We start from the raw sequence: 115,343 nt of genomic DNA, 5'->3' as shown, positions 1-115,343 counted from the left end.
TCGGTTTGAGCAAACAGGTGGCTGGCCAGCACGGAACCCAATCACTATAGTCACTGTATCTATAAGTGATAAATATTGTTTTCCGCTGGCTATCATCTGAAAAAACTATGGTTGGTTTATGCTGGACTTGAGATTGCTGCGTTTCTTCATCGCGATCTATGAAGAGAAGAACATCACGGCGGCGGCCGAGCGCTGCCACGTCAGCCAGCCCTCCCTCTCGGCGGGACTGCGCCAGCTGGAAGAGGCGCTCGGTGACAGCCTGTTTGTCCGGGGCAAGAAGGGGGTGGTGGCGAAAGATCCGGCCCACTATCTCTATCCCCACGCGGTCAAGCTGGTGGAGGAGGCGCGCCGTTTGCCGGAGCTGTTTCGCCAGAAAGCGACGCGTGCGAGGCTCAATATTGCCATCATGCCGGACTTGAGCCGCCGTCGGGTGGCCGGGCTGTTGCAGCAAGTACAGTGCGTGCTGCCGCAGCTGGATCTCACCCTCTCAGACTACGCTACGCCCGCTGACTGCCGCTTGACGCTGGATGCTCTGCGCCGGGAGGACGAGATCTTTCTGCCGCTGTGGGAGGAGGATTACGTGCTCTGCGTGCCGGTCGATCACCCCCTGGCCAGTCGCGAAAGGATCGAGCTGGCCGAGCTGCAACATTATGATTTTATTGAGTGCCCGCCCTGCGAAGCCCATCAGCAGACTATCGGCCTGCTGGCCTGTGACCGCCTTACCCTCAATCTGGTGGCCAAGGCCGAGAGCAAGGGGCTGGTGATGGCGCTGGTGCTGGCGGGGGTCGGCATCAGTTTTCTGCCGGACGGGCTGGTCGAGGATGAGGCGGGGCTCTGTACTCTGCCGGTGAGCGGGCCACGGATGTTTCGCCGGATCGGGCTCTGCTATCCCGCCCACCAGACCCTCAATCCGGCACTGCGGGAGCTGATCCCCGAGTTGGCAGGCTATGGCGCTTCCTGATAAGGTCGCTCTCCTGTGCACCTTTACGATGCAGCTCCCCAGACTCCCCTTTTCTGTTTACCGCGCCTTGCACCGCAAGGCTTTGTTCGGGTGATGTGGTCATGAAACGCATTCTGGTTATTTTTTCCCATCCCGCGTTGCAGAGCTCGCGGGCCAACAAGCAGCTGTTGCAGGCGATTGAGGGGCTGGAGGGGGTCAAGGTTCACGACCTCTATCAGCACTATCCCGACATGTTTATCGATGTGAAGCGGGAGCAGGCGCTGCTCTGTGAGCACGATATCATCGTCTTCCAGCACCCGTTTTACTGGTACTCCTGTCCGGCCATCATGAAAGAGTGGATGGATCTGGTACTGGAGTATGGCTACGCCTACGGCCCCGAAGCCCACGCCCTCAAGGGCAAGCAGTGGCTGAGCGCCATCACCACCGGCGGGGCGCCGGAGTCCTACTGCAGCGAGGGGTACAACAGCCGACCGCTGCTCGATTTTCTGCTGCCATTTCAGCAGGCGGCCACCTTGTGCGGCATGAACTGGCTGCCACCCTTCGTGCTGCACTCCTTTCACAAGATCAAGGATCCCGCCGCCCTGCGCCGCTGCGGGCAGGACTACCGCCAGCTGCTTTGCGCCTTGCGTGACGATCAGCTGACCCCGGAGCAACTGGCCGGGCGCCCTTATCTGCGCGACTTGCTGGAGGAGCTCTGATGAAACACGGGTCGCTTGTTGGCCGAGCTTATGAGCCGGACCAGATGTTCACACGGAGGGCTGACTGATGGGCCACGGGATCCTGTTTGATGCCTTTATCTACCTCTCCGCCGCCGTCATCGCGGTGCCGCTCGCCAAACGCTGGGGGCTGGGCTCGGTGCTCGGCTATCTGTTGGCGGGGATCATCATAGGCCCATTCCTGCTGGGGCTGGTGGGCGAGCAGAAGGATGTGATGCACTTCGCCGAGTTTGGCGTGGTACTGATGCTGTTTCTGGTCGGTCTTGAATTGCGTCCGGCCCTCTTGTGGCAGTTGAAGGGGCCGATCCTCGGCACCGGTGGCCTGCAGGTGCTGCTCACCACGGCGGCGCTGACCGGCGTGGCGCACCTGATCGGTCTGCCGCTGCAACAGGGGCTGGCCATCGGCCTCATTCTGGCGCTCTCCTCCACCGCCATCGTGTTGCAGAGCCTGCAGGAGCGCAAGCTGATGCAGAGCGAGAGCGGTCGCTCCGCCTTTGCTGTGCTGCTGTTTCAGGATATTGCGGTCATTCCGATCCTGGCGCTGCTGCCGCTGCTGGCCATGGCACCGGTCGCCAGCAGTGGTGGCTCCGAGCTGGCGGGTTGGCAGCACGGTCTGCTGGTGGTCGCGGCCATCTCCGGCATCGTGCTGGGTGGCCACTACCTGATGCGGCCGGTATTTCGTGCCATCGCCCAGTCCCACATGCGGGAGATCTTCGTCGCCGCCGCCCTGCTGCTGGTGATCGCTATCGCCGTGTTGATGGAGTCGGTGGGGCTTTCGCCCGCTCTCGGCTCCTTCCTCGCCGGGGTGGTGCTGGCCGACAGCGAATATCGCCACGAGCTGGAAGCAGACATTGAGCCGTTCAAGGGCTTGCTGCTCGGCCTGTTCTTTATGTCGGTGGGGGCGGGGATCGACTTCGGGCTGTTTGCCGAACACCCCTTCCTGATACCCACCCTGGTGGTTGGCCTGATGGTGCTCAAATGGCTGGTGTTGATGGCGCTCGGCTTCATCATCCGCATCTCGCCGAGCCAGCGCTGGACCTTCGCGCTGGCGCTCGCACAGGGCGGTGAGTTTGCCTTCGTGCTCTTCTCGTTTGCCGCCCAGAACCGGGTGCTGCCCGGTGAGACCATCTCGCTGCTGACGCTGGTGGTAGCGCTCTCCATGGCGCTCACTCCGCTGCTGCTGATCCTCAACGATCGGGTGATCCAGCCCTGGTTCGATTACCGTAACCAGAGCGACGCGCCGCAGCATGAGCAACCTGAGCTGGTGGAGCATCCGGTGATCATCGCTGGCTTCGGCCGCTTCGGTCAGATCGTGGGGCGTCTGCTGCATGGTCACGGTATCGGCACCACCATCCTCGAGCAGGATGCCAGCCAGATAGAGACCCTGCGCAAGTATGGTTATCAGGTCTTCTATGGTGATGCCAGCCGGATCGATCTGCTCCATGCCGCAGGGGCACACAAGGCGAAGTTGCTGGTGCTCTCCATCAACGATCCGGCTACCTCGCTGGCGGTGATCGAGATGGTGCAGAAGCACTTCCCGCACCTGAAGATCCTGGCGCGAGCGCTGGATCGACCCCATGCCCACGAGATCCTGCGCCACGGGGTCGAGAGCGTGCATCGGGAAACCCTGGGTTCTGCGGTCGATCTGGGGGTGGAAGCCCTGACCCAGCTTGGGTTTAGGGCCAACCAGGCCTGGCGGGCGGGGCAGACCTTCAAGCAGCACGATAACTGGCTGTTGCGCGAGCAGGTCAACTATCTGGACGACGAACACACTTATATCAACAAGAGCCTGCAATACCGGGAGATCCTCTCCGATCTGTTGCAAGACGACGAGGAGGGGCAGGAGCGTATCCATGCCCACAACTGGAATAGCGGGCTACCCGACGACGACAAGGAAGCAAAATGATTGCCTATTACCCTATGTTCAAACACCTGCATATGACGCTGGCGCTGGTCAGTCTGCTGCTCTTTATCTATCGCTGGAGTCTGGCGCTGGCCGGCAGCGATCGGTTGCAGCAGAAGTGGCTGAAGATCCTGCCGCATATCAACGACACCTTCCTGCTGCTGTTTGGTGTGTTGCTGGCGGTGGCCTTGCAGTTGAGCCCGGGTCAACAACCCTGGCTGATGGCCAAGCTTATTGCACTGGTGCTCTATATCGGTCTGGGTGTCATGGCGCTCAAGCGCCCGGCCCGTGGTCAGAAGCTGGTGGCCGGTGTGGCGGCACTGGCGGTGTTTGGCTACATGGTCGGTGCGGCCATCACCAAGTCAGCCTGGTCGTGGCTGATGTGAGCAAAAGGGGAGAGTCATGCTCTCCCCTGAAATCATATTCCGTGATGAATTAATTAATCGGAGTTTTATGCTGACAATAAATCGCAACATAGAACTTTCATTTGAGGGATTTTTGGCTAATTTTAGCCTCTAGCGGCTCCTTTTTTGAGTGCATTGTCTTTATAAATCAACTGTTTAGTGTGTTTTGTATGAAAATGGCGACAGTTGTCGCAGCAAAACTTGCGACATAGACTGTCGCAAGTCACGACTAGCATACAGTCAACGCTAAACCAGTGAAGGCAAGCACCATGAGCAAGAAGCTGTTACGACAACTGACCTTGGCGCGTTGCATCCCGCACCGCCCTTACAAGCTGACCGCCAGCCAACTCCAGGTAAAACTGGAAGAGGAAGGCATCCACGTCAGTCTGCGTACCGTGCAACGGGACCTGGAGGAGATGTCCGGCATGGGACTGTTCGACCTCACCTCGGACGAGCGCAGCAAACCCCATGGCTGGTGCTTCGAGCGCCACGGCCTCAACGACTTTGCCAATATCATGCCGCTCTCGCTGGCGGTGGCCCTGAAAACCTGGAGTGATCAGGCGAGCCAACTGTTGCCGGCGAGTGTACTGACCGAATTGAATCCGCTGGTCGACAAGGCGAGCCAGGTGATCCGCGACAGCCAGAGCGAACTGGCCGAACGCTGGCTGGAGAGTGTCCACCAGTCACCGCGTCCGTTTGCCGGCAACCCGGAGATCCGCCGCAGCACCCTGATCCGCGATGCGCTCTGGCGTGGTCGCAAGTTCAGTGCCGAGATCCAGCGCGTGATCAAAGAGCGCACCGTGTGGCTCTGCTACGACCGTATCAACCCGCTCGGCATTCTCAATCAGCCGGACGGTCCGATCCTGCTCTGCACTCTGTCCGAGCTGGATCCCAAGGTCTACGGCATCCCGTTTGACCATATCAAGAACGTGGAGCTGACCAACTTCAGCGCCACCCAGCCGAAGGATTTCAATATCCAGAAGCTGATCCGCGATCAGGGCTATCAGGATGTGAGCGGCCCGATCCGCTTCGTCGGCCGGATCGATGCCAACAGCCAGTCGCTGGTGGATAACCAGATCCCCGGCAATAATCCGCGCATGACCCGCTATGACAAGCGCAGTGTGGTGGTGGAGACAGAAGTGCAGGACACCCCGGAGTTTCGCAGCTGGTTGAACAACATCGGCGGTGAACTGGAAGTGCTGGCACCGGAATCGCTGCGCAAGGCCTATCTCAATCCGGCCAACCGCTTGAGCTGATTAAAAGATTGGAATGTTGAAGAGTCGAGCCTGGTCTCGGCTCTTTTTTTTGCGGTTTTTTTAAGCATATTTATTCAACTAATTTTTAAGTCTTAACGTCAGGATTGAACCGTTTTCCTGCCCCGTTTTTGGGGGCGAAACCCGTGTAAGAGATCTGCCATAGCGACTGTAAGAGGCTGGCGCTTTGAGCCGTACGCGAAGCCATGCCAGAATGATCGAGCTTTCCTGTGAAACTAAATAAATGGCTGATATTAAAGGATTAGTTTTTAAGTTCGTATTTTTGGATGGGAGCTGCATCGGATCTTTATCATTGGATGGCCCTTGTTCGGGGGGCGCATTTCCTTAGTATGGGTCTCACAAGGACGGAGCTGGTCCGGCAGGATGCAGGGCAGCGCATAAAGATGGAATAGTCCGCAGGATGTGGACAAGGGACACCTCAGGATGAGCTCGATAATCAGGATGATTATCGTCACGGATGAATAAAGGAACACCGCGGGATGCGGCAGGACACTCTCGGGATGGGAGCAGAACGAACGGAACCTCGTTCTTCAGGATGAACAGGACCTCGCCGGATGCGAGAGGAATACTTCAGGATGAAGTGAGATAACCCGGATGGTTATCTGTCAGGAAGACGCAAGGAACCCCACAGGACGTGGTAATGGACACCTCCAGGATGGAGACAGGGAAGCAGTTCAGGATGAATTGCCAGGCCAGGAACGCCGCAGGACACGCCAACGGATTGGAAAGGGGATATTCCAAAGGATTAGGATAACGTCAGGGATTGCAGGGAGCATTGCAGTTCTACGGACAGGACGACACGACTCTAGGGGACGGCTACCGCCGTCCCCTTTTCTTTTATGGTTTGTCCGAGAGATTGCCGCGCTGGGCGGCGTTGACGATCTCTTGCAGGCGCTGACGAATGTCGACCATGCCAAACACGCCAAATATCAGCACAGTGACAAATTCGGCCTTGGTGACAGCGAAGTAGCGTTTGCAAGCTGCCTTGATCATGCTGGCCTGCAGCCAGTGCAGCAGGGCGACGATGACGCCGCAGACCGGCAGAAAGCCGTTGAGTTTGCCGGGCAGCGGGGCAATCAGGCTCACCAGTACACCAAACCAGAAGAACAGTATCAGCCCCATCGCCAACAGATTAAAGACCCGCTTCATTGTTTACCTCCCGTAGATAGAGTTGATAACAGACCTGACCTGCCTGCTTGTCCTTGAGTAGTTGCCAACTGGCGGGCAGCGCCAGATCGGCCATCTCTTTTTCCCGCTCCAGATAGATGAGGGCGTCCGGTGCCAGCCAGCCGCGCTGCTCCAGCAGTTCGCACACCTGCGGCAGCAGCTCGCGGCGAAACGGCGGATCGAGGAACACCAGATCAAACGGCGTGGCCGGGCCTTGCAGCCAGCTCACTGCATCTGACTGGATCACCTGACCCTGACTGCTGCCGAGGGCGGTCAGGTTCTTCTTGATCTGGTCAGCGGCCCCTTTGTCCATCTCGATCAGGGTCACCTGCTCGGCATAGCGCGACAGCGCCTCCAGCCCGAGTCCGCCGCTACCGGCAAACAGATCCAGGCAGCGGGTGCCGCGAATGTGGGGGGCCAGCCAGTTGAAGATGGTCTCCTTGACGCGATCCGTGGTGGGTCTGAGCCCCTCCACATCCTTGACCGGCAATTTGCGGCCTCGCCACTGGCCGCTGATGATTCTTACAAAGCCCGATTTTCCTTGCGGGGCGGGACTCTTGCTCGGGTTGCTACGGCTGGATTTCACTCTGGGCATCGCGTTTCATCGTCAGAAAATAAAGTGGTAGTATAAGGCGGTTCATTTTTATGCCGACCCGCCAAGGGACGGCTATCTTAGCAGTCAGCCTTTGATGTGAGTATTTTTAGATGGCAAAAGGTTTGTTTTCCTGGCTGGGTTTCGGCCGCAAGAAAGAAGAGGCTGAGGCTGTCCAACCACAGACACCCCAAGCCACCCCCGTTACCGTTGAGCCCGAGGTCACTGCTACCCCCGCTCCCGTTTCCGATACCACTGTTTCCGATAGTACGCTGGCCGTTGCCCCCGAAGTGCCTGCCAGCGCACAGAATTCCGTTTTGCAAGATGATTGCTGCCTGCCGACCGAGCTGGACGATCACGGCCCGCTGGTGGTGGAGGAGTGCGCCTCCGATCTGGAGCCGGTGATCGTCAACGAAACGCTGATCGCCGAAGAGGAGCGTGCCGCTGAAGCCGCTCGCACTGCCGCAGAGGCGCAAGCCGCTGAGGTCAAGGCAGCCGAAGAGGCTCGTATTGCTGCCGAAGCTCGTGCTGCGGAAGAGGCTCGTATTGCTGCCGAGGCTCGCGCCGCGGAAGAATCTCGCATTGCCGCCGAAGCTCGCGCTGCGGAAGAGGCTCACATTGCCGCCGAAGCCCGCGCTGCAGAAGATGCTCGTATCGCTGCCGAAGCCCGTGCTGCGGAAAAGGCTCGCATTGCCGCCGAAGCTCGCGCCGCGGAAGAATCTCGCATTGCCGCCGAAGCCCGCGCCGCGGAAGAGGCGCGTATTGCTGCCGAAGCTCGCGCCGCGGAAGAAGCTCGTATTGCCGCCGAAGCCCGCGCTGCGGAAGAGGCTCGTATCGCTGCCGAAGTCCGCGCCGCGGAGGAGGCTCGCATTGCCGCCGAAGCTCAGGCTGCGGAAGAAGCCCGTATCGCCAAAGAGGCTCAGCGAGCGGAAGATATGCGCCTGGTCGCCGCGATGGAGGCTGAGGCCGCCGCCCTGGCCGCTCTGCCGCTGGCCGCCAAGGTGGACGACGACACTCAGGACAAACCGCAGCGGGAGGGCTTCTTTGCTCGCCTCAAGCGCAGTCTGGTGCGCACCAAGGAGAATATCGGCTCCGGTTTCTTCGGCCTGTTCCGTGGCAAGAAGATCGACGACGAGCTGTTTGAAGAGCTGGAAACCCAGTTGCTGACCGCCGATCTCGGCGTCGACACCACCACCCGCATCATCGAGGGGTTGGTGCAGCACGCGGATCGCAAGCAGCTCAAGGATGCCGAGGCGCTCTACGGCCTGCTCAAGCAGGACATGGGCGAGATGCTGGCCAAGGTGGAGCAGCCGCTGGTGATCGACACCAGCAAGAAGCCTTATGTGATCCTGATGGTCGGCGTGAACGGCGTCGGCAAGACTACCACCATCGGCAAGCTGGCCAAGCAGTTCCAGGCTGAAGGCAAGAGCGTGATGCTGGCAGCGGGTGACACCTTCCGTGCCGCTGCGGTCGAACAACTGCAGGTGTGGGGTCAGCGCAACAACATTCCGGTGATTGCCCAGCATACCGGTGCTGACTCCGCTTCCGTCATTTATGACGCCATCGAGGCTGCCCGCTCCCGAGGGGCTGACGTGCTGATCGCCGACACCGCCGGCCGCCTGCAGAACAAGAGCAACCTGATGGAAGAGCTCAAGAAGGTGGTGCGGGTGATGAAGAAGCTGGACGATGCGGCGCCCCACGAGATCATGCTGACGCTGGACGCCGGCACCGGCCAGAATGCCCTGAGCCAGGCCAAGCTGTTCAGCGAGGCGGTTGGCCTGACCGGCATCACCCTCACCAAGCTGGATGGCACGGCCAAGGGCGGCGTCATCTTCGCGGTGGCCGACAAGTTCCAGATCCCGATCCGCTACATCGGGGTGGGCGAGGGGATCGACGATCTGCGTCCCTTCGTTGCCAACGACTTCATCGAGGCGCTCTTCAGCCGCGATGAATAAGTCCGGCCGTGATGAGTCAGCTCAGCCGTGATGAGTAAGTGTTCCATGCCCCGACTCCGGTCGGGGTTTGTCAATTTCAGGGAACCGTTATGATTCGTTTTGACAAGGTCAGCAAGGTATACAGCGGCGGCCATCAGGCGCTGCAAAAGGTCAGCTTTCACCTGCGCAAGGGAGAGATGGCCTTTCTGACCGGGCACTCGGGGGCGGGCAAGAGTACCCTCCTGAAACTGATCAGCGTGATGGAGCGCCCGACCGATGGTCGTGTCTTCTTTCATGGCGATGATGTCAGCCATATCCAGCGCAGCCAGATCCCCTATGTTCGTCGTCAGATCGGGATGATCTTTCAGGATCACCGGCTGTTGATGGACAGAACCGTGTTCGACAACGTGGCGCTGCCGCTGGTGATCGATGGTTACAGCCATGCGGACATCAACAAGCGCGTGGCTGCGGCGCTGGACAAGGTGGGACTGCTCGGCAAGGAGCGTTACCAGCCGCGCATGCTCTCCGGTGGTGAACAGCAGCGGGTCGGCATCGCCCGCGCCATCGTCAACAAGCCGCCGCTGCTGCTGGCGGATGAACCGACCGGCAACCTGGATCCCCAGCTCTCCATGGACATCATGCGGCTATTTCAGGAGTTCAACAATTTTGGGGTCTCGGTACTGATTGCCACCCACGATCTGGGGCTGATCGCCCGCATGCGCTATCGCACCCTGACCCTCAAGGCGGGCCGCATGTATTCGGCCGGGGAGGAGCTCTGATGGCTATCGTTCGTCATAAACAACCGCCGCTGCGCCGTCTGATGATGTACGGGGTTGACCATGTGCGGCAGGCGTTTGCCAGTCTCGGGGAGCTGTGGCGCAATCCGCTCGCCTCCCTGATGACGCTGGCGGTGCTCGGCGTCAGCTTGGCACTGCCATCCTGCTTCCACGTGCTGCTGAAAAACGCCGAGGTGGTGGAGGGGAGCTGGCAGAGCAGTTCCCAGATCTCCCTTTACCTGCGCAAGGATCTGCCGGAGCAGAGCATTCTTGATCTGCAGCACCGGATCCTGCTCTATCCCGAGGTGGATTCGGTCACCTACCTGAGTCGTGACGATGCGTTGCGGGAGTTTCGCGAAATCTCCGGCTTTGGTGATGCTCTCGATTATCTGGACAGCAACCCGCTGCCGCCTGTGCTGAGCGTCATTCCGGATCCACGCTGGCAAAACCCGGAAGGGGCCGCCGAGCTGCTCAGCAAGCTCAACAACGAGGTGGGGGTCGAACAGGGCAAACTGGATCTGCAGTGGCTGACTCGGCTGCAGGGGATCATGAACCTGCTGCGCCACACCATTACCGGTATCGCGGTGCTGCTGCTCTCCGCCGTGTTGCTGATCGTCGGCAATACCCTGCGTCTCAACATCCTCAACCAGCGTTCCGAGATTGAAGTGCTCAAGCTGGTGGGGGCGACCGATTCCTTTATTCATCGTCCTTTCCTCTATACCGGTATCTGGTTCGGGGTCATCGGCGGCATGCTGGCCTGGTGGCTGACCGAAGTGATGGTGATCTGGAGCGAAGGGGTGGTGAAGGAGCTGGCGGGCTTGTATAACAGTAACTTCCGGCTGGTTGGCATGGGGGCGGTAGACGGGATCAATCTGATCTTGCTGGGCGCCCTGCTGGGGCTGATTGCCTCCTGGTTCTCGGTCCATCGCCACATTCGCGACATCGAACCATCCTGATTACTTTATCATCAAAGTAAATCGCTGGATTTTGAGAGGCGGATCAAGTAAAAGAGGGGCCGTTTCTGGCTTGGCCCCCATAGTCAGAGTATTCTGAATAACAATGATCTTCCGGATCTTCGCTAGATCCAGTGAACCTTCTGATTTATAAGCAGTCTATTAAAGCTGAAGCATTTATACGGGTGTGGCCCCTCTGCCTTGCTCGTCAGACTTGGCAAGCATGTGAAGGTTGCGAGCTCCGCAACAATGGACTTAGCATGCTACTTTTCGGGGGTCCTTCATTGTGACCCCCTTTTTTTGACTGTTCATTCATGATTCATCCTGCAGGCTTAAGATAAGCCGGTCTAAAACTGGGCATGTTCTTTGATACACGCCGCAGAATGGCATCCGGTCAGTAGACAGACCCTCTCAGGGTGTTAGACTGATTCGATTGAAAAGTAAGAGGTAACAGATGGGAACTTCATTGCAGCGCACTATGGCTCTGATTCCGCAAGGTAGTCTGGAAGGCTATATCCAGGCAGTAAACTCTATTCCTGTGCTGAGCGCAGAGGAAGAGCGTGAACTGGCTGAGCGTTTGCAGCAGGATGGCGATCTCGAGGCTGCTCGTCAGCTGGTTATGTCGCATCTGCGCTTTGTCGTTCATGTCGCCAAGAGTTATGCCGGTTACGGTCTGCCTCAGGCCGATCTGGTTCAGGAAGGCAACATCGGCCTGATGAAGGCGGTCAAGCGCTTCGACCCGACGGTCGGCGTGCGTCTGGTCTCCTTTGCCGTGCACTGGATCAAGGCCGAAATTCACGAATATGTCCTGCGCAACTGGCGCATGGTCAAGGTGGCGACCACCAAGGCCCAGCGCAAGCTCTTCTTCAACCTGCGCAAATCCAAAAAGCGTCTGGGCTGGCTGAACCACGAAGAGGTTCAGGCCGTGGCGGCCGATCTCGGCGTCTCCGCAAGCGATGTGACCGAGATGGAAGCGCGGATGGCCAACTACGATCAGGCGTTCGATCTGGTGGGTGATGATGAAGAAGAGGGCGGTTTCGCTCCGGTTCACTATCTGGAGGACAAATCCTCCGATCTGGCCGCGACCATCGAGAATGACAACTGGGACGATCACGCGACCCGTCGCCTGAGCTCGGCCCTCGCCACCCTGGATGAGCGCAGCCAACACATCATCCGCGCCCGCTGGCTCGATGATGACAGCAAGACCACTCTGCAGGAGCTGGCCGATACCTACGGCGTCTCTGCCGAGCGTGTGCGTCAGCTTGAGAAAAACGCACTCAAGAAGCTGAAAGATGCCATGGAAGCCTGATGCTTCCTCTCATAAAAACAGGGCCTGATGGCCCTGTTTTTGTTTCGCAAGGATCTGGTCGGCCTTGCTTTGGTTACCCTTGAGTGTGTTATGTTGCCGCCACTGCCACATTAGGGAGAGCAGAAGTGAAACTGTTGAACGACCTGTTTACCAACAACCGTGAGTGGGCCGAACGGATCAAAGCCGAAGATCCCAATTTCTTTGCCACTCTTTCTGCCCAGCAGGCCCCCGAATACCTCTGGATCGGTTGTTCCGACAGCCGGGTCCCTGCCAACCAACTGATGGGGTTGCTGCCGGGGGACGTCTTCGTCCACCGCAACGTCGCCAATCTGGTGGTACATACCGATTTCAACTGCCTCTCCGTGCTGCAATACGCGGTAGAAGTGCTCAAGGTGAAGCACATCATCGTCTGCGGTCACTATGGCTGCGGCGGCGTCAAGGCCGCGATGCAGAATCAGGAGCTGGGTCTCATCGACAACTGGCTGCGCAACATCAAGGATGTCTACTTCAAATATGGTGAAGAGCTCGAGGCCATCGAGGATGAACATGAGCGCTTCGACTATCTGTGCGAGCTGAACGTGGCCGAGCAGGTTGCCAACGTCTGCCACACCACCATCATCCAGAACGCCTGGCGCAAGGGGCAGGAGCTGGCCGTCCACGGCTGGATCTACGGGATCAAGGATGGCTTGCTGCATGATCTCGATCTCTGCATCAGCGGGCCGGATCAGATCCCCGATGTCTATCGCGCCTGGCCGGACATGCGTCCGCCCCACCGTCGGCGCTAGGGAGCTTCATGGTGGTGCCAGCCCTCTATCTGCAGATCAAGCAGCATATTCTGGACGGGATCCGCGAACGCCACTATCAGGCGGGGGACAGGATCCCGACCGAAGCGGCCCTGTGCGAGCAGTTCACCGTGAGCCGGATGACGGTCAACCGTGCGTTGCGGGAACTGGTGGCGGAAGGGTGGTTGGTGCGTACCGCCGGTTCCGGTAGCTTCGTGGCGGACAGGCGCACCGAGTCACCGCTGCTGGCTATTCGCAATATTGCCGACGAGATCGCCGAGCGTGGCGGTGAGTACAGCGCCCGGGTGATCCGGCTGCAGCGACTGGCCGCTGACGAGAAGGTGGCGGTACAACTGGGGCTGCGGGTGGGCGCCCCCATCTTTCACAGCCTGATCGTCCATCAGGCCGATGGGGAGCCGTTGCAATTGGAGGAGCGCTTCGTCGATGCCGGGCGCCTGCCTGGCTATGGCGAGCAGGATTTTACCCAACAGACCCCCAACCGCTATCTGATGGATGTCTGCCCCCTCTCCGAGATGGAGCACGTGGTGGAAGCCGTGTTGCCCAGCGCCGGTGAGGCGGGATTGTTGCAGATCCGCGTAGATTCCCCCTGTCTGTTGTTGCACCGGCGTACCTGGTCGGAGGGGCATCTGGTCTCCTACGCCCGTTTGCTCTCCCCCGGTTCCCGCTACAAGCTCAGCTCCAAGACTCAGCTGGAGTGAATGTCTATACAACTCGATTTTGCAAAGCCCACCTCCTGGTGGGCTTTTTTGTGCTTAAACTCTAAGTTTGATGCTGTTATCAGGATGTGAACTTCGCTCTTTCTTTCGTCATAGAGATCGACTATAAGAATATGTATATACATTTGAGGTCGCTATGAACAAGGAACTGTTGAACTGCGAGCGGGTCTGGCTCAACGTGATACCCGCCACCCTGAATGATGAGCTAGCCGACTACGGCCTGCTGCCGCTCCACGCCATCGGCGTGAAGGATGGCAAGATCCACGCGCTGGTGCCGATGGCCGAACTGAAGGGGCCCCATCCTGCTCACTGGCAGGATATGCAGGGCAAGCTGGTCACTCCCGGCCTTATCGATTGTCACACCCATCTGGTCTTCGCCGGCAGCCGTGCCGAAGAGTTCGAGCTGCGTCAGCAGGGAGTGCCCTATGCCGAGATAGCCCGTCGGGGCGGTGGCATCATCAGCACGGTGCGTGCCACCCGTGCCGCCAACGAAGAGCAGCTCTTTAAGCTGGCGTTGCCGAGGGTCAAATCCCTGATCCGCGAAGGGGTCACCACGGTGGAGATCAAGTCCGGCTATGGCCTGACGCTGGATGACGAACTCAAGATGCTGCGGGTGGCCCGCCGACTGGGAGAGGCGTTGCCGATCCGGGTCAAGACCACTCTGCTGGCGGCCCATGCGGTGCCGCCGGAGTATCGCGACGATCCCGACAGCTGGGTCGAGACCATCTGTCAGGAGATCATTCCGGCCGCCGCCGAGGCGGGTTTGGCCGATGCGGTAGATGTCTTCTGCGAGCACATCGGCTTTTCGCTGGCCCAGACCGAGCAGGTCTATCTGGCGGCGGATCAATACGGCCTGCCGGTGAAAGGGCATATGGATCAGCTCTCCAACCTCGGTGGCAGCACGCTGGCCGCCCACTTTGGCGCCCTCTCGGTGGATCATCTGGAGTATCTGGATCCGGAAGGGATCCTGGCGTTGGCCCACCGTGGCGTGGTCGCCACCCTGCTGCCCACCGCCTTCTACTTCCTCAAAGAGACCAAGCTGCCGCCGGTCGCCGCGCTGCGCAAGGCGGGGGTAGGGATGGCGGTCTCCTCCGATATCAACCCGGGTACCGCGCCCATCGTCTCGCTGCGGATGGCGATGAACATGGCCTGTACCCTGTTTGGCCTGACCCCGCTGGAGGCCATGGTCGGGGTGACCCGTCACGCCGCTAAAGCGCTCGGCGAGCAGGATCGCCTTGGCCAGCTCAAGGCGGGCATGGCGGCCGATTTTCTGATCTGGCACTGCGCCCATCCGGCCGAGCTGAGCTACATGGTCGGCGTCGATCAGCTGGCAGGCCGCATCTTCAACGGCGAGGAGACCCTCCATGGATAAGTTCAACCCGGTCGATATGTCGCTCTGGCAGGGACGACAGGATCCGGAAGATGGCGAACTGGCCCTGCGTTGGCACGACAAGGTGCAGCCCTGGGCCGCCGGGGCACAAGAAGCAGCTGGTGTAGTGCTGCTCGGTTTTGCCTGCGATGAAGGGGTTCGCCGCAACAAGGGGCGCATTGGTGCTGCCGGTGCGCCGCTGGCGGTGCGCAAGCTGCTGGCCAACACTGCCTGGCATCTAAATCGACCCGTCTACGATGGTGGGGATGTGAGTTGCCCCGACGGCGATCTCGACGCCGCCCACGGCCATCTGGCCGAGCGGGTCGCCGCTGCGCTTGATCTGGGCCACTTCCCGATGGTGCTGGGGGGCGGTCACGAGGTGGCCTTCGGCAGCTGGAGCGGCCTTAACCGTCATCTGGGTGGCAGTGGCAAGGTCGGCATTATCAACCTCGATGCTCACTTTGACCTGCGCATGAAGCAGGAGCAGGCCAGCTCCGGCACCCCCTTCTTCCAGATCGCCGAGCAGTGCGCCGCTCAGGGCACACCGTTTCGCTACGCCTGCCTCGGGGTGGCCGAGACCGCCAATACCCAGGCGCTGTTTGCACGGGCCGACGAGTTGGGGGTCTGGTATGTGAAAGATGAAGCCATGAGCGAGCGTGCTCTGCCCACCTTGCTAAGCGGGCTGGATGCCTTTATCGCCGATTGTGATCACCTCTATCTGACCATCGATCTCGACGTGCTGCCCGGCAACCTGATGCCGGGAGTGAGTGCCCCCGCCGCCCGCGGCGTGGAGCTGGCGGTGATCGAACTGCTGATCGCCCATATCCGGGCCAGCGGCAAGCTCAGGCTCGCCGATCTGGCCGAGTACAACCCGACGCTGGATCAGGACAATCGCAGCGCCCGCGTGGCCGCGCGACTGGTTCATCTGTTGACCCGTTAACCCTTTGGCCGCAGGTCGCCGAAGGCACCGTATTGATACAACAAGGAGTGTGTATGTCTGTGCAACAGCAGTATCCCCGTACTGATTCCAGAACTGACCCAAACCGCGTGATCCGTGCCCCGCGCGGTACCGAGTTGACCGCCAAGAGCTGGCTTACCGAAGCGCCGCTGCGGATGCTGATGAACAACCTGGACCCCGAGGTGGCCGAGCATCCCCAGTCGCTGGTGGTCTATGGCGGTATCGGTCGCGCTGCCCGCAACTGGGCCTGCTTCGACAAGATCGTCGAGGTGCTGACCCGGCTCGAGGAGGATCAGACCCTGCTGGTGCAATCCGGCAAGCCGGTCGGGGTGTTCCAGACCCACAAGGATGCGCCGCGGGTGCTGATCGCCAACTCCAATCTGGTGCCGCACTGGGCCAACTGGGAGCACTTCAACGAGCTCGATAGGAAGGGCCTGATGATGTACGGCCAGATGACTGCGGGTTCCTGGATCTACATCGGCACTCAGGGGATCGTGCAGGGCACCTACGAGACCTTCTTCGCGGTGGCCAACCAGCACTTCAACGGCTCGCCTGCGGGCCGCTGGATCCTCACTGGTGGTCTCGGCGGCATGGGCGGCGCCCAGCCGCTGGCCGCCACCATGGCTGGCTTCTCGATGATCGCCGTGGAGTGCGACGAGACTCGCATCGATTTTCGTCTGCGCACCCGTTATGTGGACAAGAAGGCTCACAGCCTGGATGAGGCGCTGGCCATGGTCGAAGAGGCCAAACAGGGCGGCACCGCCGTCTCCGTCGGCCTGCTCGGCAACGCCGCCGACGTCTTCGCCGAGCTGGTGGCCCGGGGCATCACACCGGATGTGGTGACCGACCAGACCTCCGCCCACGACCCGGTGCACGGCTACCTGCCGCAGGGCTGGAGCGTGGCAAAGTGGCGCGAGCTGCAACAGAGCGCCCCGCAGGAGGTGAATCTGGCCGCCCGTCGCTCCATGGCCCGTCAGGTGGAGGCGATGCTGACCCTGCAAGAGCGCGGCGCGGCGACTCTGGATTACGGCAACAACATCCGTCAGATGGCGCTGGAGGAGGGGGTTGCGAACGCCTTCGACTTCCCCGGCTTCGTCCCCGCCTATATTCGCCCGCTGTTCTGCGAGGGGATTGGGCCGTTCCGCTGGGTGGCCCTCTCCGGCGATCCGGAAGATATCTACAAGACCGATCAGAAGGTGAAAGAGCTGATCCCCGATGATCCTCACCTGCATAACTGGCTCGACATGGCCCGCGAGCGCATCGCGTTTCAGGGGTTGCCGGCGCGGATCTGCTGGGTCGGGGTCAAGGATCGGGTACGGCTCGGGTTGGCCTTCAACGAGATGGTGAAAAACGGCGAGCTGAAAGCCCCCATCGTCATTGGCCGCGACCATCTGGACTCCGGCTCGGTAGCGAGCCCGAACCGCGAGACCGAGTCGATGATGGATGGCTCCGATGCCGTCTCCGACTGGCCGCTGCTCAACGCTCTGCTCAACACCGCTGGCGGCGCGACCTGGGTCTCCCTGCACCACGGCGGCGGGGTCGGCATGGGCTTCTCCCAGCACTCCGGCGTGGTGATCGTCTGTGACGGCTCCGATGATGCTGCCAAGCGGGTCGGTCGGGTGCTGCGCAACGACCCGGCCACCGGCGTGATGCGTCACGCCGATGCCGGCTACGAGATTGCCATCAACTGTGCCCATGAGGCGAAACTGGATCTGCCGATGATTGACGGCGCCAACGGTGTCAAAGGAAAGGTGTAACACCATGTTTGAATTGACTATTACTCCGGGCGAGCTGGATCTTGCCACCCTGCGCCGCGTCAGCCGCGAGCCGGTACATGTTTCACTGGATCCGGCCGCCCTGCCGGGGATCCACGCCTCCGCCGCCGTGGTCACCAAGGTGATCGAGCAGAACCGGGTGGTGTATGGCATCAACACCGGCTTTGGCCTGTTGGCCAACACCCGCATTCCGGTGGAGCAGCTGGACGAGCTGCAGCGCTCCATCGTGCTTTCCCATGCGGCAGGGATTGGCGAGTACATGGATGACGCCACCGTACGGCTGATGATGGTGCTCAAGCTCAACTCGTTGGCGCGGGGTTTCTCCGGTATCCGGCTGACGGTGCTTGAGGCCTTGATGACCCTCATCAACGCCGAAGTCTATCCGGTGGTGCCGAAGAAGGGCTCCGTCGGTGCCTCCGGCGATCTGGCGCCGCTGGCTCATATGAGCTGCCTGCTGATCGGGGAGGGCAAGGCTCGCCACAAGGGCGAGCTGATCGACGCCGCTACTGCGCTGAAAATCGCCGGGCTCGAGCCCATTGCGCTGGCGCCCAAAGAAGGATTGGCGCTGCTTAACGGCACTCAGGCCAGCACTGCCTTTGCGCTGGAAGGGCTGTTCCACGCCGAGGATCTCTACGCCGGCGCCATCACCATAGGCGCTATGAGTGTGGAGGCAGCCCTTGGCAGCCGCCGTCCGTTCGATGCCCGCATCCACGAGGTGCGCGGTCAGCGTGGCCAGATCGATGCGGCCGCCTGCTATCGCTACCTGCTGGTGGACGGCAGCGAAATAGGCATGTCCCATCACAACTGCGAGAAGGTGCAGGATCCCTACTCATTGCGCTGCCAGCCGCAGGTGATGGGGGCCTGCCTGACCCAGATCCGTCAGGCCGCCGAGGTGCTGGTGTGCGAGGCCAACGCGGTCTCCGACAACCCGCTGGTGTTTGCCGAGGATGAAGACATCCTCTCCGGCGGCAACTTCCACGCCGAGCCGGTCGCCTTCGCCGCCGACAACCTGGCGCTGGCTATCGCCGAGATCGGGTCGCTGTCCGAGCGGCGGATGGCGCTGCTGATCGACTCGCGCATGTCCGGTCTGCCGGCATTTCTGGTCAACAACGGCGGGGTGAATTCGGGCTTTATGATCGCTCAGGTCACTTCGGCGGCGCTGGCCTCCGAGAACAAGACCCTGGCCCATCCGGCCTCGGTGGATAGTCTGCCCACTTCCGCCAATCAGGAGGATCACGTCTCCATGGCGACCTTCGCCGGCCGCCGACTGGCCGATATGGCCGAGAACACCCGTGGCATTCTGGCGGTCGAACTGCTGGCGGCGGCACAGGGTCTCGATTTCCGCGCGCCGCTGCGCAGTACCGAGCTGATCGAGCTGGCCAAGGGACGACTGCGGGCAGAGGTGAGCTTCTACGACAAGGACAGGTACTTCGCGCCGGACATCGAAGCGGCCGCCGCCCTGCTGGGCCGTGCCAGCTACAACGACCTGATCCCGGCCGGGGTGCTGCCCAGTCTGTAAGCCTTGATCACCCTTCTCTCCTGGCGGGAGAAGGGTGGGGGATGAGGGGGACGCCGCTTCACAGGCGCCGGTGACAGCCGGGAGCAGATAACAAAAGACCGCCCAATCGGGCGGTCTTTGCGTTTCTGACGTTGGTTGAACGCGGTTATTCGTGTTCGAACATCAGGAACAGATAGACCACGAACAACACCAGATGGGTCGCACCATGGAGCACATTGGTGCGGCCGCTGCTGAAGGTTACTTTACAGACCATCAAGGTCGTGACCAGCAGCACCATATCGGCGGGGGAGAGGCCGAGGCGTACCTCCTGACCCAGCATGGAGCCGATAAAGAGCACGGCAGGCACGGTGAGGGCGATGGTGGCCAGCACAGAGCCGAAGTAGAGGTTCATTGCCCGCTGCAGCTGGTTGTTGAAGGCGGCTTTGATGGCGCCGACTGCTTCGGGGGCCAGCACGATGCAGGCAACGATAAAGCCGCCCAGTGCGGCGGGCGCGTCCATGACATGCACCCCGTAATTGATGGGGATGGCTAGGGTCTTGGCCAGCAGGATCACCACCAGCAGGTAGGCGAGCAGCAGGATGGTGTGATAGACGTTGCTCTGCAGCGGGCCGTGGTGCTCCTCGTAATCCTCGTGATCGCTGTCGACGAAGAAGTGGCTGTGGCTGCGGGTCTGGATCAGCAGAAAGACCCCGTAGAGCAGGATCGAGATGATGATCAGCATCCACGACATGGCGCGCGACATACTGCCGATTGCACCACCCTCGGTGAAGTTGGGCAGCACCAGACAGAGCAGGGCGAGCGGGATGATGGCCACCAGATAGGATTTCACCCCGTCCAGATTGAAGCTCTGGGTGTGGTAGCGCCAGCCGCCAAACAGCAGGGTGAAGCCCACCAGACCGGTACTCACCAGCATCACTACCGCAAACATGGTATCGCGGGCCATGGTGGGGTTGGGCTCACCGGTCAGCATCACCGAGGAGATCATCACCACCTCCAGCGAGATGACCGAGAGGGTGAGGATCAGGGTGCCGAAGGGCTCGCCCAGCTTGATGGCGAGGGCATCGGAGTGGCGCACCACCGAGAAGATGGCCCAGGTGACGATGGCCAGTAGTGCCGCCGAAACCGGAAGATAGATCCCGAGCGGAGTTGTCTCTGTCAGCAGGTCACTGCCCAGGGTCTTGAAAAAGAGCAGGGTCAGCAGGCCAACGGGCAGGGCAATCTCTTGCCGGATAACTGTCTTCATAGGCAATGGTTCTCTATTGGGGGTCTTGACGACCGGATGACATAAACAGGCTGCACGGTTATCGGTTGCGCAATAACCGGCTCCTTATGATAAAGGTTGTTATCCCCGTCAGGGCAGATCATTTTGTTGCTGAATGTAAATAATGGGTGGCAGGAGGCGGTTCGATTTCACTATGGAGCCGGGCCCGGGTCTGCAGGGGGATTTACCCGCCTGATGGCCGGGCTGGGTTACGGCGCTACCGCCAGCATCAACCTGATGATGTCGAGCCGCTGGCCAAACCGTTTCACGGCCAAATCCTGCCATCTCTGTGTTAGCTGGCCTTCTGGTGTTGCAACTGCCACTCCTGTTGCCAGTGGGTCAGTATCTTCAGCGGCATGGGTTTGCCGAAGAAGTAGCCCTGGATCAGATAGACGCCGTGCTGGCTCAGATAGTCGACCTGCAGCTGGCTCTCGACCCCTTCGGCGATCATCTCCATGCCCGATTCCCGACCGAAGACGATGATGGCATCCAGCACGCTGCGCTTGAGGTCGTTGGTGCCTATGGTATCGACGAACATCTTGTCGATCTTGATCTGGCGGATCCCCAGGCTCTGCAGGTAGGCAAAGCCGCCGTAGCCGGTACCGAAATCATCCAGCTTGAAGTGATACCCCATCTGTTGCAGCAGGGTGATCTCCTCGGTGGCCGCCTTGATGTCGAGGATCGGCTTGCGCTCCGTCAGCTCGAAGGTGAGCCGGGCGGGTGAGGGGTTTTGGCTGTGAGCGAGCAGGGTGCGCAGCAGGGGCTGCTCGATATGGGCCGCCACCAGATTGACGCTGACCCACTGCTCCGGTGCCAGCTGCGGCAGGTCAGTGATCACCTGCTCCAGCAACTGTTCGGTCATCGGCAGGATCAGTCCCTGCTCCTCTGCATATTCGATAAAGGTGCCCGGGGGGATCAGCTCGTTTCCCCGCTGCCAGCGGAGCAGCGCCTCGAATCCCACCACTTGGTGGGTACGGGCATCCACTATCGGCTGGTAGAGGGGAATAAATTCCTTGCGTATCAATCCTGTTTGCAGCAGTCCTTTGAGGGAGCGCCGATAGCTGCGCAGCAGCCAGTATGTGACGCTTAACAGGGCGCCGAGTGCGATACCGAACCAGAGACCGTAGTGATTGAGTTGGTCATGGGCATATTGCTCCAGCGCTTTTCCCGCCCAGACCGTCTGTTTGGTGAGTTCATTGGGATCGAAGAAACTGAGGCTGATATTGCTCTCTTCCTGTTTGATCTCCTTGTCACCACGGGGAAAGTGGACTGTGCTTGCATCGCTATCCTGTCGGCTGAACTCCAGATAGAAGCAGTGGCTGCAGGGGTGTTGCAGCAGGTCGTGGCTCCAGCTGTTATCCAGCACCCAGTAGGCGAGGTTGTCGCCGGATCGGTAAAAGGCCATCAGCTCCTGCTCGGTATTGTATTTGGCCACGGTAGCGGTGATCCCCAACTTGCCAAACTTCTGCCCGCTGTTCTGGAGCTCTTTGATCAGCGGGATCTCCACCCCCAGGCTGGAGCAGCTGTTGCCGGAGGCGAGCTCCAGCCCTTGCAGGCGGATATGAGCGCTGTAGAAGCGCGGATCGCGCAGCAGCTCCATGTCTTTGGCGCCGCAGTTGAACTCAAATTGTGCCAGTTGTTTGTTGATGGCGGCATCCAGCTCCCGGTGGCGTACGGCCATGGCTCCCTTGAGCTCGGCAACCTTCTCTTCCAGCAGATGAAAGGCCATCGGCTTGGCAAACCACAGGCCGAGAAACTGGCTGCCCACGACAGGCAGGACGAACAGCAACAGAGCGATCCAGACGGGTGATTTACGCAAAGGAAGTACCTGCCAGTTTCATGAGACACAAATGGACTTAGCCATCATAGAGCATTAGTGCAATCAATTTGAGTCCGAGTTGTCACACTTGTTGATTGATTTTTTAACTGCATGATTTTAAATGTGTTTATTATTAACTTTGGCTAGATTCAATCGCTGACCTGTCATAAATGACAATTGCTCAGCTTATCCGAACTGCATTAGAGTAGCCCTGCGGTTTGACTCACCGTGTGTTCAATACTCCTGTATCCCTTGGTATTCTCCCTCTGCTTTGGGTTATGCTTGCCCGCTTAAATTGCAGAAGCGGGATCTTCATCCATAGCTGTGGCCCGATCGCCGCTGCTACCATGAGGCGACATGGATGATGCTGGGCATACGGAAAGGCGCATGAAACTCACTACACAGCTTGTCTCATTTATCACCCTTTGCGTGATCGCAGCCATGGCGACCGTGCTGATTGGCGGGGTGTTCAGCTTTCGCGAGCTGGGCATGGAGTTGCAGCAAAAGAAGGTCGATGCGCTGGTTGAAGTGATCGACAAGCAGCTCGATGTTGCTCACGACATGGAGGATATGAGCCACTGGCTGCCCACCCTGCTGCGGGCTGCCCATGTGGTCGAGCTGGAGGTGCGCCAGAATAACCAGCGGGTCTACTGGTTCCGCGATGTGCGCAATCCTGTCGACGAGCAGCTGCTGGTGCCATACAGCCACCCGCTGCCCCATCAGGCCGGCATGCAGGCCAACTTCAAACTGGAGCGCCCCTTCAAGGAGGCGGAATACTCCATCAAGGCGATGTCCGGCATCTCTCTGGGCATCTTTATCGTGGTGTTCGGTCTCTGGTACTCCATCCGCTGGCTGCGCCAGCAGTTGCGCGGGGCCGAGCTGCTGGGCATTCGCGCCCAGCTGATCCTCGATGACAAACTCTCCAAACTGAGTCATGACCCCGCCGAAGAGTGGCCGGTGGCCGCCAGTCAGGCCCTCGATCATCTGCTCGCCGAGCTGGCTGATGCCCGCAAGGAGCGCAGCCGCTTCGACAACTTCATTCGCAGCAACGCTTTCGTCGACAAGATGACCGGCATCGGCAACCGGCTATTTTTCGACAACCGGCTGGAGAGCGCCATCATGGAGGCGAGCGTGATGAGCGGTGGCGTGCTGCTGATCGATCTCGCCTGTCTGGAGGAGCTGGAGGCCGATCAGTTCGAGCTGCTGGGGCACGATTTGATGATGGAGGCGAGCGCCACCATCGGTGCCTTCGTGCGCAAACACAACGGTGCCCTGCAGGCCCGCTATGCCGGTCAGGTCTTTGCGGTGCTGCTGCCCAATATGTCCGAGAGCGAGATGGTGGATAGCGCCAGCCAGCTGCTCAAGAGCCTGCAACGGCTGCATTGGCCGCATGAGGTCAACCCGGAGACTGCGGTCTATCTCGGCGCCGTCTGTTATCAGGCAGACGACAGCTTGCTCAAGGTGCAGGAGGAGGCGGAGCTGGCCCTCAAGAGCGCCCGCCTGCAGGGCCACAACGGCTGGTTCCTCTACGAGAAGCAGCTGGATGAAGAGCAGAGCAGCAAGGGCACAGTACGCTGGCGAACCCTGATCAGCCGCCGTCTCGAAGAGCACGGCATCGAATTTTACACCCAGCCGATCCAGCAGGATCGGGGGCAGGTGGTGTTGCAGCAGGAGCTGCTCACCTATCTGCACGATGAGCAGGGGCGTGCCCTGCAGGCGGGTATTTTCATGCCGATGGCGGAGAAGGTGGGCTTGTTGCTGCAACTGGATCGGCTGGTGGCGGAGCAGACTCTCGCCCTGCTGCGCCAGCGCTCCGAGCAGAGCTGCCCCATCAGCCTGACCCTCAGTGCCCAGAGCCTGCTCAACCGCGAGTTCCAGCGCTGGCTCTTCTTCGCCCTGTTCCAGCTGCCGCGCAGCACCAACGAGCGGTTGATCCTGCAACTATCCGAATCCCAGGTGACCCGCCACTTCGAGGCGCTCAAGCGGCCGCTGCGCTCTTTGCGGATGCTGGGTTGCCAGCTGGCCATCGATCATGCCGGTCAGGATGTGGTGAGCACCCAGTACATCAAGGAGTTCGAGATCAACTTCCTCAAGCTGCACCCCAGCCTGGTGCGGGAGATCCATGCCCGTCAGGTCAACCAGATGGCGGTGCGCAGTCTGGTAGGCGGTTGTGCCAATACTCGCACCCGGGTGCTGGCAGTGGGGGTGGAGAGTGGCGACGAGTGGAAGATGCTGCGCCACCTCGGGGTGCATGCCGGGCAGGGGCCCTGGTTTGCCGAGCCCCAGCGTCTGGTGCTGGAACCGGCTGGTGATTGAGATAAACAACAGAGGGTCGCCTTGGGGCGACCCTCTGTTGTTTGCGGTTGCCGTAAGTCAGGGATCACAGTCGCCCCTGCTCCCGCAGCCCGGCGAGCCCTTGCATGCCGCCAGTGTGGATAAAGACGATTTTGCTGCTGGGGGCGATGCGGCCTGCCGCCAGCTCGCGAAACAGCCCCCACATCGCCTTGCCGCTGTAGATAGGCTCAAGGGGCAGATCGGTCGTGGCGCTGAAATCCTGTACCCACTGCCAGAGGGCCGGGCTGAATTTGGCGTAGCCACCGTCGTGGTGATCGAGCGCGATGCGCCAGCCGGGGATATTGGCAGCCGCGGGATGGAGGCGACACACCTCGTCAGCGATAAAGCCGCCTCCTTTCAGTACCGCAATGGCGAGGATCTGCTCCCGATCCCGTTTGCCAGCGATCAGGCCCGCCAGAGTGCCGCCGCTGGCGCAGGGCAGTACCCAGAGATCCGGCGAGAAGGGCACTTCGCCGACCAGTTCCGCCACGCCGGGGATGGCCAGCGGGCTGCTACCCCCTTCCGGCACGATCAGGGTATCGGGGGCATCGAATTGGGCCAGCCAGTCTGGATCCTGCCGTCGCCGGTAACTCTGGCGGTCGACGAAAACGAGATCCATGCCCCAGTGCCGGGCATCCCGCAGGGTAGAGTTACTGACGGCGTCATATTCGCCCCGTATGATACCGGTAGTACGAAGACCAGATTGGCACCCCGCTGCCGCCAGCGCGTGGATATGATTGGAGTAGGCGCCGCCAAACGAGAGCAGGTGCCGTTTGCCGTGCTCTTTGGCATGCAGCAGGTGGTACTTGAGCTTGCGCCACTTGTTGCCGGAGATGGCTGGATGGATCAGATCATCACGCTTGCACCACAGCTCGACACCATAGCGGGTCAGCAACGGATGGTGGAGGCGTTGCAGGGGGGAAGGGAGGATGGCTTGACCCTCTGACTCGGCGGAAAGGATGGCTTGCAATGGTGAGTCCGTCTTTTAATCTGGAGGCTAATCTGCTGTTTATGTTAATATTTCATACATTTAATCACTATTGATGGGCGGGCTTACATGAAACAACTGTTCAGACGGTCGACGCCAAGCCGCCAGGTCGGGCTCTTGCTGGCCAATGACAGGATCATGCTGGCTGCGGTGGGGAATCCCCCCGTCTTCGCGACGCGCACCATCAACGGCCCACAGGAGTGGGCAGTGGCCATGAACGAGCTGTTCAGCCGTCATGGGCTGGCCAAGTCTACGGTGCGGGTGGCCCTCGCCGCCAGCCTTTATCAACAGATCCAGATCGACAAGCCTGCCGTGCCTGACGCCGAGATGGCGGGGCGCTCCCCTGGGCCATCAAGGATTATGTCAGCGAACCCGTGCTGCAACTGGCGATGGATTATGTGGACTTGCCCACCCCGCCTGCCGGTCGCCCTCGCATCAATGTGATTTGCTTGCCCAAGAGCCGGGTTCAACAGCTGGCCGATGCCATCAATGGCATCGCTACCCTGCAATCCATCATCAGCGACGAATTGGCGCTCACCTCTCTCTATGACGCGGATGACACGGTGCGCATGCTGCTGTGGCAGCCCAAGGGGCAGGATCTGCAACTGCTGGTCTTCCATCAGGGCGGGCTCTGCTTTTCTCGCCAGCTGCGCGGTTTTACCAGCCTGACTGGCGAACATGAACCGGACAGTATGTTGCTCGATTCGCTGGCGCTGGAGATCCAGCGCTCCCTCGACTATCTGGCGGGCCAGCTGAAATTGCCCGAGCTGGGGCAGATGCAGTTCGCCGTCGCCTCGCCCTTTATCGGTACCCTGGTGCGCCACATGGAGCAGACCTTCGGCTTTGCCGTCTCCGCCATGGCCAACAAGGCGATCCTGGCCGGCGTCGAATACCTGTCGGCCTACGCAGCCGCCATCGGGGAGGATGCGTGATGAAACGTCAGATAAACCTCTATGGCGCCGAGTTTCGCCCCAAGCGGCAGTGGGCCAGCCTCAATCAGATGGCGCTGGTATGGGGCTTTGCGCTGCTGCTGATCCTGTTGACGGGTGTCGGTTACGGCTGGCAACAGCAGCAGGTCAGCCGGGCGCTGGCGCAGCGCTCTGCCGAGCTGGAACTCAAGCGCAGCGAGGCGCAGCGGCTCGATGCCGAGTTGGCGCGCCATCAGGCGGATCCCCGGCTGCAACAGCAACTGGTCAACATGCAGGATGAGCTGACAGCCAAGCAGGGACTGATGCGCCAATTGGGCAGCCTGACCCTGCAAAAATCCCAGGGCTATGCCAGCGTGATGGCGGATCTCTCCCGCATTCGCAACAGCAACCTCTCGTTGCAGCGCATCGAGATCAACGAAGGGCGGATCAACCTCTCCGGCTTTGCCGGACGCAGTCAGGATGTACCGGCCTGGGTCAACCGCTTCAAGCAGACCCCGAGTCTGGTAGGCAAGGAGTTTGGTGAACTGACCCTCGGCCGTGACAAGGAGGGCCGTCTGACCTTCCAGTTGAGCGGCATTGCGCGGGAGAAACCCTGATGAACCTGAAAGCACAATGGCAGGCATGGGGCCAGCGTATCGCCGTGTTGAGCCAGCGGGAGCGGGTGTTGATCCTGCTGACTGGTCTGGTGCTGCTGGGCGCGGCCGGACTCTACGGCTGGCTCGATGGCGCCGATACCCGCCTGCAGCAGGATCGCATGGCCCTGAGCGCCGCCGAGCGCGACCTCGAGATCATGGAGCTGGAAAACCTCGGCAAACAGGCCCGGCTCAAGCGGGATCCCAATCAGGGAGTTCGCGACCAGCTGGCGCAAGTCGAGGCGGATCTGGCCCGGATCGACGATGAGCTCAAGGCCCAGACCGTCGATCTGATCCCGGCGCACGAGATGCCGCTGGTGCTGGAGGCGCTGCTCTCCCGCTCCGCCAACCTTCATATGCTGGCCCTCAGTTCGCTGGAGCCGACCCCGCTGATGGCGGGGGAGCAGAAGGTCAATCTCTACAAGCATGGTATCCGGCTTCAGCTTGAAGGCGGCTATTTCGATGTGTATCAATATCTTAAAGCGCTGGAAGCCTTGCCGCGCCACTTTTACTGGAAGCAGTTCGACTATCAGGTCAAAGCCTATCCCGGCGCGGTGGTGGAGATGGAGATCTACACCCTGAGTACCAGCAAGGAGTTTATCCGTGGCTAGAGTATTTGCGTTGTGCTGTTGCCTGTTCAGCTTGCTGGCACAGGCGGAGCAGGTCGAGGTATTGCAGGATCCCACCGCGCCGCTGGCTGATGTGGCGGTTGGCGCCCGTGCGACCGGCGAGAGCAGCGCCGGTTTGCCGAAGCTGCAGAGTGTGGTGCTGGGCAATGGCCCGGCACTGGCGGTACTCAATGGCAAGAGTTATCGGGTCGGACAACAGGTGGACGGCTATACGCTGGTGGCCATCAATGCCGATGCCGTGGTGCTGGAAAAGGCGGGAAAACGCCATGCGGTAACACTGTTTGCCAGCAAGATCCGGGTTTGAGTCGTGCTTGCCTCTCGAGAGGTGAATCGGCTTTATCGAGTTTAATTGCAAGTCAGGGTGCCCTAATTACATGAAAAAACACCGTCTCTGTCTGATCACCGTGGCCATGATGGCTGCAGGCTGTACCACGTATCAGCACCCCGAGCCGACCCAGGCGAAGGATGCCCTCAAACAGGCCATGAACGAACAGCAGAAACAGGCTGCCCCTCTGACCGCGTTGCCCAAATCGGTGCAAAGTGAATTGCTGCAGCTGAACCGGCCGCAGATGCCGGTCGGCATGCCGGAGAAGCGGCTGCGTATCGCGGCTCACGATGTGGAGGCGGTGGAGTTTTTCGGTTCCCTGTTCAAGGGCTCCCGCTACAGCGTGGCGGTTCACCCCGGGGTGGCCGGGCTGGTCTCCGTCGAGCTCAAGGATGTGACTCTGCCAGAGGTGCTGGCTGTGGTGGGCGACATGTATGGCTTCGACGTGCAGCGCAAGGGCAATGTCTTCCATATCTATCCGGCGGGTCTGCGTACCGAAACCATCCCGGTCAACTACCTGATGATGTCCCGTCGTGGTCTCTCCCGCACCTCGGTCAGCACCGGCGGGGTGACGGCCAATGACAGCAATAACAGCAGCGACAGCAGTTTTGACAGTGTATCGAACAACAACAGCACCAATAACTCCTCCGGCAACAACTCGAACGGCAACAGCAGCAATGGCACCCGTATCGAGACCGATACCAACAGCGACTACTGGACCGATCTGCGCGACTCTCTGCAGACCCTGATTGGCACGGGTGATGGTCGCGCGGTGATCACCAGCCCGCAGGCGGGTCTGGTCACCATTCGCGCCTACCCGAAAGAGCTCAAGGCAGTGCGTGAATTCCTGAATCAATCCGATAGTCACCTCAAGCGGCAGGTGGTGCTGGAGGCGCGGATCATCGAAGTTGCCCTCAACGAAGGGTATGAGCAGGGGGTGGACTGGAGCGGTCTCTCCGCCAGCTGGGATGGCAACAAGGGGATTACCGGTGGCGGTTCACTGGCCAATACCCAGTTACCCACCACCCCTAATCAGATCTTCACTGCACTGGGTGGCGGCGCCGGTTTCAAGGTCTCTGACGGCAACTTCAATGTGGCGGTCAACCTGCTCAAGACCCAGGGCGATGTGAATACCCTCTCCAGCCCCCGTGTCACCGCGACCAACAACCAGAAGGCGGTGATCAAGGTGGGGACGGACGAATATTTCGTCACCAATGCATCGACAACAACCGTGAGCACGACGAGCGGTGACCGAACAACTCCCAATGTAGAGTTGACCCCTTTCTTCTCAGGTATCTCTTTGGATGTAACACCACAGATCGATGAAGAGGGCAAGGTGCTGCTGCATATCCATCCCTCCGTTATCGATACTGAAGAGCAAACCAAGACCATAAAGGTGACAGACAGCGATACGCTGGTGTTGCCGTTGGCGAAAAGCTCGATACGCGAATCCGATACCGTGGTGCAGGCCAATAACGGTGACATCATCGTTATTGGCGGTCTGATGAAGACCGACAAGCAGGAGATCGTCAGCAAGGTGCCGCTGCTGGGGGATATTCCCTGGGTGGGTGAAGCCTTTACCAACCGCCGCGAGAGCACCAAGAAGGTGGAGCTGGTGATCATGCTCAAACCGACCGTGGTGGAGAAAGATACCTGGCAAAACGAGCTGCAACGCTCCTCCGAGCTGCTCGACAAGTGGTATCCGGCCAAGGGCTGACCCATGACACCAGATGCGGTCACCCTTATCCCGAACGGCCTGTGCTGCCTTGCCAGCACAGGCTGCTTGCTTGTCGTGGCAGGTGAGATCTCATGTACCTGACCCACTTCGGCCTGCAGGAGGCGCCGTTCAGCCTCACTCCCAATACCGGCTTCTACTACGGCCTGCCGCCTCACGAAGAGGCGCTGCAGGTGCTCAACTGGGCGCTGGCGCAGGGGGAGGGCTTTATCAAGGTGACCGGCGAGGTGGGTACCGGCAAAACCCTGCTCTGCCGCAAGCTGCTCAGCGAGCTGGGCTCGGAAGCACGTCCGGTGCGGCTTGCCTGGTTGCCCAATCCCCACCTCACTCCGGCCGAGCTGCGCATCGCGCTGGCGCTGGAGCTGGGGTTGGCGGTACGGGATCAGAGCGAGCTGGATCTGACCGATCGTATCCATCGTCACCTGATCAGCCTGCACCAGCAGGGCAGTCGGGTGGTGGTGCTGATCGACGAGGCGCAAGCGCTGCCGGACGAGACGCTGGAGGCGATCCGCCTGTTCGGCAATCTCGAGACCGAATCGAGCAAGCTGCTGCAGATCGTGCTGTTCGGCCAGCCGGAGCTGGATGCCAGACTGGGTAAGCCGCATCTGCGCCAATTGCGTCAGCGGATTGGCTTCTCCTACTGCCTGCGGCCGCTGCGTTTTGACGAGACCCGCGCCTATCTGGAGCACAGATTGCAGGTCTCCGGTTACCGCGGGGCACCGCTGTTTGCAGGTCGCGCCATGCGTCTGTTGTGGCGCGCATCGCGAGGGATCCCGAGACTTATCAATATCCTGGCGCAGAAGTGCCTGATGCTGGCCTATGGTCAGGGTGTGCGTCAGATCGATAGCCATCTGGTACGGCTCGCCATTCGCGATACCGACGATGCCAGCCGCTTTGCGCCACGGCGCTGGTGGCCCCTGTTACTGTTGCTGGGGTGCGCCCTGGCTTATGGAGTCTGGCCATGAGCGTTATCAACCAGATGCTGAAAGATCTGGACCGGCGCCAGCAAGGATCCGAAGGTGCTGCCGTCTATATTGCCCCTGCGCGCCAGCAGGGATGGTGGATGTTGCTGTTGACCCTGATCTGCGGTCTGGCACTGGGGATCCTCGGTTGGCGAACCTGGATCTACTGGCAGCAGACCCATACCGTGACGGCTGCCAGTGAAGTGATCGCCCCCGATGTGGTGGCAAGGGCCGCCGCGCCCGTCAGCCAGCCCGAGTCGGTCGAGGTGGCGGCCGCGCTGCCGTTGCCAAGTCAGGATGAGGTGAATGATGAGGCAGGCGAGAGTGACTCGGATAGCATGGCCGACGGTGCGCCCTTTGATGCCTCCAGCGATGTTGACGAGACGGAGCTGACCGATGAAGAGCTGCAGCCCGAGCTTTACGCCGAACTGGCTGCAGAGCAGCAGGCAGTCGCCAGCGCGCCGCGCAAGCCGAGCGTATTGAAGATCGAGACGGTCGAGCTGTCGGCCAAGGAGCTGGCGGCACTGGCTGAGCGCAAGGCGACCACCGCCATGGCCAAGGGAAGCCTGCGGGATGCGCAGGACAACTACTATCAGGTGCTGGCCCACGATCCCTACAACCAGGGGGCGCGCGAGCAGCTGGCGGGGCTGCTCTACGGCGAGGGCCGTCTGACCGAGGCGCGTCAGCTGCTGGAAGAGGGGATCCGGCTCGATCCCCAACAGGCCGATTTTCGTCTGCTGCTGGCCCGCCTTGCCATCAGCGAGGGGCAACAGCAGCAGGCGCTTGGCTGGTTGTCCGGTTATCAGCCGGATCTCGCCAGCAACATGGACTACTACGCCACCTGGGCCGGGCTGACTCAGGAGCTGGGCCAGAATGCCGATGCGGCGGCGCTCTATGTGAAGCTGCTGCGTCAGCAGCCGGATCAGGGCCGCTGGTGGCTTGGCCTCGGCGTGGCCGAGGATGGTCAGGGCCACAGCCAGCGGGCGCTCGATGCCTATCGCAACGCCTTGCTGCACGGCAACCTCGGCGAGGCGTCGACCAACTGGCTGGAACAACGAATTGGTCAACTAACCCCTTGATAAACAGCAGGTTCGATTAGCTAAGCCTAATCGGATGCGGTAACGGGTGTGAAGTAACAGAGATCGGAGCAAACATGGCACAACCCAGACTGAAAATGCGCCTCGGCGACCTGCTGGTACAAGAGCAGATCATCTCTGATGATCAGCTGCAGCTTGCCCTGCAGCAGCAGCGTCAGACCGGCCGCAAGCTGGGCACCACTCTCATCGACCTCGGCTTTATCAGCGAGGTGCAGCTGTTGCAGTTCCTCGCCCGCCAGCTGGATGTGCCCTTCTTCGATCTTAACAACCTCACCATCGACGCCGCTGCGGTGCCACTGCTGCCCGAAGTGCAGGCGCGCCGTTATCGGGCGCTGGCGGTCAACCTCACCGACGACAAGGTGACGGTGGCGATGTCGGATCCGGCGGATCTGAGCGCACTGGATGCCATCGCGGCCCTGCTCAGCCCGCGCATCATGGTGCTGGCGGTGGCGCGGGAAGGGCAGTTGCTGGAGTATTTCGACCGCCTCTATCGCCGGACCCGCGAGATCGAGAGTTTCGCCGAACAGTTGCAGGAGGAGTATCAGGACTCCGGCTTCGAGCTGGGCTCCAGCAATCTGGGGGCCAACGACGAGGGGGAGGCGACGGTGGCCAAGCTGCTGCGCTCCCTGTTCGAGGATGCGGTGCAGGTGGGGGCGTCGGATATCCACATCGAACCGGACGAGAAGGTGCTGCGGATTCGCCAGCGGATCGACGGTATCCTCCACGAGAACATCCTCAACGAGGTGCGCATCGCCCAGGCGTTGGTGCTGCGCCTCAAGCTGGTGGCGGGGCTCGATATCTCCGAGAAGCGCTTGCCGCAGGATGGCCGTTTCAATATGAAGGTGCGCGGTCGCGATGTGGATGTGCGGATGTCCACCATGCCGGTGCAGTATGGCGAGTCTGTGGTGATGCGTCTGCTGGATCAATCCTCCGGCATCTTGTCGTTGACCGAAACCGGGATGCCGCCGGAGATCCTGACCCGTTTCCGTCGCCAGCTCAAACGCCCGCACGGGATGATTCTGGTGACCGGCCCGACCGGTAGCGGCAAGACCACCACCCTCTATGGCGCCCTCTCCGAGCTCAACCAGTCCAGCAACAAGATCATCACGGTAGAAGACCCGGTGGAGTATCGTCTCTCCCGCGTCAATCAGGTGCAGGTCAACCCCAAGATCGGCCTCACCTTCTCCAACGTGCTGCGCTCCACCCTGCGTCAGGATCCGGACATCCTGCTGGTGGGGGAGATGCGTGACAACGAGACGGTGGAGATCGGCTTGCGTGGCGCCATCACCGGTCACCTGGTGCTGACCACCCTGCACACCAACGATGCGGTGACCAGTGCCTTGCGCCTAATCGACATGGGGGCGCCCGGCTATCTGGTGGCGAGCGCCCTGCGGGCGGTGGTCGCCCAGCGGCTGGTGCGGCGGGTATGTGAGCACTGCGTTGAGGAGAAGGCGCTCGACGAAGGGCAGGCCACCTGGCTCACCGTACTCTCCGGCGAGGCGCCCGGCCAACACACCTATCACAAGGGCCGGGGTTGCCAGAGCTGCAACTTTACCGGTTATTCCGGCCGGATCGGGGTCTACGAGCTGCTGGAGCTGGATCAGCCGATGATGGATGCCCTGCGCCGCAACGATGCGGAAGGGTTCGCCAAGGCGGCCCGTCAACATGAACACTATCGGCCGCTGGCCCTCACAGCCCTCGATTATGCCCGTCAGGGGATCACCTCGGTGGATGAGGTGCTGCGACTGGCCGAGGATTTGGGGTAAGCGATGGCTAACTTTGCCTACAAGGGACGTGACAGCCAGGGCAACGCCACCAGTGGCGTGGTAGAAGCGGCCAACGAGATGGCGGCCGCCGAACAGCTGATGCGCCGTGGGGTGATGCCCACCGAGCTTAAACCGGGCAAGGCCAAATCCGCTGCCATAGACTGGTCATTGTTGCTGGAAGGGGGCGTCAAGCTGGATGAGCTGGTGATCTTCAGCCGCCAGATGTATGCCCTGACCCGGGCCGGGATCCCGATCCTGCGCGCCATTGCCGGGCTGGAGGAGAGCACTCACAGCAAGCCGCTCAAGCGGGCGCTTCACTCGCTGGGGGAAGATCTCGGCAACGGTCGCCCGCTTTCGAGCTCGATGCAGGCGCACCCCAAGGTATTCAGCAGCCTGTTCGTGGCCATCATCCATGTGGGTGAGAACACAGGTCAGCTGGAAGAGTCCTTTTTGCAGCTCGCCAACTATTTCGAGCTGGAGCTGGAGACCCGCAAGCGGATCAAGACCGCCATGCGCTACCCCAGCTTCGTGATGATCGCCATCGGTATCGCCATGGTGATCCTCAATATCATGGTGATCCCGGTGTTTGCCGGCATGTTCGCCAAATTCGGGGTGGAGTTGCCGCTGGCGACCCGCATTCTGCTCGCAACCTCGCACTTTTTTGTCAACTATTGGTGGCTGCTGCTCGCCATTCTGGCTGGGATGGTGTTCGGTTGGCGCCGCTGGGTCGCCACCACCAAGGGTAAGCTGACCTGGCACCGCTGGCAGCTCAAGTTGCCGATCGTCGGCACTATCATAGAGCGCTCCCTGCTGGCCCGTTTTGCCCGCAGTTTTTCCATGATGCTCAAGGCAGGGGTGCCGCTGAACACCGCGCTGACCCTGGTGGCCGATGCGGTGGATAACGCCTATATGGCGGGGCGAGTGCGGGATATGCGCGCCGGTATCGAGCGGGGCGAGAGCCTGCTGCGCACCGCCAGCAGCAGCGGCCTGTTCACCCCGCTGGTGATGCAGATGATCGCCGTGGGGGAGGAGACAGGTCAGGTCGATGACCTGCTGCACGAAGCGGCCGAGTATTACGAACGGGAGGTGGATTATGACCTCAAGAGTCTCACCGCTCGGATCGAGCCGATCCTGATCGGGATCGTGGCAGTAATGGTATTGATCCTGGCACTGGGTATCTTCACCCCCATGTGGGACATGATGCGCGCAGTTCGCGGCAAGTAACTCGGCATCTTCACGCTTGAATGGTGGGACATGATGCGAGCCGTAAGAGGCAAGTGAGCTGTGGAGTCGAGGGCTGGATGAACAGACAGACGCAGCAAGATGATCGCTGGCTGACCGGATATCGGCGGATCGCCGTGATCATCCTGTTGATGGTGATTGTTGCTACGTTGGTGCGTAGCTATCAGGGCCACCGGGAAGAGGCGCAGCAGCTCACTCTCACCTTGCTGGGGGAGCAATTTGCCGAGCGGGCACAGCGTTTGCACGGCATTTGGCTCGATGAGCGGCGCCCGCAGACACTGCATGTCGCCGGCAAGGGGTGGCAGTTTGATGCCCGAGGGTGGCCCTTGGGGCTGGTGCCGCTGCAATCTCCTTCGGAAAATTGCCGTCAGTTGTGGTTGGCACTGATGGGTGAGACGAAGGGGGGCATGCCTCCCCTGCAGGTTCTGGCCCGCCCCGATGGCAGTGGTTGCGAGATGGGGTGGGATGGTTATTGGCTGGTTTATCAGTTTTCTGATGGGCGGGTGATGAAAAAGCCTTGAATGAAACTAATCATATGACCCAACTACATGATTTTTTTGGACCTGCATGAAATAATGTAGGGCATTACGGAGGGAGCATGACAATGAAACCAATGGCACCAACAATGCCGGAAAACGGGATGAGGAGACGGTCTGCCGGCTTCTCCCTCATTGAGCTGGTGATCGTTATCGTGATCCTGGGGATCCTGGCGGTGACTGCACTGCCGCGCTTTCTCGATGTGACTGATGAAGCGAAAAAGGCCAGCGTGGAAGGGGTCTCTGGCGGTTTTGCTACCGGCGTTTCACTGGTGCGGGCGCAATGGGAGGCGGAAGGTCGCGCCAAACAGGACGGCCTCAATACTGTGCTCTATGACGGTAGTCGCTTCTATCTGACCACTCCGACCGATACCCAGATCAGCAACGGCGAGCTGTCGCCCGGCTATCCCATGGATACCGTTGCAAGCGGTAATCCCGATGTGGATCCGGCCAATCTGACCGCCGAACGTTGTCTCAATATTTGGGAGGGGTTACTGCAAAACCCGCCCAAGGCTACGGCCAGCTTCAATGAAGTGCGCGGTAGCGGCAATGACCTGAAATACTATGCCACAGTGAGCAGTAATGGACTGGATTCGGTCTGCCGTTACTATTTGGTCAATAGTTTGAGTAAGGGCAGTGATGGCAAGTATCAGGATCCGCAAGGCAAGACTGATGCATTTATGAGTTTCAGTTACCGTCCGGCGTCCGGTCAGGTGACCACAAATATTAATTAACAGAGGAAAGTGAAATGAAAAAACAGGCGGGTTTTACCCTGATCGAACTGGTTATCGTGATCATCATTCTGGGTATTCTGGCGGTCACCGCTGCACCCAAGTTCCTGAATCTGCAGGATGATGCTCGTAAGTCTGCTGCGCAGGGTGTTCAATCTGCACTGCAGAGTGCAGCCAATTTGGTTTATAGCAAGGCTGCTTTGGAAGGCCTTGAGGCATCGTCTTCTGCCGTATCTGTTGCTGGAACTACAGTTCAGGCGATTTATGGTTATCCGACTGCTGCGACAGTTAAAAATGCACTTACATTGGATGGTTGGTCTGTCTCTCCTGCGACCCCTACAGGGAGCACTGCAGATTTTTATCCTGATAATACAAAGGGTAACTCTTGTTACGTGACCTATACACAAGCTGCTGATAAAGATACTCCTTTCAAGGTTGAATTGGCCGATACTTGTAAGTAAACGTGCAAGCGAGGCTTCGGCCTCGCTTTCTCTTTTCCCTGATGAGAAATCCCATGCCTGCAACCAAGGGCTTTACCCTGATTGAACTGGTACTGGTGATCCTGTTACTCGGGATTCTGGCCGCCTTTGCCGTGCCCAAATGGCTGGGCAAAGGCGGCTTTGAAACTCAAACCGTACGTGACGAGTTGCTGACTCGCCTGCGGCTGGTGCAGACCGTCAATATGCATGAGCCAGCCAACCGTTGTACCCAGCTGGTGGTTGCCTCTCCCCGTTTTGCCCACCGAACTTATGCTGCGTGTCCCGCCAGCGATGATCTGGATACCAATAGTGGCTGGACTCCCCAGTTGGAGACCCGTGGTCGACTGGTTACGCCCTCTGCCGGTATCTCCATCTCCCTAGATAACAACAACCGCTTCGTGCTGCGCTTCGATCAGATGGGCAGACCGCTAGGCAGCAGCTGTGCCACCGGTTGTACCTTGCTGGTGAGTGATGGTCGCGAGACCAGTCGTATCAAGATTGAATCCGAGGGGTTTATCCATGAGATCCCTTAAGCGTGGTTTCACCCTGATTGAGCTGATCGTTGGCATAGTGCTGCTGGCGGTGGCCTTGACCGGCATATTGGGGTTGCTTATCAATCAGTCGCCGCAGGCGGTGGATCCGGTGCAGCAGGTGCGGGCCGCCCAGCTGGCCCAGCGCCTCTCCGGCGAGATCTTGCAAAAGTCGTTTGATGAACATTCGGATCATAACGGTGGTCGTTATCGTTGTGGCGAGCAGGTGGCTGGGGTGACCATCTCTTCCTGCTCCACCAGTTATGGTCCGGATGGCGAGCCCGCATCCTATGCCTATAACGATGTGGATGATTTCGATACCGCAGGTAGCTGGGTGGATGCCAACACGCTGACCCAAACTGAGGTGGCAGTCAGTAGCGAGGAGTATCGCAACTATCAGGTGAAAATTGCGGTGAGTGGAGCCGATTTCAGCGACGGCACCTTCAAGAGTTGTGTCGCCCCCTGCTCTGTGGGCAAGCGTATTGATCTGCAGATCAAGCTACCGGATCAGAGCGTGCTCGACTTCTCCTTCTACCGGGGGAACTACTGATGGATCGCTCCGCTGTTGGGTGTTGCTTGCCTGTCCGAATGTCCGCGCCTGTAACCACTTCCGGCGTTCGATTACGCCTGGCGGCCAATCGAACCTACCGTAAACCTCGGGGTAATCGTGGCTTTACCCTGGTCGAGCTGGTGATGGTTATCCTGCTGCTCGGAATTATGGCGACCTTTACCAGCCAGTTTATCGGTATCGGTACCCAGATTTATGGCGATGCCAGTAGTCGTGAGCAACTGATGAGCGATGCCCGCTTCGCCATGGAGCGGCTTAACCGCGAATTGCGTGATGCGGTGCCGGGCTCGGAGCGGATCGAGACGACTGGCGGGACATGGGACGACACCGGTGCCTGTTTGCGGTTCTGGCCCATCAGCACCTCGAGCCGCTATCTGGCACTTAACCGCGCCATGTCGGGGAGCACGGCCACCCTTGAGCTGGTGATGGCGACCCCGGCTTCTGCTGCCAATCCGCTGGATGTTGATGCCACCGCCGTCAAAAAAGACGATCAGCTGATCGTATTCCCCGTGCCGGACAAAAATGTCGGATCGCTTACGGCAGGCTGCGATTATGGCCGTTGTGTAGCCAGGGTTACCGATGTGCTGACGCCCGTATCCGGAGCGCAAACCATCCGCTATACCAGTGCCGAGAGTCTGACGGGCCTCTCTCCAGGCAGCCGGGTCTACTTTGCCAATCAGCAGGTACGTTACTGTGTGGAAGGAAACACGCTGACCCGCGCTACCGCGCCCATTGGGGGACCCTTACCTGCACAGGGCGTGTTGATGGCGGATTCCCTTCGTATTGGCACCTTCTATCGGGAAACCTCGGCGTTTAACGCCGAAGGGGAGTTTGGCATGCGCTTTGTCTTCGAGCGCAAGGGGGAGTCGGTCACCTTCAACCACAAGATCGAGGTGTTCAATGTGCCCTGATCCACAGGCTTTCGGACGGATGAGAGGCAGTGCCTTGATGATCGCCCTGTTTGTGATTGTGGTGATGGCTCTGCTGGCGGCTGCAATGGGCCGTTTTCTGGTCGATAGCGGCGAGAAAAATACCGTGGAGGTGCGCAGCGTGCGGGCCCTGCTGGCCGCCCAGAGCGGGCTGGAAGTGGCGCTCTATCGGTTGTTCCCCAAACGCACGCTTGCCCAACCGAACCCACCTGCGGTCTGTCCGGCAAGCAGCCCACTGAGCTTTGCCAGCACGCCCGGATTGACCAACTGCCAGGCAGTGGTTCGTTGCGTCACGGTGCCAGTGACCTATAACGGAGCTGTGACCAATGGCTATCGTCTCGAGAGTGTCGGAACCTGTGGCAGCTCCGACCTTAACAGTGCCAACCCTGATTTTGCCGTGAGCCGAACCCTGATGGTTGAAGCTTATGATGGAGGAGCGCCATGAATCGTGATGGCGATGATGTCGGTTGTGTTAGTCACTTCTGGCTGGAGTGGTTATCGCTGTTTCAGTGCAAGTCATTCGCCTGCACTTTGTACTGACGATCGATATTGCGGCAGATGATACAAGCGGAGAGGAAAGTGATGGATTTTAAATGGCTGGTTGGTTTATTACTTTTCTGCGGTACAGCTGTGGCGCAACAATATAATTTATCCATCAATCAATACCCACCATGTAATACCACATGGCAAAAGTCAGGAAATGTTTACACCTGTACTGGTGGTAATGGTCAGGTAACATTAAACGACGGTGATGTGATTGTCGCTAGTCAAGATTCAACGCTGAGTGCAGATGCCGGGATTTCTCTCACGAATAACAAGATTGGCAGTGCCTCAAGTAGAATAAACCTTAAGGCTAGTTTTGGTGGCATTGTATCTCAAGGATATCAAAACACCATATATGGTGATATTTTAGCTGGCGGCTCAAATATTACACTGAACAATATCTACTTATACGGAAGTATTACTACCAGTGGGAACGTGTCGCTAAACTCGGGAGTTGTTCAGGGAAATATCACCAGCAGTAGTAACTCTGTCAGTGTGACTAATGTGCAGTTATCAGGAGATATCAGTGCAAATAGTTCGTTGACGATATCTGGCGGAACTTATAGTGGTAATATTACCATGCGCTCAAATAATCCAGTGACGTTCAACTCAGTTAATATGACTAGTGGAAGTGTCTCTGGGGCTAGCTCTTTTAATGCAACAGGTAGCCAACTGGGATCTCAGGGAAGTCCTGTCATTATCTCGACCACATCAAATAATATCACTGTTACCAATTCTACGGTTTATGGCAATCTGACCGCTGCAACAAATAATGCCGGTGGGGTGGTGAATGTCAACAATAGCTCTGTGACTGGTACTTGCCTACCAGTGTCAAATCCGGTAAATGCTTGTGTCCCGGCACCTGTTGCCTTGTATCAGCTTGAAGAGAGTAAGTGGACTGGTGTTGCAGGAGAAGTCAAAAACGCTGTTGCTGATGTGCTACATGGTCGCGCAATGAGGGGCGCGAAAACTAATACTGTGTCGCCTGCATTACCTGCAAACGCGAATAATCTTGGTACTTGTGGTTATGGTGAGTTTACTGGCAGCAGCAATCAATATATTGAAGTGCCACATGACGCTCGCCTGTCATTTTCCAATCAGTTAACTGTTTCTGCTTGGGTATATCCGGTAAGTCGGCCATCAGCTGGAAATTTGTATTCTATCGTGTCAAAAGATGGCAACTATGAGTTTCATCTGGATAGTCAAGGCAGAGTGTTCTGGTATTGGGAAAGAAGTTCTGGCGTGAACCAGACACTGACAACAAACACCAAAATACCGTTAAATACATGGTCCCATATAGTCATTCGCTATGATGCAATGGCTGCTGGCAATCAACGTCAAAAAATATATATCAATGGAGTCGCTGATACAGCTAGAGGTAATGATGCAAACTCGTTAAGAGCAAATACACAAAATTTGGAGATTGGCCGAGATTATATTGATAGTCGCAGCTTTAATGGCCGAATTGATGAGGTTGCTATTTATGGTTCGGCCCTGTCTGACACTCAGATAGCTGAGTTATATAGTCAACGTCATCCCTGTGGTGGCTCGACATTGATTTGTGAGACCGATGACTTCTCCCTGCCGCTCGGTGATAGGTGGGCCGTCAAGCAGAGTGCTGGAGGATTTATACCATCAATTACAGCAGACCGACGTTTACGGATGACACAAGCCAGCACGGGACAAGCAACCTCTGCGACTTATCAGCGGCTATTTCCTGCTGCTGGCAATCTGGTGACGCTGACATTTAATCACTACGCCTATGGTGGCACGAGCACTGGTGCAGATGGTATGACCGTTGTGCTTTCTGATGCGTCGGTGACGCCACAGCCAGGTGCTGCTGGGGGGCCCTTGGGTTATGGCCATTATCAACCGAGTAACTCACCTGGATTTGCTGGCGGTTGGCTCGGATTTGGCTTGGATGAATATGGCAACTTCTCATCCTTTGGGGGGGGGGGAAGTGTGGGCTATCGCCCGCAATCGGTTGTCGTGCGTGGCTCGGGATCCAATTTTTCCGGATATAACTATCTGCGAGGCACCTGTAATAACGGAACTACCAATGTTAATACCAGTTGCTTGAGTCCAAAGGTAGATGGTAACGGTAGCGCCAACCATCGTTACCGTCTGACGATTGATTCACGAACCAGTGGGCGAGCGATGGTCAAAGTAGAGCGTGATACGGGAAGCGGGTTTATTTCTCTTATCGATTCGTTTGATGCGCTGGATCCTGCATTGGGGCAAAGTCCGTTACCGCAAGACTTTTATGTGTCATTGACAGGTTCTACAGGTGCCCTGACCAATATTCACGAACTCGATAACGTAGAAATATGTGCGCTGAAATCAAGAGAGGTAGGCGTTCAGGTAGATCATTTCGAGTTGCAGTATTCGGGTCAACCTCTGACCTGCAATCCGGAAGAGATCACTATCAAGGCGTGTGCAAATCCAGATTGCAGTCTGCTGATTACCGAACAAGTTGCTGTTTCCTTGTTGCCACAGAGTCTCCAGGATGGTGGTTGGTACCCACTGTCTGGTGCCAACAATGTGAGTGGCAATACGGTGACCTTTACCGGTGGAACGGGCAAAGTTTTGTTGCGTAACAATACTCAGGCCCAAGTGACGCTTGGTGTGAACAATTCCGTTCCTGCTGTCAAACCACTCAGTGAAACCTTGTGCAAGGCCGGGGCCGGTACGCCCAGTGCGGCAGCCTGTACCCTGAACTTTGCCGATAGCGGCTTCTTCTTTGATGTGCCTGATACTTATTCCAACCAGCCTCAGGATGTGACTATCAGTGCGGTCAAAAAAGACGATATTACCAAGCAATGTGTGCCCGGATTTACCGGTGTGAGGTCTGTCGGCTTTTGGGGAACGTACAACAATCCAAATACCAATAGCTTTGGTAGCAAGATCTCCATCGATGGCAATGCCATCGCTACCTATGCCGCCAGTGTTCCTTCACCAACGCCAACCACCCTTAACCTGACTTTCGATAATCAGGGTAAGGCGACCTTGAAAAAAGTGACCTACCCGGATGCGGGTCAGATGCAGCTTTCAGCCAGTCATAATGGCAGTGGTGAGACGGCGGGTCTGGTGATGACGGGGTCCGACACGTTTGTGGCACGTCCTGTCGGCTTGTGTATAACCCCTCCGCAAGGGGTCTGCGCGGCAGGTGATAGCAGTTGTCCGGTATTCAAAAAAGCAGGGGAAACGTTCCAGGTAGATATCAAGGCGATGGCCTGGGAGTCGGCCAATGATGGGGATATCTGCGTAGGGAATCAGACTACGCCCAACTTTGCCCTGCCCAATATTGCTCTGGGCAGTACGCTGGTGGCACCCAATCCGGGCACCAATGCAACGCTGGGTACTACCGCCTATAGCCATGTGGCTGCGGCCAACAGTGCCAATAACGTTAGCCAGACCGTGAGCGAGGTGGGAGTGTTCCGGATGACGGCGACGCCACCGGCGGCAAAGCCGCCAGAAGGAAGCACTGTATCTACGGGCTATTTCGGCTATACCATCCCTCCCGCCAGCAGCATGCCGGTGGGCCGCTTCGTACCCTGGGATTACAGTTTGAGTAATGGTTTTATCACGCCTGCCTGCAATGCCTTTACATACATGAGCCAGCCCTTTGCCAGCGGTTTTGTCCTCACTGCACGCAATCTGCAGAAAGGGACGACAGAGAACTATAAGGGGGCGTTCGCTAAAGGGGTTGCTGAGATGGTGGCTGCCAATGCTCTGGATGGGGTTGCGCGTGACAAGCGTATTACACTATCTCCCTCGCTCAGCTGGGCAAGTGGTATTGCGAGCGTTAATCAGCAGTCACCTTTGGGGCTGAATACCCGCTTTGATCGTGTAGTGAGTCCAGAAGCACCTTTCGCCACGTTGAGCTTTGGTCTCAAAGTCGATGATAAGGATGGCGGGAATACACTGTTGGCTAATTCAAATATGAATACTGCTGTCGCTGGGACATGTTCCGGATCGGGGTGTAATGCGGTGCTGCTGGGTACTCAAAAGCTGTTGTACGGCCGCCTGCAGGCTGGTACGGCGGCGGGCCTGGCCTCGGCGCCGCTGGCCATTCCACTGCAGATGCAATATTACGAAGGGGGCAACTGGCTGCAAAACAAGGAAGATAAATGTACCCAGCTCTCTTTGGCCAATCAGGGGTTCACTTTCCTCAATTCGAGTCACACCTTTGATGCGGCGACTCGCGAGCTGAATCTGGGGGCGGGCCGCAAGATCAAGCTGGGGTTGGGTAGTTCTGCACCGGGTGGGGATGCTGCACTGGCGAAAGAAGGGGAGATCCTGTTCCACTTTGCCAAGCCGGACATCTCGGTGCGCATCCCCTACAAGGTCGAATTGGCAAAACAGCCATCATCGCCACTCTGGTTGTCTGACCCAACGAGTGCCAATGACGGCAACCTGCAAGGTGAGGCCATTTTCGGCTCCAGCCGGGGTAATGACAGAATTATTTATCGGCGCGAAGTATTGCATTGAATGATGTGAAAGGGGGGCTGGCTCAACAGCATCCCCCTAAATCCTTGTTTATTAGTGTTTGCAAGCGTGTGCGAGTGAGTGATGACTCGCATTTTTGTCGCGCCTGATTGATTGGCGACAGTTTGAGCGCTTGCCCATTGGGGTGGGCATTGGTAAAGTTAGCCGGTTTTCTGCACCTCCAAATTCTTAGGATTTCCCGTAGCCATGTTCAAAAAGCTCAGAGGCGTCTTTTCCAACGATCTGTCGATCGATTTGGGAACTGCCAACACCCTGATCTATGTAAAAGATCAAGGGATCGTCCTTAACGAACCCTCAGTTGTCGCCATTCGCCAAGAGCGCGGGAACGCCAAATCGGTCGCTGCTGTTGGTCATGCCGCCAAGCAGATGCTGGGCCGTACCCCGGGCAACATTTCCGCAATCCGCCCGATGAAAGATGGCGTGATCGCCGATTTCTACGTGACCGAGAAGATGCTGCAGCACTTCATCAAACAGGTTCACGACAACAACTATTTCCGCCCCAGCCCACGTGTGCTGGTGTGTGTACCGTGCGGTTCCACCCAGGTTGAGCGTCGCGCCATCAAGGAGTCCGCACTGGGCGCCGGTGCCCGTGAGGTCTACCTGATCGACGAGCCTATGGCTGCTGCCATCGGTGCCGGCCTGCCGGTATCTGAAGCGACCGGTTCCATGGTGGTTGATATCGGTGGTGGTACCACTGAAGTGGCCATCATCTCTCTGAACGGTGTGGTTTACTCCCAGTCAGTCCGTATCGGTGGCGATAAGTTTGACGAAGCGATCATCAGCTACGTTCGTCGCAACTACGGCAGCCTGATCGGTGAAGCGACTGCCGAGCGCATCAAACACGAGATCGGCTCCGCCTATCCGGGCGAAGAGGTGCGCGAGATTGAAGTCCGTGGTCGCAACCTGGCTGAAGGTGTACCGCGCAGCTTCACTCTCAACTCCAACGAAATCCTGGAAGCGCTGCAAGAGCCGCTGTCCGGTATCGTGGCTGCCGTCATGGTGGCGCTGGAGCAATCTCCGCCGGAACTGGCTTCCGACATCTCCGAGCGCGGCATGGTGCTGACCGGTGGTGGCGCACTGCTGAAAGATATCGACCGTCTGCTGATGGAAGAGACCGGCATTCCTGTCGTCGTGGCCGAAGATCCCCTCACCTGTGTGGCCCGTGGCGGCGGCAAGGCGCTGGAGCTGATCGATATGCACGGTGGCGATCTGTTCCACTACGAATAAGACCCAAAGCCGGCCAGCGTGCCGGCTCTTTTTTGACGACCCATGAAACCCATTTTTGGTAGAGGCCCTTCGCTTCAGTTACGGTTGTTTCTCGCCGTCATCATCTCCATCGCTGCCATCGTCGCGGATTCCCGCTTCGGTGTGTTTACCCATGTCCGCGTCTACCTCAGTTCGTTAGTCAGTCCCCTGCAATACATGGCCAATGCGCCCGGTACCCTGCTCGACACCATGTCGACCCAGGTGCAGACCCGTGCCGATCTCATCGAGCAGACCAAGCAGCAGGAGCAGCAACTGTTCACTCTGCGTGCCCGTCTGCTCAAAATGGATCAGCTGGAGCACGAGAATCAGCGGCTGCGTGAGCTGCTGGGTTCGCCGGTGCACAAGGAGTCCCGCAAGATGGTGGCCGAGCTGCTGTCAGTGGATTCTGACCCCTTCAGCCATCAGGTGCTCATCAACAAGGGGGCGCTGGATGGCGTCTACAACGGTCAGGCGGTGATCAACGATCAGGGGGTGATTGGTCAGGTGCTCCACGTGGGCTCCACCACCAGTCGCGTGCTGCTGATCACCGACTCCAGCCACGGTATTCCGGTGCGGGTGCTGCGCAACGACTTGCGCGCTATTGCCTCCGGCAGTGGTGAGCTCGACAAGCTTGAGCTGCGCAACCTGCCGCGCAACACCGATATTCAGGTGGGTGATCTGCTGGTCACCTCGGGTCTGGGTGGCCGCTTCCCGGAAGGTTATCCGGTGGCGACTGTGACCCGCTCCGAGTATGTGGAGGGCAAGCCCTTCGCCCAGGTCGAGGCCAAGCCGCTGGTGGAGCTGGACAGACTGCGCTATCTGCTGCTGCTGTGGACCGACAAGAAGCCTGAAGTTCATGATGAGGATGGCGAACGGGCGGCTCCCGCTGCGTCCGCCGCAGGAGCCACCCGCTGATGCTAGAACCCGCCAGCGGCAGGATCTGGATCTGGATCTCGATCCTGCTGGCCTTGAGCCTGTCGATCCTGCCGCTTCCTTTCGAATTTGACCCCTTCCGCCCGGACTGGCTGGCCATGGTGCTCATCTACTGGGCGCTGGCCTTGCCGCACCGGACCAACGTCGGCACCGCCTGGGTGGCGGGCCTGCTGCTGGATGTGCTGCTTGGCAGCACCCTCGGCGTGCGGGCGATGGCGATGGCCATCACCACCTATCTGGCGGCCTTCCAGTTCCAGAAGATCCGCAACTTCTCCCTCTGGCAGCAGGCACTGATCATCGGTGGCCTCTCGCTGGTGGGTAAAATGACGGTATTCTGGGCCGAGCATCTGTTCAGCCAGGCCAGTCTCAACTTCTCCTACTTTTGGTCGACGTTGACGACGATGCTAATATGGCCCTGGGTGTTTCTGGTGCTGCGCAAGGTGCGGCGCCGCTTCAATATCAGGTAAATATGAACAAAAACAACGAACCACAACTCTATCTCGCCTCGGCTTCTCCCCGTCGCCGTGAACTGCTGACCCAGATTGGCTACCGCTTCGAGGTGCTGAAACTGGATGTGCCCGAGCAGCGGGAAGAGGGTGAAAAGGCGCAGGATTATGTCTGCCGTCTCGCCCGTGACAAGGCGATGGCGGGCGTGGCGTGTGCGCCGACGGCGTTGCCGGTGCTGGGTGCCGACACCATAGTGGTGCTGGGCGACCGGGTACTGGAGAAACCGTCCGATCTGCTGGATGCCAAAGATATGCTGGAGTCCCTCTCCGGCAAGGTGCATCAAGTAATGACGGCGGTAGCGCTGGCCAGCAAGGAGCGTTGTGACGTGCGTCTGGTCACCACCAACGTGGCGTTTCGCAAGCTGGACGAGGCCGAGATCGAGGCCTACTGGCAGACCGGTGAGCCCTGTGACAAGGCCGGGGCGTATGGCATTCAGGGTATTGCCGGCAAGTTTGTTAGCCGCATCGAAGGGAGCTATAGCGCCGTGGTCGGCCTGCCCCTGCTGGAGACAGACCTGCTGATCAAGCATCATCTGGAACAGCTCAAATAATTTCCCGTCAGCTGTGCTCTGCTGCGTTTCTCCCTTGCGCGCGTTGTACCGGATTGGCTCTATAGAATTCAAAACTGGAACAGGCAAGGTTACTTATGTCGGTAGAACTGCTGGTTAACGTTACCCCCTCCGAAACCCGGGTCGCTCTGGTCGAAAACGGTCTGCTGCAGGAAGTGCATGTAGAGCGTCAGGCCAAGCGCGGCATTGTCGGCAATATCTACAAAGGCAAGATCAGTCGGGTGCTGCCCGGCATGCAAGCGGCATTCGTCGATATCGGCATGGACAAGGCGGCGTTTCTCCATGCCTCCGACATCGTGCCGCACACCGAATGTGTGGCGGTGAAGGAGAAGGAGCAGTTCCAGGTCGGTAACATCGCCGAGCTGGTGCGTCAGGGACAGGACATCATGGTGCAGGTGGTGAAAGATCCACTGGGTACCAAGGGTGCCCGTCTCACTACCGATATCACCCTGCCATCCCGCTATCTGGTCTTTATGCCGGGCAGTGCCCACGTCGGTGTCTCCCAACGTATCGAGTCCGAAGCGGAGCGGGAGCGCCTCAAGCGCACCGTAGCTGGCTATGTGGACGAGCTGGGTGGCTACATCATCCGCACCGCCGCCGAAGGGGTGGGGGAGCAGGAGCTGGAGCAGGATGCTGCCTTCCTCAAACGGCTGTGGCGCAAGATCCTCGAGCGCAAGCAGAAGTATCCACCCTGCAAGATCCTCTACGAGGATCCCAGTCTGGCATTCCGGGTAGTGCGCGACTTCGTCGGTGCCGAGCTCGACAAGATCCGCGTCGACTCGCGCCAGAGCTTCGATCAGCTCAAGCGCTTCACTGAAGAGTACGTGCCTGAGCTGGCCAGCAAGCTGGAGTACTACCCCGGCGAGTCGCCGATCTTCGATCTCTACGACGTGGAGAACGAGATCCAGCGGGCGCTGGAGCGCAAGGTGGAGCTGAAATCCGGCGGCTACCTCATCATCGACCAGACCGAAGCCATGACCACGGTGGATATCAATACCGGCGCCTTTGTCGGTCATCGCAATCTGGAAGAGACCATCTTCAACACCAACGTCGAGGCGACGGCGGCCATCGCCCGTCATCTGCGCCTGCGCAATCTCGGCGGCATCATCATCATCGACTTCATCGACATGCAGTCGGAAGATCACCGCCGTCGGGTGCTGCACAGCCTGGAGCAGGCGCTCTCAAAGGATCGCGCCAAGACCAACGTCAATGGCTTCTCCCAGCTTGGTCTGGTGGAGATGACCCGCAAGCGCACCCGCGAGAGTCTGGAGCATGTGCTCTGCTCCGAGTGCCCCGAGTGCAAGGGGCGCGGCCGGGTCAAGACGGTGGAATCGGTCTGCTTCGAGATCCTGCGGGAGATCATCCGGGTTAATCGTGCCTACGATGCGGATCAGTTCACCGTCTATGCGGCCCCGGCCGTAGCCGACTACCTCCATGGCGAGGAGTCCCACAGTCTGGCTGAGCTGGAAGTGTTCATCGGCAAGCAGGTGCGGGTAGTGAGCGAACCCCTCTGTGGTCAGGAGCAGTTCGACGTGGTGATGATGTAATTGGTCTATCGCTGGCTGAGTCGGGGCTGGTTGGCCCTGGGGGTCCTGTTCGTACTGATGGCCACGCTGGTCACCTTGGTACGGGTCGGGGGCCCTTTGCTGAATCAATACCGGGAGAGTCTGATCCACACTCTGCTGGGCGATTCACAACTCAAGGTCAGCGTGGAGCAAGTGGGGCTGGACTGGACACAATCCGGGCCCGCGCTCGAACTACAGCAACTCGCCATCGCCCCGGATTCGGGGCGTTTTACCGTACAGCTTGGCAAAGCCTGGGTGCATCTCGACTTCTGGCGCACCATTAACGAGCTCAAGCCGGTGTTTGGCGAGCTGATCCTCAGCGATGGCGATATCACCATCGACTTGCGCCAACCGGCTGACGACAGCCCCTCCGGCGATCCCCAGCAGGGCGCCCTGCTGCGCTTTCTGCTGACCCAGCTCTCTACCTTCGATGTGCACAACACCCGCCTCAGCGTCACCACCTCCCTCGGTGATCTGCGCGCCCTCGACATCGCCCAACTGCGCTGGCAGAACCGTGGCAAGCGCCATCAGGGGGTCGGCAAGGCTTACCTCATCAACGGGGTGGGCGAGAGCACCCTCGATCTGATTCTGGATGTGGACGCCCCGACTGCCCGGCTCGATCGCCTCAAGGGACAACTCTATCTGGGGGCCCGCCAGCTCGATATCACCCCGACCCTGGCCAAAATCCATGCGGGCGAACCCAAGGTTGCCGGTCAGCTCGACTTCCAGCTCTGGAGCGAGTTTGACAGCGGCAAGCTGGGCAATACCCTGCTGGCGTTTGGCAACAACTACCTGATCTGGAAGGATCCCAAGAAAGGGGAGATGCACCGTTTCGGTCTCGATGGTGGCAAGATCCAGCTGCGCCGTGACGGCACTGACTGGCAACTGGCCAGCCACAACGTCACCTTCAAGCTGGATGGCAAACCCTGGTTGCAGAGCCGCTTGCAACTGGAGCGGATTGGGGAGCGGGTGCAGGGCTATCTGCCCAGCATAGAGTTCGACAAGATCACCCAGATCAGTCAGCTGGTCTCGGCGCTCTACCCCACACTCTGCGAGACCCTGCGCCAGACCAATCCGCAGGGGGCGGTGCAGGATCTGACGCTGCTGGCCAATGCCGACTGGCAGGATCTCTCCCTCAGCGGCCGCTTCAGCAAGGTGCGCCTCAAGGCGTGGCAGGATATACCCGGGATGCAGGATCTCAACGGCGAGTTCTGGCTTACTCCGACCGGCGGTAGCGCCAGATTGGCGCTGGCGAATGACAAGGTGGATCCCGCCCGTCACTTCAAGATGCCGATCCCGGTCGACAACTTCTCGGCCCGCCTCGACTGGTGGCGCGAGGAACAGGGCTGGGTGCTCTACGGGCAGGATATCGCGCTGGATAACCCGGATCTGACCCTGGCCAGCCGTTTCCGCCTCGATCTGTTCGAGCACCCTTTCCTGGCCCTGACCGGCCGCATCGATGTGAAGAATGCGGGCCATGCGGATCGCTACTTCCCGCTGCAGGCGATGGACAAGGGGCTGGTGGATTACCTGAGCGGCGCCATCAAGGGGGGCAAGGCCAAGGGGGCCGACCTGCTCTGGTATGGCGAGTTCAGGGACTTTCCCTACGACAACGGCAAGGGCATCTTCCAGGTGGCGGTGCCGCTGGAGCAGGCCACCTACGAGTTCTTCCCCGGTTGGCAACCGCTCACCGACCTGCAGATCGACCTGTTGTTCCAGAATGCCGGTCTCGATATGCGCAGCCGATCCACCAAACTCGGCAAGGCGAGCTCCGACTCGGTGCATGCCTGGATCCCGGATCTCTCCCCCGGCGCCCACCTCTATGTGGATGCCAAGGTGCAGGGAGAGGGCAAGGCCATCAGCGACTACCTGCAGGACTCTCCGCTGGGCAGTTCGGTAGGTCAGGCGCTGCGGGAGATCGAGATCCGCGGCCCGATGGCAGGATCGGTCAAGCTCGACATTCCTCTCGATGGCGAGAGCGAGGTGAAGGCGAGCGGCGATGCCACCTTCAGCAACAACAAGGTGCTGGTCGCCAGTCTGGATCTGCCGCTGGAGAAGGTGCAGGGGCGCCTCGAATATGACAACGAACAGACCCGTTTCAACAACCTCAAGGCGAGCCTGTGGAACCAGCCGTTGACCCTCGACTATCAGGGGCGCCAGCATCCGGATCACTATCAGGTCGACCTCGATTTCAAGGGGCAGTGGGATAGCCGCCGCCAACCCGCCGCCATCTCCTCGTACGGTATCCTCAACGGCCGCAGCAACTGGGGCGGCAAGCTCGGGTTGACCCTGCCTGACAGCAAGCCGTTCAGCTTCCAGCTGGCGCTCGACTCCAACCTGCAGGGGATGGGGCTGGATCTGCCGCTGCCACTGGCCAAGAACAGTGCCAGCCGGCTGCCGCTCAAGGTTATCGCCCGTGGCCGGGATGGCAGCGCCGACATTCGTGCCGTGCTGGGGGCCGATGTGGATATGCAGACCCGACTGGTCTACGGCGAAGGGGTGCCTTATCTCAGTAGGGTGCGGGTCGATATAGGCCAGCCGGGCGCCCGGGTAATGCGCGATGCCCCCATGCTGCTTGCCATCAACCAGCAGGAGGCCGATGTCGGTGGCTGGCTGGCGCGACTTAAACAATGGCTGCCGGCGCAGAATCAGACCGGCAACGCGGTGGTCGGCCCCGCCTTCCTGCCACAGGAGTGGTGGGTGGATGGACAGCTGGCCCGCGCCTATATCGGCAGCGCCACCCTCAAGGCGGCGCGTTTCACCGTGGGGCCGACCAATCAGGCTACCGAAGTGATGATCGACAGCCCCGATGTGATGGGGGTGATCCGCCTGCCCGCAGTGGCCAATCGCCCGGTGGATGCCAAGTTTGCCCGCATCTACTGGTCTGGCAAGAGTTCGGATCTCAGCCCGGATCCCGATGCCAAGCAGGACAACGCCATCATGGCCTCCATCCCCTGGTTGAAGGTGAGCTGTGTCGATTGCCGCTTTGGTGAGCTACCTCTTGGTGAAGTGAAAGGGGAGCTGGTGCCCGGCGCCAACAAGGTGACCCTCAAGGGGCTGGATGTGCGGCTGGCGGGGAGTCAGCTCACCGGCAGCGTCGACTGGCTGGCCGATGGCAACCGGATGCAGACCCGTGCCCGTGGCAAGCTGACCAGCAACAACAGCGAGCTGCTGCTCAAGCGGCTCGGCTACACCTCGCCCATCGGCGATGCTCCCGGCTCCCTCGCTTTTGATCTGAACTGGCAGGATGTGCCCTACCGCCCGAGTCTGCCGACTCTGGGGGGAAGTGCCAACTATCAGCTGGAGGGCGGCACCCTGCGGGAGGTCAACGACAAGGGGGCGCGGCTGCTCTCCCTGCTCAGCCTCGACTCCCTGCTGCGCAAGCTGCGGCTCGATTTTCGCGATGTGTTCGACAAGGGCTTCTACTTCGAATCCATGTCCGCCTCTGCCACCATCAAGCAGGGGCAGGTCAGCAACGATGATTTCTATATGAAGGGGGCGGCAGGCAACCTTCGCGGCGAGGGGATCGCCGATCTGGTGCGCTGGCGGCTCGACTACGAGCTGAGCTTCTCCCCCAATCTGGGGGGCACCCTGCCGGTGGTGGCGGCCTTCTCCATCACGCCGGTCACGGGGCTTTATGTGCTGGCCCTCTCCAAACTGCTGGAGCCGGTGGTGGATGTGGTGACCCGTATCGATTTTCGCATCTCGGGCCCGCTCGACGCACCCAAGCTGATCGAGGCGGGACGAGATCGCGCGCGCATCATGCTCAACCAGCAGCAGAAAGAGACGGTTGACGCCGTTGCTCCCAGCCTGCCGGCCCAAGAGGTGACCCCTTTCCTGCTGAGCCCCAAACACGCGGGGCCCGCTCAGCGCTGAACGAGCGGCCCGGCACCATCACAAGGAGTGAGCCATGATCCGACATATCCTGCTGATCGCCTTCAAACCGGACACCCAGCCTGCCCGGATAGATGCGGTGCGTACCGCCTTTCTCGCCATTCCCCATCAGGTCAGCGGCGTGACCGCCGTGGAGTGGGGGGAGAATGACAGCCCGGAGGGGAGGGATGATGGCTTTACCCACAGCGTGCTGATGACCTTCGCCGATGAAGCAGTCCGCCAGCGCTATCTGCCCCATCCGGATCACGATGCCCTCAAGGCCATCTTTCGCCCGGTGCTGGAGCGCATCATAGTGCTGGATTACACCCTGCAGCCCGGGGATGCGGTTGCTGTCGGGGTTCCGTCATGATGAAGGATGAGCGCTGGTCTGCCATCCCGCCACTGCAGCGCGCACTGCTGGAATCGGTTATGAAACATGGCACAGCTCATCCTGCGATTGATGCTGGGGTAGTGGTTGGGTCGCTCGCCAAGGGCAAGGCAGACCGGGTATCCGATGTCGATCTCTTGCTGCTGGCCGAGCCCGGCTTCCATAAGCAGGGAGACGAACTGGTGCGCACCATTGTGGGGGATCGGCCCATCTTTCACTGCTGGCAAGGAAGACATGAAGAGGTCTGTTCATACTGGCGCTTCATCTTCCTCGACATGTCCAGCATCGAGATCCACATCCTTGATCGGGGGGCTGAGTTCCCCCTTGCCAAACCTTACTTGCCACTGTTCGATAAAACCTCCTCCCTTGGTGCGCTTGAGGTAGCTGGCCCCGCCCCAAGCCATTGGGACTTTCCTGCCTATATGGCCGAAGGGGATGGCCTGGTGTGGGAGTTGTTCGATTGCCTCAAATGGGCGGAACGGGGCCAGCGTGGCTTGGTCAGGCATCATCTTCGCAAGCTGCTGGCCGAGATGGATAAAGACCCGAATATTGTGGATCGCGATTAACGCGGACAAGGAGAACGTCATGTGGTTAGCCGCAATACAGCTGGTATCTGGCCGTCACTGGCAGGATAACCGGGAGCAGATCGCCGCCGAACTGGCGGCCTTGCCCAAAGAGCGGCCGCTGCTGGTGCTGCTGCCGGAGAACTTCGCCCTGTTTGGCGAACGGCAGGGTTATCTGGATGGGGCCGAGGCCATAGGTGAGGGCCCGATCCAGCAGCAACTGGCTGAATGGGCCCGCGATTATGGCATCTGGCTGGTGGCCGGGGCTATGCCGACCACCATCGCAGATTCCGACCATATCCACACCAGCTCGCTGGTGTTTAACCCAAGCGGTGAGCTCAGGGGCCACTACCACAAGATCCACCTGTTCGACGTGGATGTGGCGGACAATCACGGTCGCTACCGTGAGTCGGAGACCTTCAGCCCGGGGGAGGCGCCTGTGTTGGTGGACTCTCCCTTTGGTCCCCTCGGCCTCTCGATCTGTTATGATTTGCGCTTTCCCGAGCTCTACCGCCAGTTGACCCGTGCCGGTGCCCGCGTGCTGCTGGTGCCTGCCGCCTTTACCGCCGTGACCGGCGAGGCGCACTGGGAGCCACTGCTGCGGGCTCGCGCCATCGAAAACCAGTGCTACGTAGTCGCTGCCAATCAGGGCGGCACTCACGAAACGGGGCGCCAGACCTGGGGCCACAGCATGGTGATCGACCCTTGGGGCCGGGTGCTGGCTTGCCAGCCATCGGGCCGTGCCACTGTGCTGGCACAGATGGATGCCGAGCTTATTGATGAATTGCAGCGCACTATGCCGGTGCTGAGGCATGCCCGGTTGCTGTGATCCCGGGGTGTTGATTGACGTAGGGTGCAACAAGCGAAGCACATTGCACCTGTGCCGATCTTGGGGTTGGCGGCGCCATTCACGGCGCCCATTGCACCCTGCGCATACGAACTGAACACCGGGCCACACCGGATGAATTAACCGTTACGACATCTCACGTCGAGATTGGAGAAGAAGATTGAGTCTATTGAGCCAGGTTAGTGCCTCCCTGTTGGCCCCGAACGATCTCGACGAAGGGCGCCTGCAGCAGCTGCTCGGCAGCCTGATGAGCCATCAGGTGGAGTTCGGCGATCTCTATTTCCAGCGCAGCTGGCACGAGTCCTGGATGCTGGAAGATGGCATCGTCAAGGATGGCAGCTACAACATCGATCAGGGGGTCGGGGTGCGCGCCGTCAGCGGCGAGAAGACCGGCTTCGCCTACTCGGACGAGCTGAGCCTGCTGGCACTGCAACAGTCGGTGACTGCCGCTCGCGGCATCGCCGCAGCCGGTGCTCACGGCAAGGTGAAGGCGTGGGCCCGCACCGAAGCGAACCTGCTCTATCCGGCCATGGATCCGCTGCAGACCCTCGACAAGCATCAGAAGATCGCCCTGCTGGAGCAGATGGACAAGTTCGCCAGAAGTCTGGATCCCGCCATCAATCAGGTGATGGCCTCCATCAGCGGCGTCTACGAAGAGGTGCTGGTGGCTGCCACCGACGGCACCTTGGCCGCGGATGTGCGTCCGCTGGTGCGTCTGTCGGTGACTGTGATTGCCGAGAAGGGCGATCGCCGCGAGCGTGGCAGTGCCGGTGGCGGCGGGCGCTTTGGTTACGACTGGTTCCTCGAACTGGACGGGCTGGAGAGCCGCGCCTTTGGCTATGTGCGTGAAGCTGTGCGTCAGGCACTGGTCAACCTGGAAGCCATCGACGCGCCAGCCGGTACCATGCCAGTGGTGTTGGGCTCCGGCTGGCCTGGCGTGCTGCTGCACGAGGCGGTAGGTCATGGTCTGGAGGGGGATTTCAACCGCAAGGGATCTTCCGCATTTGCTGGCCGCATCGGCGAGCAGGTGGCCTCCAAGCACTGCACCATCGTCGATGATGGCACCCTGCTGGGGCGGCGCGGCTCCGTCTCCATCGATGACGAGGGCACACCGGGTGGCTACAACGTGCTGATCGAGAACGGCATCCTCAAGGGTTACTTGCAGGACAAGCAGAACGCCCGTCTGATGGGGGTGCCACTCACCGGCAACGGGCGCCGCGAATCCTACGCTGCCATGCCGATGCCGCGCATGACCAACACCTACATGCTGGCGGGCCAGTACGATCCGGCCGAGATCATCGCTTCGGTGAAGAAGGGCATTTATGCCCCCAACTTCGGTGGCGGTCAGGTGGACATCACCTCCGGCAAGTTTGTCTTCTCCGCCTCCGAGGCCTACCTCATCGAGGATGGCAAGATCACTGCCCCCATCAAGGGCGCGACCCTGATCGGCAACGGCCCCGAAGCGATGAGCCAGGTCTCCATGGTGGGCTGCGATCTTGCGCTGGATCGCGGTGTCGGCATCTGCGGCAAGGAGGGGCAGAGCGTGCCGGTCGGTGTCGGCCAACCCACCTTAAAACTGGATCAGCTCACCGTGGGTGGCACGTCGTAGGTTGGGTTAGCCGCGCAGCGGCGTAACCCGATGTATTCAAACCCCGGCCCTTGCCGGGGTTTTGCTATTCAGGGAACCACAGGCAACAAAAAGCCCCGGTCGTTGGACCGGGGCTGGCGGGTTATTCGGTATCAGTTGACGGATATGGCGCGGGCGTCGATGAAATAGCGAGCGTTACCCTGTTTGTCGATCTGGATTTTGGCAACCAGCTGCTCTTGATCTTTATATTCCCAGCGTTGCTCGATCTTGGCGAGGGATGGGCTCGCAATCCCAACCACGTTCAGGTACTCGTGAAACAGGCTATGGCTCCCTATTTCGGTCAGCATCTTGTCCATCTGCATACTCTCCTGAAGTTGAGTGGGTATTCATCAACAAACCTATCAGCGTCCATCTGAATACAGTCTGTATGAAAAACAAACTAACTCATTTGTGTGTCAATAACATGATCAGGAACAAGATCAGTGCAGATCGTCAGGGACTTTTTGATACCGTTTTCAATCAGAGCCGGTGGGCTTCTGCGGCAACTGATCAAACGTGCCGGAAGCCTTTGGGAGCGCAGGTGCGGTTTGCACGGTCTGGCCGCCGTGGAAGACCGGATCCTGTGCCACTTCCTTGATGCCGTTGATGCAAAACTGCATACCCATGCAGACCAGCAGGAAGCCCATGATGCGGGTCATGGCGTCGATGCCGGTGGCGCCCAGGATCTTGCAGACCGGATCCGCCAGCTTCAATACTCCCCAGCTGATCAGGCTCATCAGGGCAAACGCCGTTACCACACCGGCGTAGATGGTGAGGCGGTTGTACTCGTCAGGCAGCTCGGCAATCTGGGCTGCCCCGCTTATTACCAGCGCCATGGTACCTGGCCCGCACATGCTGGGCATGGTGAGCGGTACGAAGGCAATGCTCTGGTTGATATCGACCCCGCTCTGCTGGCTGGGGGCGGGGAACAGCATGCGAAAGCCGATAAAGCCGATGATGAGGCCACCGGCCAGGCGCAAGCCCGGAATGGAGATCCCGAACAGATCCAGGATCGAGGATCCGATAAAGAAGGTGATGCAGAGGGTGCAGAACAGATAGATGGCGGCCAGATTGACCTGACGGCGCACGTGTTCGCGCGACATCCCCTTGCTCAGCCCCAGCAGCAGGGTGGCCGTGGTGGGCGGGTTGACCATGGGCAGCAGCGCCAGCAAGGTGAGTAATACGACCTGAAAGAACATCTTGAGCCTCGGATAAAGAGTTGGAAGCCATGGGGCGATGCGGGTGGCAGGCCCCAGAGGGAGGCTATCTTATGCTGGCGAAACTGAACATAAGCAGTACAAAAAAGCCCCGGCAGATGCCGGGGCTTGTTGTTCGGGTCAGACCGCTTGTGGCGCTTGCTGCTGCCGGATGGCCCGTTGCTGGAACCAGAGCCAGAGACCTATGGCGAAACCCAGCACCGACAGGCTCACCACATAGTGGGAGGGGGCCAGCATGTCGCTCTTCATCCAGAGGGTAACCGCCATCGGGGTGAGGCCGCCGAAGATGGCGTAGGCCACGTTGTAGGAGAACGACAGACCGGAGAAACGCACCACCGGTGGGAAGGCGTTGACCATCACGTAAGGCACTGCGCCGACAATCCCGACAGCAAAGCCTGCCAGCATGTAGAGCGGCACCAGCTGACTCGTACCGGCCGCCAGACCGTGATAGAAGGCGTAGCTGGAGCCCGCCAGCAGTAGGGAGCCGAACATGAAGGTGAGACCGCTGCCCAGCAGGTCGATCAGTCGGCCATAGACGATGCAGCCGAGGGTCAGGGCCACGATGGCCAGCGAGTTGGCGGTCAGGGCGTCAGCCGGGCTGATGCCATAGACCTTCTGCAGATAGGTGGGGGTCATCAGGATCACCACCACGATACCGGCGGAGAGCAGCCAGGTGAGCAGCATGGAGACCACCACGCTGCTCTTGTGGTTGCGCAGCACCGACTTGAGGGGCAGTTCGTCAGCCAGGGTCTTGTTGGCTTGCATCTCGGCGAAGACCGGGGTCTCGTGCAACCAGCGACGCAGGTACATGGCGATGATGCCGAAGATACCGCCCAGCAGGAAGGGCACTCGCCAGCCCCACTCGCTCACTTCGGCCGGGGTCAGGCTCTTGTTGACCGCAGTGGCGATGAGGGAGCCAAGCAGGATGCCGGCCGTCAATCCCGCCGTGAGCGTGCCGCAGGCGACCCCGACCCGACGGGCAGGGACGTGCTCGGCGACAAACACCCAGGCGCCGGGCACTTCACCGCCGATGGCGGCGCCTTGCAGGATCCGCAGGCCCAGCAGGGCGATGGGGGCGCCGATGCCGAGCACTGCATAGGTGGGCAACAGACCGATCAACAGGGTCGGCAGCGCCATCATGATGATGCTGAGGGTGAACATCCGCTTGCGACCGATGAGATCGCCAAAGTGGGCCATGATGATGCCGCCAAGCGGGCGGGCCAGATAACCGGCGGCGAAGATGCCGAAGGTCTGGAACTGGCGCAGCCACTCGGGAATATCGGCCGGGAAGAACAGCTCGCCGATGACCACGGCGAAGAAGACGAAGATGATGAAGTCGTAAAACTCCAGCGCGCCGCCGAGGGCAGCCAGACTCAGGGTTTTGTAATCCTGTCGATTGAGGGGGCGGGCGTGATCGTGCTGTTGTGTGGTCGTGGTCATATCCGTATGTTTCCCATCGGTTTTTTTAGTTATTGTCACCCCGTGCAAGGGGCATATACAGGTGATCGAGAGTATGCTGCCTGCCTCTTGTGTGTAAATCGCGCAATTCGCAACACTGTCTTGCATCTTTTTGGGGCAATCCGAGTGCCCCGCTGGCGGAGGAATGATGGAAAAGAAACGGGTACTGCTCTCCTGGAGCAGCGGCAAGGATTGCGCATGGGCACTGCATCAGTTGCGGCAAGATCCCGCCATCGAGGTGGTGGGGCTGTTTACCACCCTCAATCAGGCATTCGAGCGGGTGGCGATGCACGGGGTGCGCAAGCAGCTGTTGACCGAGCAGGCCGCCTGCGTCGGGCTGCCCCTCATCACCATCGATCTGCCCTGGCCCTGCAGCAACGAGGATTACGCCCGCATCATGACCGGCTTTATCGCCGATGTGGTGGCACAGGGGATCCGCCATATGGCCTTTGGCGATTTATTCCTCGAGGATGTGCGCGCCTACCGTGAAAAGCAGCTGGCAGGCACCGGCATCGAACCACTGTTCCCGCTGTGGGGCAGTAATACCCGTGAACTGGCGCCGCAGATGGTGGCCGCTGGATTGAAGGCGCGGATCAGTGCTCTCGACCCGAACAAGCTGGATGCCAGCCTGGGTGGCCATGACTTTGACGAGGCACTGCTGGCGGCGCTGCCGGAGGGGGTCGATCCGTGCGGCGAGAACGGCGAGTTTCACACCCTGGCCTATGATGGCCCCATGTTCTCCCGTCCGCTCGGCATTCGGGTCGGCGAGACAGTGCTGCGCGACGGCTTCGTCTTTACCGATCTGCTGCCAATCGAAGATTAATTATCGGGCGTCAAATGCTCCCTTTTGCAGGAGCATTCACAGATTTGAGAGGCGGGATGGGGGCACTATTGGCCCCCTCTTTTGATTGAAGATGACAACCTGCCTTATGAAACACCTCTCTCGTCCGGTGCTGCTTGCCTCCTTGCTGGCTGCCGCCCTCTCTCTGCCTGCGGTAGCAGGTCAAGCCGCTACCGTTCAGCCAATCCCTGCCGGTGTCACCACCGTCACCTTGGCCCAGCAGGCGCCGATCCACTGGGTGTCGGTGGAGCAGATTGCCAAGAGCCTTGATGGATTGCCGCCGATGGCGGTCGGGTTTGATATCGACGATACCCTGCTCTTCTCCAGCCCGGGCTTCTATCGCGGCAAACAGGAGTTCTCGCCCAACGACGAGAGCTATCTGAAGAACCCCGCCTTCTGGGAGAAGATGAATAACGGCTGGGATGCGTTCAGCATGCCGAAAGAGGTGGGCAAGGCGCTCATCGCCATGCATCTCAAGCGCGGTGACCACATCTATTTCGTCACCGGCCGCTCGGCCACCAAGACTGAAACCGTGAGCCAGACTCTGCAGCAAACCATGAATATTCCGGCCGACCAGCTCAATCCGGTGATTTTTGCCGGTGATCAGCCGGGCCAGAACACCAAGGTGCAGTGGCTCAAGGATAAGCAGATGAAGCTCTTCTACGGAGACGCCGACGGGGATATCAAGGCGGCGCAGGAGGTCGGCATTCGCGGCATTCGTCTGCTGCGTGCCGCCAACTCCAGCTATCGGCCACTGCCGTTGGCAGGGGCGCTGGGGGAAGAGGTGATCGTCAACTCCCAGTTCTGATCCGGAGCGGATCCATGCAACAAGGGCGGGGCCATTGGCACCCGCCCTTTTGCATCCGTCATCCTGCTCGGGTCAGTCGTCTGCCCACGGCATCTCGGGCAGGCTGTCGAGGAACTCGCCGTAACGGGTGAGATTGAAGGGGCCCTGATCGGCCTCCATCGCCATCAGCTCGGCCCCGAGGGCGCAGGCGATATATTGCAGCGCCTCTTCCCGCGGGGTGCCCTTCATTACCAGCCGCATCAGGGTCGCCTTCACATGGGGCGGGTGATCGTCGTTGAGCTGGTTCTCCACCATCTCCAGCAGCGCGTCTTCATCAAAAAATTCCTGAGTGTCGTTCATGGGATATCCGCAACAGTGAATGTGGCGGCCAGTATAGCCTGAATGTGACTAACACCTTGAATGACCAGCGAATAAACAATCCGATGGGGAGGCCATTTGTTACCCATAATTAGGAGGAGTTTGCCAAGGCAAACAGGTTGGAACACAGATAACATGGATGGACACGCCTATGCCCACGATAGATTCCCTGCTGGCCGAGCCCAAGCTACTGCCCCAGATCCCGGAAGTGATGCGCGATTTGATCCAGACCTTCAATGAAAAGGATCCGGATCTGCTCAAGATCAGCAAGTTGATCAACAAGGACCCTGTCATCTCCGCCAAGTTGCTGCGCTTGGCCAACTCGGCCAAATTCGGCAGCAGTCGTCAGATCGGCACCGTCAATGAGGCCGCGGTGCGGCTTGGATTGGCGATGGTGCGCAACATGGTGCTGGCCTGCGGGCTCACCGAATCGGTCACTGCGGTGCCCGGCATTGACCTCAAACATTTCTGGGGTTGCGTCTTCAACGTGGCTGAGCTGGCGCGTCGTCTGGCGGTGAAGAAGGGGATGAAGGGGGATGAGGTCTTTACCTGCGCGCTGCTCTACGATCTTGGCCGACTGGTGATGCACGTAGGCCTGCCGGAAAACACAGTCCACCACATTCACGATCTGGAGTTGCACAAGGGACGGGCCAAGGCGGAAGAGCTGGTGGTCGGCTTCAACTATGCCCAGGTCGGGGCGGCCATGGCACGTTACTGGAAGTTTCCCGAGACCATCAGCAATGCGGTGGAGTATCACTACAACCCCATGCTGGCCAAGGAGTTCTCCGCCGAGGCCGGGTTGATCCATCTGGCGATCGTGCTGGCTGCGCAATCCGATGTGGGGGAAGAGGCGCCACCCGAGTGGCCCCACAAGGTGGCAGATGCATTGGGGCTGAGCTGGGCCGATTGCGCTGCCCAGTTCACTGCGCTGCGCGAGCAGGGTAATGGCTACGCCGGATTACTGGCTGCCTGAGCCCGTTTATCCCATCTCATCAGGGGCCAACATGGCCCCTTTTCATGGCCGATGGTGCCACAGGCTTGCCAGCCCGGGAGTGACGGGGCACTCTTTGCCCTTCACTTTCCGTTTGAGAGCTCTTGCCATGATTACCTCCTCCCGCCTGATCCTGCGCGAAATGATCGTCACCGACGCCCCCTTCATCCTTGAGCTGCTCAATGACGGCGACTTTTATCGCTACATCGGTGATCGGGGCATTCGCACCCTGGAGCAGGCGCAGGAGTATATCCAGCAGGGACCGGCGGTCAGCTATGCCCGCTATGGTCACGGGCTCTATCTGGTGGAGCGCAAGGAGGACGGTGCCAGCCTCGGTATCTGCGGCCTGATCAAGCGCGACGCCCTGGAGCAGGTCGATATCGGTTATGCCTTCCTGCCGCAATATCGCGGTCAGGGCTACGCCATCGAAGCGGCGCAGGCCGTCCTCGTCGATGGAAAAAGCCGGTTGGGGATCGGGCAGGTAGTTGCCATCGTCACTCCGGGCAACGAGCGATCCATCGGCCTGCTGGCCAAGCTGGGGTTGGTGCGCAGCCGACTGGTCAAGTTGAGCGAAGATGCTGATGAGTGCCTGCTGCTGGAGCAGTGATCAGGGTCAGAGAGCTGGAAAGCGAATGGCGAGGTGGCTGTCAGGCTGAGTGACAAGCAAGAGCCCAGGTCTGGCTAAAGGCGTGAGAGAGAAGCAAAGAGGCCGCCGTGAGTTGCGGCCTGTCTGCATCGGGCGCTGCCGGAGGGCAGGCAGGATCAGTTGAGGTCTTCGATGGAGAACTCGCCAGCGATACCATCACAGGAGATGGCGAAACCGCCGCTGAAGCGGGTGCTGAACTGGATCAGAAACGCATCATTGTCGTGCTCTTGCACAGGCAGGTTGATGGGTTTGCTGCGACGCAGGGGCTTGTGTGTTTGTACTGCTTTCATCATGGTATTTCTCTATATAAATTAGGTGTTTGCTCCTTGTATTGGCAAATGTCAGGTCAATGGGCGCGGTCGATTGGGTGAACGACAAGCGCGCAGGAATACCCAGCCCGGTTAAGGGGCGTCTGCACTTTCAAGGAATATGCTGATGCATAAATCAAATTGGGTGGGCAGATCGGGTCTGCACCGTGAGAGCCGGGCAACGCAGGCAGACAGCCTGACGGTTCTCAAGGCGAGTAAATCAGAAGAAGGTTATGCGGGTACTGGCAGGATTCATCGTGAGGTGAAGCATTGCAGGGCAAACATAAACAGGCTGATTAACTAGCCGACGCGCATTCTCTCCTCGAAATGAATAAAAAGCAAACAATAATTTGCCTATGCTGAAGTCAGTACGCTTTTCCTCTGTGTAATCAAGGTGCTATCAGCAGCAAATATTCGTAACTATCCGCCATAAAAAGAGGGCTCCCGACGGGAGCCCTCTCTCATTCTGCAATCAGCACAGTGGGCCGACTCAGTAGTCGCCACAGGCCTTCTTGGCAGCCGTGATCATCGGGGTGATGGTCATGCCTTGCACCACGATGGAGAACATCACCACCGAGTAGGTCATCACCAGGATGACCTGACGCAGGTCGACGCCATGTTCCGGGATCATCATGACGCCGGAGGGGAGTGCCAGTGCCATCGCCATCGCCAGACCACCGCGCAGGCCACCCCAGGTGAGGATCCGCACCGAGAAGGTGTTGTAATTGCGGAATCGGCGGAAAGCCACATAGGGCAGCGACACGCTGATAAAGCGGGCACCCAGGCAGAGCGGCACCGCAATGACCAGCAGGATCCAGTCACGCCAGGCGAGATCCAGCAGTACCAGCGCCAGACCGATCAGCAGGAACAGCAGGGCGTTGAGGAACTGGTCCATCAACTCCCAGAAGTGATCCAGGTGATGGCTGCTCTGCTCGGAGAAGCCGGAGTGACGGGTCCAGTTGCCGATCATGATGCCGGTGACCACCATGGCCAGTGCGCCGGAGACGCCGATCATGTTGGCAAAGGCAAAGCCGGCGGTCGGGATGCAGAGGGTCAGCAGCAGCTCCAATGAACCGTCATCGGTGGCGCTGATCATCACGTGGGCGATGAGGCCCAGCACGGCGCCGAACAGGATGCCACCGAGGGCTTCGTGCAGGAACAGACCGGCCACGCTACCGAAGGTGGGCTCGACCCCGCCAAAGGCGACGGCAAACACGGTGGCGAAGATGACGAGGCCAACACCGTCGTTGAACAGGGATTCCCCTTCGATCTGGATGGCGATCTGGGGTGGCGCTTTCATCTTCTTGACGATGGCCAGTACGGCAATCGGGTCAGTGGGGGAGATCAGCGCGCCGAACAGCATGCAGTAGACCAGCGGCAACTCCCAGCCCAGCAGCTTGGCGATAAACCAGAAGCCGTAGCCGATGAGGAAGGTGGAGAGCAGGGTGGCAATGATGGCCAGAATGGTGATCTCCCACTTCTGGCTACGCAGCGCCTTGAGGTTGATGCCAAGGCCACCGGCGAACAGCAGGAAGCCCAGAATCCCCTTCAGCAGGAAGTTCTGGAAGTCGATGCTCTCCATGGTCTTGACGGCAAGAGGTTCCAGGTTGAACCAGCCCAGTTTGCCAAACAGCACCAGCAGTGCGGAGATCAGCATGGAGCCCGCAGTAATGGCGATGGTGGTCTGGATCTTCACAACATACTGGTTGGCAAAGGCGATAAAAATCGCCAACGCTGCCAGAAAACAGAGTGTGTAGTAGACGCTCATAGTTATTTTTTTCTCGTTGGTAGACAGCAAGCACGTATCCCTATGCAGGACGGGCATAGGTTACTCTCGGGCCCTATGTTACTCATTACCCATAAATGAGTATATGGTGGCGCATTTGGACTGATAGACGGCTAGATTTCCATTTTATTTGTTTGCTGTTAGGATGCTGTTTACGCAGTTGCATGGATGTAAGAGGAACACGCGGTGTCGAACGTAATGTCGAGCAGAGAGCCGAGCAAGCAGTCGGACGTAACAAAGAAGCTGGAAGCCTGCCTCAGGGAGCGGATCCTGATCATCGACGGGGCCATGGGCACCATGATCCAGGGCTACAAGCTGGGGGAGGCGGATTATCGGGGTGAGCGGTTTGCCGACTGGCATACCGACATCAAGGGCAACAACGATCTGCTGGTGCTGACCCGTCCGGCGGTGATCCGCGAGATCCACGAGCAGTATTGCGCTGCCGGGGCCGACATTCTCGAGACCAACACCTTCAACGCCACTCGCATCGCCATGGCCGATTACGAGATGGAAGAGTTTTCCGCCGAGATCAACCGTGAAGCCGCCCGTCTGGCCCGCGCCGTGGCAGACGAGTGGACGGCAAAAGATCCCGCCAAGCCGCGCTTCGTGGCAGGGGTGTTGGGCCCCACCAACCGCACCGCCTCCATCTCGCCGGATGTGAACGATCCCGGCAAGCGCAACGTCACCTATGACCAGCTGGTGGCCGCCTACACTGAATCGACCCATGCCCTGATCGAGGGTGGCGCCGACATCATCCTGATCGAAACCATCTTCGATACCCTCAACGCCAAGGCCGCCGCCTTTGCGGTGGAAGGGGTGTTCGAGGTGCTGGGTTACAGCCTGCCGGTGATGATCTCCGGCACCATTACCGATGCCTCCGGCCGTACCCTCTCCGGCCAGACCACCGAAGCCTTTTACCATTCGCTGCGCCACGTCAAACCGGTCTCGTTCGGCCTCAACTGTGCGCTTGGGCCCGATGAGCTTCGCCAGTATGTGGAGGAGCTGTCGCGCATCAGCGAGACCCATGTCAGTGCCCACCCCAACGCCGGTCTGCCCAATGCGTTCGGCGAGTACGACCTCGATGCCGTCGAGATGGCGGAGCATATCCGCGAGTGGGCCCAAAGCGGCTTTCTCAACATGGTCGGCGGTTGCTGCGGTACCACCCCGACCCATATCCGCGCCATGGCCGACGCCGTGGCGGGCATCAAGCCGCGCATGCTGCCCGAGCTGCCGGTGGCCTGCCGTCTGTCGGGCCTCGAGCCCCTTATCATCACCCCTGAGTCCATGTTCGTGAACGTAGGGGAGCGCACCAACGTTACCGGTTCGGCCAAGTTCAAGCGGCTGATCAAGGAGGGGCTCTACGACGAGGCGCTCGATGTCGCCAAACAGCAGGTGGAGAACGGCGCCCAGATCATCGACATCAACATGGACGAGGGGATGCTGGACGCCGAAGCGGCCATGGTGCGCTTCCTCAACCTCATCGCTGGTGAGCCGGATATCGCCCGGGTGCCTGTGATGATCGACTCCTCCAAGTGGGAGGTGCTGGAGGCGGGCCTCAAGTGCGTGCAGGGCAAGCCGGTGGTCAATTCCATCTCCATGAAAGAGGGTGAGGAGAAGTTCATTCAGCAGGCGAAACTGCTGCGCCGCTACGGCGCCGCCGTCATCGTGATGGCGTTCGATGAGGCGGGTCAGGCCGACACCCGCGCCCGCAAGTTCGAGATCTGCCAGCGTGCCTACCGGATCCTGGTGGATCAGGTCGGTTTCCCGCCGGAAGACATCATCTTCGACCCCAACATCTTCGCGGTAGCGACCGGCATCGACGAGCACAACAACTACGCGGTGGACTTCATCGAGGCGGTGAAGGACATCAAAACGCACCTGCCTCACGCCATGATCTCCGGCGGCGTCTCCAACGTCTCGTTTTCGTTTCGCGGCAACGAGCCGGTGCGCGAAGCCATTCACGCCGTCTTCCTCTACCACGCCATCAAAAACGGCATGGACATGGGGATCGTCAACGCCGGTCAGCTCGCCATCTATGAAGACATTCCGGCGGAGCTGAAAGAGAAGGTCGAGGCGGTGGTGCTCAACCTCAATGACAACGCCACCGAGGAGTTGCTGGCCATCGCCGAGAAGTATCGCGGTGCCGGAGCCCAGGCTGAGGATCCGCGGGATCAGGAGTGGCGCAGCTGGCCGGTGGGCAAGCGGCTGGAGCACGCACTGGTCAAGGGGATCACCGACTTTATCGAAGAGGATACCGAAGAGGCACGCGCTGGCGCCGAGAAGCCGCTGCACGTCATCGAAGGGCCGCTGATGGATGGCATGAACGTGGTCGGCGACCTGTTCGGGGCGGGCAAGATGTTCCTGCCGCAGGTGGTGAAATCAGCGCGGGTGATGAAGCGGGCGGTGGCCTATCTGCAGCCCTATATCGAGGCGGAAAAGTCGGGTGGCTCCAGCAACGGCAAAATCGTGCTGGCGACCGTTAAGGGGGATGTGCACGACATCGGCAAGAACATCGTCGGGGTGGTGCTGCAGTGCAACAACTTCGAGATTGTCGACCTCGGGGTCATGGTCTCCTGCGAGACGATTCTCAAGACTGCGCGGGAGGTCGGCGCCGATATCATCGGGTTGTCGGGTCTCATCACCCCGTCGCTGGACGAGATGGTGCACGTGGCAAAAGAGATGGAGCGTCAGGGCTTCAAGCTGCCACTGCTGATCGGCGGTGCCACCACCTCCAAGGCCCACACTGCGGTGAAGATCGAGCAGAACTACTCGGAGCCTGTGGTCTATGTCTCCAACGCTTCCCGCGCGGTAGGGGTAGCCCAGAGCCTGCTTAGTCCGGATCTCAAGGAGGCGTTTGTCGCCCGCATCGACAAGGAGTACGAGATTGCCCGGGATCAGCATGCCCGCAAGCAGCCGCGCTCCCGCCCGGTCAGTCTGGCCCACGCCCGCGCCAACCGGCATCAGCTGGATTGGGTTGGCTACCAGCCACCCAAGCCCCACGAGCTAGGGGTGCAGAAGTTCGAAGATGTGCCCATTTCGGTGTTGCGCCCCTACATCGACTGGACGCCGTTCTTCCTCAGCTGGGAGCTGGCGGGCAAATTCCCGCGCATCCTCGAGGACGAGATCATTGGCGAGGAGGCGACCAAGCTGTTTGCCGACGCCAACGCCATGCTGGACCAGCTGGAAAAGGATCAGAGCGTGCGCTGCGCCGGGGTGATCGGCCTGTTCCCGGCCAACGCGGTAGGGGACAGCATCGAAGTTTACAGTGACGAGTCGCGCACCGAGGTTATCAAGGTGCTGCATCACCTGCGCCAGCAGAGCGAGAAGCAGGGCTTCCCCAACTACTGTCTGGCGGACTATGTGGCGCCGAAAGAGAGCGGCAAGCCCGACTGGATCGGCGCCTTCGCGGTGACCGGCGGCATCGGCGAGGAGGCCATCGCCAAGGCCTACAAGGCGGACCACGACGACTACAACGCCATTCTCATCCAGGCGGTGTGCGATCGCCTCGCCGAGGCCTTTGCCGAATACCTCCACGAGCAGGTGCGCAAAGTGCACTGGGGCTATGCCCCGGACGAGGCCCTCAGCAACGAGGAACTGATTCGCGAAAATTACCAGGGGATACGTCCGGCGCCGGGCTACCCGGCCTGCCCGGAGCACACCGAGAAGGGGAGCATCTGGGAGCTGCTGGACGTGGAGCAGGCCATCGGCATGCAGCTCACCGAATCCTACGCCATGTGGCCGGGGGCTGCGGTGTCGGGCTGGTACTTCTCTCATCCCGAGAGCAAATACTTCGCGGTGGCGCAGATCCAGCAAGATCAGGTGGAGGATTACGCCGTTCGCAAAGGGATGACGCTGGCCGAGGCCGAGCGCTGGTTGGGGCCAAACCTGAACTGACTCCCGCGTGACACCGGTTGATCTTTAACGAGAAACGGCGGCATCCTTGCACGGGTTGAACAACCTGCGCAGAGCCGCCGTTTAACCTGTTGGTCACAGTGATGTGGTAGCGTGCGGTTTGGTGTGGTTTGTCTTGTTGTCAGGATAAACAATTGGCGTTGTCTTGGCGCTGTGGCACCTTATACTCTCCCGCCCCATCCTGCCCAGGCACAGCCTTCTAGCGGAATTGTCATGAAGATCGCCATTTTATCCCGTGAGCCGAAAAACTACTCCACCCGCCGTCTGGTCGAGGTGGCACAGGCGCGCGGTCATCAGGTAGAGGTGCTCGACACCCTGCGCTGCTATATGAATATCGCTTCCCACAACCCCTCCATTCACTACGAGGGTGGGGAGCTGGGAAGTTATGACGCCGTGATCCCGCGGATCGGGGCCAGCATTACCGCCTACGGCACCGCCGTGCTGCGCCAGTTCGAGATGATGAACACCATGGCCCTCAACAGCTCGGTGGCCATCAGCCGTTCCCGCGATAAGCTGCGGGCGATGCAACTGCTCTCCCGCCACGGCATCGGCCTGCCCATCACCGGGTATGCCCACAGCACCCACGACGTGCCCGACCTCATCACCATGGTGGGTGGGGCGCCGCTGGTGGTGAAGCTGCTGGAGGGAACCCAGGGGATTGGTGTGGTGCTCTGCGAGACCCAGAAAGCCGCCGAGAGCGTGATCGAGGCCTTTATCCAGACCAACAACAACATTCTGGTGCAGGAGTATATCCGCGAGGCCAATGGCGCCGACATCCGCTGTCTGGTGGTCAATGGCAAGGTGGTTGCCGCCATGCGCCGCCAGGCACAGCCGGGTGAGTTTCGCTCCAACCTGCACCGTGGCGGTACTGCCGAAGCGATCAAGATCACCCCGGAAGAGCGCGCCACCGCGGTGCAGGCCGCCAAGATCATGGGGCTGGATGTGGCGGGGGTGGATATCCTGCGCAGCGCCCGTGGCCCGCTGGTGCTGGAGGTCAACTCCTCCCCCGGCCTGCAAGGGGTGGAAGCCGCCTCCGGCAAGGATGTGGCGGGCAAGATCATCGAGTTTCTCGAACTCAAGGCGAGCCGCAAGAACAAACCGGCGGAGTGAGCCTCAGGCTTGCATCCGTCAGATAGAAACAGGGCGCCCTCGGGCGCCTTGTTGCTATCTGGCTGGTGGGTTGGCGGTGCCACTGCGCCCTCACCCTAGCCCTCTCCCAAAGGGAGAGGGAACTGTTCGGCAGTGATCATCGCCAGCCTTGCGCTGAATACGCCATTCTCCAGCCGGGTATCGATCTGCCAGCCCAGCTTCTCGCAGATGCGCTGGATGATGGTGAGGCCGCAGCCGTAGCCGAGGATCTGATCCGGCGCCGCCGCCGTCGGGTTGCTGATGGTGAGCACCGGGCCACACAGCTCGATGTCGATATGTCCCTCGGCATAGCTCAGGGCATTTTTCAGCAGGTTGCCGAGGGCAATGGCGAGCAGGGAGAGGGGGGCGTTTACTTCGCTGCTCTCGTCCAGGTTAAGCCGGATATCGAGGGCCTCCCGCTGCAACAGCGGAGCGAGGCGGGCCAGCTCCTGACGGATCAGCGGGGTCACCTGCTGCAGCGGTCGCTCCACTGCCTCCTTGCGGCCCAGCAGCAGGAAGGTCTCGGTGAGCAGCGCCATCTCGTCGGCGGCAGCGCGGATACGGGTGGTGGCGCGGGCGGCCGGTGCGGGCAGATCCGTCACCTTGCCGAGCAGGGCCGCCGAGCCCTGGATCACCATGTTGGGGGTGCGCAGCTCGTGGCTGGCGAAGCGGCTGAACTCCTGCTCGCGAGCGAACACTGCGCTCACCTCCTGCTTGCCGGCCAGCAGCGCCAGCTCGATATCCCGCAGCTCCTGCCAGGGGGCGTCGGGCTCGAAATCCGCCTGATCCGGGGTGAGGTGGGCGACCCTCTGTTGCAGCCGTTGCAACGGCCCTGTGATATGGCGTACCAGCCAGATGCCGAAGCCGAGGCAGCCCAGCAGCAGGGTCACCCCGATCAGCCGGGTCGCCAGATGCAGCTTGTCTTCGTAGGGGTCGAGGTAGTCGTCGGCGTCGTCATTGAACACCAGATAGAGCAGTCCCTCGCCGGAGGGGTGACGGGCCACCAGAAAGTGTTTGTCCTCCTTGCCCAGCTGATGTTCGAAAAAGCCGGGGGTCTGGTAGGGCTTTAGCCATTTCGGCAGGCGGCCCGCCTCGGTCCAGTAGCTGGAGAACTGTCTGGGGCTTGGAGCCGCCGCCGCCGGGCCGAGTCGCAGCCAGTCATCGCTGTAGCGGGTCACTTCGGCTTCCAGCCAGTGGCGCAGGCTCAGCTCCTCCATCTTGTCCTCGGCCACCAGCATCAGGCCGGAGAGCAGGATCAGCAGTACTACCCCGGCGCCGCCGAGTGCCATGATCAGGCGGCGGCGCAGGCTCGGCAGGCTCATGCGCTCACCAGTCGGTAACCCTGGCCGTGCAGGGTCTCCAGCATGGGAGTGGGGAAGGGTTTGTCCAGCGCGTTGCGCAGGGCGTAGATATGGCTGCGCAGGGCATCGGAGTCGGGCTCCTCATCCCCCCAGACGGTGTCGAGCACCTCCTGACGGCTGACGATGGCGGGGGCGCGGCGGGCCAGCAGGGCGAGGATTTGGAACGGGATCTTGCCGAGCTTGAGGGGCTCACCGGCGCGGGTGGCGCGGCCGCTGGCGACATCGACCGTCAGATCGCCAAAGCTGATGGCCCCCACATCGCCGCGTGGGCCACGCAGGCTGAGGGCTTGCAGCCGCACCTCCAGCTCCTCCATGGCGAACGGCTTGACCAGATAGTCATCCCCTCCGGCCTTGAAGCCCGCCAGCTTGTCCTCCAGGCTGTCGCGGGCGGTGAGAAACAGCACGGGAGTGGCAATCCCCTGCTCGCGCAGGCGCGCTACCGTGCTGAGGCCATCGAGGCGCGGCATCATCACATCCATGATGATGACGTCGAAACGCTGATCCTCCAGCAGTTGCAGCGCCGCCTGACCGTGATAGGCACAATCGAGGCGGTGACCGGCCAGCTCCAGATAATCCATGATGGTTTCCGCCACCTGAGGATTGTCTTCCACTACCAAAATCTTCATGCTTTGCTCTCCTGGTTGGCGAGCGTTTCACGCTCTTTTCACACCGGATTCGGCATCCTGTTTGCCAGTGTAACCCCGAGGATCCCTGATGAAGAAGTCTCTCTGCGCCCTCCTGTTGCTGATCTTGTTGCCACTTGGCACCGCACAGGCGACCGAATTCAAACTGACCGGCCGCACTACCTGGCAGCTTGGCCAGTTGATGGTCAACGGCATGCCGTTCGTGATCGACGACCAGACCCGCTTCAAGGACTGGCTCAACGAGGATGATCTCGGTGGTACCTGGGTCGAGATGAAAGGGGTGGTTGAGAACGGCGTGCGCTATGTACGCAAGGTCGAAGCCCTCGACGAAGATGACAAGGACGAGATGGATCTGGAGGGGCCGGTGGAAGGGGGGCGGATCTGGGGCTACACCACCTCGGATAACAGTCTGGCGCCGTTTGAAGGGCGCTGGCTCGAGCTGGAGTGCAAGTTTGACGGCATGCGCCTGAGCCGCTGCCGCGAGGATGACTGATCCGATCTCTGCGTTCCGATTAGAAATGCTCCCGAATGAAGCCCATGCTTGTCCAGCATGGGCTTTTTGTTCAGGGACGAACGAAGATGGAACAATCGAGAAAGTGGTGTGCATGGATGCTGGGTGTGCCGCTCTGGGCGGTGCAGGCGGGAGCCGACGAATTGTGGCTGGTGGAGCTGGAGCACAGCGATGGCATCCGCCTGCAACTTCAGGGGGCCGAAGTGGAGCTGGGTAGTGCCGCCGTCTGGCGGCAGGGGGAGATTTGGCCACAGCCACTCAAACCCGGCGACCAGCTCGCCCTGCTGGTGGCCGATGGCGTTGCTACTCGGATTGAGCTGCTGGCCGCCAGAGCCCCGCTGGCCAATCAGCCCTGGCAGCGGGCGCAAGATCGCCTGCAATCCTTTGATGACCGGCAGCTCACGCTGGCAACTCTGGGCACTGTGCCACTCAATCCGCAGATGCGCTGGGTCAACGGTTCGGCCGCCGATCTGCACGCCGGGAGCGAGCTGATATTGATCCGTTCGGCGGATGGAATATTGCAGGGAATTGAAGTGATCAATCCGGAAGAGTAATTCAGCATCTTCTTATTTAATATAGGTTCACCATATTGTGGCAGCCATTAAATAATGGCTGCCACAATATTTATGATTTATTCCTCAATAAAGTCATCGCTCTAATTATTTTCTTATACCACCATTATTTTGTTTGTCATGGATGTTTTTTGGTGGTTTATTTTATTTGTGTCAGGTTTTGTCGGAGTCCATACCTGTCAAATGAAAAAGGATATTTCTACACAATAACAATTATCGTATGTCTGAAAGAGGGATAAATGATGAATAGAATAATTACCGCCAATCTGGCGTTTTTGGCGTCTTCATTGATGCTCGCTCAGGTGCAGGCGGCTGAACCTGTCTACCCTGATCAGGTCAAGTGGGCGGGTCTTGGCACGGGCGTCTGTGCCAGTGGTTACCGTCCTCTGACCCGCAATGAAGCCATGAGTATCAAGGGTAATCTGGTCAGCCGCATGGGGCAGTGGCAGATCACCGGTCTGGCTGACCGCTGGGTGATTATGGGGTCGGGATATAATGGCGAAATCAAACAGGGCACTGCCGGAGAAACCTGGTGCTATCCCAATTCACCGGTTTCCGGAGAAATACCAACACTCTCTGACTGGAATATTCCGGCGGGTGATGAGGTCGATGTGCAATGGCGGCTTGTCCACGACAATGATTATTTTATCAAGCCAGTCAGTTATCTCGCTCATTATTTGGGATACGCCTGGGTGGGTGGAAATCATAGCCCCTATGTCGGGGAGGATATGGATGTTACCCGGGTTGGTGATGGCTGGCTGATAAAGGGAAATAATGACGGCGGCTGCTCCGGATATCGTTGCGGGGAGAAGAGCTCCATCAAGGTAAGCAACTTCTCATATACCCTGGAACCCGACTCCTTCAGCCATGGTCAGGTCACCGAGAGCGGCAAGCAGCTGGTCAAGACCATCACGGCCAATGCGACCAACTACACGGATCTGCCTCAGCAGGTGGTGGTGACCCTGAAGTACGACAAGGCCACCAACTGGTCGAAGACCGACACCTACAGCCTGAGCGAGAAGGTGACCACCAAGAACAAGTTTCAGTGGCCGCTGGTGGGGGAAACCGAACTGGCCATCGAGATCGCTGCGAGCCAGAGTTGGGCCTCCCAGAAAGGGGGCTCGACGACCGAGACCGTCTCGGTTGAAGCACGCCCCACGGTGCCGCCTCACTCCAGCCTGCCGGTGCGGGTTGCCCTCTACAAGTCCAACATCTCCTACCCCTACGAGTTCAAGGCCGAGATCAATTATGACCTGACTATGAAGGGCTTCCTGCGTTGGGGCGGCAATGCCTGGTATACCCATCCTGAGAATCGTCCCACCTGGGAGCACATCTTTGCCGTCGGCCCGTTCCGCGACAAGGCCAGCAGCATCCGCTATCAGTGGGACAAGCGTTATATCCCGGGTGAAGTGAAGTGGTGGGACTGGAACTGGACCATCAGCGAGTATGGTTTGTCGACCATGCAGAATAACCTGGGTCGTGTGCTGCGCCCGATCCGTTCGGCGGTGACCGGTGACTTCTATGCCGAAAGCCAGTTTGCCGGCGATATCGAAATCGGTCAGCCCCAGACCCGTTCAGCGGCCTCTGCCCAGTTGCGTAACGCCTCTGTTGAAGGTGTGGTTCTGACCGGTGTGGAGCTGGACAGCGAGGCCCTTGCTAACGAAGGGTTTGGCAACGTATCCCTGACCATAGTTCCGGTTCAATAACCTCCCTCGCAGGCCCCTTTCATAGGGGCCTGTTCCTGTTCTGCGCAAGACGCGGCTCTTGCTCTGTGTCCCTCGACTTTCCCTCTTTTTCTCCTCTTGTCCCTGAATGATCACAACAGAAAGCTATGGCGTGCCAAGTTGATGCCAACGCAGGTTTGACCTGTACTTGGGGTGGCCCCGTGAGCGAGGCATTGTTCACTCATTTGTTGAAAGAGGCGTGTTGGCCAGATTGTTAACGGCTTGTGCTTTAAATTTTCCCCCTTATACTGGCGCCATCTTGTCGGAGTGCTGACCGTCGAACGACGCGAAGCTGAGACCGTTAATTCGGGATCCGTGGAACCTGATCAGGTTAAAACCTGCGAAGGGAACAAGGGTAACTTGCGGGTTACCGCGCCGGAGGAGGAACAAGCCTCTTCCGCTCATTGAAGGGGTAACCCTGATGGGTCAGGGCGCACAGGAGGGAGTCTGTCCCGTCCGGTTGTCCAGCATGTGGGGCGCCTCGCCCACAGCGTGCAGAGAGCGGGAAGTGGCAGAACAGCGGCGCGGAGATCCATCCCGCACTCCCTCCCGAGATAAACACCCCGCCGCAAGTTCATCTTCTCCTCGAACTCCAGACAAGCAAACACCCATAACTTCAACCAGTTAATGCGAGTTTTGCTATGTCTACTTCCGTATCTGATACCACCAAATCCAGCCGCCGCGAGCAGCGCTCCAGCGCCCAGGCCTTTATCGACAGCCTCGAGGGGATGGCTCACCCCAACTCCCGCCGCATCTTTATCGAGGGCTCCCGCCCCGATATTCGTGTCCCGCTGCGGGAGATCCAGCTGGCCGACACCTTCGTCGGCGGCACCAAAGAAGATCCCCGGTTCGAGCCCAACGAGCCGGTGCCGGTCTATGACACCTCGGGCCGTTACGGGGAAGCGGGGGTCGCCATCGACGTGCGCCGCGGCCTGCCGCGATTGCGGGAGAACTGGGTGCTGGAGCGCGATGACACCGACGAACTGCCGGGGCTCAGCTCCACCTTCACTCAGGAGCGGCTGGCCGACGAGGGGCTGGATCACCTGCGCTTCGAGCATCTGCCAAAGCCGCGCTGCGCCAAGCCGGGCCGCCGGGTGACCCAGCTCCACTACGCCCGGGCCGGCATCGTCACTCCCGAGATGGAATTTATCGCCATTCGCGAAAACATGGGGCGCGAGCGGGTGCGCTCCGAGCTTTTACGTACCCAGCATCCGGGCCGCGATTTCGGTGCCCGCCTGCCCCAGAACATCACCCCCGAATTTGTGCGCGATGAGGTGGCCGCCGGCCGTGCCATCATCCCCAGCAACATCAACCACCCGGAAGCGGAGCCGATGATCATCGGCCGCAATTTTCTGGTGAAGATCAACGCCAACATCGGCAACTCGGCTGTCACCTCCAGCATCGAAGAGGAGGTGGAGAAGCTGGTCTGGTCCACCCGCTGGGGCGCCGACACCGTGATGGATCTCTCCACCGGCCGCTACATTCACGAGACCCGCGAGTGGATCCTGCGCAACAGCCCGGTGCCCATCGGTACCGTGCCCATCTATCAGGCGCTGGAGAAGACCAACGGCATCGCCGAAGACCTCACCTGGGAGCTGTTCCGCGATACCCTGCTCGAACAAGCCGAGCAGGGGGTGGACTACTTCACCATCCACGCTGGCGTCCTGCTGCGCTTCGTGCCCATGACCGCCAAGCGCCTCACCGGCATCGTTTCGCGTGGCGGCAGCATCATGGCCAAGTGGTGCCTCTCCCACCATAAAGAGAACTTCCTCTACCAGCACTTCCGCGAAATCTGCGAGATCTGCGCCGCTTATGACGTGGCCCTGTCGCTGGGCGACGGTCTGCGTCCGGGCTCCGTCTATGACGCCAACGACGAGGCCCAGTTCGCCGAACTGCGCACCCTGGGCGAGCTGACCAAGATCGCCTGGGAGTACGACGTGCAGGTGATGATCGAGGGGCCGGGTCATGTGCCGATGCACATGATCGAGCGCAACATGACCGAGCAGCTGGATCATTGCCACGAGGCGCCGTTCTACACGCTGGGCCCGCTCACCACAGACATTGCACCGGGTTACGATCACTTCACCTCCGGCATCGGCGCTGCGCTCATCGGCTGGTATGGCTGCGCCATGCTCTGCTACGTCACTCCCAAGGAGCATCTGGGACTGCCCAACAAGGAAGACGTGAAGCAGGGGCTGATTACCTACAAGATCGCCGCTCACGCTGCGGATCTGGCCAAGGGGCACCCGGGCGCCCAGATCCGCGACAACGCCATGTCGAAGGCGCGTTTCGAGTTCCGCTGGGAAGATCAGTTCAACCTAGCGCTGGATCCCGATACCGCCCGCGCCTACCACGACGAGACCCTGCCGCAGGAGTCCGGCAAGGTGGCCCACTTCTGCTCCATGTGCGGGCCCAAGTTCTGCTCCATGAAGATCACTCAGGACGTGCGTGACTACGCGGCGAAGCTTGAGGCGGTGGAGATCAAGCTGGTCGGTATGGATGGCCGGCAGGAGCAGGTGGTGGCTCAGGTGGAGAGCGGCATGGCCCGCATGGCCGAGACCTTCAAGGAGACCGGTGGCGAGATCTACCATCAGGCGGCTGCGCTGAAACAGGCCGCAGGGGAGGAGGCGTGAGTAGCGCAAGCGGGGCTGTCAGCCCCGCCGACCTGTCGCCCGTGACCGACTCTCGCCCTGTGGTCTGGACCATAGCGGGTTCAGACTCCGGCGGTGGCGCCGGTATTCAGGCCGACTTGCACACATTGCACGACCTTGGCGTGCACGGTTGCTCGGTTATCTCCGCCATCACAGCCCAGAACTCGGTGGCGGTGAAGATGGTCGACCCCGTGCTGATGCAGACCTTCACCGCCCAGATCGACGCCCTCGGCGTCGATCTGCCGCCAGCCGCTATCAAGATCGGTCTGCTGCCGACCCGGCTCCATGCGGAGGTGCTGGCCCGTCGACTGGCAACTATCGATGGTCCCTTCGTGGTCTACGATCCGGTGGCCATCGCCAGCACCGGCACCCCGATGGCGGAACCCAATATGCTGGAGGCGGTGCGCGAGCAGCTATTGCCGCGCCTCACCTTGATCACCCCCAACGGCCCCGAACTGGAAGCCCTGACCGGCATTCCCGCGACCAGCCCTGTGCTGGTGCGCTTCGCCGCCCAGCGGCTGCGCGAACTCGGCGCCCGTGCCGTGCTGGTCAAAGGCGGCCATCTGGGCTGGAGCGGGGAGCTGTGTCTGGACTACTACCAGGACGAGACCCGCGAATTCTGGCTGGCGGCGCCGCGCCTGAATACTCGCCACGGCCACGGCACCGGTTGCTGCTACGCCAGCGCCATCGCCGCCGTGGTGGCGCAGGATTATCCGGTGGAGGATGCCATCACCCTGGCGCGTGCCTACCTGCAACAGGGGTTGGCGGCGGCGCAGGGAGTGGGGGCTGGCCCGGGGCCCATCGCCCATCTTGGCTGGCCAGCCGATCTTGCCCACTTCCCCCGCGCCGTGTTGGCGGGTTCAACCCTCGATCGCCGCTTCGGGCTTTATGAAACAAGCAGCGCCCGCCTGCCGGATGGCCCCTTCGCGCCGACCGAACACAACCTCGGCCTCTATCCGGTCGTCGATTCGGTCAAGTGGCTGCGCCGCCTGCTGGGGCAGGGGGTCAAGACCATCCAGCTGCGGATCAAGAATCTGCCCGCCTCAGAGGTGGCACCGGCCATTCGTGATGCTGTGGCGCTTGGTCGCCGCCATGGGGCGCGCCTCTTTATCAACGACTACTGGCAGCAGGCCATCGAGGCGGGCGCCTGGGGCGTACATCTGGGGCAGGAGGATATGGAGACCGCCGATCTCGCCGCCATTCAGGCCGCCGGGCTACGCTTTGGCATCTCCACCCACGGCTACTTCGAGCTGATGCGGGCCCGCGAGCTGGCCCCCTCCTATATTGCGCTGGGTCATATCTTTCCGACCAACACCAAGACGATGCCTTCGCGCCCACAGGGGCTGCTGCGGCTGCATCGATACCGCGCCCTGATGGCGGAGTGGCCGACGGTGGCCATCGGCGGCATCAGCGAGGAGCGGGTGGCGGCGGTCAAGGCAAGCGGGGTCGGCAGTATCGCGCTGGTCTCGGCCATCACTGCCAGCGACGACTGGCAGGGGGCGACCGAACGGCTGCTCGCGGCAGTGGGGGCGGGGGATGAGCCACGCTCGGCCACCGTTATACGGGAGGCAGAACATGCGCTCTGATGCTGCTTCTCTTAGTGACAAAGAGTATTTGCGATACGGCCGCCAGCTGATGCTGGCGGAAGTGGGCGAAGCAGGGCAGGCACGGCTGAAAGATAAGTCTGTGCTGATCGTGGGCTTGGGCGGGCTCGGTTCGCCGCTTGCCCTCTATCTGGCCGGGGCCGGTGTGGGCACCTTGTGGCTGGCCGATGGCGATACGGTCGATTCCAGCAACTTGCCGCGCCAGATCCTGTTCGATAGCGAGGCGGTCAACCACTCCAAGGCGGAGCTGGCCCGTGAGCGCCTGGCCGCCCACAACCCGCTGGTGGAGCTGATTGCCATTAACCAGCGGCTCGATGCCGCCAGCCTGCCGGAGTTTGTGGCCGAGGTAGATCTGGTGATCGATTGCTGCGACAACCTCGCCACCCGCCATGCCATCAACGCCGCCTGCGTGGCTCAGGGCAAGCCCTGGATCTCCGCCGCCGCAGTGGGGTGGCAGGGGCAGCTGATGGCGCGCACAGGTCCGGATCACGCCTGCTACGCCTGCCTCTATCCGCTGGATACAAAAATCGCCGAGCGCTGTGAGACCAGCGGCGTCACCGGCCCGCTGGTTGGGGTGATGGGCTCCTTGCAGGCGCTGGAGGCACTGAAACTGCTGCTCGGGATGCCGAGCCCGGTGGCTGGCACATTGCGCCGCTTCGATGCCCTGACCCATCAGTGGCAAACCCTCACTCTGGCCCCCGATCCCGATTGCCCTGTCTGCGGGCAGCGCCGATGCCCGACACACGATAAGGAGATCACCCCATGACCTTGACCATTCGACTCAACGATAAAGCCCAGTCGCTGGCGGCAGGGCAGAGCGTGGCCGACCTGCTGGCGGCGCAAGGGGTCAATCCCCAAGGGGTAGCCGTGGCCCTTAACGGCGCCGTGTTGCCCCGTGGCCGCTGGGCCGAGACCCGTCTCAATGACGGGGACGAACTTCACCTCTTCACCGCCATAGCGGGAGGCTGACCCATGATGCTTGCGATCCCATCTTCGAGTGCTCTGCCTTGCGGCGGAACTTCATCTCTTCTTATCGCAGTGGCCGGAGGCTGACATGCTGAACATTGCCGATCACACCTTCTCATCGCGTCTCTTTACCGGCACCGGCAAGTTTGCCCGCCCGGATCTGATGGCCGCCGCCATCGAGGCGAGTGGCTCCCAACTGGTCACCATGGCCATCAAACGGCTCGAACCGGGCAAGGCCCATGACGATATCCTGAGCCCCTTGCTGCAACTCGGGGTCAAGCTGTTGCCCAACACCTCCGGCGCCAAGACTGCCGCCGAGGCGGTATTTGCCGCCCACCTCGCCCGCGAGGCGCTGGGGACGAACTGGCTGAAGCTGGAGATCCACCCCGATCCGCGCTATCTGCTGCCCGACCCCATCGAGACGCTGAAAGCCGCCGAGCAGCTGGTGAAAGAGGGCTTTGTGGTGCTGCCCTACTGCGGCGCCGACCCCGTGCTCTGCAAGCGGCTCGAAGAGGTGGGCTGCGCCGCCGTGATGCCGCTCGGCGCCCCCATCGGTTCCAATCAGGGGCTGGTGACCCGGGAGTTTCTCTCCATCATCGTCGAGCAGGCCAATGTGCCCGTGGTAGTGGACGCGGGCATCGGTGCGCCGAGCCACGCCGCTGCCGCCTTTGAACTGGGCGCCGATGCCGTGCTGGTCAACACCGCCATCGCGGTGAGCGGCGACCCGGTCGCCATGGGCCGCGCCTTTGCGCTGGCTTGTAGTGCCGGTCGCAGCGCCTATGAGGCGGGCCTTGGCGCCCGCGCCCTGCAGGCGCAAGCCTCCAGCCCTCTCACCGATTTTCTGGGGGCGTTATGAGTCATGATGCTGGTGCGATGAGTGACTTCGAGCCCTTTGCACAACCCCAAGTGCGTCCGAGTGATAGCCCCCCTCTCCTTCTGGGAGAGGGGCTGGGGGTGAGGGCGCTGGGGGTGAGGGCTAAGGAGTCTACCTTTCTCGACCGATGGCAGGAGCTGGATTGGGACGATATCGGCATGCAGATCCGCGCCAAGACAGCCGCCGATGTAGCGCGAGCCCTGAGCGCACCACGCCGCACCCTGAGCGATTTTATGGCGCTGATCTCGCCAGCCGCCGAGGCGTATCTGCCGCAGATGGCAGCCGAGGCCGAGCGGCTGACCCGCCAGCGTTTTGGCAACACCATCGGCTTCTATGTGCCGCTCTATCTGTCGAATCTTTGCGCCAACGACTGCACCTACTGCGGCTTCTCCATGAGCAACCGCCTCAAGCGCAAGACCTTGAATAGCGAGGAGATTGAGCGCGAGTGTCTGGCCATCAAGGCGCGCGGCTTTGATAGCGTGCTGCTGGTGACCGGCGAGCACGAGCACAAGGTGGGGCTCGCCTATTTTCGAGAGGTGATGCCCATCATACGCCGCCACTTCAGCACGGTGGGGATGGAGGTGCAGCCCCTCTCGCAGGCCGAATATGCCGAGCTGAAAAGCCTCGGCCTCGACGCCGTCATGGTCTATCAGGAGACCTACCACGCCCCCACCTATGCCCGCCACCACCTGCGCGGCAACAAGCGGGACATCGCATGGCGCCTCGCCACCCCGGATCGGCTCGGCCGCGCCGGTATCGACAAAATCGGGTTGGGGGCGCTCATCGGTCTCTCCTCGGACTGGCGCGCCGACAGCTACTTTGTCGCCGAGCATCTGAGCTGGCTTGAGCGCCACCACTGGCAGAGCCGCTATTCGCTCTCCTTCCCGCGCCTGCGCCCCTGCACCGGTGGGCTGGAGCCTGCCGTGGTCATGTCGGATCGCCAGCTGGCCCAGCTGATCTGCGCCTGGCGTCTTTTCTCGCCCACGCTGGATTTGTCGCTCTCGACCCGCGAGTCTGCCACCTTTCGCAACGGCGCGGTGCGCCTTGGCATCACCCAGATGTCGGCCGAGTCGCGCACCCAGCCGGGGGGCTATGCCGAGGGGGATAAAGAGGAGCTGGAGCAGTTCGCCATCCACGACGACCGCCCGGTGGGGGAAGTGGCCGCCGCCGTGCGGCAGGCAGGGTTGCAGCCGGTGTTCAAGGACTGGGAACCCTTCTTGGGCCGATAGGGGCGGCCACGCCCCCCTTTGCCGGTGGCATCCCGGCGTACAGCCAGACTCCGTGCCTGTGGCAAGCAGGCACGGCTGCGCCGTGCAATCGTAGGGTCGATTAGCCGTCAGGCGTAATCGTCCGAGGAGATTGTCGATGGCACGGCTTCGCCGTGCAGGACGCGAGGCCGCTGGCCTCAACGGGGTTTCGCCCGCCCTTCGGGCCGGGGCGAGTGACTTTGGAAAGACCCAAAGTCACCAAAGGTCTTCTCCCCCGCTTATTCGCCCGACTTCGTCGGGTTCCTTCGGCTCACCCGCTTGTCCGACGGCACGCGCCGACGGGCCATCCATGGCCCGGCGCCGCTCGCTCGACATCCTGTCTCGCGGCCTGGACAAGCGGACTCGCCTCAGCGAATAAGAGGGGGAACCAAAACCGTGCCCGCCATAACCTCAGGGAGTGGTCGTAGGGTGCAATAAGCGAAGCGCATTGCACCGCGATTGTGACGAGAGGTGCAATTCACTTCGTTCATTACACCCTACGTTTTGCTTCGTTTGAACCACATTTAACAACATGTTTGATTGTGGGTTGGGCAAGGCATGGCAAATTACAAACGGGCATGGCAACCGGGGGGAACCTGGTTTTTTACGGTCGTGCTGGCTGAGCGTCAGAACAACCATTTACTGGTCGAGCGGATCGATCTGCTGAGGTCGGTTGTCAGAGAGGTGCAAGAGCGTCATCCATTCCGGATCCATGGCTGGGTTGTCTTGCCCGAACATCTGCATGCCTTGCTGGAGTTGCCGGAAGGGGATACCAATTTTCCGTTGCGCTGGCGCCAAATCAAAAGCAAGTTTTCACGAGCAATCCCCAATTCGGAGACTCGCTCAGAATCTCGTTGGCAGCGTGGCGAGCGGGGTATTTGGCAGCGACGTTATTGGGATCATCTGATCCGTAATCAGGAAGATTTCAATCACCATCTTGATTACATCCATATCAATCCCGTCAAACATGGATTGGTAACAGCCCCGAAAGATTGGCCATATTCCACTTTCCATCGTTGGGTACAACAGGGCCGGTATCCACTATCTTGGGGAGATACCGCCACGTCAGAATATGAAGTGCCACACGACAAAAAATAAACGGCATTAACGTGGTTAACGTAGGGTTAATTAAGCGGAGCACATTGCACCACTTTCGTTATGATCGTTATGATCGTTATGATCGTTATGAAGGTAGAGGTGCAATTCACTTCGTTCATTGCACCCTACGCCTACTACGTCTACGTTGTTGAGCATGAGTGGTAGGTTTCTTCAAAAATCAAGGCGAATTGATGCTTGCTTAAACTAGCTTGATAACAAGGTATTCTATTAAATAATGTATTTTCGCAAGCTACTTCACGTAGCGTTGACTTGTCTGATTCCGTTAATCTACAGCCTAAAAATATTCCAGTGATACATTCTATTGGTATATCAAAAAGAAAAATGGAGGTTGGTGTTGCTGCGATAAAAGAAAGTAGTTCGTTTAATATAGTATTGCTTGGAGAAAATCGCATCTCTTCCATATCGTCAGTGGAGCTGCCATCTTTTTCTTGCTGATCCATTAAGTGGCATGCTTGATGATTGATGGAGATCTTTATCATCCCTTTGTATTTCTCGACATTAAGCAGTTCAAGGTAGCTTTCATCATAGAAATCAAGAATATATTCATAGGCTTCTTTATTAATGACAAAGTAATCTGCATTCGATACTTTAGTTATTACTCGATGTTCTTTTTCATAAATCCAATCATCACTCTTAGTTAATAAGTTTCTTTTGGGTGAAGTGGTACATGGTAGTACCTCATGTCTTTCTCTATTATATAATACACGTTCAATAGAGTTGCTCACGGATAGTATTTTATTGAAGTGAGTCTTCAAAGCATGGTAGTCAAACTCAATAACAATACCCTTATGCTCGTCAGCGTAGTGAGACCACATCAATAAGTTATTATAACTTTCCGTGAAAGAGATGATCCCTGTATCATCAAATCCTTCATCACTTGCATATTCAGAAATTTGCTGGAAGAAATCCTCTCGATGAGCATCTTCTAATATTTTATCTAGTGTATCTTGGTCCGGGCTGAGCTCAAAAGGGTCATTCAATGCACAGCGTTGACTTAACCTAAGGCTAGGTTTTTTAAAAAAATCAGGTCTGAATTTCATGTATTTGTAAATTTTATTCATTACAAATGCCTTGCTTCTTCAAAAAATAACTCACATGCCCCGGCGGCATATCGGGCAGCTGGCCAAAGACCTCGTAACCCTGCTTCTGGTAGAAGGGGAGGGCCTGAAAACTGGTGGTTTCCAAGTGGTAGTTGGTGATGCCCTTGCTTTGGGCGTACTGCTCCATGGCGCCGAGCAGGCGGCCGCCCCAGCCATCACGGCGAATCCTTTCGTCGATCCAGAGCCAGTCGACGTGCAGCCAGCCCCACTTGATGTCGGCGATGATGCCGCCGTGTACCTTGCCCTCTTTATCCTTGATAAAGCTGGCGATCCGCTCGCGCCGAAGTTCGTACAGTTGAGGGCCTGCCTGGCTGACGTTGTAGCCCGTCAGGCCAATGCGCAGCGCTTCAACATCATCGTCCTGAGGCGGTTGGGGTGGGGTGAGTTGCATATGGGCTCCTGCGGTATGGGTTGTGGCGGCGTCAAAGAGTTAAAGCAATACCCGTTTGGACTCTGTTTGGTCAAGTCTTCTGGTCGCTCGCCACCAAGCGTGCATGGCATGGCGGTCAGTCAATGGCCCTTGCAACTTCCACCCCCCTTGCATCACCCCAGAGTGAGGCGCAGACTGTTTGGCCTTGTTTTTATGCGATTCGATTCAAGGCAACCATCATGACTCCTGCCATCAACCTGCTGAAGAAGCTCAAGATCCCCCACAAGCTCTACCCCTACGAGTGCGAAGCCCACGACGATTTCGGCAAGCATGCCGCGACCCAGCTCGGGCTGCCGGAGGCGCAGGTGTTCAAGACCCTGGTCGCCCATCACGACAAGCAGGCGGTGGTGGCCATCGTTCCCTCATCCGGCATGTGCAGTCTGAAGCAGCTGGCCAAGGCGACTGGCCTCAAGAAGGTGGAGATGATGAAACCGGCGGAAGCGGAGAAGCTGACCGGTTACAAGGTGGGTGGCATCAGCCCGCTGGGCCAGAAGAAATTGTTGCCCACTGTGCTCGACGAGTCGGCGCTGCAGTTTGACGAGATCCTGGTGAGCGGCGGCAAGCGCGGCCTCTCGGTCGGGGTGGCGCCGCAGGATATGCTGACGCTGATGAAGTGGATTGCCGCTCCCATCGGCGAAGAGTAGTGCCGGGCACGGTGTGAACCTGCTCTCCGGGCCTGTGGCGGCCCGGAGGCGATGTGACTCGTGAGGATATCTGCCTGTGTCCCCCTGTTTGTCGTGTTGCTTATCCTCGTCATAGGCCGTGCCAAGGTGGGGCACCCACGCTCAGGGCTACACTGAAAGTACCCTTTCAGCCAAGGCGCGGTTTATGTCACCCCTGCATCTGCTGGCTGCCGCTCTGTTCTGCATGTTGTCGCTGACCGGGCAGGCGGCCACCCGGTTTACCTATATCAGCCCGGAGAGCGAGCGGGATCCGCGTACCACTTATGATCGGGAGCTGCTGCGGCTCGCCCTCGACAAGACCCGCGACCAGTTTGGCGACTATCTGCTGGAGCCTGCGCCGCCCATGACCAAGGCGCGTGAGCGGCTCAGCATGCAGCTCGACAGCTATCCCAACCTCTTTGTCATGGACAGCTACAGCAGCACCCGCGAGGATCTGGGGCTCGCCTATGTCCGTTTTCCCATCCATCTGGGGATCGTCAGCTACCGCATCTGTTTTGTCAGCCCGCAGCAAAAGGCGGCGGTAAGCAAAGTGACCGACCTCAAGGGGCTGCGCCAGTTCACCTTCGGTCAGGGCAAGGGGTGGCTGGATGTGGATATCCTGCGCTACGCCGGGATGGAGGTGGTGGAAGTGGAGGGGTACGAAAAGCTGTTCAAAATGGTGGCGCGGGGCCGCTTCGATCTCTTCTGCCGCGGGGTGAGCGAGCTGCGCAGCGAGCAGCTTACCCACAAGGAGATGACGGATCTGCTGGTGGATGACGCCTTGTTGATCTACTACCCGCTGCCCCGGGTTTTCTACACCAATCCCAACAATCGCGAGGCGCTCAAGCGGGTCGAGCGGGGGTTGCAGCTGGCGTGGCAGGATGGCTCGCTACAGGCTCTGTGGCGCAAGAGCTTTGGCTCGGCCATCGCTTTTGCCAAGCTCTCCCAGCGCCGACTGCTGCGACTGGATAACCCCTTCCTCGACGGGATCAGCTTCGATTACCGCCCCTACTTCTACAATCCGCAGACCGATCGCTTCGGCGATTACTGAGGTGCCTGCCGCTGGCGGCAGAGGGCCAGCCAGGCCTCGGCGGTGCGCGACAGATAGCGCTCGCTCGGCCAGATCACCCCGAGTCGCCAGCTCAATTCGGGCTCCAGTGGCCGCAGCACCAGACCATCCGGGGTCAGCCGGTGGCAGACCGGCTCCGGCAAGAAGGCGACCCCCATGCCGCTGCGTACCATGGCGGTGAGAAAATCCCACTGGCTGCTGCGCGCCGCCACCTGTGGCACAAAGCCCGCCTCCTGACATGCCTGCTCCAGCCGCTCGCTCAGGGTAAACGCCTGGGTATAGAGCAGGAAGGGCTCCTCCTGCAGAGACTCCAGCCGCAGCGGCGTATCGCCATGCCAGCGCGGTTGATCCGGCAGCACCACCCGGATCGGGTATTGATCCAGCTCCAGCGCGCTGAGGGCGCCCCCCTCTTTGGTCGGCAGCATGGTGATGGCGAGATCAAGCTCCCCCTCCAGCACCGCCTGTTCGATGCGGCGGCCGCCGTACTCCACCAGGGTCAGCTCCACCTTGGGGTAGCGGGTGCGGTAGGCGCGGATCAGATCTGCATAGACGTGACCCACCATGGGGGGAATGCCGAGGGTGAGGCGACCATGTTGCAGGCTCTGCAGATCCGCCAGTTCGGCCTCCAGCTGTTGCATCTCCGCCAAGATGGTCTGGGCACGGTTGAACAGCACCTGGCCGCTGTCGGTCAGGGTGAAGCGGCGCCCTTCCCGGTTGAGCAGGGGTTGGCCCAGCTCCTCTTCGATATTGCGGATCATCTTGCTGATGGTGGGCTGGGTGACGAACAGCTTTTCAGAGGCGCGGGTGAAGCTCTTTTCCCGCACCAGTTCGACAAAATAGCGCAGGGCGCGAATATCCATGGACTCTCTCGACTCGTGTTGGCGGGTGTGGGATGAAGTATGCCTATGCGGCATGAATTTGATAATTTTAATTCATTTCTGGCAGGTTTTGCTCAACTCTATACTGTGAGCCGGTTCACAGAAAGACGATGATCATGAAAGCCCTCTGCTTGCGCTGGTTACAGACTCCCTTCCAGATTGTGTTGCTGGCAGCCATCTGGCTGCTGGCCGATACCGCGGTTCGAACTCTCCATCTGCCGCTGCCCGCCAACCTCACCGGCATGCTGTTGCTGCTGGCCTGCATCCTGCTCGGGGTGGTTAAGGCGCAGTGGTTTGAGGCGGGTGCTCGCTGGCTGCTGGCCGAGATGCTGCTCTTCTTCGTGCCCGCCGTAGTCGCGGTGGTCAACTATCAGGATCTGCTGTTGCAGGAGGGGTGGCGCATCATGGTGGTGCTGCTGGTGAGCACTACCCTGGTACTTGGTACCACGGCGCTGGTGGTGGATCGGGTTTACCGCCTCGAACTGAAACTGGCCCGTCGGAGTCGCCGTCATGTCTGATACCCTGCTCGGGCTGATCTGTTTCGCCCTTACCCTGCTCTTCTACTACGCCAGCAAATGGCTCTATGGCAAAAAGCGGATCCTGCCGTTGATGCCGCTGCTGCTGGCGCCGACCCTGCTGGTGGCCGTGGTGCTGCTGTTCCACATCCCCTATCAGGATTACATGGCGGAATCCCACTGGCTGCTCTGGCTGCTGGGCCCAGCCACCGTAGCTTTCGCCGTGCCGGTCTACGAGAACCGCCAGCTCATTCGCCGCCACTGGCTGTCGCTGTCGGTGGGGGTGGTCGCCTCGGTCATCATGGCGGTGGGTAGTACCGTGCTGCTGGCTCGCTGGCTGGATCTCTCCGACATGTTGCAGCGCAGTCTGGCGATGCGTTCCATCACCACGCCGTTTGCGGTGGAGGCGACCCGCGCCATCGGCGGTCAGAGCGACCTCACGGCGCTGTTTGTGGTGCTGACCGGGGTGATTGGTATGGCGGTGGGGGAGAGCGTGCTGACCGTGCTGGCCATTCGCAGCCGCCTAGGCAAAGGGGCCGGTTTTGGTGCTTCGGCCCACGGCGCTGGTACTGCCAAGGCTTATCAGATGGGTAATGAGGAGGGAGTGGTCTCCAGCATGGTGATGATGATCGCCGGTATGGTGACCGTGCTGCTGGCACCCCTGCTGGGCCGGATGTTCTGGTAGGCCGGACTTCCCTTTAGAAGGCTGCTCGCCCCGGCGCTACACTCTAGTGAGCCTGTATTCCCGGGATGAGCAGTATGACCTTTCATCGCCTCGCTTCCTGCTTGCTGCTGTGCAGTCTTTCCCTCCTTGCCAGTCCCCTACGGGCGAGCGACGTCATCACTCATATCAGCCCCGAGAGCGATCGGGACTTGCGTACCCTCTATTTTCGCGATCTGTTGCAGCTGGCGCTGGAGAAGACCCGCGACAGCTTCGGTGACTACGAGCTGCGGACCGCGCCGCCGATGAACCGTATCCGGATGCGACAGATTGTGCAGACTCAGCAATACCCCAATCTGTTTGTGGCCGACAGTCTGCGCCCGGCCGCAGAGAGCGGAGCGCTGGATTACGTCCGTTTTCCGGTGGAGCTGGGCATCCTCGGTTATCGCATCTGCTTTGTCAGTCCGCAGCAGGCCGATGCGGTGGCAAGGGTCAATACCCTGACCGACCTGCAGCAATTTCTGCACGGGCAGGGGCGTGGCTGGCAGGATGCGGAGATCCTGCGTCATGGGGGATTCAATGTGCAGGAGATCGACGGTTACGAGCGGCTGTTCAAGCTGGTGGCTCGCGGTCGTATCGATCTCTTCTGCCGCGGTGCCAACGAGCTCTTTATCGAGCAGGAGCAGCACAGTGATCTGCCCGGCCTCACCGTGGATCGGCGAGTGGCGCTGCACTATCCCTTCCTCCACCTCTTCTACACCCACAAGGATAATCAGGCCGCCATCCGCCGCCTCTCGGTTGGCCTCAAGCTGGCGTGGCGGGATGGCTCGCTGCAACAGCTCTGGCTGCGTCACTTCAAACCTTCCCTCGAGCAGGCGCAGCTCCCCGGACGCCTGTTGTTCGAGTTGGCCAATCCGCGCCTTGATAAGGTGGACTTTGATTATCGGGCCTACCACTACAACCCCGTCGACGGGACGTTCGGGCCCGGGCTGCCTTGATCCTGATGGTGCTGTTAGCGGATAAAGGGCCGTCTCTGCTGATGTGCTAAATCATGCCCAAAAGGCATGTTTTTTATTATTTAAATTCATTTTTTGAAGGTTGGTGCGCTGCATATACTGGGGGTCGCTTCACGGTTCAGGTTTGCTCCTGCCCGCTTCTGGCTTGCGCGAGTGAGCCTGAATCGTCCTGCTGCGGCGTCTTGATGTTCTGCATGAAGGCGTCCATCACTGGGCCGGGATCGATCCCGGCAGGTATTACAGCTGACGGAGCCTTGTTATGTTTAATCCCCACTCTTGCGCCCTGATTGTCGAAGGGGGCGCGATGCGCGGCATCTTTGCCAGCGGCGTGCTCGATGCGTTTGTCGAAAGTCACCACTACCCGTTCGATTTCGTCATGGGCGTCTCGGCCGGTGCCACCAATCTGGTCTCCTACCTGAGCGAGCAGCCGCGCCGCAGCCACCACATCATCACCGAGCTGGCTTGCAGCTCCCGTTTTCTCGATCCCCTGCGCTTTGTCAAAGGGGGCGATCTGGTGGACATCGGCTGGCTGTGGCAGGCCAGTCGCCATCGCTTCCCGCTAGATCTCGACACCTTCTGTGCCCGCGACATTCCCTTCTACGCGGTGGCGACCGATGTGGCGAGCGGCAAGGCCATCTATCTGCCGGTGCGGCCCGACAACATGGATGAGGTGCTGACCGCCACCTGTGCCCTGCCGGTGGTGCAGCACGATACCCCCTGCGTCGATGGTCGCCCGATGGCCGATGGCGGGATCAGCGACTCCATTCCGGTGATAGAGGCCTATCGTCGCGGGGCGCGGCGGATGACGGTGGTGCTGTCTGAACCCTGGGGCTATCGCAAGAAGCCGGCCCGTTTCTGCTGGATGGTCAAAGCCTTGCTGAAAACCCAGCCGGCGCTGGCGCAAGCCATGCTGGAGCGGGATCGCGCCTACAACCGGGCGCTCGATTTCATCGCCAATCCCCCTGCCGATTGCGACATCGAGGTGATCGCGCCACCAGCCGATTTCATGGTCTCCCGTTTTACCCAGGATCCGGTCAAGCTGGAGTCCGGTTATCTGCAGGGCTACTGGCAGGGGCGCCAGAGCCTGCTGCGGGCCCGTGGAGAGGCGCGAGCGGTGGCCTGACTGGTTTGCCGGGTGCTGAATATAGAAAGGGGAACCTCGTGGTTCCCCTTTTGCATGCTTGTGCGGTAGTCGCTGATTACAGCATCTGCTTGAGGCGATAGAGCAGATCCAGCGCCTGACGGGGGGTGAGCTCGTCGGGGCGCACTGCTTCCAGCTCTTCCACCACCGGATGAGGCTGCGGGGCGAGAGTCACCGGAGCCGGGCGGCTTTCACCTGCGGGGACCGGAGTGGCGCTCTCCAGCTCATGCAGTTTGTGACGGGCCTGCTGGATCACCGATTTCGGCACCCCGGCCAACGCCGCCACTTGCAGGCCGTAGGAGCGGCTGGCCGCCCCTTCCTGCACCGCGTGCATAAAGGCGATGGTGTCGCCGTGCTCCACCGCATCGAGGTGGACGTTGGCCAGCCCGCTCATCAGCTCCGGCAAGCGGGTCAGCTCGAAGTAGTGGGTAGCGAACAGGGTGTAGGCGCCAATCTTGCTCGCCAGCTGTTCGGCACAGGCCCACGCCAGCGAGAGGCCGTCGTAGGTGCTGGTGCCGCGGCCAATCTCGTCCATCAGCACCAGACTGCGGGCGGTGGCGTTGTTGAGGATGTTGGCGGTCTCGGTCATCTCCACCATAAAGGTGGAGCGGCCGGAGGCGAGATCGTCTGACGCTCCGATGCGGGTGAAGATGCGGTCGATGGGGCCGATGCGGGCGTTGTCGGCGGGCACGAAGGCGCCGATATGGGCCAGCAGCACGATCAGCGCGGTCTGGCGCATGTAAGTGGATTTACCGCCCATGTTGGGGCCGGTGATGATCAGCATCCGTCGCTCCCGCTCCAGCCGGATAGGGTTGGCGATAAAGGGATCTGTCATCACCTGCTCAACCACCGGATGGCGGCCCGCTTCGATCAGGATCTGATCCTCATCGATGAGGGTCGGGCAGCGGTAGTCGAGGGTCTCGGCCCGCTCGGCCAGGTTGGCCAGCACGTCCAGCTCCGCCAGTGCGGCGGCGGAATCCTGCAGATCGCCGAGGTGGGGCAGCAGGGCATCGAGCAGCTCTTCGTAGAGCCGTTTCTCCAGCGCCAGCGCCTGGGACTGGGCGGTGAGTACCTTGTCCTCGTATTTTTTAAGCTCATCGATGATGTAGCGTTCGTTGTTCTTGAGGGTCTGGCGGCGGATGTAGTGGGCCGGCACCAGATGGCTGTTGGCGCGGCTCACCTCGATATAGAAGCCGTGCACCTTGTTGTAACCCACCTTGAGGGTGTTGATGCCGGTCAGCAGTTTTTCCCGCTCCTCGATGCGGGCGAGGCTGGCGGTGGCGCCGTTGGCGAGATCCCGCAGTTCGTCCAGCTCCTGATTGAAGCCGTCACGGATAACGCCACCATCGCGGATCAGCACCGGCGGCACCTCCATCACCGCACGTTCCAGCAGGTCGAGCAGCTCGGGGAAGGTGCTGGCCCGCTCGGCCAGTTGTTGCACCGCTTCGTGCTCGTTGTCCGCCAGCAGGCGCTGCAACTCTGGCAACTGGGCGAAGGCCTGACGCAGCCGGGTGAGGTCGCGCGGGCGGGCCGAGCGCAGGGCGAGACGGGCCAGCACCCGCTCCACATCACCCACCTGACGCAGCAGGTTGCCCAACTCGTCGTAGAGGTTCTGCTCAATGAGCTCCTTGATGGTGCTCTGGCGACCTTTCAGGATCACCCGATCGCGGATCGGCTGGTGGATCCAGCGCTTGAGCAGGCGGCTGCCCATGGGAGTGGCGGTGCGATCCAGCACCTCGGCCAGGGTATTTTCATAGCCACCGGCCAGATTCTGGGTCAGCTCCAGATTGCGGCGGGTAGCGGCATCCATGATGACCGCATGATCCGGCTGCTCGAGGCGTACGTTGCGGATGTGGGGCAGGGCGGTGCGCTGGGTATCCTTGACGTACTGCATCAGACAACCAGCGGCGCACAGGGCGGTCTCGCTCTTGTCGACGCCAAATCCCACCAGATCCTGGGTGCCGAACTGCTGGCAGAGCAGCTTGCGGGCGGTGCCCAGCTCAAACTCCCACTCCGGGCGGCGGCGCAGGCCGCGGCGACCCTCGATATGGTGCAGGAACTCGAACGATTCGGGATAGAGCAGCTCGGCCGGATTGGTGCGTTGCAGCTCTGCCAGCAGGGTCTCTTCTTTCTCGAACTGGTTGATGAAGAAGCGGCCGGAGCCGATGTCCATTGTGCCATAGCCGAAGCGGCGGCCATCGTGATAGACGGCGGCGATCAGGTTGTCCTGCCGCTCGCTGAGCAGCGCCTCGTCGGAGACGGTGCCCGGGGTGATGATGCGAATAACCTTGCGCTCCACCGGCCCCTTGCTGGTGGCGGGATCCCCCACCTGTTCGCAGATGGCGGCCGATTCGCCGAGCTGCACCAGCTTGGCCAGATAACCCTCGATGGCGTGATAGGGAACACCCGCCATCGGGATGGGGCTGCCCGCCGACTGGCCGCGTTTGGTCAGGGAGATATCGAGCAGCTGGGAGGCCTTGCGGGCATCGTCATAGAACAGCTCGTAGAAGTCGCCCATCCGGTAGAACAGCAGGATCTCCGGGTTCTCGGCCTTGAGGCCGAGGTACTGCTGCATCATGGGCGTGTGGGCGCTCAGATTTGCGCCGGGAGCGGAGCCTGTGGCGCCGCTGGCTTGGTGTTGTGCGGTCATGTTCTGTTCCAGAAGGGGCCTCTGCGGGCCAGTGTCTGCGGTGATGAGCCTTGAGCTTGATGGCGCCATTCTACACATAAGCGCCGCGACGGGGGAGCGGGTGTTCCGGGCGCAGCTGCTCTGCGCTATTGAAGGCATGACACAGGTGCGGCACCTCACATTGCGGCAGGCAAGGGCGGTCTGCCGTGGTTGCGGGCGGTGCTAGCGGGATCGCATAATGTGCCTCTTGAGCGGATCAGAAGGAGTCGTGATGAAACTGGATGCAGAGATAGAGCACCTTGCCATCGAGCTGGGACGGGCCCTCGGTCAACGGGGCTGGCTGGCTGCGACCGCCGAATCCTGTACCGGCGGCGGGGTGGCCAGCGCCATCACCGACATCGCGGGCAGCTCCGGCTGGTTCGATCGCGGATTTGTCACCTACACCAACGAGGCCAAGCAGCAGATGTTGGGGGTGAGCAGCGATAGCCTTGAACAGCACGGTGCCGTGAGCGAAGCGGTGGTGCTGGAGATGGCCCGCGGCGCGCTGGCCCACTCGTCGGCCTCCATCAGCGTTGCTATTAGTGGCATCGCCGGCCCCGGCGGCGCCACCGAGGGCAAGCCGGTCGGCACCGTCTGGTTCGCCTGGGCCGACCGCAACGGCCGTCACCACTCCCTGCTCGCCCGCTTCGACGGGGATCGCCGACAGGTGCGCCAGCAGGCGGTGAGACAGGCCTTGTCGGGTCTGTTGGCCCTGCTCAGATAAATTGGGCTTGATACTGTATGAATAGACAGTATACTTAGCCCAACTTCACTTCTTACTCACGATTTCCAGCGGAGATTGGCATGGATCAGAACAAACAGAAGGCACTGGCGGCTGCGCTGGGTCAGATTGAAAAGCAGTTCGGCAAAGGTTCCATCATGCGTCTGGGCGACAGCAAGACCATGGATATCGAAGCCATCTCTACCGGTTCCCTCTCGCTGGACGTGGCGCTGGGGATCGGCGGTCTGCCGTGTGGCCGTATCGTCGAGATCTACGGCCCGGAATCTTCCGGTAAAACTACCCTCACCCTGCAGGTGATCGCCGAAGCCCAGAAGAAGGGCAAGACCTGTGCCTTCGTCGATGCGGAACACGCTCTCGACCCTATCTACGCTGCCAAGCTGGGCGTCAACGTCGACGACCTGCTCATCTCCCAGCCGGATACCGGTGAACAGGCGCTGGAGATCTGCGACATGCTAGTTCGCTCCAACGCGGTTGACGTCATCATCGTCGACTCCGTGGCGGCCCTGACGCCGAAAGCGGAAATCGAAGGGGAGATGGGTGACTCCCACGTTGGCCTGCAGGCCCGTCTGATGTCCCAGGCGCTGCGCAAGCTGACTGCCAACATCAAGAACGCCAACTGCCTGTGCATCTTCATCAACCAGATCCGGATGAAGATCGGCGTCATGTTCGGTAGCCCGGAGACCACTACCGGTGGTAACGCGCTCAAGTTCTACGCCTCCGTGCGTCTGGATATCCGTCGTATCGGCGCCATCAAGGAAGGCGACGAAGTGGTCGGTAACGAGACCCGCGTCAAAGTGGTCAAGAACAAGGTGGCCCCGCCCTTCAAGCAGGCTGAATTCCAGATCTTCTACGGCGCCGGTATCTCCAAAGAGGGCGAGCTGGTGGATCTCGGTGTCAAGCACAAGCTGATCGACAAGGCCGGTGCCTGGTACAGCTACAACGGCGAGAAGATCGGTCAGGGCAAGGCCAACGTCATGAAGCTGTTCGCCGAGAACAAGGTGATGGCTGGCGAAGTGGAAGCCCGCCTGCGCGAGCTGCTGCTCTCCGGTGCCGTGCCAGTCGATGACAAGGCTGCACCGGTTGAGGCAGACGAGTTCGATGCCGAAAGCGAACAAGAGTTCGAATAAGGAACAAAGGAAGGCCGGGTAGATACCCGGCCTTGTTATTTATGATGGTTGATGAATCCGTTACCGAACCGGTCGAGCCTGTTGAACCGACCTTTGCAGAGCAGCTGGCCGCTGCCCGTGCTTATGCCATGCGCAGTCTGGCCCGCCGCGAGAGTGCCGAGTCGGAGCTGGCCAACCGGCTGCGCCAGCAGGGTTTCAATGAAGAGGTGATCGAGGCGGTGGTCGACTACTGCCGCGGTTACAACTGGGTCAATGATGAACGTTACGGTGGTATGGCAGTGCGGGCCGGTGCAGCCAAGGGACATGGCCCCATCAAGATCCGCTTCGATCTGCGCCGCAAGGGGCTCGACGATATGCAGATTGATGCCGCATTCGATCAGCCGGAGCTGGACTGGTTCGAACTGGCGTTTGCCCTGCTCGAACGGCGCGCCCGGGTGGCCTATCTGGCCGATTTCAAGCTGCGGATGAAGTGGCTCAAGTATCTGCTGGGGCGCGGCTTTACCCAGGATCAGGCACGTTACGCTATCTCTGCCCTGCAGGAGCGGGAGGAGTAACGCCACTGCGTGGCAAACGTCGTTTCACCTATCCTTATGGCAGGTTTTTCCTGCCCGTTCAGTAGCTTGCGCGCACAATCCCGAAAAAGCGGCCTTTTGTTCATCTCATCCCTCTTTATGCGCTGCTTTTTTGCCTCTCGACAGTGGAAAAAGCCACTGTGGGCAGCGGCGCTCTTATCTGGCCCGTTTATGTGCGCTTTTTCGCCCGTGGCGGCCCTGTCCGTTTTACTTTACCCCGCAGAAAACTTACATTAATGCGGTTAAAAGTCCGTATTCGAATCAAGCAGGATTTTCCATGTATATGTCCACGTCAGAGATTCGCGCTGCGTTTCTCGAGTATTTCCGTTCCCAGGGGCACCAGGTTGTCTCCTCCAGCTCGCTGGTACCGCATAACGACCCGACCCTGTTGTTTACCAACGCGGGTATGAACCAGTTCAAGGACGTGTTCCTTGGCGCAGACAAGCGTGCCTACAATCGCGCGACGACTTCCCAGCGTTGCGTGCGTGCCGGTGGTAAGCACAACGATCTGGAAAACGTCGGCTATACCGCTCGTCACCACACCTTCTTCGAAATGCTGGGCAACTTCAGCTTCGGCGACTACTTCAAACAGGATGCCATCAAGTTTGCATGGGGCTTCCTGACCGAGGTGCTGCAGCTACCGAAAGATCGCCTGCTGGTGACCGTCTACGCGACTGACGATGAAGCTTTCGATATCTGGGAAAAAGAGGTCGGTGTCCCGGCCGATCGCATCGTGCGCATCGGTGACAACAAGGGGGCCCCTTACGCTTCCGACAACTTCTGGGCGATGGGCGATACCGGCCCGTGCGGTCCCTGCACCGAGATCTTCTATGACCACGGCGATCACATCTGGGGCGGCCGTCCCGGCTCACCGGAAGAGGATGGCGACCGTTTCATCGAGATCTGGAACGTGGTGTTCATGCAGTTCAACCGTCAGGCTGACGGCACCATGGAGCCGCTGCCGCGTCCGTCCGTGGATACCGGCATGGGGCTGGAGCGTATCTCCGCCATCATGCAGGGTGTCCACTCCAACTACGAAATCGACATCTTCCAGGCGCTGATCAAGAAAGCGGCCGAGATTGTCGGTACCACCGATCTGAGCAACCAGTCCCTGCGCGTCATCGCTGACCACATCCGCTCCTGCGCCTTCCTGGTGGCAGATGGCGTGATGCCGTCCAACGAAGGTCGTGGCTATGTGTTGCGTCGTATCATCCGCCGCGCCGTGCGTCACGGTCGCAAGCTGGGCGCTACCGATGTCTTCTTCTACAAACTGGCTGCCGAGCTGGCGGTGCAGATGAAAGACGTCGCAGCCGAGCTGATCGCCCAGCTGCCGCTGGTCGAGCGCGTGCTGCGGATCGAAGAGGAGCAGTTCGTCCGCACCCTGGATCGCGGTCTGCTGCTGCTGGAAGACGCTCTGGCCAACCTGGGCGATGCCAAGGTTATTCCGGGCGAAGTGGTGTTCAAGCTCTATGACACTTACGGCTTCCCGGCCGACCTGACTGCCGACGTGGTGCGCGAGCGCGAGATCGGCATCGATGAAGAGGGCTTCAAGTCCGAGATGGAGAAGCAGCGTGCTCGTGCCAAGGAAGCGTCCAGCTTCGGCGTGAACTACAACGAAATGCTCAAGCTCGACTTCGAGACCCCCTTCACCGGTTACAAGACCCTGAGCGAGCGCACTCGCGTGGTCGGCATCTACAAGGGTGTGGAAGAGGTGAGCGGTCTTATCGCCGGTGACGAAGCGGTCATCGTGCTGGAGGAGACCCCCTTCTACGCCGAGTCCGGCGGCCAGATCGGCGACAGCGGTACCCTGAAAGTGGACGACGGTATCTTTGCCGTGACCGACACCCTGAAAGCGGGCAAGGCGATCATCCACAAGGGCTACATGGAGCTGGGTACCCTGGAGAAGGGCGCCGAAGTGGAAGCCGTGGTAGACGCTGACCGTCGTCAGGCCATCGCCCTGAACCACTCCGTGACTCACCTGCTGCACGCTGCCCTGCGTCAGGCTCTGGGCGAGCATGTCACCCAGAAAGGTTCTCTGGTAGGGGCCGAGCGCATGCGCTTTGACTTCTCCCACTTCGAGGGGCTGACCATGGCGACCATTCGCCGGGTCGAGGAGCTGGTCAACAACCAGATCCGCGCCAACCACGAAATCACTACCCAGTTGATGGATCTGGAAGCGGCCAAGTCCGCAGGTGCCATGGCGCTGTTTGGTGAGAAATATGAAGACGACGTGCGTGTCGTGCGCATGGGCGACTACTCCACCGAGCTGTGCGGCGGTACTCACGCCAAGCGCACCGGTGATATCGGCTTCTTCAAGATCATCGCCGAGAGCGGTATCGCAGCTGGCGTGCGCCGTATCGAAGCGGTAACCGGCAAAGCGGCCATCGACTTCATGCATCAGGTTGGCGAGCAGATCGAAGAGGCTGCCGCACTGGTGAAAGGTGATCAGTTCTGCATCGCCGACAAGGTTCGCCAGATGCTGGACAAGGCCAAGATGATGGAGCGCGAGCTGGAGCAGCTTAAGGCCAAGCTGGCCGCTCAGGCTGGTAACGATCTGCTGGGTCAGGTGATCGAGATCAACGGTCAGAAGGTGCTGGTTGCAGCGCTGGAAGGGGCCGATCCGAAATCCCTGCGCGGCATGCTGGACGAGCTGAAGAACCAGATGAAGTCCGGTGTTGTGCTGCTGGCCACCTGTGCCGATGGCAAGGTCAACCTGATCGCGGGCGTCACCAACGACCTGACCGGCAAGGTCAAGGCCGGTGAGCTGGTCAATCTGGTTGCCCAGCAGGTGGGTGGCAAGGGCGGTGGCCGTCCGGACATGGCGCAGGCGGGTGGTACCCAGCCTGAGGCGGTGCCGGCAGCGCTGCAATCCGTTCACTCCTGGCTGGAAGAGCGCCTGTAATCGGGCGAGGTGATCTGTGGCACTCTATGTACAGAAGTACGGCGGCACCTCGGTCGGCACACTGGAGCGGATCGAGGCGGTAGCTGAGCGGGTCGAGCAGACCCGCGCCCAGGGACACGACGTGGTGGTGGTTGTCTCCGCCATGTCGGGCGAAACCAACCGGCTGCTGGGCATGGCCCAGCAGCTGGATCCTGATGCCAACCGGCGGGAGATGGATGTACTGGTCTCCACCGGTGAGCAGGTCACCATAGCGCTGCTGGCGATCGCGTTGAACAAACGCGGTTGTCCTGCGGTCTCAATGACCGGTGATCAGGTACGGATTCACACCGATTCCGCCTATGGCAAGGCGCGCATCACCCACATCGACACCGAGCTGGTTCATGCCGAACTGGCTGCGGGCAAGGTGGTGGTGATCGCCGGTTTCCAGGGCCGTGACGAGCATAACGCCATCACGACGCTGGGCCGCGGCGGTTCGGATACCACGGCGGTTGCCGTGGCGGCGGCCATCAAGGCCGATGAGTGCCAGATCTTTACTGATGTGGATGGGGTATACACCACGGATCCGCGCATCGAGCCCAAGGCGCGTCGTCTCGACACCATCACCTTCGAGGAGATGCTGGAGATGGCCAGTCTCGGCGCCAAGGTGCTGCAGATCCGCTCGGTGGAGTTTGCGGGCAAGTACCGCGTCCCGCTGCGGGTGCTGTCGAGCTTTATCGATGGAGAGGGAACCTTAATCACATATGGAGGTGATAGGATGGAAGCTCCCCTGGTATCCGGGATCGCTTTTAACCGCAACGAGGCCAGCCTGACCATTCTGGGCGTGCCGGACAGACCAACCGTTGCCGCGCAGATCCTGAATCCGATCAGCGACGCCAACATTGATGTCGACATGATTGTGCAGAACACCCTGGGAGATGGCACCGCCGACTTCACCTTCACGGTGAATCGTGACGACTATCGCCGTGCCCGGGCACTGCTGGAGGAGACCGCCACCGAACTTGGCGCCTCCTGCGTGCAGGGAAATGGCGAAATTGCCAAGGTCTCCATTGTCGGTGTCGGCATGTGGAACCATCCCGGTGTTGCGCGCACCATGTTCAAGGTATTGGGCGAGGAGGGGATCAACATGCAGTTGATCTCGACCTCTGAAATCAAAATCTCTGTGGTGATTGACGAGAAGTATCTGGAGCTGGCGGTGCGAGCCCTGCACGCGGCTTTCGGGTTGGATCAGGCACCGCAAGAGCAGCCCTTGGGCTAACAATCTCTGATTGATTTAGTTTCAACCATTTACCATATCGGTATCTTTGTTAGATAATGTCGCATATCGATATAAAAACAAAACAGGATACAGGAGCAAGCGAATGCTTATTTTGACTCGTCGTGTTGGGGAAACCCTGATGATTGGTGATGAAGTGACTGTCACCGTACTGGGCGTTAAAGGCAACCAGGTCCGTATCGGTGTTAACGCGCCGAAAGAGGTCTCCGTACACCGCGAAGAGATCTACCAGCGCATCCAGGCCGAGAAAGTTCCGGGCCAACCGGGCTTCTAAGCCACTTTCATGGCTGTGACAAGGCGACACCTCATGTGTCGCCTTTTGTTTTTCCGGCCCCCTGAAATCGCCCTGCAGGGCGCGAAACTGCGGGATAAGTGCCGATATTGTTTGAATATTCCACGCTTTGACCAAATGCTGAGCGAACGCACTTTTTTCTCCAAAAAAGTGTTTGACTAAAAATCCCTGTGAAGTATTATCAGCCCCGCAAACGGAGAGGTGGCCGAGAGGCTGAAGGCGCTCCCCTGCTAAGGGAGTATGCGGCTTATACCCGCATCGGGGGTTCGAATCCCCCCTTCTCCGCCATTTGCGCCCGTAGCTCAGCTGGATAGAGTACCTGGCTACGAACCAGGTGGTCAGAGGTTCGAATCCTCTCGGGCGCACCATACAGACAGCCTCGACTTCGGTCGGGGCTGTTTTTTTATGGGCGATATTTAGCTTTTGGTGCGGATCCCCGTGCGCTGTTGCGGGTGGATCGCCCGTTTACCTAGCTGTTCTTGTCCTCATTTCTTCCCCTTTTTGTAATTGCGCACAGTTCTTCTGATCGTTGCACTGCCTCACCACCCTTTGCCTCATCTGCAAGCGGGCTGTATGCCTGCTGTTGCAACGGCAGATGCCACGCAGCTTATCACTCAAGGTTCGCTCATCTACATCCTGCAAGGCCTGCGAGGCGTTTTGCGGGCAATAAAAAAGGATGCCGCAGCATCCTTTTTTGTGAAGAGATCCACTCAGCTTTTCAGCCATTTGCGAATACGGTTGGCATCGCCGATGGGGGTACGTTTGCCCACCGAGTTGAGCAGCACGATGGCGAGCTCGCGGCTGTCCGGTTTGGCGCGCATTACCAGACAGCGCCCCGCTTCGTCAGTGAAGCCGGTCTTGGAGAGGCGCACGTCCCAATCCGGGTTTTTCACCAGCGGGTTGGTGTTGTTGAACATCAGGCTGTAGGCAGGGGCGCTGAAGCGCATCTCCCGGTTCTCATCCTGAGTGAACTGACGGATCAGCGGCTGGCGATAGGCGGCGGCGGCCAGCTTGCCCAGATCCTGGGCGGTGGAGACGTTGCGGGTGGAGAGGCCGGTGGAGTCGTAGAAGTGGGTATTACGCATACCCAGCTGTCTGGCCTTGTTGTTCATGGCTCGCACGAAGGCGCTGCGACCGCCCGGATAGTGACGCGCCAGTGCCGAGGCCATCCGGTTTTCGGAGGACATCAGCGCCAGATGCAGGGCGTCACGGCGGGTCACCTTGGTGCCCATGCGGATGCGGGAGTGAGTGTGTTTGACCCGATCCAGATCGTTCTTGTCGACCGTGATGGTCTGGTTGAGATTCTGTTTGGCATCCAGCACCACCAGCGCTGTCATCAGCTTGGTGAGAGAGGCGATGGGACGCACCTTGGTGGCATTCTTCTGGTAGAGCGTCTTGCCCGTTTTTACATCCACGACTAGGGCGCTGCTCGAGCGTACTTCCAGTTTGGCAGGGTTGGGTGCCGCGCTGACCGCAGGCAATCCCAGCATTCCCATCAACCCGACAACCAGCGCTGCTGCGCGAATCCGACACCACATACAACCGACTCCATTCCCATCCAAAAAAAGGCGCTAGATTCACTCATTTTTACCCCGGCTTTACAAGGGCCGAGCGGGACTATTTCTGCTATTTGCGCAAAATTGGCGATCAAAAAAGCCCTCTGGCGAGGGCTTTCGGGTCGGGCGTTGGGCGAGGGGTCAATCCCGCGGCTGCGCGGCCCTGCGTTTGCTGATCCAGCGCCAGACCAGCGCCACCATGCCACCCACCAGCAGGGCCACCGGCAGATAGATGATGATGTTGAAGAACTGGGTCTGGTATTCGGCGGCCAGCTTGGTGTGGCTCAGGTAGTAGCCAAACCCTACCAGCGGGCAGATCCACATGATGGAGCTGATCAGATTGACGATGAGAAAGCGCCCCTGGGGCAGTTCGGTGGCACCCACGATATAGGGGTAGGCGGTGCGCACGAAGGCGATATAGCGCGCGGTGATCAGGGTGATGATCCCGTACTTGTCCAGCAGGTGGTAGACCTTCTGCTGGTGTCGCTCTTCCACATGGGACATCAGCCGATGGTAGAGCTGGGTGTGGCCAAGGACGCGCCCCTGCATGTAACCGAGCCAGGTGCCGACAAAGGTGGCCATGATCAACAGCGGGATTACCCCGAGAGACAATACATCCTGATAGATGAGTACGCCGGTGAGGATCAGCAGGCTGTCACCGGGCAGAAAGGCGGTAGGGATGAATCCGTTTTCCAGTACCAGAAACGTCAGAATCACACCACAGATCATGAAGGCCATCTTGGGATCGGAAAGTGTGTTCAGATCGTGATTCATAAAGGCGTGAGCCAGTTGGTAAAACTGCTCCATACTTGCAAACTCCGCAGGTTAGCTGGGTTGATCGGTCAAGGGCATGGCGAGCACCTTGTCGATGCGCAGGCCATCCATGTCAACAATTTCCAGTTGCCACTGTTCCAGTGTCACCAGGTCTCCGGTTTGTGGAACACGACCAAGGAGCAGCATGATAAGCCCTCCGAGGGTGTGATAGTGATGTTTTTCTTCTTCTGGCAGACGAACCAGCTCCAGACAGTCCTTCAACTCCGGCAGCGGGATCAGGCCATCGAGCAGCCAGCTGCCGTCGGCGCGCCGGAATGCCCAGTTGTCCTCGCCATCCTCCTGCTGGAAATCCCCCGCCAGCGCCTCCAGCAGATCCTGCTGGGTCACCAGTCCCTGCAGCTCGCCATATTCGTCCACCACCAGCGCCATCTGTTCGCTGTGGGTGCGGAAGTGGTTGAGCAGCTCGACGCCGTTGAGGGTCTCGGGCAGCAGGCTGCCCTCCTGGGTCAGGGCAGCCAGATCGATGGGCTCCCCCTTGATATAGGCGTGCAGCACCTTGCTGACATTGATGATACCCACCAATTCTGACAGGTTGCCGTCGCAGACCGGAAAATAGCTGTGGCGATACTCCACTAGCCGCTGCAGGTTGGTCTCCAGCGGCAGCGCCAGATCCAGATAGCGGATATCGCTGCGCGGCACCATCAGGGAGGAGAGGCTGCGCTCGTCGAGACGGAAGACGTTGCGCAGCATGGTGTGTTCATGATCCTCGATTACCCCAGCTTCCGATCCCTCCACCAGCATGGCGTGGATCTCCTCCTCGGTGACGTTGGCGCTGCCGTTCTGGTTGACCCGCAGCAGCCGCAGGCTGGCATTGGTGGAGGCCGACAGCAGCCAGACGAAGGGGCGGGTCAGGGTGGCGAGCCAGTGCATGGGGCGGGCAACCAGACAGGCGATGCGTTCGGCATTGAGCTGGCCGAGCCGCTTGGGCACCAGCTCCCCCACCACGATGGAGAGGTAAGTAACCACCACCACCACGATGACGGTGGCGATCAGGCCACTGCTCTTGGCCGGGAGTCCCCACTCCTGCAACCAGAGGGAGAAGGGCTGGGCCAGCAGGGATTCGCCGTAGATACCGTTGAGCAGACCTATGCTGGTAATGCCGATCTGGACGGCAGAGAGAAAATGGGTCGGGTCTTCGCCCAGTTTGAGGGCAATGGCGGCGGAGCGGTTGCCTTCAGAGGCAAGCTTGCCGAGGCGAGCCTTGCGTGCGGTGACGATGGCGATTTCTGACATGGCGAAGACGCCATTAAGCAAAATCAATCCCAGCAGGATCAATATTTCCATACAGCAACAGCACTCCTTGAGTGGATAAGATCGCTGGCAGTGTAATGAATTTGGCGGCGATGCGCTTGTGAAAGCGGGTGATCCGGCTCGCTAATTTGATGACAGCGCTTTGCGATGGCTGAAAAAGATGGCCGGAAAAGAGAGGGACGACCCCGCCAAACGGCGTAATGGGCGAGGCAGCATTGCAGGAGTGAAAAGGGCGGGAAGTCCCGCCCTTGCTTATCACTTGTCAGACAACCGTTATCAGAACTGCTGGAACCAGCGCTGGATCTGGGCCGGATCCTTGCTCTGGGTCAGGGAGAGCATCAGCAGCACCCGCGCCTTCTGCGGGTTGAGGGTCTCGGCGGCGACGAAGCCGTACTTGGCATCATCGATCTCGGCATCCAGAGTGGTGGAGCCGGTCGGTACGCGGGCGGAGCGCACTACCCGGATGCCGTCCTTGCTCGCCTTGGCCAGGGTGTCGAACAGGGTGTGGTAGAGGTTGCCGTTGCCCACCCCGGCGCTGACGATGCCGTCGAACTTGGCATCCACCATCGCCTTGGCCGGCAGATCGGTGGCGTTGGCGTAGCTGTAGACGATGCCGACCTGTGGCAGCTTGTCGAGCTTGCTCACATCAAACGGGGTCTTGCTGGTGTGCAGGCGAGCCGGACTGCGCTGATAGTCGATCTTGCCGTTGTGGATGTAGCCGAGCGGGCCAAAGTTGGGGGAGGCGAAGGTTTGCACCCCGGTGGTGTTGGTCTTGGTGACGTCGCGGGCATCCAGCACTGTGTCGTTCATCGCCACCATCACGCCACGGCCCTTGGAGGCGGGGTCGGAGGCGGTCACCACGGCGTTGTAGAGGTTGAGCGGGCCATCGGCACTCATGGCGGTGGAGGGACGCATGGCGCCAACCAGTACCACCGGCTTGTCGCTCTTGACGGTCAGATTGAGGAAGTAGGCGGTCTCTTCCATGGTGTCGGTGCCGTGGGTGATGACGATGCCATCCACGTCATCCTTGGCCAGCAGCTCGTTGACCCGCTTGGCCAGCTTGAGCCACACCTCGTCGTTCATGTCCTGGGAGCCGATCTTCACCACCTGCTCTCCCTGCACATCGGCCACGTTTTTCATCTCGGGCACCGCGGCGATCAGGGTTTCGATGGCCACCTTGCCTGCCTCGTAGTTGGACTGGGTGGCAGATTGGCCTGCCCCGGCGATGGTGCCGCCGGTAGCCAGAATATGGACGCTGGGCAGCGCCATCGCCATGGGGGAGAGGGTCAGGCCAACGACGGCGGCGAGCAGGGTCTTGCGGATCGGTAGGGTCATGCTGCAAATCCTTATGGTTGGAATAATCGCAGCAAGTTTGCCCGTTTAAACAGCAATATCTGTGATAAAACTCACCAAAAGACAGGTGAGTACAGATTTTTAACCTGTTTTATACCTCTATGGAGATAATTTAACTCGCAGAGAAACCCTTGGCTTCGATCAGGGCGATCAGCTCGGCCTTGCTCAGATCGCTCTCGATGACGGCCTTGCTGCTGGCGAAATCGACGGTCGCGGTGGTGACCGCAGGCTGGGCCAGCAGGGCTTTTTGCAGACTGGCGGCGCAGCCACCACAGGACATGCCGGACACGGTGAGTTCGATGGTCATGGGATATCTCCTCTGTTGATGAGCGCCAGCCTAAAGCTGCCGCCTCCGGCAAGGTCAAGCCGTCAGTACATAAGACCCAGATAGTTCATCAGAGTCGCCCCGAGGCTGGTAGTAACCAGCGAGCCGAGGGTGGTGGTGGCGATGATGTTTGCGGCCAGCACGCTGTCGCCCCCCATGGCGCGGGTCATCACATAGCTGGCGGCGGCAGTCGGGGTAGCGCTGATGAGGAACAGAATACCCAGCTCCAGATGGCTGAAGCCGAGCAGGGCCGCCCCCAGAGTGAACGCAGCCGGAATGAGGCAGAGCCGCATGATGCTGGCCCAGCCCGCAAGGGCTGCACCACCACGCAGAGCATCAAGGCTGAGGGAGGCGCCGGTGCAGAGCAGCGCCAGCGGCAACGTCATGTTGGCGAAGTAGCTGCCGGTAGTGAGCAGCAGTTGCGGCATCTTGATACCGAGCAGGGTAAAGGGCAGCGCCGCCACAATGGCGATGATCAACGGATTCTTGATGATGCCGAGCAGAATGGGGCGAATGCCGGTGGCACCGCCGAGACTGCGGGTGAGGGTGATCACCGCGAGAATGTTGTAGAGCACGGTCACCGCGCCGACATAGAAGGCCGCCGCACCCAACCCCTCGTGGCCGTAAGCGTTCTGCACATAGGCGAGCCCGATAATGGCGCTGTTGCCGCGAAAGCTCCCCTGCACGAAGATGCCGCGCAGCCGCTGCTCCCCGATAAAACGTCCGGCCAACAGCTCCAGTACCAGATAGCTGATAACGGTGGCGAGCAGGCCATAGCCGATAAACCAGAGGCTCGGCATGGTGGCGAAGTTGGTACCCAGAATACTGAGAAAGAGCAGAGCGGGCAGGGTGACCTGAAACACCAGTCGCGAGGCGGATTCGGTGAAGGGATCCGGCAAAAGCCCCAACCGCTTGAGCAAGATGCCGAGCAGCAGCACCACGCAGATGGGCCCTGTGATGGAGAGGGAGAAGAGCAGACTGGCCAGCAGATCCATGATGGGCATCCTGTGCTGTGCCCACACACCCTGACGGCGGGGCAAAAAGGGCATTCTAACGCCATGGGCTTGTATTCACAGGGGTTAATCACAACAATGTGGGCAATTCCACCGCCTAGCCTCCTGTGAGCCAATTCATGGACAAGAAACTGACCATCCTCGATATCGCCAGACTGAGTGGCGTCGGCAAGTCTACCGTCTCCCGGGTGCTTAATCAGGATCCCAAGGTGAAGCAGGAGACCCGCGAGCGGGTGGAGCAGATCATCGCCGAGCACGGCTTTGTGCCGAGCAAATCGGCGCGGGCCATGCGCAGCCAGAGCCAGCAGGTGGTGGGGATCATCGTCTCGCGGCTCGACTCCAGCTCGGAGAATCAGGCGGTGCGCGGCATGCTGGAGACCCTCTACCAGCGCGGCTACGATGCCGTGCTGATGGAGAGCAAGTTCTCCCCTGCCAAGGTACAGGAGCATCTGGCGGTGCTGGAGCGGCGCGGGGTGGATGGCATTATCCTGTTCGCCTTCAATGACTTGGACTATGCCGCCATGGCGCCGCTGAAAGAGAAGCTGGTGCTGGTCGCCCGTGAATATCCCGGTTTCTCCTCGGTCTGCTTCGACGACGCCGGTGCGGTGCGCACCATGCTGGCGCAGCTGGCAAGCCGTGGCGCCCGCGACATCGCCTATCTGGGGGTGGATGCCTCGGATCTCACCACCGGCCAGCGCCGCCTAGATGCTTATCTCGCTTACTGCGCAGAGCAGGGGTTGCGCCCGCGCAGCGCCCTCGGCGATCTCAGCCTGCAGAGCGGCTACCGGCTGGCGGCCGAGCTGCTTACCCCCTCCACCCAGGCGCTGGTCTGCGCCAGCGACACCCTCGCCATTGGTGCGGCAAAATACCTGCAAGAACAAGGGCGTAGCGAGGTGCTGGTGACCGGACTTGGCAACAATCCCATGCTCAGTTTCCTCTTCCCCAATGCCCTCAGTCTCGACCTTGGTTACAAAGGGGCGGGGGAGCAGGCGGCGCGTCAGCTGCTCGGCCAGATTGAGCAGGATCAGCCTCCGCTGGTGACTATCGCCCCCTGCCGAACCCTGTGAGCCCCATCACTTCCGACTGAACAAAAAGTGTGCTTTTTGTGACGCTGGCCACGAATTGGGAACGTTCCCATTTAGATCTGGCCAGATTGTCGGCATGCTAAATGGGAACGATACCAAAAACGCTCCGGCCGACAGACTGGCTCAAAAGGGCGATACAGACCACTATTCAATGGCGTCACAGAGGGAAGACCCATGTCCAAGATCAACGCACAGCAGCTTGCCACCCTGATCGACAAGATCGGCGGCAAGGAGAACATCGCCACCGTCAGCCACTGCCTGACCCGGTTGCGCTTCGTCCTGAACGATCCGGCCAAGGCCGACAGCAAGGCCATCGAAACCATTCCGGCAGTGAAGGGAAGCTTCACCCAGGGCGGTCAGTTCCAGGTGGTGATCGGTAACGAGGTAGAGCAGTGGTACAAGGCGCTGACCGAACAGCTCGGCGTCAGCGGTGGCAGCAAGGAGACCGCCAAGCAGGCGGCCCGCCAGAACATGAACCCGCTGGAGCGTGGCATCTCCCATCTGGCGGAGATCTTCGTACCGTTGCTGCCCGCCATCATCACCGGCGGTCTGATCCTGGGCTTTCGCAACGTCATCGGCGACATCAAGATGTTTGACGATGGCACTCACACCCTCACCGAGATCAGCCAATTCTGGGCTCAGGTACACACCTTCCTCTGGCTGTTGGGCGAGGCGATTTTCCACTTCCTGCCGGTCGGTGTTTGCTGGTCTGCAGTGAAGAAGATGGGTGGCTCCGAGATCCTCGGTATTGTGCTGGGGGTGACGCTGGTGTCACCGCAGTTGATGAACGCCTACGGCATTGGTCAGCAGACTCCCGAGGTGTGGGACTTCGGCCTGTTCGTGATCCAGAAGGTGGGTTATCAGGCCCAGGTCATTCCGGCGCTGCTGGCGGGTGTCTTCCTGGCCTGGGTTGAGACCAACCTCAAGCGCATCATTCCGGCCTATCTCTATCTGGTGATCGTGCCGTTTGTTTCGCTGCTGCTGGCGGTGATCGTGGCCCACGCCTTTATCGGCCCGTTCGGTCGCTGGTTGGGTGACGGTGTCGGCTTTGCCGCCAAGGCCGCCATGACAGGCTCCTTCGCTCCCATCGGTGCCGCCCTGTTCGGTTTCCTCTACGCGCCGCTGGTCATCACCGGCATCCACCACACCACCAACGCGGTGGATCTGCAGCTGATGCAGAGCATGGGTGGCACCCCGATCTGGCCGCTGATCGCCCTCTCCAACATCGCTCAGGCGTCTGCGGTCGTCGGCATCATTCTGATCAGCCGCAAGGAGAACGAGCGGGAGATCTCGGTGCCTGCCGCCATCTCCGCTTACCTCGGGGTGACCGAGCCGGCCATGTACGGCATCAACCTCAAGTACAAGTTCCCCATGCTGTGCGCCATGGTGGGCTCCAGCCTTGCCGCCCTCATCTGCGGTTTCGCCGGGGTGATGGCCAACGGCATCGGGGTAGGCGGCCTGCCGGGCATCCTCTCCATCCAGCCGCAATACTGGGCCGTTTACTCCCTCGCCATGCTGGTGGCCATCGTGGTGCCTGTGGTGCTGACCCTGCTGGTCTACAAGCGCCAGCAGGCGGCCGGCAAGCTGGCCCAGGCCAGCGCCTGATCCCACGCATCAGGGCGACCCGCAGGGGTCGCCCTCTCCCTTTTTCATTCGAGACAAGAGCAAGACCCATGAGCCAAACACCCTGGTGGCAGAGTGCCGTGATTTACCAGATCTATCCCAAGAGCTTTCAGGATTCCGCTGCCCGTGGCACCGGCGATCTCAAGGGGATCATGGCCCGCCTCGACTATCTCAAGACCCTCGGTGTCGATGCCCTCTGGCTGACCCCGGTTTACGTCTCCCCGCAGGTGGACAACGGCTACGACATCGCCGACTACCTTGCCATCGACCCCGCCTACGGCACCATGAATGATTTCGAGGCGCTGCTGGCCGCCGCCCACGCGCGCGACATCCGCATCGTGATGGATATCGTGGTCAACCACACCTCCACCGAGCATGCCTGGTTCAAGTCGGCGCTGGGGGACAAGAACAGCCCCTACCGCGACTACTACATCTGGCGCGATCCGGTGGATGGCGGCGTACCCAACAACTGGCAATCCAAGTTTGGCGGCAGCGCCTGGGAGCTGGATCCCGCCACCGGTCAGTACTACCTGCACCTGTTTGCCCGCGAGCAGGCGGATCTCAACTGGGAAAATCCGGCGGTGCGCGCCGAGGTCAAAAACATCATCCACTTCTGGGCCAAGAAGGGGGTGGACGGTTTCCGCCTCGACGTCATCAACCTCATCTCCAAGGATCAGACGTTCCCGAACGACGAGATTGGCGATGGCCGCCGCTTCTACACCGACGGGCCGCGCATCCACGAATTTTTGCAGGACGTGAGCCGCGACGTGTTTGCCCCGGTGGGTGCCATGACGGTGGGGGAGATGTCCTCCACCAGTCTGGAGTACTGCCAGCGCTATGGCGCCCTCGATGGATCCGAGCTCTCCATGGTGTTCAACTTCCACCACCTCAAGGTGGATTACCCCAACGGCGACAAGTGGACCAAGGCACCGTTCGATTTTCTCGAACTCAAACGCATCTTCAACCACTGGCAGAGCGGTATGCATGGCAAGGGGTGGTCGGCGCTGTTCTGGTGCAACCACGATCAGCCGCGCATCGTCTCCCGTTTTGGCGATGAGGGTGAGCATAGGGTCGTGGCCGCCAAGATGCTGGCCAGCACGCTGCACGGCCTGCAAGGCACCCCCTACATCTATCAGGGGGAGGAGATCGGCATGACCAACCCCAGCTATCAGCGCATCGATGACTATCAGGATGTGGAGAGTCGCAACATCTTCGCCATCAAGCAGGCTGAAGGGATGAGCGAGGCCGAGATCCTCGCCATTCTCGGCACCAAGTCCCGTGACAACTCGCGCACGCCGATGCAGTGGAGTGCCGCCCCCAACGCCGGTTTCACCAGCGGGACGCCCTGGCTCAAGCCTGCCGCCAACTATCCCGAGATCAACGCCGAGGCGGCGCTGGCCGACCAGCACTCGGTGTTCTGGCACTATCGGGATCTTATCGCCCTTCGCAAGGCGCACCCCATCTTCACTCAGGGGGATTATCAGGAACTGCTGACCGGGCACCCGCAGATCTGGGCTTATGCCCGTTGCGCCAACGGTCAGACCCTGCTGGTGGTGAGCAACTTCTACGGCGAGCCGGTGGAGTTTGCCTTGCCTGCCGAGCTGCAAAGCGGGCAAGGTCGGCTGCTGCTCGGCAATTACCCGGATAGCCCAGCCCAACCGCAATCGGGTATGCTGCGCCCTTATGAATCCCTGATCTGGCTGATGGAGTAGGTAATGGAGAAGGTGGTGCGAGGTGCCGAGTGGCAGAAGATGGTGACAGGGGAGCCTTATGATGCGGGCGATCCCGAGCTGAAAGCGGCGCGCGAGCGCTGCCGAAGGCTTTATCACACCTTCAACACCTGCTGGCAGGAGAAACCGGCGCGGGATGCTTTGCTGCACGAGCTGCTCGGTGGCCGCGGCCATGAGTGCGCCATCAATCCGCCGTTCTTCTGCGACTATGGCGCCAATATCTTCGTCGGCGAGAACTTCTACGCCAACGTCAATTGCACCATCCTCGACGTCTGTGAGGTGCATATCGGCGACAACGTGCTGCTGGCGCCCGGGGTGCAGATCTACACCGCCGCTCATCCGGTGGCGGTGGCGCCGCGCATCAGGGGGGTCGAGTTCGGCAAGCCGGTGCGGATCGGTCACAACGTCTGGATTGGTGGCAGCGTCGTCATCTGCCCCGGCGTCACCATCGGTGACAACAGCGTCATCGGTGCCGGCTCGGTGGTGACCAAAGATGTGCCCGCCAATGTGGTGGCGGCCGGCAACCCCTGTCGGGTATTGCGGGCGATGACGGCGGAGGAGCTTGAAGGCGTCATCCAGCGGTGAACAGGGGCCATGAATGCTATTGCTATCTGATTGATAGAAAAGCGACTTTCAGATTGTTTTGCATTCAGTGCTTATGTTCGGGGCCGCTTGGCCGATACTGTTGAGTGCAGGAGGAACCCTATGGATATATCAAGTTCTGCAAATGCGTCGTTTGGTTCTGCTCTGATGACGGCCAGTCTGGCCAAGAAACAGCAGACCCAAGAGGGCGAAGCTGCGCTGAAGCTGCTGCAAAACGCAGCGCAATCAGCGCCGGTTGCACCGACATCGGCCAGCGCTTCCCTGGGAAGCAAGATCGATATTCGCGTCTGACCCTAATGAAAAAGCCCCCATCTCGCGATGGGGGCTTTTTTATCTCTGCGATTTGCGGGATCAGACCGGGAAAGGAGCCGGCGCCTCGAAGGTCATCCGTTCCCCGCTGCGGGGGTGGCTGATGGTCAGCATGGCCGCATGCAGGTAGAGATGGGGGGCAGCCGCCAGCGCATCCGGATGGGCGTAGAGGTTGTCACCCAGGATCGGATGCCCCAGCTCCAGCATATGGACGCGCAGCTGGTGGGAGCGACCTGTGATGGGGGTCAGCTTGATCAGACTGTTGCCGTTCTCCACCTTCAGTTTCTGCCACAGGGTCAGAGCGTGACGCCCCTCCTCGTGATCCACCTTCTGTTTCGGGCGGTTGGGCCAGTCGACGCAGAGCGGCAGGTCAACCTGACCCGACTCTGCTTCCGGCTCGCCCCACACCCAAGCGAGGTAGTGCTTCTCTGTCTCCCGCTCGCGAAATTGTCGGCTCAGCTCCCGGTGAGAGTTGGGATTGAGGGGAATGACAATGACGCCAGTAGTGGACATGTCGAGGCGATGAGCTGCCGCCGCTTTGGGGTGTTGCTGTTTCACCCGATGCAGGACGCTGTCTTCATTCTCGGGGCCGCGCCCGGGGACGCTTAGCAGGCCAGTGGGCTTGTTGACCACCATGATGTCCTTGTCCTTGAACAGGATATCGAGCCAGGGTTCCAGAGGCGGTGAGTATTCAAACATAAATGTCTCGCATCAGAAGGTGGGGGCAAGCCCCCATCAGTTATGGGTAACCACGACAAAGCGGCCTTGGGTATCCAGTTTGAGCTGGGTCTGGCCGCTGTCGGTCGGTACCTTGTCAGTTATGGGTGACCACGATAAAGCGGATGGCATCCAGCTTGAGTTGGGTCTGATCGATCAGGTGGTGCAATTCTGCCTGCAGATTGCGCAGATAATCCAGTTCGCTGTCTCGCACGTTCGGGTTGACCGCCTTGAGCGCTTCCAGACGATCCAGATCCTGCTGCAGGGTCTGCGCCATCTGGGCGCGGGCCTTGTCGACAATCCCGGCTTTCAGCTCTTCGGCAATGGCCTGGCCCTTGCCAATCAGACCGTGGATCACCGGTTGGGACGCAGTCACCAGCTTGCTGCCGAGGTGGCGATTGACCGGAGTCAGCTGGCGGTTGAAGGCATCGAACGCCACTTTCTCACCCAGATTCTGGCCGTTCTTGTCCATCAGCAGACGGATCGGCGTCGGCGGCATGAAGCGGTAGAGCTGGGGATGGGCCGCAGATTCGGCAACGAAGATCAGCTCAAGCAGGATGGAGCCGATGGGCAGCGCCTTGTTCTTGAGCAGTGCTACCGAGGTGGCACCGATCTCGGAGCCCAGGATCAGGTCGATACCGCCGCGCATCATGGGGTGATCCCAGGAGAGCAGCGACATGTCATCACGCGACAGGGCAGTGTTGCGATCGAAGGTGATGGTCATGCCATCTTGCGGCAGGCCCGGGAAGCTGGAGACCAGCATGTGATCCCCGGGGGTCAGCACCAGCGCGTTCTCGCCACGGTCATCCTGATTGACGCCGATCTCGTCGAACATCTTGAGGGCGAAAGAGATCATGCCAGTGTCGTCATCTTCGGCGGCCAGCTTGTCGACCAGCTGCTGGGCAGTGGCGCCACCGCTGGAGTGGATCTCCAGCAGGCGATCGCGGCCCTGCTCCAGTCGAGCCTTGAGCGGCTCGTGCAGTTCGCGGGTCTTGACCAGCAGGGCGTCGAGGGCTGCCTGATCGCCGGTGTTGGCGGCCAGCAGCTCGAACAGCTCTTCACGTACCGCTTCGAATACCGGGCGGGCAGTCGGGCAGGTCTGCTCGAACGCGTCCAGACCATCGTGATACCAGAGCTGCAGGGCGCGCTGGGCAGTCCCTTCCAGATAGGGAACGTGGATCTCGACGGTATTCTGCTGACCGATACGATCCAGTCGGCCGATACGCTGTTCCAGCAGATCCGGGTTGAGGGGCAGATCGAACAGCACCAGATGACTGGCAAACTGGAAGTTGCGGCCCTCTGAGCCGATCTCGGAGCAGAGCAGCACCTGGGCGCCACCTTCTTGCTGGGCGAAATAGGCGGAGGCCTTGTCCCGCTCGAGGATCGACATCCCTTCGTGGAACACGGCACCACGGATCCCTTCACGGGTACGCAGCGCCTCTTCCAGCGCGATGGCGGTCGCCGCTTCGGAGCAGATCACCAGCACCTTCTGCTGACGGGCTGAGAGCAGCAGTTCCAGCAACCATTCGACACGGGGGTCGAACTGGGTCCAGGTGGCGTTGTCGCCTTCGAACTGCTGGAAGATCTTCTCGGGATAGAGGTAGCGCAGGGCGCGGGTCTGCAGATCGCCACCGTTGCCACCCATCATGCCCATCACCTTGATGGCAGTCTTGTACTGCTCCGGCAGCGGCATGGGGTAGACGTTGAGGTGACGCTCGGGGAAGCCTTGAATATTGGCGCGGCTGTTGCGGAACAGCACCCGGCCGGTGCCATGCTGGTCCAGCAGCTTGGCGACCGCCTGCTGACGGGCAGTCGCATCGCTCAAGTCCAACCCTTCCAGCTGGCTGGCGAGGGTCTTTCTGGCTTCATCGCTCAGGGTCTCGCCATCCAGCAGCTCTTGCGCTGCGCTGGCGACCTGACCATAGGCCTGCTCCTCGGCGAGGAAGGCCTCGTAGTCGTAGAAACGCTCGGGATCGAGCAGGCGCAGACGGGCAAAGTGGCTCTGGTGGCCAAGCTGATCCGGGGTCGCAGTCAGCAGCAGCACGCCCGGCACCTGTTCGGCCAGCGCTTCCACCATCTCATAGGCACGGCTTGGCGCCTCTTCACTCCACTCCAGATGGTGGGCTTCGTCGACAACCAGCAGATCCCACTCGGCTTCCAGCACCTGCTCGAAGCGACGACGCTTCTTGCGCAGGAAGTCGAGGCTGCAGATCACCAGCTGCTCGGTCTCGAAGGGGTTCTCTGCATCGGCGAATGCCTCGATACAGCGCTCCTCGTCAAACAGGGAGAAGTGCAGGTTGAAGCGGCGCAGCATCTCGACCAGCCACTGGTGCTGGAGCGTTTCGGGCAGCAGGATCAGCACCCGATGAGCACGGCCGGAGAGCAGCTGCTGATGAATGACCATGCCCGCTTCGATGGTTTTGCCCAGACCTACCTCATCGGCCAGCAGTACGCGCGGAGCGTAGCGGTGACCTACTTCATGGGCGATATAGAGCTGGTGCGGGATCAGGCTGACACGGCCACCGGCCAGACCGCGAGTCGGGTTGCGACGACGCTGGTGCTGGTTGATCAACGCCTCGTAGCGCAGGGTAAAGCGGGACATCCGGTCAATCTGACCGGCGAACAGGCGATCCTGCGGCTTGTTGAACTTGATAAAGTTGTTGAGAAACACTTCCTTGAGGGCAACGGGCTCATCATTGTCGGTGCGAACACCTACATATATAAGCAGGCCGTTTTTCTCCTGCACTTCTTCGACCGTCATGGTCCAGTCTTCGTGACTGGTGATCTGATCGCCCACATTGAAGCTGACCCGGGTGACCGGCGCCTCTTCTTTGGCATACATACGGTTTTCACCGGTAGCCGGAAACAACAGGGTAACCATGCGTCCTTCAACAGCAACGACAGTCCCCAACCCCAGATCCGTCTCTGTATCACTAATCCAACGCTGGCCAAGTGCAAAAGGCATTAAACTCTCCAAAGCCCAAGAGTGTGTGAATCGCAAAGGGGCGCTATGTTACCCGAAGGCGTGACCTCGATCACCATGCATATAGATGTAGAGAGACCAAATCGCCACAACCTTGATCTGCTCCCGCCGCCACGCCATCTAGAGGATAGCGAGCTCGTCAAACGGGTGTGTTATTGCAGGATAAATGCACTTTTTGGGTGATTAGTGAACGGTTGAACCAAAAATGCGAATTTAATTCGAAAACACCCTTGCAAGCGTGATCCAGATCCCTATAATGCGCCTCCATCGACAGGGCAAGCGGCAACGCAGAAAGCCAAGTCGGTAACCTCGAAAAGCCTTCGAAAATAAGGCTTGACTCGAGAAGGCGGTTGAGTAGAATTCCACTCCCGCAGCAACACACTGTTGCGTCGCTCTTTA

At 60.0% G+C, this 115,343-nt stretch carries 100 protein-coding genes, 2 tRNA genes, 1 pseudogene and 1 riboswitch; of the genes and pseudogenes, 78 read left to right on the top strand and 25 right to left on the bottom strand.

The window, feature by feature from the left end:
• The first annotated feature begins 118 nt into the window (after positions 1 to 118).
• From OKB77_RS18000 to OKB77_RS17980, 5 genes are all read left to right on the top strand, one after another.
• A complete protein-coding gene (locus tag OKB77_RS18000; RefSeq protein ID WP_021231561.1) occupies positions 119 to 961 on the top strand; it encodes a LysR family transcriptional regulator in 843 nt (280 codons plus the stop codon).
• Positions 962 to 1,062: 101 nt separating this feature from the next.
• Complete coding sequence (gene kefF, locus OKB77_RS17995) at positions 1,063 to 1,659, top strand: glutathione-regulated potassium-efflux system oxidoreductase KefF (protein WP_150390152.1); 597 nt, start codon at positions 1,063 to 1,065, stop codon at positions 1,657 to 1,659.
• A 67-nt stretch (positions 1,660 to 1,726) separates the two neighbouring features.
• Positions 1,727 to 3,583, top strand: coding sequence for a monovalent cation:proton antiporter-2 (CPA2) family protein (locus tag OKB77_RS17990; protein ID WP_042052534.1), 1,857 nt, complete (start codon positions 1,727 to 1,729; stop codon positions 3,581 to 3,583).
• On the top strand, positions 3,580 to 3,966 hold the full coding sequence (locus OKB77_RS17985; RefSeq protein ID WP_042081419.1) for a SirB2 family protein: 387 nt from the start codon (positions 3,580 to 3,582) through the stop codon (positions 3,964 to 3,966). The genes OKB77_RS17990 and OKB77_RS17985 overlap by 4 nt, the downstream gene beginning before the upstream one ends.
• A gap of 287 nt (positions 3,967 to 4,253) precedes the next feature.
• Positions 4,254 to 5,240: a helix-turn-helix transcriptional regulator gene (locus OKB77_RS17980; RefSeq protein ID WP_005339987.1), complete on the top strand. Its 987-nt coding sequence runs from the start codon at positions 4,254 to 4,256 to the stop codon at positions 5,238 to 5,240.
• A gap of 855 nt (positions 5,241 to 6,095) precedes the next feature.
• Here OKB77_RS17980 and OKB77_RS17975 read toward each other — a convergent pair.
• Together OKB77_RS17975 and rsmD are read right to left on the bottom strand one after the other, a co-directional pair.
• Complete coding sequence (locus tag OKB77_RS17975; RefSeq protein ID WP_005342853.1) at positions 6,096 to 6,407, bottom strand: DUF1145 domain-containing protein; 312 nt, start codon at positions 6,405 to 6,407, stop codon at positions 6,096 to 6,098.
• Positions 6,391 to 7,020, bottom strand: coding sequence for a 16S rRNA (guanine(966)-N(2))-methyltransferase RsmD (gene rsmD / locus OKB77_RS17970; RefSeq protein ID WP_042081417.1), 630 nt, complete (start codon positions 7,018 to 7,020; stop codon positions 6,391 to 6,393). The genes OKB77_RS17975 and rsmD overlap by 17 nt, the downstream gene beginning before the upstream one ends.
• 110 nt (positions 7,021 to 7,130) lie before the next feature.
• Between rsmD and ftsY the strand changes: the two genes are divergently transcribed.
• The 10 genes from ftsY (at position 7,131) to hutH (ending at position 19,129) form a co-directional block, all read left to right on the top strand.
• Complete coding sequence (gene ftsY / locus OKB77_RS17965; RefSeq protein ID WP_199428530.1) at positions 7,131 to 8,972, top strand: signal recognition particle-docking protein FtsY; 1,842 nt, start codon at positions 7,131 to 7,133, stop codon at positions 8,970 to 8,972.
• 89 nt (positions 8,973 to 9,061) lie between these two features.
• Positions 9,062 to 9,730, top strand: coding sequence for a cell division ATP-binding protein FtsE (ftsE, locus tag OKB77_RS17960; RefSeq protein WP_005339995.1), 669 nt, complete (start codon positions 9,062 to 9,064; stop codon positions 9,728 to 9,730).
• Positions 9,730 to 10,683: a permease-like cell division protein FtsX gene (gene ftsX, locus OKB77_RS17955; protein WP_005339996.1), complete on the top strand. Its 954-nt coding sequence runs from the start codon at positions 9,730 to 9,732 to the stop codon at positions 10,681 to 10,683. Before ftsE ends, ftsX begins: the two co-directional genes overlap by 1 nt.
• Before the next feature lie 451 nt (positions 10,684 to 11,134).
• Positions 11,135 to 11,989: an RNA polymerase sigma factor RpoH gene (gene rpoH, locus OKB77_RS17950; RefSeq protein ID WP_033137699.1), complete on the top strand. Its 855-nt coding sequence runs from the start codon at positions 11,135 to 11,137 to the stop codon at positions 11,987 to 11,989.
• A gap of 125 nt (positions 11,990 to 12,114) precedes the next feature.
• Entirely contained in the window at positions 12,115 to 12,774 is a 660-nt protein-coding gene (gene can, locus OKB77_RS17945) for a carbonate dehydratase (protein WP_042076162.1), read from the top strand.
• Positions 12,775 to 12,785: 11 nt separating this feature from the next.
• Entirely contained in the window at positions 12,786 to 13,490 is a 705-nt protein-coding gene (hutC, locus tag OKB77_RS17940) for a histidine utilization repressor (RefSeq protein WP_041236096.1), read from the top strand.
• Between the two features lie 154 nt (positions 13,491 to 13,644).
• Positions 13,645 to 14,880, top strand: a complete 1,236-nt coding sequence (hutI, locus tag OKB77_RS17935) for an imidazolonepropionase (RefSeq protein ID WP_064338913.1) — start codon at positions 13,645 to 13,647, stop codon at positions 14,878 to 14,880.
• A complete protein-coding gene (hutG, locus tag OKB77_RS17930; RefSeq protein WP_199416576.1) occupies positions 14,873 to 15,817 on the top strand; it encodes a formimidoylglutamase in 945 nt (314 codons plus the stop codon). The genes hutI and hutG overlap by 8 nt, the downstream gene beginning before the upstream one ends.
• Positions 15,818 to 15,870: 53 nt before the next feature.
• The gene (gene hutU, locus OKB77_RS17925) at positions 15,871 to 17,592 is read left to right on the top strand and encodes a urocanate hydratase (RefSeq protein WP_270818084.1); all 1,722 of its coding nucleotides are present in this window, start codon (positions 15,871 to 15,873) and stop codon (positions 17,590 to 17,592) included.
• Between the two features lie 4 nt (positions 17,593 to 17,596).
• Positions 17,597 to 19,129 carry a histidine ammonia-lyase gene (gene hutH / locus OKB77_RS17920; protein ID WP_199416578.1) on the top strand — a complete coding sequence of 511 codons (1,533 nt, stop codon included), beginning with the start codon at positions 17,597 to 17,599 and terminating at the stop codon, positions 19,127 to 19,129.
• A 145-nt stretch (positions 19,130 to 19,274) separates the two neighbouring features.
• Here hutH and OKB77_RS17915 read toward each other — a convergent pair whose 3' ends face one another.
• Both OKB77_RS17915 and OKB77_RS17910 read right to left on the bottom strand, forming a co-directional pair.
• Positions 19,275 to 20,372, bottom strand: a complete 1,098-nt coding sequence (locus OKB77_RS17915; protein WP_005357691.1) for a calcium:proton antiporter — start codon at positions 20,370 to 20,372, stop codon at positions 19,275 to 19,277.
• Positions 20,373 to 20,682: 310 nt separating this feature from the next.
• Positions 20,683 to 22,209: an EAL domain-containing protein gene (locus OKB77_RS17910; protein ID WP_199416579.1), complete on the bottom strand. Its 1,527-nt coding sequence runs from the start codon at positions 22,207 to 22,209 to the stop codon at positions 20,683 to 20,685.
• A gap of 387 nt (positions 22,210 to 22,596) precedes the next feature.
• Here OKB77_RS17910 and OKB77_RS17905 point away from each other — a divergent pair, with 387 nt between their 5' ends.
• Complete coding sequence (locus OKB77_RS17905) at positions 22,597 to 24,525, top strand: EAL domain-containing protein (RefSeq protein ID WP_265776188.1); 1,929 nt, start codon at positions 22,597 to 22,599, stop codon at positions 24,523 to 24,525.
• Positions 24,526 to 24,589: 64 nt separating this feature from the next.
• Here OKB77_RS17905 and OKB77_RS17900 read toward each other — a convergent pair whose 3' ends face one another.
• Positions 24,590 to 25,513 (bottom strand): 1-aminocyclopropane-1-carboxylate deaminase/D-cysteine desulfhydrase, encoded by a 924-nt coding sequence (locus OKB77_RS17900; RefSeq protein ID WP_265776187.1) that lies wholly within the window; start codon positions 25,511 to 25,513, stop codon positions 24,590 to 24,592.
• Positions 25,514 to 25,600: 87 nt separating this feature from the next.
• On the opposite strand from OKB77_RS17900, the pseudogene OKB77_RS17895 reads away from it, so the two are divergent.
• From OKB77_RS17895 to tldD, 27 genes and pseudogenes are all read left to right on the top strand, one after another.
• Positions 25,601 to 26,463: pseudogene (locus OKB77_RS17895) on the top strand (MSHA biogenesis protein MshI).
• A complete protein-coding gene (locus OKB77_RS17890) occupies positions 26,463 to 27,056 on the top strand; it encodes a PilN domain-containing protein (protein WP_150390162.1) in 594 nt (197 codons plus the stop codon). The pseudogene OKB77_RS17895 and the gene OKB77_RS17890 overlap by 1 nt, the downstream one beginning before the upstream one ends.
• A complete protein-coding gene (locus tag OKB77_RS17885) occupies positions 27,056 to 27,703 on the top strand; it encodes a hypothetical protein (protein ID WP_005340017.1) in 648 nt (215 codons plus the stop codon). The genes OKB77_RS17890 and OKB77_RS17885 overlap by 1 nt, the downstream gene beginning before the upstream one ends.
• Entirely contained in the window at positions 27,696 to 28,025 is a 330-nt protein-coding gene (locus OKB77_RS17880; protein ID WP_019446481.1) for a SctD/MshK family protein, read from the top strand. The genes OKB77_RS17885 and OKB77_RS17880 overlap by 8 nt, the downstream gene beginning before the upstream one ends.
• A 70-nt stretch (positions 28,026 to 28,095) precedes the next feature.
• On the top strand, positions 28,096 to 29,763 hold the full coding sequence (gene mshL / locus OKB77_RS17875) for a pilus (MSHA type) biogenesis protein MshL (RefSeq protein WP_064338905.1): 1,668 nt from the start codon (positions 28,096 to 28,098) through the stop codon (positions 29,761 to 29,763).
• A 92-nt stretch (positions 29,764 to 29,855) separates the two neighbouring features.
• Positions 29,856 to 30,746 carry an MSHA fimbrial biogenesis protein MshM gene (gene mshM / locus OKB77_RS17870; RefSeq protein WP_064338904.1) on the top strand — a complete coding sequence of 297 codons (891 nt, stop codon included), beginning with the start codon at positions 29,856 to 29,858 and terminating at the stop codon, positions 30,744 to 30,746.
• On the top strand, positions 30,743 to 31,822 hold the full coding sequence (locus tag OKB77_RS17865; RefSeq protein WP_064338903.1) for a tetratricopeptide repeat protein: 1,080 nt from the start codon (positions 30,743 to 30,745) through the stop codon (positions 31,820 to 31,822). Before mshM ends, OKB77_RS17865 begins: the two co-directional genes overlap by 4 nt.
• Before the next feature lie 74 nt (positions 31,823 to 31,896).
• Entirely contained in the window at positions 31,897 to 33,606 is a 1,710-nt protein-coding gene (gene mshE, locus OKB77_RS17860; protein ID WP_064338902.1) for an MSHA fimbrial ATPase MshE, read from the top strand.
• A gap of 3 nt (positions 33,607 to 33,609) precedes the next feature.
• Complete coding sequence (locus OKB77_RS17855) at positions 33,610 to 34,830, top strand: type II secretion system F family protein (RefSeq protein WP_005340027.1); 1,221 nt, start codon at positions 33,610 to 33,612, stop codon at positions 34,828 to 34,830.
• Between the two features lie 77 nt (positions 34,831 to 34,907).
• The gene (locus OKB77_RS17850) at positions 34,908 to 35,369 is read left to right on the top strand and encodes a hypothetical protein (RefSeq protein ID WP_047434675.1); all 462 of its coding nucleotides are present in this window, start codon (positions 34,908 to 34,910) and stop codon (positions 35,367 to 35,369) included.
• A 77-nt stretch (positions 35,370 to 35,446) separates the two neighbouring features.
• On the top strand, positions 35,447 to 36,118 hold the full coding sequence (locus OKB77_RS17845; RefSeq protein ID WP_064338901.1) for a prepilin-type N-terminal cleavage/methylation domain-containing protein: 672 nt from the start codon (positions 35,447 to 35,449) through the stop codon (positions 36,116 to 36,118).
• A 14-nt stretch (positions 36,119 to 36,132) separates the two neighbouring features.
• Positions 36,133 to 36,576, top strand: coding sequence for a prepilin-type N-terminal cleavage/methylation domain-containing protein (locus tag OKB77_RS17840; RefSeq protein ID WP_064338900.1), 444 nt, complete (start codon positions 36,133 to 36,135; stop codon positions 36,574 to 36,576).
• Positions 36,577 to 36,629: 53 nt separating this feature from the next.
• Positions 36,630 to 37,127 (top strand): prepilin-type N-terminal cleavage/methylation domain-containing protein, encoded by a 498-nt coding sequence (locus OKB77_RS17835; RefSeq protein ID WP_064338899.1) that lies wholly within the window; start codon positions 36,630 to 36,632, stop codon positions 37,125 to 37,127.
• The gene (locus OKB77_RS17830; protein WP_064338898.1) at positions 37,114 to 37,674 is read left to right on the top strand and encodes a prepilin-type N-terminal cleavage/methylation domain-containing protein; all 561 of its coding nucleotides are present in this window, start codon (positions 37,114 to 37,116) and stop codon (positions 37,672 to 37,674) included. The genes OKB77_RS17835 and OKB77_RS17830 overlap by 14 nt, the downstream gene beginning before the upstream one ends.
• 38 nt (positions 37,675 to 37,712) lie before the next feature.
• A complete protein-coding gene (locus tag OKB77_RS17825) occupies positions 37,713 to 38,603 on the top strand; it encodes a PilW family protein (RefSeq protein WP_081250404.1) in 891 nt (296 codons plus the stop codon).
• A 37-nt stretch (positions 38,604 to 38,640) separates the two neighbouring features.
• Positions 38,641 to 39,066, top strand: a complete 426-nt coding sequence (locus OKB77_RS17820) for an MSHA biogenesis protein MshP (RefSeq protein WP_148660634.1) — start codon at positions 38,641 to 38,643, stop codon at positions 39,064 to 39,066.
• A gap of 137 nt (positions 39,067 to 39,203) precedes the next feature.
• A complete protein-coding gene (locus tag OKB77_RS17815) occupies positions 39,204 to 43,655 on the top strand; it encodes a DUF6701 domain-containing protein (protein ID WP_158512862.1) in 4,452 nt (1,483 codons plus the stop codon).
• Positions 43,656 to 43,859: 204 nt separating this feature from the next.
• Positions 43,860 to 44,900, top strand: coding sequence for a rod shape-determining protein (locus OKB77_RS17810; protein WP_005340051.1), 1,041 nt, complete (start codon positions 43,860 to 43,862; stop codon positions 44,898 to 44,900).
• A 42-nt stretch (positions 44,901 to 44,942) separates the two neighbouring features.
• Positions 44,943 to 45,833, top strand: coding sequence for a rod shape-determining protein MreC (mreC, locus tag OKB77_RS17805; protein ID WP_005340053.1), 891 nt, complete (start codon positions 44,943 to 44,945; stop codon positions 45,831 to 45,833).
• Positions 45,833 to 46,318 (top strand): rod shape-determining protein MreD, encoded by a 486-nt coding sequence (mreD, locus tag OKB77_RS17800; protein WP_005340054.1) that lies wholly within the window; start codon positions 45,833 to 45,835, stop codon positions 46,316 to 46,318. Before mreC ends, mreD begins: the two co-directional genes overlap by 1 nt.
• A gap of 2 nt (positions 46,319 to 46,320) precedes the next feature.
• The gene (locus OKB77_RS17795) at positions 46,321 to 46,908 is read left to right on the top strand and encodes a Maf family protein (protein WP_005348636.1); all 588 of its coding nucleotides are present in this window, start codon (positions 46,321 to 46,323) and stop codon (positions 46,906 to 46,908) included.
• A 95-nt stretch (positions 46,909 to 47,003) separates the two neighbouring features.
• Positions 47,004 to 48,473, top strand: coding sequence for a ribonuclease G (gene rng / locus OKB77_RS17790; RefSeq protein WP_005340056.1), 1,470 nt, complete (start codon positions 47,004 to 47,006; stop codon positions 48,471 to 48,473).
• Positions 48,474 to 52,367, top strand: a complete 3,894-nt coding sequence (locus tag OKB77_RS17785) for a YhdP family protein (protein WP_270818080.1) — start codon at positions 48,474 to 48,476, stop codon at positions 52,365 to 52,367. It begins immediately after the preceding gene.
• 34 nt (positions 52,368 to 52,401) lie between these two features.
• The gene (locus OKB77_RS17780) at positions 52,402 to 52,734 is read left to right on the top strand and encodes a Dabb family protein (RefSeq protein WP_064338895.1); all 333 of its coding nucleotides are present in this window, start codon (positions 52,402 to 52,404) and stop codon (positions 52,732 to 52,734) included.
• Positions 52,731 to 53,318, top strand: a complete 588-nt coding sequence (locus OKB77_RS17775) for a nucleotidyltransferase domain-containing protein (protein ID WP_064338894.1) — start codon at positions 52,731 to 52,733, stop codon at positions 53,316 to 53,318. The genes OKB77_RS17780 and OKB77_RS17775 overlap by 4 nt, the downstream gene beginning before the upstream one ends.
• A gap of 19 nt (positions 53,319 to 53,337) precedes the next feature.
• Positions 53,338 to 54,144 (top strand): carbon-nitrogen hydrolase family protein, encoded by an 807-nt coding sequence (locus OKB77_RS17770; protein ID WP_270818079.1) that lies wholly within the window; start codon positions 53,338 to 53,340, stop codon positions 54,142 to 54,144.
• Between the two features lie 178 nt (positions 54,145 to 54,322).
• Positions 54,323 to 55,771 carry a metalloprotease TldD gene (tldD, locus tag OKB77_RS17765; protein ID WP_270818077.1) on the top strand — a complete coding sequence of 483 codons (1,449 nt, stop codon included), beginning with the start codon at positions 54,323 to 54,325 and terminating at the stop codon, positions 55,769 to 55,771.
• 131 nt (positions 55,772 to 55,902) lie between these two features.
• On the opposite strand, the gene OKB77_RS17760 is transcribed toward tldD, so the two are convergent.
• The 3 genes from OKB77_RS17760 to OKB77_RS17750 all read right to left on the bottom strand — a co-directional run bounded on the left by OKB77_RS17760 (position 55,903) and on the right by OKB77_RS17750 (position 58,446).
• Entirely contained in the window at positions 55,903 to 56,106 is a 204-nt protein-coding gene (locus OKB77_RS17760; RefSeq protein WP_005340062.1) for a hypothetical protein, read from the bottom strand.
• A gap of 159 nt (positions 56,107 to 56,265) precedes the next feature.
• Positions 56,266 to 56,988, bottom strand: coding sequence for a MarC family NAAT transporter (locus tag OKB77_RS17755; protein WP_005348656.1), 723 nt, complete (start codon positions 56,986 to 56,988; stop codon positions 56,266 to 56,268).
• 138 nt (positions 56,989 to 57,126) lie between these two features.
• Positions 57,127 to 58,446: an MFS transporter gene (locus OKB77_RS17750; protein ID WP_064338891.1), complete on the bottom strand. Its 1,320-nt coding sequence runs from the start codon at positions 58,444 to 58,446 to the stop codon at positions 57,127 to 57,129.
• A 166-nt stretch (positions 58,447 to 58,612) separates the two neighbouring features.
• On the opposite strand from OKB77_RS17750, the gene OKB77_RS17745 reads away from it, so the two are divergent.
• Together OKB77_RS17745 and aphA are read left to right on the top strand one after the other, a co-directional pair.
• On the top strand, positions 58,613 to 59,287 hold the full coding sequence (locus OKB77_RS17745) for an ATPase (RefSeq protein WP_019446503.1): 675 nt from the start codon (positions 58,613 to 58,615) through the stop codon (positions 59,285 to 59,287).
• A 106-nt stretch (positions 59,288 to 59,393) separates the two neighbouring features.
• A complete protein-coding gene (gene aphA / locus OKB77_RS17740; RefSeq protein WP_199428134.1) occupies positions 59,394 to 60,113 on the top strand; it encodes an acid phosphatase AphA in 720 nt (239 codons plus the stop codon).
• Positions 60,114 to 60,185: 72 nt separating this feature from the next.
• On the opposite strand, the gene OKB77_RS17735 is transcribed toward aphA, so the two are convergent.
• Positions 60,186 to 60,452, bottom strand: a complete 267-nt coding sequence (locus OKB77_RS17735; RefSeq protein WP_270818076.1) for a hypothetical protein — start codon at positions 60,450 to 60,452, stop codon at positions 60,186 to 60,188.
• 169 nt (positions 60,453 to 60,621) lie between these two features.
• Here OKB77_RS17735 and OKB77_RS17730 point away from each other — a divergent pair, with 169 nt between their 5' ends.
• Together OKB77_RS17730 and OKB77_RS17725 are read left to right on the top strand one after the other, a co-directional pair.
• Positions 60,622 to 61,443, top strand: coding sequence for an HDOD domain-containing protein (locus tag OKB77_RS17730; RefSeq protein ID WP_005357745.1), 822 nt, complete (start codon positions 60,622 to 60,624; stop codon positions 61,441 to 61,443).
• A gap of 127 nt (positions 61,444 to 61,570) precedes the next feature.
• Positions 61,571 to 62,068 carry a GNAT family N-acetyltransferase gene (locus OKB77_RS17725; protein WP_199428133.1) on the top strand — a complete coding sequence of 166 codons (498 nt, stop codon included), beginning with the start codon at positions 61,571 to 61,573 and terminating at the stop codon, positions 62,066 to 62,068.
• Positions 62,069 to 62,223: 155 nt separating this feature from the next.
• Here the strand turns inward: OKB77_RS17725 and OKB77_RS17720 are convergent, their stop codons facing one another.
• Complete coding sequence (locus OKB77_RS17720; protein ID WP_005340085.1) at positions 62,224 to 62,400, bottom strand: hypothetical protein; 177 nt, start codon at positions 62,398 to 62,400, stop codon at positions 62,224 to 62,226.
• Positions 62,401 to 62,905: 505 nt separating this feature from the next.
• Positions 62,906 to 64,183, bottom strand: coding sequence for a cation:proton antiporter (locus OKB77_RS17715; protein ID WP_021231596.1), 1,278 nt, complete (start codon positions 64,181 to 64,183; stop codon positions 62,906 to 62,908).
• 216 nt (positions 64,184 to 64,399) lie between these two features.
• On the opposite strand from OKB77_RS17715, the gene metH reads away from it, so the two are divergent.
• Both metH and rimK read left to right on the top strand, forming a co-directional pair.
• Positions 64,400 to 68,095 carry a methionine synthase gene (gene metH / locus OKB77_RS17710; RefSeq protein ID WP_265776179.1) on the top strand — a complete coding sequence of 1,232 codons (3,696 nt, stop codon included), beginning with the start codon at positions 64,400 to 64,402 and terminating at the stop codon, positions 68,093 to 68,095.
• A 231-nt stretch (positions 68,096 to 68,326) separates the two neighbouring features.
• The gene (rimK, locus tag OKB77_RS17705; RefSeq protein ID WP_005340088.1) at positions 68,327 to 69,223 is read left to right on the top strand and encodes a 30S ribosomal protein S6--L-glutamate ligase; all 897 of its coding nucleotides are present in this window, start codon (positions 68,327 to 68,329) and stop codon (positions 69,221 to 69,223) included.
• 95 nt (positions 69,224 to 69,318) lie between these two features.
• On the opposite strand, the gene OKB77_RS17700 is transcribed toward rimK, so the two are convergent.
• Positions 69,319 to 70,563 carry a sensor histidine kinase gene (locus OKB77_RS17700; RefSeq protein ID WP_120416270.1) on the bottom strand — a complete coding sequence of 415 codons (1,245 nt, stop codon included), beginning with the start codon at positions 70,561 to 70,563 and terminating at the stop codon, positions 69,319 to 69,321.
• Positions 70,560 to 71,228: a response regulator transcription factor gene (locus OKB77_RS17695; protein WP_111900303.1), complete on the bottom strand. Its 669-nt coding sequence runs from the start codon at positions 71,226 to 71,228 to the stop codon at positions 70,560 to 70,562. Before OKB77_RS17695 ends, OKB77_RS17700 begins: the two co-directional genes overlap by 4 nt.
• 88 nt (positions 71,229 to 71,316) lie before the next feature.
• On the opposite strand from OKB77_RS17695, the gene OKB77_RS17690 reads away from it, so the two are divergent.
• The 10 genes from OKB77_RS17690 to OKB77_RS17645 all read left to right on the top strand — a co-directional run bounded on the left by OKB77_RS17690 (position 71,317) and on the right by OKB77_RS17645 (position 82,493).
• Positions 71,317 to 71,739, top strand: a complete 423-nt coding sequence (locus tag OKB77_RS17690; protein WP_005340092.1) for a hypothetical protein — start codon at positions 71,317 to 71,319, stop codon at positions 71,737 to 71,739.
• Between the two features lie 86 nt (positions 71,740 to 71,825).
• Positions 71,826 to 72,311, top strand: coding sequence for a hypothetical protein (locus OKB77_RS17685; RefSeq protein WP_265776178.1), 486 nt, complete (start codon positions 71,826 to 71,828; stop codon positions 72,309 to 72,311).
• A 260-nt stretch (positions 72,312 to 72,571) separates the two neighbouring features.
• Entirely contained in the window at positions 72,572 to 74,035 is a 1,464-nt protein-coding gene (aerA, locus tag OKB77_RS17680) for an aerolysin AerA (RefSeq protein WP_270818094.1), read from the top strand.
• A 271-nt stretch (positions 74,036 to 74,306) separates the two neighbouring features.
• Positions 74,307 to 74,419, top strand: a riboswitch (TPP riboswitch).
• Positions 74,420 to 74,694: 275 nt separating this feature from the next.
• Positions 74,695 to 76,686: a phosphomethylpyrimidine synthase ThiC gene (gene thiC, locus OKB77_RS17675; RefSeq protein WP_270818072.1), complete on the top strand. Its 1,992-nt coding sequence runs from the start codon at positions 74,695 to 74,697 to the stop codon at positions 76,684 to 76,686.
• Positions 76,683 to 78,290: a thiamine phosphate synthase gene (gene thiE, locus OKB77_RS17670; RefSeq protein ID WP_270818070.1), complete on the top strand. Its 1,608-nt coding sequence runs from the start codon at positions 76,683 to 76,685 to the stop codon at positions 78,288 to 78,290. Before thiC ends, thiE begins: the two co-directional genes overlap by 4 nt.
• A complete protein-coding gene (locus tag OKB77_RS17665) occupies positions 78,280 to 79,074 on the top strand; it encodes a HesA/MoeB/ThiF family protein (protein ID WP_047434738.1) in 795 nt (264 codons plus the stop codon). The genes thiE and OKB77_RS17665 overlap by 11 nt, the downstream gene beginning before the upstream one ends.
• On the top strand, positions 79,071 to 79,277 hold the full coding sequence (thiS, locus tag OKB77_RS17660; RefSeq protein ID WP_058054166.1) for a sulfur carrier protein ThiS: 207 nt from the start codon (positions 79,071 to 79,073) through the stop codon (positions 79,275 to 79,277). The genes OKB77_RS17665 and thiS overlap by 4 nt, the downstream gene beginning before the upstream one ends.
• A gap of 85 nt (positions 79,278 to 79,362) precedes the next feature.
• Positions 79,363 to 80,130, top strand: a complete 768-nt coding sequence (locus OKB77_RS17655; RefSeq protein WP_270818066.1) for a thiazole synthase — start codon at positions 79,363 to 79,365, stop codon at positions 80,128 to 80,130.
• 17 nt (positions 80,131 to 80,147) lie between these two features.
• Positions 80,148 to 81,377, top strand: a complete 1,230-nt coding sequence (gene thiH / locus OKB77_RS17650; protein ID WP_199428139.1) for a 2-iminoacetate synthase ThiH — start codon at positions 80,148 to 80,150, stop codon at positions 81,375 to 81,377.
• Positions 81,378 to 81,953: 576 nt separating this feature from the next.
• The gene (locus OKB77_RS17645) at positions 81,954 to 82,493 is read left to right on the top strand and encodes an REP-associated tyrosine transposase (RefSeq protein ID WP_199428127.1); all 540 of its coding nucleotides are present in this window, start codon (positions 81,954 to 81,956) and stop codon (positions 82,491 to 82,493) included.
• A 140-nt stretch (positions 82,494 to 82,633) separates the two neighbouring features.
• Here the strand turns inward: OKB77_RS17645 and OKB77_RS17640 are convergent, their stop codons facing one another.
• Together OKB77_RS17640 and OKB77_RS17635 are read right to left on the bottom strand one after the other, a co-directional pair.
• Entirely contained in the window at positions 82,634 to 83,575 is a 942-nt protein-coding gene (locus OKB77_RS17640; protein WP_199428126.1) for a DUF2971 domain-containing protein, read from the bottom strand.
• On the bottom strand, positions 83,568 to 84,005 hold the full coding sequence (locus OKB77_RS17635; protein WP_270818058.1) for a GNAT family N-acetyltransferase: 438 nt from the start codon (positions 84,003 to 84,005) through the stop codon (positions 83,568 to 83,570). The genes OKB77_RS17640 and OKB77_RS17635 overlap by 8 nt, the downstream gene beginning before the upstream one ends.
• Before the next feature lie 218 nt (positions 84,006 to 84,223).
• Here OKB77_RS17635 and ybaK point away from each other — a divergent pair, with 218 nt between their 5' ends.
• Together ybaK and OKB77_RS17625 are read left to right on the top strand one after the other, a co-directional pair.
• Positions 84,224 to 84,688 carry a Cys-tRNA(Pro) deacylase gene (gene ybaK / locus OKB77_RS17630; RefSeq protein WP_021231249.1) on the top strand — a complete coding sequence of 155 codons (465 nt, stop codon included), beginning with the start codon at positions 84,224 to 84,226 and terminating at the stop codon, positions 84,686 to 84,688.
• A 184-nt stretch (positions 84,689 to 84,872) separates the two neighbouring features.
• Positions 84,873 to 85,757: a transporter substrate-binding domain-containing protein gene (locus OKB77_RS17625; protein WP_265776175.1), complete on the top strand. Its 885-nt coding sequence runs from the start codon at positions 84,873 to 84,875 to the stop codon at positions 85,755 to 85,757.
• On the opposite strand, the gene OKB77_RS17620 is transcribed toward OKB77_RS17625, so the two are convergent.
• On the bottom strand, positions 85,751 to 86,635 hold the full coding sequence (locus OKB77_RS17620; RefSeq protein ID WP_157161527.1) for a LysR family transcriptional regulator: 885 nt from the start codon (positions 86,633 to 86,635) through the stop codon (positions 85,751 to 85,753). The two genes, OKB77_RS17625 and OKB77_RS17620, sit on opposite strands and share 7 nt — an antisense overlap.
• A gap of 134 nt (positions 86,636 to 86,769) precedes the next feature.
• Between OKB77_RS17620 and OKB77_RS17615 the strand changes: the two genes are divergently transcribed.
• The 4 genes from OKB77_RS17615 (at position 86,770) to OKB77_RS17600 (ending at position 89,968) form a co-directional block, all read left to right on the top strand.
• A complete protein-coding gene (locus tag OKB77_RS17615) occupies positions 86,770 to 87,171 on the top strand; it encodes a CidA/LrgA family protein (RefSeq protein ID WP_088868378.1) in 402 nt (133 codons plus the stop codon).
• A complete protein-coding gene (locus tag OKB77_RS17610) occupies positions 87,164 to 87,853 on the top strand; it encodes an LrgB family protein (protein ID WP_041210813.1) in 690 nt (229 codons plus the stop codon). Before OKB77_RS17615 ends, OKB77_RS17610 begins: the two co-directional genes overlap by 8 nt.
• Before the next feature lie 74 nt (positions 87,854 to 87,927).
• Complete coding sequence (locus OKB77_RS17605) at positions 87,928 to 88,827, top strand: hypothetical protein (RefSeq protein ID WP_265776174.1); 900 nt, start codon at positions 87,928 to 87,930, stop codon at positions 88,825 to 88,827.
• A gap of 277 nt (positions 88,828 to 89,104) precedes the next feature.
• Positions 89,105 to 89,968 (top strand): patatin-like phospholipase family protein, encoded by an 864-nt coding sequence (locus OKB77_RS17600; RefSeq protein ID WP_139434991.1) that lies wholly within the window; start codon positions 89,105 to 89,107, stop codon positions 89,966 to 89,968.
• A gap of 76 nt (positions 89,969 to 90,044) precedes the next feature.
• Here the strand turns inward: OKB77_RS17600 and mutS are convergent, their stop codons facing one another.
• Positions 90,045 to 92,636 (bottom strand): DNA mismatch repair protein MutS, encoded by a 2,592-nt coding sequence (gene mutS, locus OKB77_RS17595; RefSeq protein WP_404974332.1) that lies wholly within the window; start codon positions 92,634 to 92,636, stop codon positions 90,045 to 90,047.
• A 250-nt stretch (positions 92,637 to 92,886) separates the two neighbouring features.
• Here mutS and pncC point away from each other — a divergent pair, with 250 nt between their 5' ends.
• The 8 genes from pncC to OKB77_RS17555 all read left to right on the top strand — a co-directional run bounded on the left by pncC (position 92,887) and on the right by OKB77_RS17555 (position 99,930).
• Positions 92,887 to 93,378: a nicotinamide-nucleotide amidase gene (gene pncC, locus OKB77_RS17590; protein ID WP_005357800.1), complete on the top strand. Its 492-nt coding sequence runs from the start codon at positions 92,887 to 92,889 to the stop codon at positions 93,376 to 93,378.
• 80 nt (positions 93,379 to 93,458) lie between these two features.
• The gene (gene recA / locus OKB77_RS17585) at positions 93,459 to 94,523 is read left to right on the top strand and encodes a recombinase RecA (RefSeq protein WP_005348744.1); all 1,065 of its coding nucleotides are present in this window, start codon (positions 93,459 to 93,461) and stop codon (positions 94,521 to 94,523) included.
• 44 nt (positions 94,524 to 94,567) lie between these two features.
• Positions 94,568 to 95,077 (top strand): regulatory protein RecX, encoded by a 510-nt coding sequence (locus tag OKB77_RS17580; RefSeq protein ID WP_270818093.1) that lies wholly within the window; start codon positions 94,568 to 94,570, stop codon positions 95,075 to 95,077.
• A 295-nt stretch (positions 95,078 to 95,372) separates the two neighbouring features.
• Positions 95,373 to 97,997 (top strand): alanine--tRNA ligase, encoded by a 2,625-nt coding sequence (gene alaS / locus OKB77_RS17575; protein ID WP_150390187.1) that lies wholly within the window; start codon positions 95,373 to 95,375, stop codon positions 97,995 to 97,997.
• A gap of 16 nt (positions 97,998 to 98,013) precedes the next feature.
• On the top strand, positions 98,014 to 99,252 hold the full coding sequence (locus tag OKB77_RS17570; RefSeq protein WP_005336054.1) for an aspartate kinase: 1,239 nt from the start codon (positions 98,014 to 98,016) through the stop codon (positions 99,250 to 99,252).
• Between the two features lie 103 nt (positions 99,253 to 99,355).
• Positions 99,356 to 99,544: a carbon storage regulator CsrA gene (gene csrA / locus OKB77_RS17565; protein ID WP_005336053.1), complete on the top strand. Its 189-nt coding sequence runs from the start codon at positions 99,356 to 99,358 to the stop codon at positions 99,542 to 99,544.
• Between the two features lie 213 nt (positions 99,545 to 99,757).
• Positions 99,758 to 99,850, top strand: a tRNA-Ser gene (locus tag OKB77_RS17560).
• Between the two features lie 3 nt (positions 99,851 to 99,853).
• Positions 99,854 to 99,930, top strand: a tRNA-Arg gene (locus OKB77_RS17555).
• A gap of 342 nt (positions 99,931 to 100,272) precedes the next feature.
• Here OKB77_RS17555 and pbpG read toward each other — a convergent pair.
• The 6 genes from pbpG to OKB77_RS17525 form a co-directional block, all read right to left on the bottom strand.
• A complete protein-coding gene (gene pbpG / locus OKB77_RS17550; RefSeq protein WP_005348750.1) occupies positions 100,273 to 101,100 on the bottom strand; it encodes a D-alanyl-D-alanine endopeptidase in 828 nt (275 codons plus the stop codon).
• Between the two features lie 159 nt (positions 101,101 to 101,259).
• Positions 101,260 to 101,925, bottom strand: coding sequence for a DedA family protein (locus tag OKB77_RS17545; protein WP_270818050.1), 666 nt, complete (start codon positions 101,923 to 101,925; stop codon positions 101,260 to 101,262).
• A gap of 18 nt (positions 101,926 to 101,943) precedes the next feature.
• Positions 101,944 to 103,236: a hemolysin family protein gene (locus OKB77_RS17540; protein WP_040069001.1), complete on the bottom strand. Its 1,293-nt coding sequence runs from the start codon at positions 103,234 to 103,236 to the stop codon at positions 101,944 to 101,946.
• 243 nt (positions 103,237 to 103,479) lie between these two features.
• Positions 103,480 to 104,538 (bottom strand): L-asparaginase 2, encoded by a 1,059-nt coding sequence (ansB, locus tag OKB77_RS17535; protein ID WP_270818049.1) that lies wholly within the window; start codon positions 104,536 to 104,538, stop codon positions 103,480 to 103,482.
• A 130-nt stretch (positions 104,539 to 104,668) separates the two neighbouring features.
• Positions 104,669 to 104,863, bottom strand: coding sequence for a heavy-metal-associated domain-containing protein (locus OKB77_RS17530; protein ID WP_100654640.1), 195 nt, complete (start codon positions 104,861 to 104,863; stop codon positions 104,669 to 104,671).
• Between the two features lie 62 nt (positions 104,864 to 104,925).
• Positions 104,926 to 105,876, bottom strand: a complete 951-nt coding sequence (locus OKB77_RS17525; RefSeq protein ID WP_058053362.1) for an AEC family transporter — start codon at positions 105,874 to 105,876, stop codon at positions 104,926 to 104,928.
• A gap of 137 nt (positions 105,877 to 106,013) precedes the next feature.
• On the opposite strand from OKB77_RS17525, the gene treR reads away from it, so the two are divergent.
• The 5 genes from treR to OKB77_RS17500 all read left to right on the top strand — a co-directional run bounded on the left by treR (position 106,014) and on the right by OKB77_RS17500 (position 111,226).
• Complete coding sequence (gene treR / locus OKB77_RS17520) at positions 106,014 to 106,961, top strand: trehalose operon repressor TreR (protein WP_075115856.1); 948 nt, start codon at positions 106,014 to 106,016, stop codon at positions 106,959 to 106,961.
• Between the two features lie 192 nt (positions 106,962 to 107,153).
• A complete protein-coding gene (treB, locus tag OKB77_RS17515; RefSeq protein ID WP_265776172.1) occupies positions 107,154 to 108,584 on the top strand; it encodes a PTS trehalose transporter subunit IIBC in 1,431 nt (476 codons plus the stop codon).
• Between the two features lie 68 nt (positions 108,585 to 108,652).
• On the top strand, positions 108,653 to 110,314 hold the full coding sequence (gene treC / locus OKB77_RS17510) for an alpha,alpha-phosphotrehalase (RefSeq protein ID WP_265776171.1): 1,662 nt from the start codon (positions 108,653 to 108,655) through the stop codon (positions 110,312 to 110,314).
• 3 nt (positions 110,315 to 110,317) lie between these two features.
• Complete coding sequence (locus OKB77_RS17505) at positions 110,318 to 110,917, top strand: sugar O-acetyltransferase (protein WP_265776170.1); 600 nt, start codon at positions 110,318 to 110,320, stop codon at positions 110,915 to 110,917.
• A gap of 120 nt (positions 110,918 to 111,037) precedes the next feature.
• Positions 111,038 to 111,226, top strand: coding sequence for a hypothetical protein (locus tag OKB77_RS17500; protein ID WP_005336040.1), 189 nt, complete (start codon positions 111,038 to 111,040; stop codon positions 111,224 to 111,226).
• A gap of 60 nt (positions 111,227 to 111,286) precedes the next feature.
• Here OKB77_RS17500 and rluA read toward each other — a convergent pair whose 3' ends face one another.
• Both rluA and rapA read right to left on the bottom strand, forming a co-directional pair.
• A complete protein-coding gene (gene rluA, locus OKB77_RS17495) occupies positions 111,287 to 111,943 on the bottom strand; it encodes a bifunctional tRNA pseudouridine(32) synthase/23S rRNA pseudouridine(746) synthase RluA (RefSeq protein ID WP_005343025.1) in 657 nt (218 codons plus the stop codon).
• Positions 111,944 to 112,058: 115 nt separating this feature from the next.
• On the bottom strand, positions 112,059 to 114,926 hold the full coding sequence (gene rapA / locus OKB77_RS17490) for an RNA polymerase-associated protein RapA (RefSeq protein ID WP_265776169.1): 2,868 nt from the start codon (positions 114,924 to 114,926) through the stop codon (positions 112,059 to 112,061).
• Positions 114,927 to 115,343: the final 417 nt, after the last annotated feature.

This window comes from Aeromonas sp. Y318-3 (genome assembly GCF_027706185.1).
Classification (GTDB): domain Bacteria; phylum Pseudomonadota; class Gammaproteobacteria; order Enterobacterales; family Aeromonadaceae; genus Aeromonas; species Aeromonas veronii.
This window is presented reverse-complemented; position numbering and strand designations above follow the sequence as displayed.

Excerpts from the sequence above, each read along its gene's own strand:
- rimK (WP_005340088.1), top strand. The coding sequence starts at position 68,327 with ATGAAGATCGCCATTTTATCCCGTGAGCCGAAAAACTACTCCACCCGC.
- OKB77_RS17750 (WP_064338891.1), bottom strand. The coding sequence starts at position 58,446 with ATGACCACGACCACACAACAGCACGATCACGCCCGCCCCCTCAATCGA.
- alaS (WP_150390187.1), top strand. The coding sequence starts at position 95,373 with ATGTATATGTCCACGTCAGAGATTCGCGCTGCGTTTCTCGAGTATTTC.
- OKB77_RS17840 (WP_064338900.1), top strand. The coding sequence starts at position 36,133 with ATGAAAAAACAGGCGGGTTTTACCCTGATCGAACTGGTTATCGTGATC.
- OKB77_RS17755 (WP_005348656.1), bottom strand. The coding sequence starts at position 56,988 with ATGTTCTTTCAGGTCGTATTACTCACCTTGCTGGCGCTGCTGCCCATG.
- OKB77_RS17825 (WP_081250404.1), top strand. The coding sequence starts at position 37,713 with ATGTCCGCGCCTGTAACCACTTCCGGCGTTCGATTACGCCTGGCGGCC.
- OKB77_RS17530 (WP_100654640.1), bottom strand. The coding sequence starts at position 104,863 with ATGACCATCGAACTCACCGTGTCCGGCATGTCCTGTGGTGGCTGCGCC.
- OKB77_RS17605 (WP_265776174.1), top strand. The coding sequence starts at position 87,928 with ATGACCTTTCATCGCCTCGCTTCCTGCTTGCTGCTGTGCAGTCTTTCC.
- OKB77_RS17625 (WP_265776175.1), top strand. The coding sequence starts at position 84,873 with ATGTCACCCCTGCATCTGCTGGCTGCCGCTCTGTTCTGCATGTTGTCG.
- OKB77_RS17975 (WP_005342853.1), bottom strand. The coding sequence starts at position 6,407 with ATGAAGCGGGTCTTTAATCTGTTGGCGATGGGGCTGATACTGTTCTTC.
- OKB77_RS17905 (WP_265776188.1), top strand. The coding sequence starts at position 22,597 with ATGAAACTCACTACACAGCTTGTCTCATTTATCACCCTTTGCGTGATC.
- thiS (WP_058054166.1), top strand. The coding sequence starts at position 79,071 with ATGACCTTGACCATTCGACTCAACGATAAAGCCCAGTCGCTGGCGGCA.
- hutG (WP_199416576.1), top strand. The coding sequence starts at position 14,873 with ATGGATAAGTTCAACCCGGTCGATATGTCGCTCTGGCAGGGACGACAG.
- OKB77_RS17810 (WP_005340051.1), top strand. The coding sequence starts at position 43,860 with ATGTTCAAAAAGCTCAGAGGCGTCTTTTCCAACGATCTGTCGATCGAT.
- hutI (WP_064338913.1), top strand. The coding sequence starts at position 13,645 with ATGAACAAGGAACTGTTGAACTGCGAGCGGGTCTGGCTCAACGTGATA.
- OKB77_RS17795 (WP_005348636.1), top strand. The coding sequence starts at position 46,321 with ATGAACAAAAACAACGAACCACAACTCTATCTCGCCTCGGCTTCTCCC.
- OKB77_RS17645 (WP_199428127.1), top strand. The coding sequence starts at position 81,954 with ATGGCAAATTACAAACGGGCATGGCAACCGGGGGGAACCTGGTTTTTT.
- OKB77_RS17525 (WP_058053362.1), bottom strand. The coding sequence starts at position 105,876 with ATGGATCTGCTGGCCAGTCTGCTCTTCTCCCTCTCCATCACAGGGCCC.
- OKB77_RS17830 (WP_064338898.1), top strand. The coding sequence starts at position 37,114 with ATGAGATCCCTTAAGCGTGGTTTCACCCTGATTGAGCTGATCGTTGGC.
- OKB77_RS17685 (WP_265776178.1), top strand. The coding sequence starts at position 71,826 with ATGGAACAATCGAGAAAGTGGTGTGCATGGATGCTGGGTGTGCCGCTC.
- OKB77_RS17715 (WP_021231596.1), bottom strand. The coding sequence starts at position 64,183 with ATGAGCGTCTACTACACACTCTGTTTTCTGGCAGCGTTGGCGATTTTT.
- OKB77_RS17985 (WP_042081419.1), top strand. The coding sequence starts at position 3,580 with ATGATTGCCTATTACCCTATGTTCAAACACCTGCATATGACGCTGGCG.
- rsmD (WP_042081417.1), bottom strand. The coding sequence starts at position 7,020 with ATGCCCAGAGTGAAATCCAGCCGTAGCAACCCGAGCAAGAGTCCCGCC.
- OKB77_RS17505 (WP_265776170.1), top strand. The coding sequence starts at position 110,318 with ATGGAGAAGGTGGTGCGAGGTGCCGAGTGGCAGAAGATGGTGACAGGG.
- OKB77_RS17770 (WP_270818079.1), top strand. The coding sequence starts at position 53,338 with ATGTGGTTAGCCGCAATACAGCTGGTATCTGGCCGTCACTGGCAGGAT.
- csrA (WP_005336053.1), top strand. The coding sequence starts at position 99,356 with ATGCTTATTTTGACTCGTCGTGTTGGGGAAACCCTGATGATTGGTGAT.
- ansB (WP_270818049.1), bottom strand. The coding sequence starts at position 104,538 with ATGACCCTACCGATCCGCAAGACCCTGCTCGCCGCCGTCGTTGGCCTG.
- OKB77_RS17745 (WP_019446503.1), top strand. The coding sequence starts at position 58,613 with ATGGAAAAGAAACGGGTACTGCTCTCCTGGAGCAGCGGCAAGGATTGC.
- ftsY (WP_199428530.1), top strand. The coding sequence starts at position 7,131 with ATGGCAAAAGGTTTGTTTTCCTGGCTGGGTTTCGGCCGCAAGAAAGAA.
- OKB77_RS17725 (WP_199428133.1), top strand. The coding sequence starts at position 61,571 with ATGATTACCTCCTCCCGCCTGATCCTGCGCGAAATGATCGTCACCGAC.
- OKB77_RS17820 (WP_148660634.1), top strand. The coding sequence starts at position 38,641 with ATGATCGCCCTGTTTGTGATTGTGGTGATGGCTCTGCTGGCGGCTGCA.
- rapA (WP_265776169.1), bottom strand. The coding sequence starts at position 114,926 with ATGCCTTTTGCACTTGGCCAGCGTTGGATTAGTGATACAGAGACGGAT.
- mshL (WP_064338905.1), top strand. The coding sequence starts at position 28,096 with ATGAAAAAACACCGTCTCTGTCTGATCACCGTGGCCATGATGGCTGCA.
- rpoH (WP_033137699.1), top strand. The coding sequence starts at position 11,135 with ATGGGAACTTCATTGCAGCGCACTATGGCTCTGATTCCGCAAGGTAGT.
- mshM (WP_064338904.1), top strand. The coding sequence starts at position 29,856 with ATGTACCTGACCCACTTCGGCCTGCAGGAGGCGCCGTTCAGCCTCACT.
- OKB77_RS17735 (WP_270818076.1), bottom strand. The coding sequence starts at position 60,452 with ATGAACGACACTCAGGAATTTTTTGATGAAGACGCGCTGCTGGAGATG.
- OKB77_RS17640 (WP_199428126.1), bottom strand. The coding sequence starts at position 83,575 with ATGAATAAAATTTACAAATACATGAAATTCAGACCTGATTTTTTTAAA.
- OKB77_RS18000 (WP_021231561.1), top strand. The coding sequence starts at position 119 with ATGCTGGACTTGAGATTGCTGCGTTTCTTCATCGCGATCTATGAAGAG.
- thiC (WP_270818072.1), top strand. The coding sequence starts at position 74,695 with ATGTCTACTTCCGTATCTGATACCACCAAATCCAGCCGCCGCGAGCAG.
- OKB77_RS17695 (WP_111900303.1), bottom strand. The coding sequence starts at position 71,228 with ATGAAGATTTTGGTAGTGGAAGACAATCCTCAGGTGGCGGAAACCATC.
- hutU (WP_270818084.1), top strand. The coding sequence starts at position 15,871 with ATGTCTGTGCAACAGCAGTATCCCCGTACTGATTCCAGAACTGACCCA.
- mreC (WP_005340053.1), top strand. The coding sequence starts at position 44,943 with ATGAAACCCATTTTTGGTAGAGGCCCTTCGCTTCAGTTACGGTTGTTT.
- aerA (WP_270818094.1), top strand. The coding sequence starts at position 72,572 with ATGAATAGAATAATTACCGCCAATCTGGCGTTTTTGGCGTCTTCATTG.
- OKB77_RS17540 (WP_040069001.1), bottom strand. The coding sequence starts at position 103,236 with ATGGAAATATTGATCCTGCTGGGATTGATTTTGCTTAATGGCGTCTTC.
- aphA (WP_199428134.1), top strand. The coding sequence starts at position 59,394 with ATGAAACACCTCTCTCGTCCGGTGCTGCTTGCCTCCTTGCTGGCTGCC.
- OKB77_RS17700 (WP_120416270.1), bottom strand. The coding sequence starts at position 70,563 with ATGAGCCTGCCGAGCCTGCGCCGCCGCCTGATCATGGCACTCGGCGGC.
- treC (WP_265776171.1), top strand. The coding sequence starts at position 108,653 with ATGAGCCAAACACCCTGGTGGCAGAGTGCCGTGATTTACCAGATCTAT.
- recA (WP_005348744.1), top strand. The coding sequence starts at position 93,459 with ATGGATCAGAACAAACAGAAGGCACTGGCGGCTGCGCTGGGTCAGATT.
- rng (WP_005340056.1), top strand. The coding sequence starts at position 47,004 with ATGTCGGTAGAACTGCTGGTTAACGTTACCCCCTCCGAAACCCGGGTC.
- OKB77_RS17690 (WP_005340092.1), top strand. The coding sequence starts at position 71,317 with ATGAAGAAGTCTCTCTGCGCCCTCCTGTTGCTGATCTTGTTGCCACTT.
- kefF (WP_150390152.1), top strand. The coding sequence starts at position 1,063 with ATGAAACGCATTCTGGTTATTTTTTCCCATCCCGCGTTGCAGAGCTCG.
- OKB77_RS17620 (WP_157161527.1), bottom strand. The coding sequence starts at position 86,635 with ATGGATATTCGCGCCCTGCGCTATTTTGTCGAACTGGTGCGGGAAAAG.
- metH (WP_265776179.1), top strand. The coding sequence starts at position 64,400 with ATGTCGAGCAGAGAGCCGAGCAAGCAGTCGGACGTAACAAAGAAGCTG.
- OKB77_RS17610 (WP_041210813.1), top strand. The coding sequence starts at position 87,164 with ATGTCTGATACCCTGCTCGGGCTGATCTGTTTCGCCCTTACCCTGCTC.
- OKB77_RS17980 (WP_005339987.1), top strand. The coding sequence starts at position 4,254 with ATGAGCAAGAAGCTGTTACGACAACTGACCTTGGCGCGTTGCATCCCG.
- mutS (WP_404974332.1), bottom strand. The coding sequence starts at position 92,636 with ATGACCGCACAACACCAAGCCAGCGGCGCCACAGGCTCCGCTCCCGGC.
- OKB77_RS17915 (WP_005357691.1), bottom strand. The coding sequence starts at position 20,372 with ATGAAGACAGTTATCCGGCAAGAGATTGCCCTGCCCGTTGGCCTGCTG.
- pncC (WP_005357800.1), top strand. The coding sequence starts at position 92,887 with ATGAAACTGGATGCAGAGATAGAGCACCTTGCCATCGAGCTGGGACGG.
- ftsE (WP_005339995.1), top strand. The coding sequence starts at position 9,062 with ATGATTCGTTTTGACAAGGTCAGCAAGGTATACAGCGGCGGCCATCAG.
- OKB77_RS17600 (WP_139434991.1), top strand. The coding sequence starts at position 89,105 with ATGTTTAATCCCCACTCTTGCGCCCTGATTGTCGAAGGGGGCGCGATG.
- mshE (WP_064338902.1), top strand. The coding sequence starts at position 31,897 with ATGGCACAACCCAGACTGAAAATGCGCCTCGGCGACCTGCTGGTACAA.
- OKB77_RS17615 (WP_088868378.1), top strand. The coding sequence starts at position 86,770 with ATGAAAGCCCTCTGCTTGCGCTGGTTACAGACTCCCTTCCAGATTGTG.
- OKB77_RS17815 (WP_158512862.1), top strand. The coding sequence starts at position 39,204 with ATGGATTTTAAATGGCTGGTTGGTTTATTACTTTTCTGCGGTACAGCT.
- thiH (WP_199428139.1), top strand. The coding sequence starts at position 80,148 with ATGAGTGACTTCGAGCCCTTTGCACAACCCCAAGTGCGTCCGAGTGAT.
- mreD (WP_005340054.1), top strand. The coding sequence starts at position 45,833 with ATGCTAGAACCCGCCAGCGGCAGGATCTGGATCTGGATCTCGATCCTG.
- OKB77_RS17780 (WP_064338895.1), top strand. The coding sequence starts at position 52,402 with ATGATCCGACATATCCTGCTGATCGCCTTCAAACCGGACACCCAGCCT.
- OKB77_RS17865 (WP_064338903.1), top strand. The coding sequence starts at position 30,743 with ATGAGCGTTATCAACCAGATGCTGAAAGATCTGGACCGGCGCCAGCAA.
- OKB77_RS17760 (WP_005340062.1), bottom strand. The coding sequence starts at position 56,106 with ATGGACAAGATGCTGACCGAAATAGGGAGCCATAGCCTGTTTCACGAG.
- OKB77_RS17890 (WP_150390162.1), top strand. The coding sequence starts at position 26,463 with ATGAAACGTCAGATAAACCTCTATGGCGCCGAGTTTCGCCCCAAGCGG.
- OKB77_RS17580 (WP_270818093.1), top strand. The coding sequence starts at position 94,568 with ATGGTTGATGAATCCGTTACCGAACCGGTCGAGCCTGTTGAACCGACC.
- OKB77_RS17885 (WP_005340017.1), top strand. The coding sequence starts at position 27,056 with ATGAACCTGAAAGCACAATGGCAGGCATGGGGCCAGCGTATCGCCGTG.
- OKB77_RS17775 (WP_064338894.1), top strand. The coding sequence starts at position 52,731 with ATGATGAAGGATGAGCGCTGGTCTGCCATCCCGCCACTGCAGCGCGCA.
- OKB77_RS17655 (WP_270818066.1), top strand. The coding sequence starts at position 79,363 with ATGCTGAACATTGCCGATCACACCTTCTCATCGCGTCTCTTTACCGGC.
- OKB77_RS17990 (WP_042052534.1), top strand. The coding sequence starts at position 1,727 with ATGGGCCACGGGATCCTGTTTGATGCCTTTATCTACCTCTCCGCCGCC.
- treB (WP_265776172.1), top strand. The coding sequence starts at position 107,154 with ATGTCCAAGATCAACGCACAGCAGCTTGCCACCCTGATCGACAAGATC.
- OKB77_RS17730 (WP_005357745.1), top strand. The coding sequence starts at position 60,622 with ATGCCCACGATAGATTCCCTGCTGGCCGAGCCCAAGCTACTGCCCCAG.
- OKB77_RS17665 (WP_047434738.1), top strand. The coding sequence starts at position 78,280 with ATGCGCTCTGATGCTGCTTCTCTTAGTGACAAAGAGTATTTGCGATAC.
- ybaK (WP_021231249.1), top strand. The coding sequence starts at position 84,224 with ATGACTCCTGCCATCAACCTGCTGAAGAAGCTCAAGATCCCCCACAAG.
- rluA (WP_005343025.1), bottom strand. The coding sequence starts at position 111,943 with ATGTTTGAATACTCACCGCCTCTGGAACCCTGGCTCGATATCCTGTTC.
- treR (WP_075115856.1), top strand. The coding sequence starts at position 106,014 with ATGGACAAGAAACTGACCATCCTCGATATCGCCAGACTGAGTGGCGTC.
- ftsX (WP_005339996.1), top strand. The coding sequence starts at position 9,730 with ATGGCTATCGTTCGTCATAAACAACCGCCGCTGCGCCGTCTGATGATG.
- OKB77_RS17720 (WP_005340085.1), bottom strand. The coding sequence starts at position 62,400 with ATGATGAAAGCAGTACAAACACACAAGCCCCTGCGTCGCAGCAAACCC.
- hutH (WP_199416578.1), top strand. The coding sequence starts at position 17,597 with ATGTTTGAATTGACTATTACTCCGGGCGAGCTGGATCTTGCCACCCTG.
- OKB77_RS17635 (WP_270818058.1), bottom strand. The coding sequence starts at position 84,005 with ATGCAACTCACCCCACCCCAACCGCCTCAGGACGATGATGTTGAAGCG.
- OKB77_RS17845 (WP_064338901.1), top strand. The coding sequence starts at position 35,447 with ATGACAATGAAACCAATGGCACCAACAATGCCGGAAAACGGGATGAGG.
- OKB77_RS17850 (WP_047434675.1), top strand. The coding sequence starts at position 34,908 with ATGAACAGACAGACGCAGCAAGATGATCGCTGGCTGACCGGATATCGG.
- OKB77_RS17545 (WP_270818050.1), bottom strand. The coding sequence starts at position 101,925 with ATGGAGCAGTTTTACCAACTGGCTCACGCCTTTATGAATCACGATCTG.
- OKB77_RS17835 (WP_064338899.1), top strand. The coding sequence starts at position 36,630 with ATGCCTGCAACCAAGGGCTTTACCCTGATTGAACTGGTACTGGTGATC.
- OKB77_RS17500 (WP_005336040.1), top strand. The coding sequence starts at position 111,038 with ATGGATATATCAAGTTCTGCAAATGCGTCGTTTGGTTCTGCTCTGATG.
- pbpG (WP_005348750.1), bottom strand. The coding sequence starts at position 101,100 with ATGTGGTGTCGGATTCGCGCAGCAGCGCTGGTTGTCGGGTTGATGGGA.
- OKB77_RS17855 (WP_005340027.1), top strand. The coding sequence starts at position 33,610 with ATGGCTAACTTTGCCTACAAGGGACGTGACAGCCAGGGCAACGCCACC.